Below are 115,343 nucleotides of genomic sequence, written 5' to 3'. Positions count from 1 at the left end.
CCGGCAGCCCCTGACTCAGCTCCCCACCATCCGCGGCGGGACGGCCCGCGGCAGGCTGGGCGCGAGCAGCGCGCGGGCGAACAGGAGCAGGAAGACGGCGAAGGCGCCCACCCAGAGGAGGGCCGCCACCAGGAACGCCACCGGAAGCGCGTGGATCTCGGCGGCCAGCCTGACGGGGACCGCGGCGAACATCGCCGCGTAGGCGAAGCGCATCGGGACTGGAACCACGAGCGGCCGGCCGGTGTGGCGCAGGGCCACGCGCGTCATGAGGCCCAGCATCATCATGCCCAGGCTGCCGACGGTGAACACGTGCAGCCATGCGGCTGGCGAGACCAGGCCCGTCAGTCCGGCGACGGCCCGCAGGACGAATGCCAGCACCAGCCACACGAAGCTCAGGTGCATCACCGACAGCAGCGGCTGGCGGGCCACGAGCCAGCCGCGCCACCGCGCGGTGCGGACCGCATGCACGACCGCGCATCCCAGGGCGGCCAGGCCGACCCAGGCCGGCGGGGCACCGCACAGGTCGAGCGCGGCCAGGAGGGCGATGCTGCCGGCAGCCAGGATTTCGAGCCGCAGGTCCATTCCGGGCAAGGCGCCGCCCGTTGCATTGCCGGTGAAGATGGGCGTCAGCACGCCGCCCATCAGCGCGAACAGGATCACGACCGTGTAGACCCCCGCCTCGAGACCGAGCCGCGACAGTGCGGGGTCGTGCAGCAGCAAGCCGGCGTGATGCACGGCGTTGGCCGCCGCGAACGCCAGCAGGATCGGCACGAGCCAGCGGAAGAACCGGTTCCGCGCGCGCCACACCGCCGGCCCGAGCAGCGCCAGCAGCGCCGGCACCAAGGCCAGGTCGGCCGCCGTGCAGACCGCTTTCGGCAACCAGGGACCGGCCCACATCGCCAGGCGCCCGGCCAGCCAGAGGCCGGCCAGGAGGGCGAGGGGACCGCCGCGGACTTCGGGGGTGCCAGCCCAACTGGGCAGGGCGGTCAGGAGGGTCCCGACGATGAGCGCCGCCGCGAACCCGAAGATCATCTCGTGGCCGTGCCACGAGGCGGGCGTGCCGCTCGTGGCCGGCAGGGTCACCAAGCCGCCGAGCGCCGCGGCGGCGCCCACCAGCACCAGGGGGGCGTACAAGGTGCCGAGCAGGTAGAACGGTCGGAACCCGCTGCCCCAGACGGACGCCCCGGGCCCCATCCAGCGGTTCCGGTTCACGCGGCCTCCGCGCTTGCGGGAACGCGTTGCCGCCCCCAGGCCGCCATCAATTCGGCCTGGCGGGCCCGGGCGGCACTGGCGTGGCGCTGCCGGACCGGCCCGAAGCCGCAGATGCTCTCGGGCAGGCTGGCGATGGCGACCGCGAGTTCGAGGTTCCCGGGCTGCAGTTGCTCCAGCAGGAGGTCCACGATCCGGGCGTACTCGGCGGACGCGGCGCGCTCCGCACGACGTTCCTTGCTGAAGCCGAACACGTCCAGCGGGGTGCCGCGCAGCACCTTCAGCTTCGCGACGACCCTCAGCACGGGCAGGATCCAGGGGCCGAACGAACGCTTGCGGCCTTCCCCCGTGGCGGGGTCGGGGCGGGTCCATATGGGGACGGCCAGATGCAGGCGCAGCCGGAAGGGGCCCGTGAACGCGGCCTGCAGGGCCTGGCGGAAGCCGTCGTCAGCGAACAGGCGCGCCACTTCGTATTCGTCCTTGCGGGCGAGCAGGCGGAAGGCGTTGCGCGCGACGATTTCTGCCAGGCGCGTGCTGCCGGGAAGCACACGCGCTTCGGCCGTGCGCACCCGCTCCACCCAGGCGACATAGCGCTGCGCATAGGCCTCGTCCTGGTAGTCCACGAGGTACTCGCGCCGGCGCGCGATCGCCTCTTCCAGCCCTTGCGACCGGCGACGCCCGGCGGGCAGCCATTCGGCCGCTGCGGCGAGGCGCTCCGTGCCTTGCGGGTCGCTGGCGGCCCGGCGGCCCCATTGGAACGCCAGCTGGTTTTCGGCGACCGCCGCGCCATTCAGCTCGATCGCGCGCATCAGGGCCGCGCGCCCCACCGGCACGCAGCCGCGCTGCCAGGCGAAGCCCAGCATGAAGACGTTGGTGAAGGTGGAATCGCCCAGCAGCAGGGACGCGAGCCGGGACGCGTCGAGGAATTCCACCGCATCTTCGCCCACGCCGGCACGCACCGAGTCCTGCAATGCAGCGACCGGGAACGCCTGCCGCGGGTTGCGAACGAGGTCGCCGGTGACGGCCTGCGCGGTGTTGACGAAGGCACGCGTGCGACCGGGCCGCATCACGGAACGTCCGAGGCTGCCGGCCGCCACGACGAGATCGCAGCCGATCACGGTATCGGCCTGCGCGGCGGCGATCCGGACCGCGTGCAGTTGGGCCGGATCGCGCGCGATGCGCACGTGCGAAGCCACCGCGCCCGCCTTTTGCGACATGCCCGTCATGTCCAGCACCGTGGCGCCCTTGCCCTCCAGGTGCGCCGCCATGCCCAGCAGGGCGCCGATCGTCACGACGCCGGTTCCACCCACGCCCGCCACCAGCAATCCGAAGGGCGCGGCCAGCGCAGGAAGCTCGGGCTCGGGAAGAGCGTCGAAATCGGCATCGGTCGCGACGACGCCCTGCCGGCGCGGCGACGCCCCCTCGACCGTGACGATCGCGGGGCAGCAGCCGGCGAGGCAGGCGGTGTCCACGTTGCAGGCGTCCTGGTCGATGGCACGCCGGGTCCCGAACTCCGTGGCCACGGGGAGCACCGCCAGGCAGTTCGACCTGGCGGCGCAGTCGCCGCAGCCCTCGCAGACCGGTTCATGGATGAACAGGCGACGGGCGGCCTGGGGGGTGCGGCCGCGCCTGCGCAGGCGGCGCTGTTGCGCCGCGCAGGTCTGGTCGAACACGAGCGCCGTGACGCCGGGGATGTCCCGCAGTTCGCGCTGCACCGCCTCGAGGTCCTCGCGCGGGCGCAGGGCGACGCCGGGCGCGAACCCGGGCGAGCGGCCGTACTTGCCGGTGTCGTCCGCCAGCACCACGATGCGGCCCACGCCTTCGGCCGCCAGCTGGCGCGTCAGCTGCGGCACCGTCAGCGGGCCGTCGACGGGCTGGCCGCCGGTCATCGCGACCGCGTGGTTGAACAGCAGCTTGTAGGTGATGTTGGCGCGGGCCGCGACCGCCGCGCGGACCGCCAGCAGACCGGAATGGAACCAGGTGCCGTCGCCCATGTTGGCGAACACGTGCCGCACGCCGGCGTGTTCGGCCATGCCCAGCCAGGTCGCCCCCTCGCCGCCCATCTGGGCGACGGTCAGCGTCCCCCGGTCCATGGCCGTGGCCATCAGGTGGCAGCCCACGCCGCCCAGCGCGCGCGAGCCCGCGGGCAGGCACGTGGAGCGGCTGTGGGGGCAGCCCGGGCAGAAGTAGGGCGGGCGCTGCAGCGCGGGCTGGAAGCCCGCCAGGGCCCGCTCATGCCCGGCCAGCAGCGCCAGGTGCGCGCGCACCTCGGGGCTGTCGTGGAAGTGCGCGATCCGGGCGGCGATCACCCGCGCCACGATCGCCGGCGACAGGTCGCCCGTCGGCGGCAGCAGCCACTGGTGGGGGGGCGCCGGCCATTCGCCGCTCTCGTCGAACTTGCCGACCACGCGCGGGCGCTCCGGGTCGCGCCAGTCGTACAGCATTTCCTTCAGCTGGTATTCGATGACCTGGCGCTTTTCCTCGACGACCAGGATCTCCTCGAGGCCGCGCGCGAAGCGCCTCACGCCGGCCGCTTCCAGCGGCCAGGCCATGCCGACCTTGTAGAGCCGCAGGCCGATGTCGCTGGCCACGCGGGCGTCGATGCCCAGGTCGGCGAGCGCCTGACGCACGTCCAGCCAGGCCTTGCCGCAGGCGATGATCCCGATGCGCGGGCGGGGCGCATCGAACACGAGCCGGTTCAGGCCGTTGGCCCGGGCGTAGGCCGCCGCCGCGTAGATCTTGAATTCCTGCATCCGGCGCTCCTGCGCCAGCTGCGGGTCGGGCCAGCGCAGGTGCACGCCCTCGGGCGGCAGGGCGAAGTCGTCCGGCCAAGCGACGGCGATGCGGTCCGGCCCCGCTTCGGCCACGACCGAACTCTCGGCGGTCTCCGACGTCAGCTTCATGGCCACCCAGCAGCCCGAATAGCGCGACAAGGACCAGCCGTGCAGGCCCAGGTCGAGAATGTCCTGCACGCCGGCCGGCGTCAGCACCGGCATGGCGCAGGCCGAGAAGATGTGTTCGCTCTGGTGCGCCACGGCCGACGAGCGCGCGCCGTGGTCGTCACCGGCCACCACCAGCACGCCGCCGTGCCTGGACGTGCCGGCGAAGTTGGCGTGCTTGAACACGTCGCCGCAGCGGTCCACGCCGGGGCCCTTGCCGTACCACATGCCGAAGATGCCGTCGCGCCGGGCGCCCGGCAGCAGGTGCAGCTGCTGCGTGCCCCAGAGCGCGCTGGCCGCCAGCTCCTCGTTGACGGCGGGGTGGAAGCGGATGTCGTGCGCCGCGAGGAAAGGCTGCGCTTCGTGCAGCGCCGTGTCCAGCCCTCCCACCGGCGAGCCGCGGTAGCCGGAGACGTAGCCCGCGGTGGCCAGGCCCGCTGCGCGGTCGCGTTCGCGCTGCAGCATCGGCAGGCGGGCGAGCGCCTGCATGGCGGTCAGGAACACGGGCCCGCCTTCCAGCTGGTACTTGTCGTCCAACGCGCCCTTCTTCATGGATGCAACCCGCTGGCGTCCGTCTGCCTTCGCGCCGGTGAGCACCGGGTCTTCATCGCGCGATCCCGGGTCAGCCCGTGGCGCCGAAATCCGGGCTGCGCCGCTCCACGAACGCCGTGATGCCTTCGCGCGCGGCGGCCGTACAGGCCACCGTGCCGAAGGCGCGATAGCCGGCCTCCAGCGCCGCGTGCAGCGTGGGCGCCGCCGCGGCTTCCCGCACCGCGCCCTCGATGATCCCGATCACGGTGCCGCTCAGGACGCGGCCGTCGGCGGCGCGGGGCGGGCCGGCCTCGAAGGCGGGCACCGGCACCGGCGCGTCGGGGATCGGTTGCAGGCGCCCGGCGAGCGCGTGCACCTTCGCCACGGCGCGGGCGACCAGGGCGTCGTAGCCGTCGGCCAGCTCGTCGACGATGCCCAGTTCCTGCGCCTGCGCCGCCTTCAGGCGCTCGGCGCGCGTGAGCATGCCGTGGAAGACCGCCGCCGCCCGGGGCCAGCGCCGGTACGGCACAACCATCGCGCCGATGGCGGGCAGGATCCCCAGCGTCACCTCGGGCAACTGCATCCACGCGCCGCGCTCGGCGACCAGCGCGTGGCAGCGGGTCGCCAGCTCGAAGCCGCCGCCCAGCGCCATGCCGTTGAGGGCGGCGACCACCGGCTTGCGCGCGCGGTCCAGGTGCACCAGCAGGCGCGAGCAGTCGCGCGCGTACTGCGCCGCGCCTTCCGCGTTGCCCAGCAGGGACGGGAAGCGGCCGATGTCCCCGCCGGCACAGAAGGCCTTGCCGCCGTAGCCGACGATCGCGAAGCCGGCCACTCCGGGCTCGTCCTCGTGGCGCCGGATGACGCCCAGGATCTCGTCGGTGAGCTCGTCGTGCAGCGCATTCAGCGCTTCCGGCCGGCGCAGGGTGATCACCTTGACGCCGTCCACCTCGTCGACCAGCACGTGGCGTTCGGCAGGGAGATACGCGGCGAGCTCGCGGCGCGGGCCCGGCATGCCCGGCCGCTCGCGCACGAAGCGATCGAGCACGCGCGTGCACTCGGCGGCGCCGAGCGAACGCAGGAGCTCCAGCGGCCCTCGGCGGAAGCCCAGCGCGAGCCGGCAGCCGATGTCGAGATCGGCGGCGTCGCCGATGCCGCGGTCCAGGATGTCCACGCTCTGCGACCACAGCACGCCCAGCAGCCGGTCGCGGATGCGCGCGTGCAGCGCCGGCGGAACCTCGACTTCGCGTCCCGGCGCCACGGTATTCCAGCGCTCCACGGAACGGAACACCGGTGCCGGGCGATAGTGCTCGCCCTCCTCGTCGGCCTGCAGCGTGTTGGTCTCGAGGATGATCGGGTTGCCGTGCGCCAGGTTCAGCACGAAGAAGGGCCCGGCATGGACGAACTCCGCGGCGACGCTGTCGATCTGCGCGGCGCTCGCTTCGTCCAGCAGCAGCGCCGCCTCGTTGCACCAGTTGTCGAACACGCGATCGAGCATGAAGCACGGTGCGTCCGCGGTCACCAGGGGCAGCTTGCCGGTCTGCGCGAACAGGCGCCGCAGCCACGCCACCAGCGCCGGGTCGGCGCCCGGCCAGGCGACCACCTCCACCACCGGATTGCGCCACGCGGGGGCGAAGAAGTGCGTCACCGTCGCGCGCTCCGGATGCGCCAGTTGCCCGAAGATGCGCTGCGCGGGCAGCGAGCTGGTGTTGGAGGTGATTGCGGCGCCCGCATCGACCCGCGCCTCCACCTCGGCGAAGATCCGGCGCTTGAGCGCCAGGTCCTCCGTGGCCGCCTCGATCACCCAGTCGCAGCCGCGCAGCGTCTCGTAATCGGTGCTGCCGGTGAGCCCCGCGAGCGCGGCTTCGGCGGCACTCTCGCTCATCTTCCCGCGCGCCACGGCCTTGTCGGCATAGCCCTTCAGGCGCGCGAGCGCTTCGGCGATGGCCGCCTGGCGCACGTCCAGCAGCACCAGTTGCAGCCCGGGCAGCGCGGACTTCAGGTACCAGGCGATGTCCGGGCCGATCGTGCCCGCGCCGATCACGGCGACGCGCCGCGGTGCCGGGCGCGCGGCGGGTTCGAGCAGGGGATTGGCGAAGCGGGGGCGGGTCGTCATCAGGTTCTCCGCAGTGCGTTCTTGTCGGTCTTGTTGGCCGCGGTCTTCGGCAGCGCGTGCGAGAAGCGCCACTCGGCCGGGATCTTGTAGCGGGCGAGCCGCTCGCGGCAATGCGCCAGCAGGGCGTCGGCATCGGGAGGGGCACCGGGCCGCGGCACCACGTGCGCCACCAGCGCCTCTCCCCGGTAGGCGTCGGGCCGGCCCACCACGGCGGCGTCCGCGACGTCGGGATGCGCGAACAGGACCTCTTCGACCTCGCGCGGGTACACGTTGTAGCCGCCCACGATCACCATGTCCTTCTTGCGGTCCCGGATGGAGAGATACCCGTCGGCGTCGAAGGCGCCGATGTCGCCGGTGTAGAGCCAGCCGCCGCGCAGCGCCTGCGCGGTCTCCTCGGGCCGCTTGCGATAGCCCCGCATCACCTGCGGGCCGCGCACCCGGATCTCGCCGCAGGCGCCCGGAGGCAGCACCTGCAGGCCGGTCTCCACATCGACGATCTCGATCTCGGTCAGCGGCACCGGCACGCCCACCGTGCCCGGCCGCACCGGGCCGGGCACCGGATTGAAGCTCAACACGGGACCGGCCTCGGTCTGCCCGTAGCCCTCGTGCACCGGCGCGCCGACTGCGTCGCGCCAGCGTTCCAGCGTGACCACCGGCAGGGCGGACGAGCCCGAGTAGCAGGTGTGCACGGTGCGCCAGCTCGCGGTGGCGAAGCCGGGGTGGGCCAGCAGGCCGGTGAAGATGGTGGGCGTGCCCAGGAAGACGCCGATGCGCTCGCGCGCGACGGCGGCCAGCACTTCGTCTGGCTGGTAGCGCGGCAGGATGACCAGCGTGCCGGCGCAATGCAGCGACAGGAACAGCCCCATCGCCATCGCATAGGCGTGCGACAGCGGCGTCATGCACAGGACGCGATCGCGCCGCCGGGTGGGCAGCAGGGCCTCGCGCTGCGCGACGTTCACGGCGATCGCGCCGTGCGTGAGCTCGACACCCTTGGGCCGTCCCGTGGTGCCGCCGGTGTATTGCAGCAGCGCCAGCGAATCCGGCGCCGGGGGCGGGGGCAGGTCGGTTTCGCCGGGCCGCCAGGCATCCAGGCGGCGGGCGCCGTCCCCGACGACGATGAGGTGCGCCACACCGGCGCGACGCGCGACGGGCCCGGCCATCTCCGCCAGGGCCGCATCCGCGACCAGCACCGTGGGCTCCGCGCCCTCGAGGATGGCGGCGAGCTCGTAGGCGGTGTACAGCGGATTCAGGGGCACCTGCTGCGCGCCGGCGGCCAGCGTGGCGAGCGCGGCGATGCAGGCGTCGATCGAGTTCCCCATCAGCGTGGCCACGCGTCCGCCCTGCGCGCCCAGGGCCTGCAGTTCGCGCGCGAAACCGGCGACGCCGGCGAGGTAGCCCGCGTAGTCCAGCCGGCGCTCGCCGGCGACCAGGGCTTCGCCGCGCGGTGCCGCCTGAGCGGCGGCCGCGAGCATCTGCACCACCGTCGCTTCGGCGGGCGGCAGCACTTGCGAAACCGGCCTCATCCGGTCGCCTCCGCCGTCGCGCCCTTCAGCCCGAGATAGGAGGCGATCACGCGCGCGTGCCCGGCGAGCTCCCGTGCCGGGCCCTGCAGCACGAGCTCGCCGGTCTCCAGCACGTAGCCGGTGTCCGCGACCTCCAGGGCGGCACGCGCGTTCTGCTCCACCAGCAGGATGGCCACGCCCTCGGTGCGCAGGTCGGCGACGATGTGGAGGATGTCGCGCACGATCCGCGGCGCCAGGCCCAGGCTCGGCTCGTCCAGCATCAGCAGCCGGGGGCGCGCCATCAGCGCGCGCCCGATCGCCAGCATCTGCCGTTCGCCCCCCGACAGGGTGACGGCGAGCTGGTCGCGGCGCTCCCGCAGGCGCGGAAAACGGACGTACACCTCGCGCAATTCATCGGCAGCGGCACGCCCGCCGGCGCGCCGGCGCTGGTACGCGCCCAGCCGCAGGTTGTCGTGCACGCTCAGCTCGCCGAACAGCTCGCGCCGTTCCGGCACCAGCGACAGGCCGGCGCCGACGCGGGCCTCGACCGGCAGCGCTTGCACGTCGGCGCCGGCATAGCGCACGCTGCCGCGGCAGGGCAGCAGACCCATCAGGGCGGCCAGCAGCGTGGACTTGCCGGCGCCGTTGGGCCCGATGACGGTCACGATGGCGCCGGCCGGCACGTCCAGGCTGATGCCGTGCACGGCCTCGACCTTGCCGTGGGACACATGCAGGTCGCGGACCTGCAGCAGCGGTTCGGCCGTCATTCGGCGCCTCCGAGGTACGCCTCGATCACGGCCGGATGGCGCTGGATCTCGGCGGGCAGGCCCTCGGCGATCTTCTCGCCGAAGTCCATCACCACGAGCCGGTCCACCAGCCCCATCACGAACTCCATGTCGTGTTCGACCAGCAGGATGCTCATGCCCTCGGCGCGCAGCCGCCGCAGCAGCTGCGAGAGCACCTGCTTCTCCGCGTAGCGCAGCCCCGCGGCCGGCTCGTCGAGCAGCAGCAGCAGCGGGTCGGCCGCCAGCGCGCGCGCGATCTCCACCGCGCGCTGGCGTCCCAGGGGCAGGCTGCCCGCCGGGGCGTGCAGCACGTCGGCCAGGCCCGCTCGCTCGACCTGGCGCGCCGCTTCCGCCAGCAGGCGGGCTTCTTCGGTGCGGTCGCGGCGCAGCATCGCCGCCCCCGCGCCCCGCGTGCCGCGCAGGTGCGCCCCCAGCGCCACGTTGTCGAGGACGGACATCCGCGAGACCAGGTTCACGTGCTGGAAGCTGCGGGCGAGCCCGCGGCGCGCGATCTCGCGCGAAGGCCGGCCCGCGATGGGCTCGCCCAGCAGGTGGACCTCGCCCTGGCTGGCGGGCAGGGTCCCGCTCACGAGGTTGAACAGCGTGCTCTTGCCGGCGCCGTTGGGCCCGATGAGCCCGAGGATCTCGCCAGCGCGCAGCGAGAACGAAATCTCCTTGACGGCCACCAGCCCGCCGAAGCGCTTGCCCAGGCCGGCCACCTCCAGCAGGGGCGTGCCGGCCGCGGGTTGCTGGCGCTGCGGCAGCCGCTGCGCCCCGCCCCCGGGGGCCGGTCGCGCCGGGCGCGCCGCGCGCCAGGAGGCCGGCCACCAGCGAGCCAGCGCGGGCATCAGGCCCTCGCGGGTGCGGCGCAGCAGCAGCACCATCAGCACGCCGAAGACGATGGCCTCGTAGTTGCCCGCATGCTGGAAGACCTGGGGCAGGACGTCCTTCAGCCACTCCTTGGCGACGGTGACGATGGAGGCGCCCACCAGCGCGCCCCAGACGCTGCCGGCGCCGCCGACGACCGCCATGAAGAGGTAGTCGATGCCCGCGTTGACGCCGAACGCATGCGGACTGACGAAGCGCAGGAAGTGCGCGTGCAGCCAGCCGGCCAGCGCCGCCAGCAGGGCGGCGTGGAGGAACACCAACTGCTTGAGGGCCGCGGTGTCCACGCCGCAGCTCTCGGCCATCGCCGCGCGGAAGCGGAGGGCGCGGATGGCGCGGCCCGGGCGCGAATCGAGCAGGTTGCGCGCCGCCGCGAGCGAAGCCAGCGTGCACGCCCAGATCAGGAGGTAGGACTTGCGCCCCGTGTCGAACGCCCAGCCCGCGACCGACACCGGCGGCACGTTGTCGATGCCGCTGTACTGCCCCAGCTGGGGCAGGTTGCCGAACAGGTTGTAGATCGCGATGCCCCAGGCGATCGTGGCGATCGAGAGGTAGTGCCCCGACAGCCGCAGCGTGATCCAGCCGATCAGCGCCGCCAGGACGGCGACCAGCCCCAGGCTCGCCGCCAGGCCCAGCCACGGCGAGCCGCCGTGCAGCACGGTGAGCGCCGCGGTCGTGTAGGCGGCGATGCCCACAAACGCCTGCTGGCCGAAGGAGACGATGCCGGCCACGCCGGTCATCACGACGAGGCCGAGCGCCACCAGCGTGGCGAGCCCGATGTAGTTCAGGAGGGTGACCTGGAATTCCGGCAGCAGCCAGGGCGGCAGCGCCAGCACCAGCAGGGCGCCCAGCCACCAGCGCGCGGCGTGCGTGACCGACGCCGCCGGCTCCTGCACCTGGTCCAGCATCGCGCTCATTCTTCTTCGTCCTCCACGACCGGGTGGCGCGAGCCGAGGGAGCGCCACAGCAGGACGGGGATCAGGAAGCCGAAGACGATGCTTTCCTTCAGGGGGCTCGCCCAGAAGGAGGCGTAGGCTTCCAGCAGGCCGACCCCCAGGGCGCCCAGCGCGGCCAGCGGATAACTCAGCATCCCGCCCAGGATGGCGCCGACGAAGCCCTTCAGGCCGATCATCAGGCCGGTGTCGTAGTAGACCGTCGCGATCGGCGAGATCAGGATGCCCGAGAGCGCACCGATCGCCGCCGCCAGCCAGAAGGCGAGCCGGCCGGCCGCGGCGGTGGGGATGCCGACCAGGCGGGCCCCGATGCGGTTCATCGCCGTGGCCCGCAGGGCCTTGCCGGTGAGCGAACGCTCGAAGAAGGCCCACAGGGCCGCCATGCACGCGACGGATGCGGCGAGGATCCACAGGCTCTGCGCGCTGACCTGCAGCACGCCGAGGGGGAACTTCAGGTCCGAGATCGGGCTGGTGCGCAGCCCTTCGCTGCCGAAGACGGCCAGCGCCAGGCCCGACAGGGCGTAGTGGGCGGCCATCGACACGATGAACAGCACCAGCACGGACGCGTCGGCCAGCGGCCGGTAGGCCAGCCGGTACAGCATCGGCCCCAGCGGCACCACCAGCAGCAGCGTCAGCGCCATCTGCCACACCGTATCCAGCTTGCGCGGCACGGCCCAGGCGGTGAGCAGGGCGATCGCCACCGGCAGCCCCACGTTCAGGGCGACGATGCGCAGCAGGCGCCGCGGCGCGCGTTCGCGCCAGGCCGCCCAGCCGTCGACGAGGGCGACGAGCGCGCCGCCCCCCAGCAGCACGTACACCGTGCCGGGCAGCTGGCCGAGCTGCAGCATGCCCAGCGTCAAGCCGGCATAGGAGATGAAGTCGCCCTGCGGCACGAAGATGATCCGGGTGACGGCGAACACCAGCAGGAGCGCGAGCGCGAGCAGCGCGTAGATCGCGCCCGTGGTGATGCCGTCCTGGGCCAGCCAGAGGGCGACGTCGGCGTTCATGGCGGAAGGCGGAGGCCCGGCTTCACTTCATCAGGCGCCACTCGCCCTTCACGACCTGCACCAGCACGCGCGCGCGCTCGTCCAGGCCGTTGTGGTTGGCCGGCGTCAGGTTGTAGACGCCGTGCGTACCGACCACGTTCTTCACGTTCTCCAGCGCATCGCGCAGGGCGGCGCGGAACTCCGGCGTGCCGGGCTTCGCCTTCTTCAGCGCCACGGCCGCGGCGGCATCGAGCAGCAGCACGCCGTCGTACGTGTAGCCGGCGAATGCGTTGCGCGTGCCCGGCCCGAAGGCCGCCTCGTAGCGCTTGACGAAATCGAGCGAGACCGCCTTGGTGGGGAAGTCGGCCGGCAGTTCCTCGGCCACGATCAGGGCGCCGGTCGGCGCGATCGCGCCTTCGGCTGCCGTCTTGCCGGTCTGGATGAAGGGCAGGTTCACGGTGCCGTGGTTGTGATAGATCGGGCCCTTGAAGCCGCGTTCGACCAGCGCGATCTGCGGCGTGGCGCCGGGCGAGCCCGAACCGCCGACGATCACGGCCTCGGGCGCCGCCGCGATGATCTTCAGCACCTGGCCGGCCACGCTGGTGTCGGCGCGGGCGTAGCGCTCGTTGGTCACGAGCTTGAAGCCGCTGCCGGGCGCCAGGGTCGATGCCGCGTTGTAGACCAGGTCGCCCCAGGTGTCGGAGAAGCCGATGTAGCCCGCGGTCTTGATGCCCTTCGCCTTCATGTGCTGGGCCACCGCGCTCATCATCAGCTCGGTGGTCTGCGGCACGATGACGGTCCAGTGCAGCCGGTCGGGCGCGAGCGGCGGCAGGGGCGTCAGCGACACCAGCGGCGTCTTCGATTCCGCCGCGACCTGGGCCATCGCCGCCGCCGAGGGCACTCCGTTGGAGCCCATCATGGCGTCGACCTTGTCCTCGGAGACGAATTTGCGGGCGTTCTTCGCCGCGGCGTCCGGCTTGGATTCGTCGTCCAGGATGATATAGCGCACCGGCTCGCCGCCCAGCGTTTTGGGCACCAACTGGAAGGCGTTCTTGTAGGGGATGCCGAGCGAGGCGCCCGGGCCCGTGGTGCCCAGCGAAACCCCGACGGTGATTTCGGCGTTCGCCGCGCCGGCGGCGAGTGCGCAGCTGGCGGCAAGCAGCGCGAAGCGGATCGATCCCATGGTGTCTCCTCTCGGTAGTGGTAGCGCGAAACGGGGCTTCAGGCCACGACGCCATCTCCGTACAGCGACCGGATCTCCCCCTCGGAAAGTCCGGCCTCGGCCAGCACGGGCGTCGTGTGCTGGCCATACCTGGGCGGGAAACCCAGGGTCGTCGACGCGTCCGGCAGGTCCACCGCCATCGGCTGCATGTGCAGCGTGCGGCCGTCGGGCATCCGCGTCAGCGTGAGCTTGTCCCGCAGCGCCGGCAGATCGCGGGCTTGCCGGATGTCGTGGATCCGGGTGGCCGGGATGGTCGCGCCCCGCAGGTCGGCGAGGATCTCGTCGGCGTCGTGCCGCGAGGTGACGGCGGCGATGTCGCGATGGATCGCCGCCCGCTCGGCATGCCGCCCCTCGTTGGTCGCGCGCACCTCGTTGGCGACGCAGGCGAACTTGGGTACCGCGGTGAAGCGGCGCCACTGCACGTCGCTGCCGATCGCCAGGAAGACGTAGCCGTCGCGGGTCGGATAGACGTTGGTCGGGATGAACTTGCGGTGTTCGTTGCCGGCGCGGGTGATCTCGTCGGGGCGGCAGTCGAAGTCGAGCAGCGGCAGCACCGTGATCAGCCAGGAGGCCGCCGCCTGCAGCATCGACACGGCGATCGTCTTGCCCTGGCCGGTTTCGCTGCGCTCCAGCAGGGCCAGCAGCACGTTGGCGTAGAGCTCGTCGCCCGCCTTGAGGTCGATGACCGGGATGCCGGTGAGCATGGGCGGGCCGTCGCGCTCGCCGGTGACCTCCATGTAGCCGGCCATGGCCTGCAGCACGGGGTCGTAGCCGGGGGCTTCCGGGAAGGCGGGGCCCATCGCCGAAATGCCGGCCCAGATCAGGTCCGGCCGGGCCTCGCGCAATTGCGCCGGTGCGATGCCCAGGCTCTCGTAGCGCGAGGGAACCGTGTTGCAGCAGAAGACGTCGACGCCGAGTTCGCGGATCAGCCGGGGCAGCAGCGCCCGGCCGCGCGGGTCCTTCAGGTTGAGCGCGATGGCTTCCTTGCCGACGTTGGGCGCGATGAAGTAGCTGCGCCGGTCGTCATCGGCGACGCGGGCGCCGATGTAGCGGTTCGGATCGCCGCGCAGTCCCTCGCCGCCCACGGCCTCGATGCGGATGACGCGCCAGCCGAGCTGGGCGAAGCGCAGGGTCGCATAGGGCAGCGACAGCGCCTGCTCCAGTGCGAGGACCGTGCGGCGCTTCACGCGGGAACCCTCGGTGCCGGCGGCGTGGGCGGCAGCGCGCCGTGCAGCGCGCGGTACACGCGCTCCGGCGTGAAGGGAAGGCTCGTGATGCGCACGCCGGTGGCGTTCTCGATCGCGGCGGCGATGGCGGCGGCCATGCAGATGGCCGGCGCTTCGCCCACGCCCTTGGCGCCCTTCGGCCCTTCGCCGTCCATCGACTCGATGAAGGCGATGTCCATTTCCGGGATCTCCGGGGCGGTGACGAGCTTGTAGTCGCGGTAGTTCGGGTTGCGGATCTTCCCTTCGTCGACGATGAGGTTCTCGGTCAGGGCGTAGCCCTGGCCCATCACGATGCCGCCCTCGACCTGGCCCTCGATGCCCAGGCGATTGAGCACGCGGCCGACGTCGTGCGCCGCCGTCACCTTGAGCAGGCGCACGTTGCCGGTGTCGGTATCGACCTCCACCTCCACCACTTGCGTGCCCCAGGCGTAGGCCGCGGAGACGTCGCCCTTGAACTCCTTGTCCTGGTGGACGCTGGGCGGCTCGTAGTAGAAGCTCGTCATCACAAGCTCGGCGCGGTCGCTGAAATGCAGGCTGCGCAGGAAGCGCGGGAGGTCGCTGAGCGTCTGCCCGGTGGCCTTGCGCACGATGCGGCCTCCCGTGAGGTCCAGGTCGTCGGCCTGGCATTCGAAGCGCGCGGCCGCCCCGGCCAGGATCTTGGCCTTCGCCTTGCGCGCCGCGCCGAGCGCGGAGTTGCCGGCGATGAAGGTGGTGCGGCTCGCGTGCACGCCCACGTCCCAGGGCGTGATGTCGGTGTCGTTGTTGACGACGGTGACGGCCGAAATCGGCAGGCCGAGCTCCTCGCACACGAGCTGGGCGAGCACGGTCTCCGAGCCCTGGCCGATCTCCGAGGCCCCCGTCATCAGCGTGACGTGGCCGAAGTCGTCGAGCTTGAGGATGGTGCCGCAGCCGTCGGAGGGGTAGATCTTGGCGCCGCCGCCGACGTGCAGCATCGAGGCCATGCCCACCCCGCGCTTGACCGGTCCGCCGGCATCGCGCTGCGCCGCGTACTCGCGGTGCTTGCGCTGGAAGTCGCTGCGCCCGGCGGCGGTGTCCAGGCACTCCTGGAAGCCGCAGCTGCGGAACACCATGCCCTGGCCGCTGACTTCGCCCGCGACCTGCGCGTTCCGGCGCCGGAATTCGAGCGGGTCCATGCCGATGGCCTGCGCCATCCTGTCCATGTGCGCCTCGACGGCGAAGGTGGCCTGCAGGTTGCCGTAGCCGCGGAAGGACCCGGCGTACGGGTTGTTCGTGTACACGGCCACGGTGTGGTAGTCGCAGTGCGGCACGCGGTACAGCGACGAGAAGGTCTGCATCATCACGAAGGGCGTCGTCGCGCCCCAGGACGTGTAGGCGCCGTTGTCGTGCAGCGTGTGCACCTGGCGGAAGGTGAGGCGCCCGTCGCGGGTGCAGCCCGAGCGCAGTGTGAGCCGCACCGGCTGGCGCGTGGGCGAGGCGATGAACTCCTCTTCGCGGCTGTAGACCAGCTTCACCGGCCGGCCGGTGGCGCGCGCGAGGAAGACGCAGATCACCTCGAACGGGTAGATGTCGAGCTTGGAGCCGAAGCCGCCGCCGATGGGCGGCTGGATGATGCGGATGCGCCCCGGGTCCATCCCGAGGATCTCGGCGAACTCGCGCTTGTGCAGGAAAGGCACTTGCGTGTTCGAGTACAGCAGCAGGTTCGCGCGCGCGTCGAACTCCGCGATCACGCCGGACACGCCCATGCAGCAGTGCGTGACGTAGTGCAGGGAGAAGCTGTCCTCGACGACGACGTCCGATTCCGCCTCGCCCTGCGCCACGTCGCCGTGGGTGTAATCGAAGCGCATGGCGATGTTGTCGGCGCGCCCGGCGATGCCGGTCGGGGCGCCGGCCGGCGCGCCTTCCACCGGCGGATGGACCAGAGGCGCGCCGGGATCGAGGGCCGCCTCGGCGTCGGCCAGCACCGGCAGGTCTTCGTACTCGACCTCGATCAGGGCCAGCGCCTGCTGCGCGATCGCCTCGGTTTCGGCCGCGACCGCGGCCACCTCGTCGCGCACGCTGCGCACGCGGTCGCGCTTGAGCGGCAGGTGGTCCTTGGCCACGCCGATCGGGCGCTGCCCGGGCACGTCGGCCGCGGTGATGACGGCATGCACGCCGGGCAGGGCCCGTGCGCGCGACACGTCGATGCGCACGATGCGGGCGTGCACGCGGCCGGCGCGCAGGATCGCCGCGTGGAGCTGGCCGGGCAGGGAGATGTCGTGGATGTAGCGCGTCCGGCCGCTCGCCTTCTCGGGCGCATCCATCTTGGCGATGCGCTGGCCGATCAGGCTGGCGGGCTTCGCGGCGACCGTGTCCGTCATGCGGCTTCCCCCTTCGCCAGCGTGCGGCCGGCGTCGACGATCGCGTCGACGATCTTCTGGTACCCGGTGCAGCGGCAGAGGTTGCCCTCGATCGCGCGCCGGGCCGCCTCGGCATCGGGCTGCGGATTCGTCGCGAGCAGGCTCGCCGCCTGCATCACCATGCCCGGCGTGCAGAAGCCGCACTGCACGGCGCCCTGCGCGACGAAGGCGTCCTGCAGCACACGTGCGCGCGCATCCTGCGCGAGCCCTTCGATGGTGGTCAGCTCTCGGCCTTCGCAGTCCAGGGCGAACAGCAGGCAGGCGTTCACCGCCCGCCCGTCGACCAGGATCGTGCAGGCGCCGCATTCGCCCTCGCCGCAGCCGTACTTGGTGCCGGACAGGCCGATCACCTCGCGCAGCATCTGCAGCGCGCTCATGCCGGCGGCTACGCCGGCGCGCTGCTGCACGCCGTTGAGCGTGAAGCGGATCTCAGTGGTCAGCGACATCGGTGAGCATCCTTCGTGTGATGTTGCGCAGCAGCTCGCGGCGGTACCAGGCGCTCGCGCGCACGTCGTCGATGGGCGTGGCCTCGTTGCAGGCCACCTGGGCGGCCTCGGCCGCCAGCGGGCCGGCCAGGACCTGCCCCTCGAGCAGGGCCTCGGCCCGGCGGGCCCGCAACGGGGTCGGCCCGACGGCGCCCAGCGCGAGGCGCACCCCCTGCAGCGCCCCCCGCGCGTCGCGCCGGGCTGCGAAGGCGATGGCGACGGGCGAGATGTCCAGCGCCGGGCGGGTGCCGGCCTTGTAGAAGCGGGTCACGCGAGGCGTGGGCGCCAGGGGCATCCGCAAGGCGACCAGCAGCTCGCCGGGCTCGCGGCGCGTGCGGCCCGGGCCGGCGAAGAAGGCGTCCAGCGGCACGCGCCGCCGGGCGACGGCGCCGGTCGGACCGAGCCGCGCGAGTTCCGCTTCGGCGTCGAGGGCGAGCAGGGCCGGCAGCGTGTCGCCGGCGGGCGACGCATTGCAGACGTTGCCGCCGAGCGTGGCCGCATTGCGCACCTGCGCGCTGGCGAAATGGTCCGCCACCTCCGCAAGCAGGGGCGCGTGGAGGCGCACGAGGGGATCGCGTTCGAGGTCGGCGATCCGGGTCAAGGTGCCGAGCACGAGCGTGTCCCCGCCCTCGACGACGATGCCTTCGAGCTCCGCGATGCGGCGGATGTTCAAGAGCGTGCGCGCCGCCGGCACGCGGCCCGCCCGGCCCTGCGGCATCAGGTCGGTGCCGCCGGCCAGCACGGTCGCGCCCTCCGGCGCGGCGAGCACCGCGAGGGCCTGCTGCAGCGTCGTCGGCGCCAGGTAGCGCTCCACCGATTCCATCATGCCGTCACCTCCTCCTGCTGCCGCACGTCGAAGCGCACCGGCTCGCGGTAGCGGCCGAACACGGCCACCATGCGCTGCGTCATCTCGCCGACCGTCGCATAGGCCTCGACCGCCTCGACGAGGGCGGGCATCAGGTTGACGCCCGATTTCGCATCGGACTCGATGCGGGCCAGCGCGCGCGCGACGGCCGCGCCGTCCCGCTGCGCCCGCACGGCGGCCAGCGACGCCACCTGCGCCTTCGCGTCCTCCGCCTCGTACGGGTGCATCTCGACCGGCCGGCTCTCCTCCTCGTCGCTCCGGTAGCGGTTGACGCCGACCTTGGGGAAGGCTCCCGACTCGATGGCCCGCTGCATGCGGTAGGCCTGAGCGGACACCCGCGACTGGATCACGCCCTCGCTCACGAGCTTGACGATGCCGCCGGCGGAGTCGGTCTCGGCGACGATGCGCTCCATCTCGGCGCGCATCCGGTTGGTCAGCGTCTCGACGTAGAACGATCCGCCGAGCGGGTCGACCGTGTCGGCGAGGCCCATCTCCTCCACCAGCAGCTGCATCGTGCGCAGCGAGATGCGCTGCGCGTACTCGCTCGGGATGGTGTAGGCCTCGTCGTAGCAGCACAGCGCCATGGTCTGGGCGCCCGAGAGGGCCGCGATGAGCGCGTAGTAGGCGCCGCGCACGATGTTGTTCTCCGGCTGCTCCAGCGTCAGCCCGCCGCCGCCGCCGCCCGCGATCATGCGCAGCCACATCGAACCCGGCTGCGTGGCGCCGTACTCTTCCTTCATGATCTTCGCCCACAGCCCGCGGCCGGCGCGGAACTTCGCGACCTGCTCGAACAGGTTGCCGAAGATGTTGAAGTTGTACGAAAGGCGGCCGGCGAATTCGTCCACCGGCACGCCGCGCCGGATGACCTCGTCGGCATAGGCCCGCGCGATGCAGAACGCCAATGCCATCTCCTGCGTCGGCGTGGCCCCCGATTCGCGGATGTGGTAGCCGCAGACCGAGACCGGGCTGTACTTGGGTGCATGCTCGGCGCAGTACTCGATGGTGTCGCCCACGAGCCGGATCGACGGCGCGACGGGGTAGATCCAGGTCCCGCGCCCGATGAACTCCTTCAGGATGTCGTTCTGCGCCGTGCCGCGCAGCTTCTTCAGGTCGAAGCCGCGCTTGCGGGCCATCGCCAGGTACATGGCGATCAGGATGGCGGCGGCGCCGTTGATGGTGAGCGACACCGTGATGCGGTCGAGGTCGATGCCGTCGAAGGCGATCTCGAAGTCGCGCAGGGTGTCCACCGCCATGCCCACGCGCCCGACCTCGCCCTCGGCCTGCGGGTCGTCCGAGTCGAGCCCGCACTGGGTCGGCAGGTCGAAGGCCACGTTGAGCCCGGTCTGCCCGTTGGCGATGAGGAACTTGAAGCGGGCGTTGGTGTCGGCGGCGTTCGCGAAGCCGGTGTACTGCCGCATCGTGAACGGCTGCTTGCGGTACATCAGGGGATGGATGCCGCGCGTGAACGGGTACTCGCCTGGCTGGCCCAGCATCTCCAGGCCGCCGCTTCGGGCCACGTCCGCCGCCGTGTACAGCGGCTGGATGTCCAGGCCGGATTCGTTGCGCACCGGACGGGGTGCTTCGGGGGCGCTCATTGCAGCCTCGCCTTGATGAAGCCGCAGATGGCGTCCAGCCGGGAGCCGGTGGGGAAGACGCCGGCGAAGCCGAGTGCGCGCAGCGCGCCGTGGTCCCGCGCCGGCAGGTTGCCGCCGATAATCCAGAGCCGGTCCTGCAGGCCTGCCTGCTCCAGCAGCGGCTGCAGGCGCGTGCAGAAGGGCAGGTGCGAGCCGGCCATGCTGGAGAGCGCGATCACGTCGGCGTCGTGCGCCACCGCGGCGGCCACCACCTGCTCGGGGCTCTGGCGCAGGCCCGTGTAGTGCACGTCGAAGCCCGCGTCCATCATCGCCCACACGACGACCTTCGCTCCCTGGTCATGGCCGTCCAGCCCCGGCTTGGCCAGGACGACCTTGATCTGTCCGTCCGCTTTCACGATGACATCTCCTTTGCGATGATCAGCTTGAGGATTTCGCTCGTGCCGCCCCCGATCAGCGTGAAGCGCACGTCGCGCAGGTGGCGCTGCACCGGGTAGTCCATGGCGTAGCCGTAGCTCGCGAGCACCCGGGCCGCCTGGTCGCAGACGCGGGCCGCGACCTCGGTCGCGTGCAGCTTGGCCATCGCGGCCTCCTTGTGGTGCGGGCGGCCCGCGCCATGCAGCCAGGCGGCGTAGCGCACCAGGTGGGTGGCGGATTCCAGCTCGGTCGCCATCTCGGCCAGCTTGAACTGGATCGCCTGGAAGCGGTTGATCGGCTTGCCGAACTGCTTGCGCTCGCCGGCGTAGTGCGTGCTCTCGGCCAGCGCCGCGCGGGCCGCCCCGAGCGCCATGGCGCCGGTGATGATGCGGATCTCGGCGAGCGTCTTGCGCAGGTGCGACTCCCCGTCGCCTTCCTCCCTCGACAGCCGGTGAGAGTCGGGCACGAAGCAGTCGCTGAAGGCCACCTCCGAGGTCGGCAGGCCCCACACGCCCATCTTGTGGATCTCGCGGCCGACCGTGAGGCCGGCGAAGTGCCGCTCGACGAGGAAGATCGTGAGCTTGTCCGCTTCGCCCGCGCGGGCGAAGACGGTGAAGAAGTCGGCGACCGGCGCGGACGTGATCCAGGTCTTCTGCCCGTTCAGGACGTAGCCGCCCGGAACCTTCCTGGCCCGGGTGGCGATGCCTTCCAGGTCGGAGCCGGCGTTGGGCTCCGTCATGCAGATCGCGCCGATCTTCCCGCCCTTGAGCGCCGGCTTGAACAGCCGTTCCACGATATCGGCGTTGCCCAGCATGTGCAGGAACTTGGTCCCCATCAGCGACTGCATCGCGGCCGCGCCCGCCAGCGACATCGAGCCGCGCGCGATCTCCTCCAGCGCGAGCGCGAATTCGGTCAGCCCCAGCCCCGAGCCGCCGACCGCCTCGGGATAGCGCAGGCCGAAGAAGCCCATCTCCGCCAGTTGCCCGAACAGCTGGCGCGGAAAGGCGCGCGCTTCGTCGATGGCGGCCGCCTGCGGTGCGATCGCCTCGTCGCTGAAGCGGGCGAAGGCTTCGCGGATCGCGCGCTGGTCGTCGGTGAGGTCGAAGTTCATGCGGCGTCCAGTTCCGACTCGCTCATGCCGTAGTCGCGCAGGGCGGCCGCGCGGCTGATCACGCCATTGCGCACTTCCTCCGCCAGCACGCGCCGGTCGCGCCGCGTGGGATCGCCCCAGCCGCCGCCTCCACCGGCGACCTGGTGATAGACGGTCCCGCGCGGCACTCCCGTGATCAGGTCCTTGTTGCGCGGCACGACCTCGCGCCCGTCGGGGTAGCGCAGCCGGATGAAGTTGAGCCCGGCGCCGTGCCCGCCGGCGAGGCCGAAGGCGCCCTCGAAGTCGCCGTCGCCGAAGGTGACGAGCTGCGTGTCGTCGGAACCGATCTCGAAGATCGTCTCCACGCCGAGGCCGCCGCGCCACTGGCCGGCACCGGCGGAGTCGGGCAGCAGCTCGTGGCGGACCAGGCGGTGCGGCGTCTGCCGCTCGAACATCTCGTAGTCCTGGTCGAGCACGCCGCCCGAGGCGTCGATCATGCCGATGTGGTCGTAGCCGTCGCAGCCCTGCATGGCGCCGGAGCCGCCCTTCAGGCCCATGAAGCCGATGTCGACGTACTTCTCGCCGGTGCCCGGGTCGATGCCGGTGGTGAGCGAGGCCAGCAGGTTGTTCCAGCCGGCGGTCACGCGGTCCGGCAGCACCGGGCTGAGGGCCCGCTGGATCGCGTCGGCATTGGGCGGGCACAGGTGGTTGCCGAAGGTGGTCGCCTTGGGATAGGCCGCGTTGAGGATCGTCCCCTCGGGGATCACGATCTCGATCGGCTCGACCATTCCCTCGTTGTGCGGGATGTCGGGATTGACCATCTGCAGCAGCGTCAGGATGGTGGCCGACGCGCTGGAGGTGAAGGTGCCGTTGACGAAGCCGTTGGTCTGCGCGTCGGTGCGCGAGTAGTCGAAGCGGATGCGCTTGTCCTGCACCTCGATGTCGACGCGGATCGTGAAGGTGCTGCCCTCGTGGCGGCCGTCGTAGAAGACGCGGCCCTCGCCGCCGTAACGGCCGTTGGGGATCTTGGCGATCTCCGCTTCCATCATGCGGCGCGTGGCGTCGAACAGCGCCTGCTTGTGGGCGCGGTAGCTCGCCGGGCCGTACTTCTTCAGCAGGTCGCGCAGGCGGCGCTCGCCCACGGTGCAGGCGCCCATCTCGGCCTTCATGTCGTGCTGCACGATGTCCAGCCGCACGTTGGCGAAGATCAGGTTCCAGACGTCCTGGCGCAGCTTGCCGCGGTCCACGACCTTGACGGCCGGGATCCGCAGCGCCTCCTGCCAGACCTCCACGGCGTTCGGGTTGTAGCCGCCGGCCACCGCCCCGCCGATGTCGGCCTGATGGCCCTTGACCGCCGTCCAGCCGACCAGCTCGCCCTCGAAGAACACCGGCTTGAACACGGCGACGTCGTTGTTCTGGTTGCCGAGCGTGAAGACGTCGTTGTGGAAGAACACGTCGCCTTCGTGGATGTCGCCGTCGAAGGTCTTGCGGATGTGCTTGCACACCGGCGCCAGGGAGAACGCGAGGATCGGCAGGTTCTCGGTCTGCTCCAGCATGCGCCCCTCGTCGTCGTAGAGGCCCGTCACGTAGTCCTTGGCTTCGCACAGGATGGGAGAGCGCGTGGTCTGCTCCATCGAGATGCTCATCTCGTCGGTGATGGACTTGAAGGTGCGCGCGTACACCGACAGCAGGATGGGATCGATGTTCACGCCGCCACCTCCTCATCCCGCAGGCATGCCGCCACCAGGTCCTCGCGTCCCTTGGCGTAGAGCACGAAGGAACCGAGCGCGTCCACCACGCAGTCGTAGCCGTCGCTGACCACGATGGCCGTGGTCCGCTGCTCGATCAGCGCGGGACCCGCGACCCGATGGCCGCAGCGCAGGCGGTGCCCGTCGTGGACCGGCACCTCGCCGAACGCGTTGCGCTCGGGAAGGTAGATGGCGCGGCGGCCCTTCAGCGCCGACTCCACCGCCGTGCCGGCCCTCTTGTCGCTGCGGTAGGCGGGGCGGTCGGTGGCGCCGATGGCCTGCAGGCGGACGTTGATGATCTCCACCGGCGATCCCTCGGCTTCGAGCGAGTAGCCGTAGAGGCGCAAATGCTCGGCGTGGAAGGCGCGCGCGATCGCCGCGGCATCGTGGCTCCTCATGGCCGCCGCCGCCACCGGCACGGACACCTCGTGGTATTGCTTGATGTAGCGACAGTCCAGCCGCAGCTCGAAGCGGCGCCGCGCGGCGGGAATGCGCTCGTCGGCCAGCGCCTGCGCGCCCTCCGCGGCCATCGCCGCCGCCAGCGTCTCCAGCCGCGGCCAGTCCAGGTTTTCCAGGCGCGCCACGAAAGTGCGCACGTAGTCGTGCCGCAACTCGCACATGAGCATGCCGAAGGCGCACAGCACGGAGGCTTCGCGCGGCACGATCTGCAACGGGATCTCCAGCTCGCTGCAGATCAGGCAGCCGTGGATCGGGCCGGCGCCGCCGCCCGGGATGAGCGGGAACTCGCGCGGATCGAAGCCGCGCTTGATGGTGACCTCGCGCACGCCCTGCGCCATGTTGTTGCAGGCGACGCGGTACATGCCGGCCGCGGCCTGTTCGATGCTCAGCCCCATCGGCATCGCGATGTGTTCCTCGATCGCGCGCCGCGCCGCCGCCACGTCCAGCCGCATCTGCCCGCCGGCGAAGAACTCGGGGTCGAGATAGCCAAGGACCACGTTGGCGTCGGTGGTCGTGGGCAGCCTGCCCCCGCGTCCGTAGCAGGCCGGGCCGGGATCGGCGCCCGCGCTCTGGGGCCCCATGCGCAGCAGGCCGCCTTCGTCGAGCCAGCCGATGGAGCCGCCGCCGGCGCCGATCGTGTGGATGTCCAGCATGGGCAGGGCAATCCGGTGGCGCGCGATGTCGCCGTCGTTCTTGACCATCGGCGCGCCGACGGCGACCGAGGCTTCGAAGCTGGTGCCGCCCATGTCGGTGGTGATGCAGCGGTCCTGCCCGAGCGCGGCGGCGTAGAACAGGCCGGCGCCGGGCCCCCCGGCGGGGCCGGACAACAAGGTGAGGGCGGCCTTCTCGCGCGCGGCCTGCGGGGAAATGACGCCGCCGTTGGACTGCATGATCAGCAGCAGGCCCCCGAAGCCGGCGTCGCCGAGCCGCTGCACCAGTTGCTCCAGGTAGTGTTCCAGCCGGGGCCCGACGTAGGCGTTGAGCGCCGTCGTGCTGACCCGCTCGTAGAACCGGATGGAGGGCAGCACCTCGGTGGAGACCGAGAGATAGGCGTGCGGCAGTTCGCGCCGGACGATGGCGGCCGCGGCCTGCTCGTGGGCCGGATTCGCGTACGCGTTCATGAAGCACACCGCGACGGCCTGCACGCCTTCGGCGCGCCAGCCGGCCAGCGCCTGCTCCACGGCAGCGGTGTCGAGCGGGCCGAGCTCACGGCCATCGCGGTCCAGGCGGCCGGCGATTCCGGCCCGGCGCGAGCGCGGCACCAGCGGCTTCACGTTGGTGTAGCGGTTGTTGTACTGCTCTTCGCGGATGCCGCGGCGCATCTCCAGCGTGTCGCGCATGCCCTCGGTAGTGAGCAGCGCGCACTTCGCGCCCGTCGACGTCAGCGTCGCATTGGTCGTCACCGTGGTGCCGTGCACGATCGTGGCGATGGAGCGCGCGAACTCGGCCAGCGACTGCGGCGGCTGCAGCGAGGCCGCGATCTGCGCCAGGCCCTCGATGACCGCCAGCGAGGGGTCGTCCGGTGTCGACAGCGTCTTGTGGATGCGCGGTGGCTCGCCGTCGCGCGCAACCACGAAGTCGGTGAACGTCCCCCCCACGTCGATGCCGATTTTAGTTCCGGCATAACGCCCGCCAAGGCGGGCATTGGCCTCCTCTGAATCTTCGCTCTGCTCCGGTTTCAGCGTCATGCGGTTCGCTCCTCGTGGCCGGAGGTTTCGGCCGTCAGTTGCTGCACCAGTGCGCGGACTTCTTCCTTGCGCACCTTGCCGAGCGCGGTGCGGGGCAGGGCGCCGACGAAAAACACGTCCTTGGGATGCTTGAAGCGCGCCAGCCGCCCTTCGAACAGGGCCAGGACCCGCTCGCGCCGGAGGCTGGCGCCGGGCGCGGGCACCGCGACGGCGACGACGACTTCGCCCCAGCGCGGATCCGGTCGCCCGACCACGGCGGCCTCGGCGATGTCGGGGCAATCGAGCAGCACCGCCTCGACTTCCGCCGGGCCGATGTTCTCGCCGCCGCTGATGATCATGTCCTTCAGCCGGCCGGCGATCGTGAGGAAGCCTTCCTCGTCCAGGTGGCCGAGGTCGCCGGAATGGAACCAGCCGCCGGCGAGCGCCCGGGCGCTCGCCGCGGGGTCGCCCCAGTAGCCGCTCATGACGTTGGCGCCGCGCACGCAGACTTCGCCCGGCACGCCCACCGGCGTCTCCTCGCCCCCGACGTCTTCGATCCTCAACTGGCAATGGCGGGCGGCCCGGCCGGTGGTGCCGGCCTTGCGCACCGCCTCGTCCGCCTGGAGGCAGGCCGCGATCGGCCCCGTCTCGGTCGCGCCCCAGACCTGCACCAGCGGCACGCCGCGCTCGTGCACCGCGCGGATGATGCGCATCGGCACCGAAGTGGAACCGGTCGCGATCATCCTCAGGCTGGAGAGATCGGCGCGGGCCCAGCGGGGATGCGCCAGCAGCGCGTCGAGTTGCGCCGGGACCAGCACGGTGAGCGTGATGCGTTCGCGCTCGATGGCATCGAAGGTCGCGTCGGGGTCGAACTTCGGGTGCAGCCACACGGTGCAGCCGGCGTGCAGCGCGGGCAGGGTCTGGATGTTGAGTCCGCCCACGTGGAACAGCGGCAGGGTGGTCAGCACGCGGTCGTCGGCCGTCATCGCGTGCATGGCCAGGCTGTTGGCGGCGTTGCAGGCCAGCGCCTGCTGGCTCAGGAGCGCGCCCTTGGGGCGTCCCGTGGAGCCGGACGTGTAGCAAAGCAGCAGCGGGGTCTCCGGCGCATGCCCGTTCGCCGCGGCGCCGCCGGTTTCTCCACCGGTCCCGGTGCCCATGAAGGCGTCCCAGCCGATCCAGCCTTCGGGCACCGCGGCGCCGCGCGCGACGAAGGGCGTGGCGGCGGGAACCGGCCGCTGGGCCGCGCTGGCCTGCACGTAGAGGCCGTCGACGATCAGGAGCGCCGGGGTGCAGTCCTGCAGCATCGCGCGATGCTCCGGCGGGGCCAGGCGCCAGTTGAGCGGCATGAAGATCGCGCCGATGCGCGCGCAGGCGAACAGGGTGGCCAGCATGTCCGGGCTGTTCAACCCGAGCCAGGCGACGCGGGCGCCGCGTCCGACCCCGCGGGCCGCGAGGGCGCGGGCTATGCCGCGGACCCTGTGCGCGAAGGCGGCGTAGGGGACGCATCTGCCTTCGAAATGCAATGCCGCCTTCGCCGGCGTGCGGCTCGCGCACTGCTCGATCCATTGCGACAGGTCCATGGCTGCGCGCCTCAGGCGTCCATGACTTCCAGCACCAGCGCCATGGCGGTGTCGCCCGCGGCGCATCCCGTGAAGAGTCCGAGGCCGCCGCCACGCAGGGCGAGTTCCTCGATCAGCTCGATCACCGAGCGGGTGCCCATCGGGGCCTGCGGGTGGCCCCAGACCAGCGAACAACCGTGGTTGTTCATCCTGCGCCAGTCCACGCCCGTCGCGCGGGCGAACAGGAGGTCGTTGACCGCGAAGGGGTTGTGGGTCTTGAGGGCGGCCATCTGTTCGATGCGCTGCCCGGCCTGGGCCAGGGCGCGCTGCGCCGCCGGCACCATGGCCTCCGGCATGTGCGCCAGTTCGGCCCGCGCCTGCCCGAAGCCGCGCACGCGCACGCGGATCTTCGGATCGGTCGCGAGTTCGCGCGCCCGCTCCCGGGTCGTGACGACGAGCGCCGCGTTGCCGTCGGCGGGATGGGTCTGTCCGCCGTAGGTGACGGTGCCGCCGGCCAGCACGGGCTTCAGGGCGGCGAGGCCCTCGGCGCTGGAGCGCGACACGCCTTCGTCGCCCTCCAGGGTGCCGGTCACCTTCTTGAAGCCTGGCGCCGGCACCGGGAAGGGCAGCGTCATGAAGCGCTTGAGGAAGGCCGCACCGTCGGCCAGCGATTCCGCGTATTGCGCCTCGCGCCGCAGCACCACCTCGTGCTGTTCCGCGGTGGCGATGCCGTGGCGCCTGGCGACGTTTTCGGCGGTGGCCAGCATCGAATGGCCGCCCAGGGGATCGCAGCCGAAGTTGTCCATCACCCAGTCCTCGGCGGCCCCGGTCCCCCCCGGGCCGCGCGGATTCGGGTAGTAGAGGTGGGGACCGTTCGAGGTGCGGTCGCAGGTGAGCACCAGCGCCGTCCGCGCCAGCCCCACCTCGATCTCCTGCACGGCCGCGAGCAGGGTGCGCACGCCGGTGGCGCAGGCCTGCATCAGCGTCGGTCCGCCGACGCGGTCGGCCCCGATCAGGCCGGTGAGCCAGGGCAGGCCGTAGAACGAATGCTTCTGCGGCACCGAGAAACCGAGCACCGCGTAGTCGAAGGCTTGCGGATCGATCTTGCGCCGGGCGAGTTCCTGGCGCGCGACGTGCGCCGCGAACTCCAGGCTGTGGAGGCCGGCGAAGCTGCCCTGCCAACGGGCGAAGGGCGTGCTCCAGTAAGCACCGTAGGGAATTTCGGCGTGGTAGTCCATGGGGGCTCCTAACGAAGTCCGGAAGCGGTGATGAAGGCTTTCTTGGCCTGCCGCAGGTTCTCGTGCATGGCCTCGGCGGCGGCATCGCCGTCGCCGCGGGCGAGCGCCGCGCCGATCTGCTGCAGGCCTTTCAGCACGATGTCGCGGACCCGGGCCTCGCCCAGCGTCAGGACACGGATGTGCTGCATGTGGTCGGCGTACTGGCCGATCGCGCGCACCAGGCGCGAGTTCGGCACCAGCGCCAGCCAGGCGACGCGGAAGCGCGCGGCCGCCTCGCGGAACGCGCTGGAGTCATCGGCCCGGTGGGCGGCGACGGCGTCCGCCAGGGCCGCGTCGATGGGGGCGCGCACGGTCGCCTTGGCGGTCGCTGCGGCAATGCGGCGCAGTGCGGGAGGCTCCAGCAGCGCCCGGATCTCGTAGATCTCGTCGAGGTCGGCCAGGGTGAGCTCGGGCACGACGAAGCTGCGCCCCTGCGCGCTGAGGAGGCCTTCGCTGGCCAGGCGCGTCATGGCTTCCCGCACCGGGGTGCGCGAGACGCCGAGCAGTTCGGCGAGCTGCACTTCCTGCAGCGGCTGGCCGGGCGCGACGGCGCCGCTGCGCAAATGCGTCTGCAGGGATGTGTAGACCTGCTCGCCGAGGGCGACCGGTCGCTTCACGGGTTGGAGGGTCGGTGGCAAGGGCAGTACCTCGAATCAGCAGCGCGGAAGGTGCTGTTGTTTGCGTACTGGACTCTGTATACATGGGGTACCCCGGGTCAACCGGGTGCTCCATGAGTCGCGACCATTGCTTGATTCAGCGCAAACTCCAGGACGGCTCGGCGTCCTGGACCGCGCGACGCCGCGCGCTGCCGCGCTGGCTGCATGTCATCGGGTTGGGGCGCGGGTTCCATTCACTCCGCGCGAGGAAGTCCCACCCACCAAAGCAAAACGCCACCTCCGGGTGGCGTTTTCGTTTCCTGCAGCGGCCTAGGCTTGCGGGTCGTCGGGATCCGCGAGCCGGATCAAGTGCTTCCGGACATCCTCGGGCCACTCCCTCATGTGTTCGCGAAACGCGTCCAGGTCGACGGCGAACAGCGAGCGTGTCGCTTCCTCGAAGCCCGGCCGATTGCCGGCCAGCGCCACCATCACCTTGTAGGTGCGCTCTTGCGCGCGCCGCATCCGGTCGCGCGTCGAGCCGGCCCGCCGCGCCTCCTGCACCAGCTTGCGCAGGGCAACGGATGCCCCACCAGGCTGTGAAGCGAGCCAGTCCCACTGGTCGGGCAACAAGGTGACTTCACGGGCGACCACCCCCAGGCGGGGACGGCCGCGCCCGCGTTCGGCCGGCGGCTCCAGGGTCGGTGCGCGGTACCTCTCGCGGATCTGCGCCTCGCTCCCGCGCAGGTCCAGGTCCATCTGGTTGCCAGTCGAATCGCTGAAGACGAGCAGCGGCTCGAGGGGGTCGCCTTGGAGGGCAGCAGCGACCGCAACATCCTCGAGGGTGCCCGAAGCAAGGCGCCGGGAGCCGACGAAAAGCGTGCAGGCATGACGCGGATCGTATTCCATGGGCGGAATAATACCCGGGTAAAAATCGGAGGTCAATATCACCCGGGTAAAAAAGCTGTCGCCGGAGCGCGGCGCAGCGCCGGCTACCGTCGAGACGGTAGCCCGCAAGCGCAAGGCGCGCTTACTTGCCGAACCACTTGGTCACGTGCTGCCACGCAAGCAGCATCAGGCCCGAGCGTTCCACGTCGGCCTGCGCGACCAGCGGCGCTTCTCCCACCGGCTTGCCGTTGGAGCTCGCGACCACCTTGCCGATCACGGCGCCCTTGGTCACCGGCGCCTCCAGGTCCGGCTTGAGCTGCACCGAGGTCTGCACCGGCTGGCCGCGCGGCACGGTCACGGTCCACGGCGTGCCCAGGCCTGCGCCCACGGTCTCGGCCTTGCCGAAGCTCACCTTGGCCGTCCCGACCACCGCGTTCGGCTGGATCGGGGTGGCCTTTTCGAAGTTGCTGAAGCCCCACCCCAGGAGGGCACGCGTCTGGTCGGCCCGCGCCTGCGCGCTGCTGGTGTTGAGGATGACCGTGATGAGGCGCATCCCGTTGCGCTTGCTCGAGGTGACGAGACAGTAGCCCGCTTCGTCGGTATGGCCCGTCTTGAGGCCGTCGACCGTCGGGTCCGTGTAGAGCAGGGCGTTGCGGTTGCCCTGCTTGATGTTGTTGTACTTGAACTCGCGCTCCGAGTAGATCGGGTAGTACTCGGTGCTGTCGCGGATGATCGCCCGCGCCAGGATGGCGAGGTCGCGCGCGGATGCCTTGTGCGCCGGGTCGGGCAGGCCGGTGGCGTTCACGAAGTTCGTGTGGGTCATGCCCAGGCGCTTCGCTTCGGCGTTCATGAGCTTGGCGAAGCCCTCTTCGGAGCCGGCCATGTGCTCGGCGATCGCCTTGGACGCATCGTTGCCGGACTGGATGATGATGCCGCGCAGGATGTCGATCACCGTGGCCTGGGCATTCAAGGGCAGGTACATGCACGACTCGGTGCCCGAGCCCCGGCACCAGGCGTTCTGGCTGACCGTGACGAGGTCTTCCTTCTTCAGCTTGCCCGAGCGGAGCGCCTGCTCGACCAGGTAGCTGGTCATCATCTTGGTCAGGGACGCGGGCGGCAGCGGCTCGTCGGGGTTGCTGGAAGCGAGCACTTCACCGGAGTCGAAATCCATCAGCAGCCAGGACCTGGCGGCGAGCGCCGGCGCGCCACCGGCAACGGCTGTCTGGCCGGCGGCGGGCGCCGCAGCCGGCGCGGCGGCCGGGTGTTTCTTCGGGGCGGCGGATTTGGCATGGGGGGCCGCCAGAGCCGCCGGGCTGGGGAACAGGGAGGTCGCCGCGATGGCGAAGGCAAAGGCGAGGGGGAGAATGTAAAGACGCTTGGTGTTCATGGCTGTCACGGGGGAAACCGATGCATTGTCGCGGATCGGGCCCTCCCGGGGGGCGCCCGGCGATGTAGGCCATGCCCGACAGCGGGCGACCGACCACGGCGCAGCCCGGGGCAGAGACAATCGGGAATGCAGATTACCTACGTGAGCGAGACCTGGCCGGAAACCACCTACGAGATCGAAAGCGACCGGTTCGGCAGCTACACGATCCGGGCCGACGGCAGGGTGATCAAGCGGGTGACCGCGGTCACGGAATACCTCGACAAGCCGAAATGGGGCAGCAAGAAGCTCGAACTGAACGCGATCGAGGACGCCAAGGCGGCGATCGCGAGATTCAGGTCTCCCACGGGCTGAGTCGGCGCAAGGCCGCGCCAGCCGCCCGAGCCGAGCTCCGGCCGGCGCGGGGAACTCACTCCTTCTCGATGCCGGCGCCGACGATGATCTTGCGCCACTTCTCCGATTCGGCCGCCTGGAACCGGCGCAGGTCTTCGGGCGTGCCGGCGAGCGCGTCGAACCCGCTCTGCGCATAGAACGAGCTCACCGTCTGGCTCCTGTTGGCCCGGGCGAGAATCTCGTTGAGGCGGGAGACGATCGCCGGCGGGGTGCCGGCGGGCACATAGGCGGCGAACCAGAAGCTGATGTCGTAGCCCTTGACACCCGCTTCGCTGATGGTCGGGATCTCCGGCGCGAGCGCGGTTCGCTTCGAGGTGGACACCCCGAGCGCCTTCACCTTGCCGGCCTTGACCTGGGGCAGGCCGGTCGTCATGTCGGTGATCATCATGTCGATCTGCCCGCCGATCAGGTCCGTCACGGCCGGCGGGTTGCTGCGGTAGGGGATGCTCAGGATGTACGTGCCCGTCATCTGCTTGAACATCTCGCCCGCGATGCGGCTGGACGAACTGCCATAGCCGAAGGACAGCTTGCCGGGCCTGGACTTCGCGAGCTTGACGAGATCCTGCACGCTGTGGACGGGCACGTTGTTGTTCACGATCAGGATCTGCCCGCCTTTGGAAAGCAGCGTCACCGGCTCGAATTCCTTCACCGGGTCGTAGGGCAGCTTCTTGAACAGGTGCTCGTTCGCGGCATGGGTCGTGTTGGTGGTGATGAACACGCTGTAGCCGTCCCTGGGGGCCTTGGCGGCGGCCTGCGCCCCGATGAACGCATTGGCGCCCGGCTTGTTGTCGACCACCACTGGCTGCTTCGTTTCGGCGGTGACCGCCTGGCCCAGGGCGCGTGCCAGCTGGTCCGTCGCGCTGCCGGCCGCGAAGGGCACGATGAAGGTGACGGGCTTGTCCGGGTAGTCCGCCAGCGCCGCCAGCGGTGCGGCCGCGAGCAGGGCGGCCAGGAAGGCACGTGGTTTCATGGGCTTGTCTCCAGTTCGATGGTGAGGGTGAGCAGCAGCCCCGACAGGGTCTTGCCGTGGCTGTCGAGATTGAGGGATCCGTTGACGCCGCCGTCCAGGACCTCGTCGAGCACGAAGTTCATGGCGTGCAGCCGCGGCAGGAGGTAGCGCCGCACCTGCGTGGGCCGCCGGTCGGCGAACAGCGCGGCGACGCGTTCCTCCGTCACCTGATCGACCAGCGCCTGCCAGTGCCGCGGGTCGTACGCGACGAGGCTGATCGAGGAGCGGTTGCCCTTGTCGCCGGTGCGCGCGTGGGCGAGGGAATGCAGCAGGACGGCGGTCATTGCGCGAAGCCCCAGGTGGGTTGCAGCCACTCGCGCGGCACGAGGCAGGAGTCGCTCGCGAGGCGCGGCGTCACCTGCGTGCGCACGCCGCCGCCGCCGGCAGGCCCGCAGGTATACAGGGCCAGCACCTCGCGGGTCACGGTTTCGGCTTCGTCCTTCACCGCCGATGCCGCCGCGATGCGAAGCCGCACGTCGTCGCGCGGCAGCAGATCCTGGTGGCGCCACCACCGGCCGCCGTCGTCGGCCAGCACGCTGGCCACGCCGATCAGGTCGGCCCGCAGGGCGAGATGGCCCAGCCCGAGCTGCCCCAGGCGCTGGCACACGATGTCCCCGGCCAGGCGCGCGCGCGCCGCCGCATTGGGGCCCGCGTAGGAGATCTCTCCCTCGGCCAGCCATCCGCCCTCGTAGCAGAGGGTCGCCTTGAAGCTCGCCGGGCGCGGACGGCCGCGCACGCCGGAGACCCGGATGCGGTCCGCGCCATCCTCGGCCAGTTCGGCGTCGCCGATGTCTGCGACCACGTCCGGCGTCAGGTAGGCCGCGGGGTCGTGGATCTCGTAGAGCAGCTGCTCGGTCACCGTGCGCCGGTCCACGCAGCCGCCCGTGCCGGCGGCCTTGGTCACGACGAAGCCGCCGTCGGCGTGCATCTCGACGATCGGGAAGCCGGCGTTCGCGACATCGGGCACGTCCTTGACGCCCGGGTCGGCGAAGTAGCCGCCCGTGACCTGCGCGCCGCACTCCAGCAGGTGGCCGGCCATCGTGCCGCAGGCGAGGCGGTCCCAGTCGTCCTCCGCCCAGCCGAAATGCGCGAGCATCGGCCCGAGCGCGAGCGACGGGTCCGCGACGCGGCCCGTCACCACGACCTGCGCCCGGGCCCGCAGGGCCTCGGCGATCGCGCCGGCGCCGAGGTAGGCGTTGGCGCTGACCAGTGATTTGCCCCGGAGGGGCCCGGGAACGATGCCGTTCATGCGTTCGGCGGGCAGCGCGGCGAGCAGGTCGTCGCCTTCCACGACCGCGACCCTCAGCGCCGGCAGTCCGAGCGAAGCGGCGAGCTGCTGCAGCCTGCGCGCCGCGCCCCGCGGGTTCGCCGCCCCGAAGTTGCCCACGATGGGGATGCCTGCTTCGACGCAGTCCCGCAGCACCGGCGCGACGAAGCGCTCGAGCGAGGGTTCCCAGCCGGCGTCGGGGTCGAGCCTGCGCCTCAGTTGCGCAAGGGCCAGGGTGCGCTCGGCGAGCGTTTCGAACATCAGCACGGCGGGGCCGCCGGCGGCGCGCAGCGTCCGGACCACGGGCACGGCCGCATCCCAGCGGTCGCCCGAGAAGCCGGCCCCGCAGCCGATGCGCAGCACGCCCTTTCCGGTGTCAGGCAGGAGAGTCATGGCCTTACCTTAGGGGCGCTGCGCTCGTTCGTAAAATGGAAAGATCGGATCGTTTCATCCATGGGATCAATCAATCTGTCTTCGCGCGACCTGGAGGCCTTTCTCGCCCTTGCGCAGGCGCAGCACTTCACGCGCGCGGCGGAGCGCTGCCACCTGTCGCAAAGCGCCTTCAGCCAGAAGATCGCCCGCATCGAGCGGACCGCCGGCGTCGCCCTGTTCGAGCGCTCCACGCGGCACGTGACCCTCACCCCCGAGGGCGAGGTGTTCGCCGAGGAGATCCGCCGCATCCAGCAGGACCTGCAGCACGCGCTGGCCCACCTGAACGAACTGGCGACGCGCCGCGTGGGCAAGGTGGCCGTCGCGGCGCTGCCGTCCGTGGCCGCTGTCTGGATGCCGCAGGTGATCGCGCTCTACCGCGCGCGACACCCCAACATCCGCGTCGAACTGTTCGACACGCTCGCCGCCGGCGGGTTGGCGCTGCTGAGGGAAGGGCGCGTCGACCTGGCGATCGCCGCGGGCGGCGACCTGCGCGAGTTCGCCGTGCAGGAACTCAAGTGCGAGCGTTTCCACCTGGTCTGCCCCGGCACGCATCCCCTGGCCGGCAAGCGCAGCGTCGCCCTGGCGGACCTGCGGGACGAAGAGATCGTGCACCTGGCGCGCAGCAGCAGCGTGCGGCAGCATCTCGAGGCCGCGGGCGTCACCGTTCGCACCGGCGCCCTGGAGGTCGAGCACCTCGCCACCGTGGCGGCCCTGGTCTCGCAGGGGCTGGGCGTCAGCGTGGTCCCGGAGCTCACCCTGTTCCACTTCCTGCGCAGCGGGCTCGCCAGCGTCCCGGTGCGGGACAAGCAACTGCGCCGGCCTATCCTGCTGGCCCGCCGCAAGGGCAAGGCCCTGTCGGTGGCGGCGAAGGCGATGCAGGAGACGATCATTGCCGTGGCGCAGCGGTGAGGGCACCGACGCGCCAAGCCCTTCCGAAGAGTCCCCCGCAGTCGAGGCCGCGCCGCAGTCGCGGGCTGGTCAATCCCGGTCCGGTGCGCCGAGCGGAAACAGCCCGCGGAACGGCCGCGCCTCGTCCACGGCGCGCCGGAACGAAGGCCGCTCCAGCAGGCGGGCCCGGTAGGCCCGCACGAGCGGGAATTCCTCCGCGATCCGGTGGACCCAGTCCGCATAGAACAGCGATGGCGCCGCGGCGCAGTCGGCCAGCGTGAAGTCCGCGCCGGCAGCCCAGGACTTGCCTGGGAGTTGAGCTTCAAGCCAGGCGTAGGCCGTGGCCAGCTGCTCGCGCGCCAGCGCCAGCGCCTCGCTGCGCTTCGTCGCGTCACCCGTCAGCGCGCCGCCGACGGCGTGCTGCACGGGCGACATGACGTACAGGTCGAAGAAGCGGTCCCGGAAGCGCACGTCGAGCGCCGCCATGGGGTCGGCGGGCAGCAGGCGGACGGGGCCGGGATGGGCGAGTTGCAGGTACTCGATGATCACGCTGGTTTCGACGATGCCGCGGTCCCCGTCGAGGAGCAGGGGGAACTTGCGCATCGGCCAGCGGCGGAGCCACTCGGCGACGTGCTCGGGGAATTTCGCATCGATGCAGCGGAACTCGAAGCCTTGCCCGTTCTCGTAGAGCGCGATGAGCACCTTCTGCGTGTAGGAGGAAAAGGGATGCCCGTAGAGCGCCAGCGCCATGCTCGATCTCCTGTGGAGGAACTGCTTGCCAGGTGCAAGTGCACCGCACTGTAGCGGCGCCGCCGCCGCTGGCAAGTTTCCTGTCGGGGCCCCGTCTCCCGGGCACGGGGTCCGGATCTCGCAGCTCAGCGCAGGCGGACTGCCGTCGTGAGCGTGCTGGCGTCGACGACCGTGAGGTAGCCGTCGAACCAGCCGCCGGTTTCGATGCACAGGACGTTGCTGCTCCAGCGCGGCCTGCCCACCCTCGTGTGGCCGACGACGACGGCGTGGACGCCTGCCACGGGACCGCCGATGCCGCGCTTGAAGCGGCGGCGGGAGTTCACTGCACCGTCCAGCGTGCTGCGCTCGTCGTTCGGCCGGCCGGAGTCGAGGCGAAGCTGCTCCCGGAATTCCTCCCAGGAGGCCGATGGCACGTCGGCGTGCACGAGACCGAGCAGGCCGGCGGGAGTCTCGAGCTCGATGGCCACGGGCAGGTCCGCGAAGACCGCGGCGCGATCCACCGTGAGCTGCGCCGGCACGCCGATGTTCCAATCGCCGCCGTTGGCGACGTACAACTCCTCGTCCAGTGCCCCCGAGGCCCACTCGAGGGCGGCACGCTCGTGATTTCCCAGCACGCTGTGAAACCAGGGCTTCGCGAGCCACTCGAACGCCTGCGGGGAATCCGGACCCCGGTCCACCAGGTCCCCCAGGCAGAAGAGGCGGTCGGAGCGCTCGTTGAATCCGATGGCGTCCAGCGCCTTGCGGAGCCGGCTGAAGTGGCCATGGATATCACCGACGATGAGGTCGCGGCCGGCGGCGTTGCGGGCGTACCGGTCGATTCGCAGGGGATGGCAGAGGTGGTTCAGCTCGGAAATGTGCGGCATATCGTGCGACCAGCGCGTCCGGGTGACAGGCAGGAGCCAGCCAATGGTCGCCGGGGGTCAGCCTTGGAGGCTATGCGAATTTCCGCTACGCATGCATCCTCCCTGAGGAGGAGCGGGAGGCCTTCCTGGGCGACAGGGTCGCCTTGCCGACAATTGCAGCCGTGCAGCCGCGGCCCCGCAGGGTGCGGAGCTTGGGACGGCCGCCCATGAAAAAGTACGCGCGCCGGAGTTGGACCCCGGCGCGCGCACGCAGCGAATCGTGGCCCGGGCCGTTGCCGGCCCGGCTGCCGCGATCAGGCGGCCACGGCGTGCTGCACGAAGCCGCGCTGGCCGGCCTTGCGATTCGGCGTGAAGCCGTTGCGTGCCAGCGTCTCCTCGGCGCTGTCGTAGAACTCGCCGATGCGGTAGATGCGCCGCGCCTCCTGCCCGTCGGCGACCTCGCGGCCGAACTCGCGCGAGATGCGCGTGAGCTGCTCGATCTGTCGCACCGTGGACATCTTCGACTTGCGGTCCTGCGTCCAGATGTTGTCCTCGATGCCGCAGCGGACGTGCAGGCCCAGCGTGATCGCCTGCATGTTGATCGGCAGGACGTTGAGCATGGACGTCTCCAGCGTGAGCACCGCACCGTCCGGCACGGCGCGCACGAAGTTCGCCAGGTTGTACAGGTTGGGCTGGTCGAAGCCGCCGCCGATCGCCACCCACGTCAGCACCAGCGGCACGTTGCAGACGCCGCGCCGCATCATGCGCTCCACCGTCTCGAGCTGCGTGATGTTGGCGAGCTGGAAATGGGTCTGGATGCGCTTGTTCGTGAGGCGGCGGATGTGCTCCTCCACCCACTCGGGCCCGGCCGGGATGGTCATTTCGCGGTAGGCGCGCATGCCCGCGGGCGTGGCCAGGCTGGTGCCGTGCACGTCCTGCGGCAGCATCTGTTCCACCACGTTCATCTGGTTGGTGTTGATCGCGATGGTGACCTGGTCGGGCACCGGCAGGAGCTCGGCGAGCATGTGGCGCGTGTCGTCCGACAGCCACTTGGCCACGTCGCCATCGCTCTCCGGCGCGAAGCTGATCGAGCCGCCCACCTGCAGGATCATGTCGGGCACCCGGGCGCGGATGCCCGCGAGCAGCTCGTTGAACTTCGACAGCCGCTTGGAGCCCTTGCCGTCCTCCTCGCGCACGTGCACGTGCAGCACGGTGGCGCCGGCGTTGTAGCAGTCGACCGCCTTCTGGACCTGGTCCTTCATGCTGACCGCGATGTCCTCCGGGAAATCGGCGGGCATCCACTCCGGCCCGTACGGCGCGGCGGTGATGACCAGCTTCTCCTGGTTTTCGGGATAGAGGGAACCGTCCTGGAAATTCATGGTGTGTCCTGGTGCAAGGGGAGGTGGGTCAGAAGGGCTTGTCGCCGATGATCCCGGCGCGTTCCATCTTCCGGTGGCAAGGCGGGTAGTCCATCACCGCGTAGTGCTGGGTCGAGCGGTTGTCCCACATGGCCATGCTGTTCGGGCGCCAGCGGAAGCGCACCTGGTATTCGGGCACCTGAGCCTGCGAGACCAGGTACTGCAGCAGCTGGGCGGCGCCCGGCGCGTAGTCCTGGCCATAGCGCACGTTCTGCGCGTTGTGGAAGTTGGTGAAGTGGGTGGTGAAGGGGTTGACGAACAGGACCTTCTCGCCCGTTTCGGGATGCGTGCGCACGACGGGATGCTCGGGATCCGGGTATTGCGCCTTCAGGGCCAGCCGCTTCTCGATCGGCATGGCCGCGCCGAAGGTCGCCTCGATGCTGTGGCGCGCGCGCAGCGGCAGGATCTGCTGCTTGATGGGTTCCGGCAGCTTCTCGTAGGCCAGGACCATGTTGGCCCATGTCGTGTCGCCGCCCACCGGGGGGGCCTCGACGCAGCGCAGCACGCAGCCCATGGGCGGCTTCTCGCGCCAGGTGGCATCCGCATGCCAGGCGTTCTCGTAGCGGTCGTTCGGGACCTCGGGCGACTTGTAGATCCGGACGAGGCCGGGATGGTCGGGGTCGCTGCCGGCGACCGGGTGGTCCTCCAGCGGGCCGAAGTGCCTGGCGAAGGCGACGTGTTCCGCGCGCGTGATGTCCTGGTCGCGGAAGAACAGGACCTTGTGCCGCAGCAGCAGCTGGTGCAGTTCGGTGAGCAGGTCCGGGTCGCGCGACGCGACGCCGAGGTTCACGTTGCCGATCTCCGCGCCGATCGCGCAGGTGAGGGGCTCCACGCGCAGGGATTGCAGTCGGGAGCGGGCATCGATGATCGCCGGGCCTTGGGGGGCGACGGCGGACGGGGTGAAGGCCATGCGTTATCTCCTTGTGGACCTCCAGCGTAGGAAGGCCCCCCCATCGGCATCCCCCCTGTTGCGGGGGGGAGGGCGGCGAGCTTGACCTGGATCAGGATCCGCTGCGGCCTCAGGGTTCGCACGGATACACAAGTCGCAAGTTCACGACCGCCGGCGCAGAAGAACGCGCACAAACGGCAATCGATTCAGCACTTTCGTTCCAGGACATGAACGCACCGCGGGACTAGGATCGATTCCCATCATGCGATTCGTTCTCTATGGATTGGCGTGGGTCTGCATCCTGGTCGCGGCCGTCTTCGCGGGCTTCGCGATCACGGGACCCTGGTACGGGCACCTCGCCAAGGTGATGCTGGTCGTCGGCCTGCTGTTCGGGGTCGCCGGGAACATCGTGGTTCGAAAGACCACTCGCAAGTGCACGCACTGCGGTGAACGGACCGACCGGTTCCTCGCGGTTTGCCAGAACTGCGGCACGAGCCTGTCCGGATGGGCGCAACTGCAACGCCACTGACAATCCAAAGGACACGCATCCCCATCACGCCGCCCGCCTTGCGCGGCTGATCGACGATCGCCGGAAGGCGGGCCGCGGCCGGCTCAGCGCGCGAACGTCGCGGTGAAACTCGCCTTTCCAAGCAGGACGGGCCCCAGCGCCTTGTTCATCGCGAAGCTGTGGAGCGCAGCGGTGCCGGTCGGTGGGATCTGTGCCGCGACTTCCACGTCCTCCGCCGACAGCGCGTACACGGTGAAGACGTAGCGATGCGGGGGATCGCCGGCCGGCGGGCAGGGTCCGCCATAGTTTCCGTTCCCGCCCGTCACCCCGGTATCGAGGAAGTCGGTGGTCCCGCCATGGGCGGGGGCGGGCAGGGTCGCGGGAGAGTTGCCGGCCCCCTGGGCGAGGCCGGTGGCGCTCGCCGGGATGTTGTAGACGGCCCAGTGCCAGAACCCGCTCCCGGTGGGCGCATCGAGATCGAGCACCTGCACGGAGAACGAGCGGGTCCCGTCGGGCGGGAAGACCCATCGGAGTTCGGGCGAGACGTTCTCGCCCGTACAGCCGAACCCGTTCAGGATGAACTTGTTGGCAAAGGTGCCCGAGGCGAGGTCGGGACTCGCCAGGGTGAACGTGGTGTTCTGCGCCGAGGCCCCGCCGCATCCGGAGAGGATGGCGGCGCAGAGCGCGGCAAGGGACGAAACCAGCACGAGGGAAGTTTTCATGAACCGTGTCTCCTGTTCATTGGCGTTCTTCCCCCTCCCGGCTCTGCGGCCGCAAAGCGGGTGGAGTCTGTCGGCGCGCGGCCCGGGCGTCAAGATGCCGAACTCGACTGGATCTTCGTGCGAACGGCCGGGCTTCGCGTCGCCGCCCCGCCGGGCCGCAGGCGCCCCGCTCAGGCGCAGGCCGCTTCCATCGCCGCACCCGCTTCCCGCGCCGCCACCGCCGTCGCGACCGGCCTGCAGGAGGGACAGGCATGGTCGTCGGCGTGCGCATGCGAGCTCGGCCCCAGCGCCGGCAGCGCCGTCATCCAGTGCAGCGTCACGGGCGGCAGCTCGCCGTAGCGGGCCACCGCCAGGTGCCAGGCCGGGGCCAGGCGGAGGTGGCGGGCATAGATCGGCAGGCGCTGGGCGCCCAGCTGGCAATGCAGGGTGCCGCGGGCTCCACTCACTTCCACCGTCCGCAACGGGTGGGCCAGGCCGTCGCCCGTGGTCTTGAGCACCGCCTCCTTCAGCGTCCACACCCGCATGAAGACCCGCATGCGCTCGTTGGCGGCGGCCCCCAGCACCTCGGCGCGTTCGGCGGGAGAAAAGTGGCTGCGCGCCAGCGCCTCCACGTCGGGGGCCAGGCCCGGCGCCGGGCCTTCGACGTCGACACCGACGGCGGGCGCGTCCGGCCCGATGGCGATGGCCAGCACGCCATTGGAATGGGAGACGTTGAAGGCCTGCACGGGCTGGCCGCTGGCCAGCACGGCGGAAGGCTTGCCGCGGTCGTCGCGCCGCAGCCGCAGCTCGTCGGGCCGGGCGCCCGTGACCTTCGCCAGCAGGCCGCGCAGCGCGGCACGCCCGTACACGATCTCGGCGCGCCGGCCGGGCGAGCGGACGCCGGCCACGTCCAGCAGTTCCTCTTCGGCGCTGCTCACGGCGCCCGCCTGCGCGCGCAAGGCGTCGAGGCAGAACAGGTGGACCTGCAGGGGATCGACTCGGGTGTTCATGGGAGGCTCCAGGGCGCGGGGGGCGGGGAGGGGATCGTTGGGGCGTTCAGAACGCGTACTTCAGCTCCGCATACGCGAGCGAGTTGTCGCGTAGCCGGCCGAAGTAGGTATCGCGGCCGCCGCGAAACAGGTCGGCGCCGACGGTGAGCTTCAGCGAATCGCTGAGGGCATAGGTGAGCTTGGGGCGCCAGGCGTTGTCGCCGCGGGTGAGCGAGATCACGCCCAGCAGTTCGACCTCCAGCGTGTCGTTCAACCAGCGGTGCGACACGCGCAGGCTGATCCCGTGCTCGGTGGCGTCCCGCTGGTTGGAGATCAGCGCGCTCTGCAGCGCAATCGCGCGCTGCAGCGGATCGGCGATGGCGTTCGGATCGCTGAAGCCTGCGATGTGGCGCAGGTAGTACTGCAGGTTCACGTAGGTGCCGTTGTCGAAGGTGCGGTCGGCGCCGGCCACGCCGTAGAAGAAGGGTTTCTTGACCAGTGCGTTCGGTCCCTCGTCGTGGCTCGTCCAGGTGTAGGCGGCCTCGGCGCGCAGCCCATAGCGACCGAGCACGCCGGCCACGTCGGCGCCCAGCACGCGGATCGGGTGGTTGCGCAAGGCCAGCTGCAGCCCGCCCGGCCCGGCCCCGGCGAACACCAGGTCCGGGTTCGGGTCCAGCCCGTCGTAGTACGAGACGGACCACTCGACGCCGCGGCCCGTGCGCTCGAACTTCAGCGCCGCGCCGGCGTCGTGCGGCGCCTCCCGCGTCACGGTCACGCCGGGCGTGGTGCCGATCGGGAAGATGTTGGAGCGGAAGCGCGGCAGCCAGGCACCGGTGAGCGCGTAATCGCCCAGGTGCCAGACCGCCCGCGCCCCGACCGTGCCGAAGCGCTGGTCGCTGGCCTCGGGCACCAGCAGCGTGTAGTCGCGCGGCGTGAGATTGTCGGTGGGGTTCAGTTCGTCGGCGCGCCCCCAGGCGATGATCTGCTGCCCCAGGCGCAGGTCCACGGGGCCTTGCCGCAGGTCCAGGTAGGCCTCGCGCATCTGCGATTGGCTCTTGTCCCCATCCCTGCGCACCCAGCCTTCGATGTGGGCCGACGCTGCCTTGCCGAAGCGCGGCGCGACCTTCAGCCAGGCCGAGGCGCTGGGAATGTGCTGCTCGTCGTCGAGATCGCGCGTCGAGCTCCAGTACGCGCCGCGGAGGGAGCCGCTCGCGTTCAGGGCTTCGCGCCAGCCGCCTTGCGTCGCCTTGTCGTCCGCCTCGCCCGCTGCGCGGGCGGACGCGGCGACGAGGCTGGCGGCGGCGATCGCCGCGAGCAGCACCGGGACCCGTTTCACTGGCTCTCCATGTAGCGGGGCGTGAAGAGCTCGTCCTTCACGTTCTGGTTGGCCTTGAAGTTGTCGATGCGGATGGTCGTGCGATGCCCCGTCTGGACGTTGCTGGCCTCCATCTGCATCGCCTGCCACTTGCCGCGCCCGGCGTCCACCAGGCGCAGGTCGCTGAAGACGATGGTCTTCAGCGGCTGTTCGGCGGTATCGAGCAGCTCGGACTTCACCGTCATCAGGTTGTCCTTGCGGATCCAGTCGGTGCGCCGCCCGTAGCCGGTGTCGGACCGCACCGAAGCGCTCCTGGGCAGCGCCTCGACCACGTAGACCGGCTGCCCGTCCAGCGTGTCCTCGCGCAGCAGCTTGTAGTTCCACTCCGAGACCTTGTAGCCGATCACGTCGGCGTAGGAGAAGTCGGTGCCGACGAAGCTGTCCTTCTTGTTGCTCGCCACCAGCCGGCGCACCTTCTTCAGGGCCGGCAGGTAGACCCAGATGTCGTCGTCCTTGGCGGAGTTCTCGATCATCAGGGTCACGGTGTCCTTCACGTCGGCCGGCGCGGTGAAGCGCGTGAGCCGCATGTTGTCGACGCCGTTCGCCTGCAGCTTGGTGGCGCTGGCGGTCCTGCGCACGCGCTCCTGGCCGTCCTTGTTGACCAGCGTGAAGGTGGCGTCCTGCACCGAGTCGGCGACCTTGAACACGGTGGCGTTCTTCTCCATCACCTGCTGCACTTCCACGCTGGCGCGCGAATCGGTGGACAGCACGGCGAGGGCGGTCGCAAGGGCCAGGCCGGTGACGGTGGTGGCGACGGGACGGATGGATTTCATGGCAGGTTCTCCGAAGATGAAGCGAGGACGCAGGGTGAGCACGAGGGCGGGGATCAGCAGCAGCGCGGCGACGGCGCTGACCAGCATGGCGGCCGCGATCAGCAGCGCGAGCCATTGGTGGATGTGGAATCCGATCGACAGCAGCAGCACGCCGTAGCCGGCCGACACCGCGAGCGCGACGAGCAGGACCGCCTTGCCCGCGGTGGCGAGCACGCGGCGCACGGCCGCGGCGGGCTGGCTGCCTGTGGCCAGCTCTTCGCGGATGCGGTAGATCAGGTAGATCGCGTAGTCGGCGCCTATGCCCACCGCCATCGCGGAGATCAGCGAGGTCGAGACGTTGAGCGGGATGCCGGCCCAGCCGATCAGGCCGAAGGTCGCGATCACCGCCATCGCCAGCGGCAGCAGCACCAGCGCCCCGGCGGCGAGCGAGCGGAACAGCAGGCTGGCCACCACGAAGACCACCGCGGCGATCTGCACGATGTTGAGGATCTTGCCCTTCACCATCACCTCGTTGAGCGCGGCGCCTTCGGCCAGGCCGCCGCCGATCGAAACCTTGACGTCGGGGCCGAAGCGGGCGGCGGCAAAGCGCTCGATCCGCCCGGCCAGCGCCTGGAACTCCGCGCTGCTGTCCGACTTCAGGTACACGGTCACGTTGGCGAGCCGGTAGCCGTAGTCGACATAGGTGTCGAAGTCGCCCGGTTCGCCGGACATCGCGTACAGCAGCAGGTACTGCGAGATCAGCTCGCGGCTGGCCGGCACGACGTGGAAAGCCGGGTCGTCGCCGTTCATGGCCTGGTGCATGCGCTTGACGAAGTCGGCGATGGAGACCGTCTTGCCCACGTTCGGCTGGCGTTCGATGAAGTGCTGGAGTTCGTCGATCGCGAGCAGGTTGCGCGGCTCCTTCATCGCGTCCTCGGCAGCCCCCTTCACCAGCACGAAGATCGTGTTGGTGCCGCCCAGGTGCCGGTTCAGCGCCTGGTCGTCCTGCATCAGCGCCAGGCGCGGCGAGAAGTAGCTCTTCATCGAGTTGTCCACCGTCACCTGCGCCATCCCGGCCAGGCACAGCACGGCGAAGAGCACGGCGCCGGCATAGACGTCCCGGCGGTTGGGCCCGGTCACGACATCGGCGATGGCGGAGGTCGTGCGGTCCCACACCCCGTAGCGGCGGCTGTCCTGGCCGTCGCCGTCGCGCGGCGGCGCCAGCACCGCGCGCAGCGCCGGGATGAAGCTCATCTCGAGCAGCACGGTGGCCAGGATGCCGATGCCGGTGAAGATGCCGAAGGTGCGCACGGTGCTGACGTCGAATACCACCAGCGAGAAGAAGCCGAGGGCGGCCACCGTGCCGGCGGCCAGCATGACCGGGCCCACGCGCTGCACGGCGCGCGACACCGCCTGCCGGTTGGCTTCGTGCGGATCGGGCGCGAGCACGCCGGCGCGCAGGGCGTGGTATTCGTCGTAGTAGCGCTTGAGCATCTGCACGGCATGGCCGGTCGCCACGGCGAGGATCAGGATCGGCGTGGTGGCGTTGAACACGTCCAGCGGAATGCCCGCCGCGCCCATCACGCCGACGCCCCAGGCCACGGCCAGGATGCCGGTCAGCAGCGGCAGGACGAGCCCCTGGCGCGAGCGGAAGGCCTCGAACAGCACCAGCGCGAGCACCAGGATCGCCACCGGCAGCAGGATGCCCATGCGCTCCGAGTAGTTCTCGATGGCGGCGAGGAAGGCGGGGGCGCCGCCGACGTGGATGTCGACCGTGGCGTCGCGCTCGCGCTCGACGAGGGGCTGCACGCGCGCCAGGATGCCGCGGTAGCCGGCTTCGTCTTCCTTGAACTCCACGATGATCGCGGTGGCCCGGCCGTCGCGGGCGACCAGGGTGTCCTGGTACACCGGGTTGGCGTCGATCGCGAGCTTCAGCCTGGCGAGCGCCCGGGCATCGTTGTGCCGGTCGTCCATCAGGGGCCGCACGTCCAGTCCGTCGGCACTGGCGGCGATGTTCTTGGCGCGCCGCGCGCTCAGGCTGATCAGGCTCGACTTGATGACGCCGGGCGCCTGCCGCAGGCCTTCGCTGATGCGGTCCACCTTCGCGAGCACGGCGGGCTGGTAGACATCGCCGAACTTCGGCGCAATGCCGATCACGACGATGTACTTCGAGCCGAACACCCTGGAGACTTCCAGCCCGGTCGCGACGTAGGGGTGCGAGGGCGGGAGCATCTTGTTGGGGTCGATCACGATGCGCAGGTGCTGCGCCTGCCAGCCGGCCAGCGCGGTGACGAGCAGCGTCAGCGCGATGACCAGCCAGCGGCGGCGGATGATCCATTCGACATAGGTTTTCATGGGAACCTCACAGGGCGAGGAGGGAGCAGGCAAAGGCCAGGATGGCGATCACGACGCGGGCGCGGTGCCAGGCCGCCCAGCGCGCCAGTGCGGCGGCGAGCTCGCCGGGCGGGACCGCGCAGCGCGCGAATTCGTCGTTGGCGCGCCGGAAATACAGGCCGTAGCAGGCGACCAGGGCCAGGGCGAGCAGGGCCGCCGCGCAGGCCGCCAGCAGGCGGCCGCCACCGACGCCGACGACACCCGCGACGAGCGCGGAGAGCAGCGCGGCGAGCGGCGTGGCGATGGTGAGCGGCGCGTAGAAGCGGTACAGGCGCGGCCCCCAGGTCGGGTGCAGGGCGTAGAACTGCTCGGGCGGGAGCGTGCGCCAGTACGGGACCAGCAGCGCGCCCTCGGCGAGCAGCGCGCCGGCCAGCAGGCCGAGCAGCGCGGCCGCGGCGAGGCCGGCCACGGCGGCGAGGATGCCGGCGTTCGCCATGGCCTCACCCGCCCCGGCGGCGCGTCCACGCAAGCAGCGGCAGGCCGCGCGCGTCGAGCAGGTCGCCGATCATGAACAGCAGGCCGGCGATCCCGCCGAGGACCGCGATCTTCTGGGCCAGGTCGAACGCGCTCTCGTAGTTGCGGTACAGCGTGGTGGCCACCACCAGCAGCAGGAACAGCGAGATCGCCAGGCCGAACTGCGCCCGCTCGATGGCCGGATCGAACTTCGGCCGGTGCACGGCGTCGTGGCCCTGCGCGGCCAGGAAGTCCGGCGGGCCGAACAGCGCCTGCAACTTCCCGCGCCAGCCGTGCCGCCGTCCGGCCTCCGCGAACACCGCCGCCAGCGTGGTGACCTGCGCCTTGACCGGGTTCAGCGTGGTGGTCAGCTGCGCGACGCCGAACACCGGCTTCTCGGTCTGCGGCGTGAAGGTGCCGAACAGCTTGTCCCACAGGATGAAGACGCCGGCGAAGTTCTTGTCGATGTAGCAGGCGTTGCGGCAGTGGTGCACCTCGTGGTGGTGCGGCGTGTTGAACACCAGGCCGAAGATCCGGAACTCGGGCAGGTACGAGGTGTGGATCAGGAACTGGTAGAGGTTGTGCGCCGCGAACACCAGGAAGAACGCGCCGGGCGAGAAGCCGAGGAGCGCGAACGGCAGGTAGACCCAGATGATGGTGAACTCCTGCATCACCGAGCGCCGCAGCGCCACCGTCAGGTTGAACTCCTCCACCTCGTGGTGCACCATGTGCCCCGCCCAGAGGAAGGCGCAGCGGTGGCTGAAGCGGTGGAAGAAGTAGAACACCAGGTCCACCAGCACGATCAGCAGCAGGAACACCCACCACGCATCCTGGATCGTGGCCTGCCGCCCGTGCTCGTACAGCCAGCCGTACAGGGCGATGAACAGCCCCTTCGAGATGAAGCCGGTGGCCTGTTCCAGGATGCCGCAGCTGATGTTGCTGACGGTGGCGTTGAGGCGGAAGTTGCGCGCCTTCTGCCGCAGGTCGTGGAGGAACTCCACGACCACGCAGCCGATCATGACCGGGATGCCCAGCGCAATGATGTCGGGATACATGGTCGCGTCCTCCCTCAGGCGGCCAGGGCCTGGGTCGACGGGGCGGCATGCCGGGCGAGCTGGCTCGCGAGCTGCGCGGCCAGTTCGGGGTCCTGCATGATCGACCAGTGGTCGCCCGCCAGCGTCAACGAGGCCAGCATGCGGCTGTCCACCAGGTTGGCCCAGTCGCCCAGGTAGTTGTCGAAGCGGCTGCCGGAGGCGCGCACCAGCAGGGTGTTCAGCGGCGCGATGGGGCGGGGCTTGAAGCCGCGCGCGTTGAACAGGTTGGCGATCGCCACCTTGCTGTGCCGCTCCAGGTCCGCGTCGACCGGCTGCGCCCCGTTGCCGTGGGCATAGCCCAGGAAGCGGTGGAACTGCTGGCGCGCCGGCTCGTCGTCGCGGCAGACGAAGCCGAAGCGCCGGCCGAAGCGCACCAGCAGGGTCTTGAGCCGGCCGTCCTCGTACAGGTCGTCCAGGGTCATGATGCCGTGCTCCTCGATGAAGGCCTCGAAGTCCTTCGGCACGTTGGGCGCCTCGGCGTCGATGGAGATGAACAGGCCCACCTCGTCGCCGGTGCGGATCAGCTCCTGCGCGATGTGGAACGCGATCGACACGCCGTAGGACCAGCCACCCAGCAGGTACGGCCCCTGCGGCTGCACCTCGCGGAGCTGCTGCACGTAGGCGGCGACCATCTGGTCGAGGTCCTCGAAGTGCGCCTCTCCCTCGCGGAAGCCGTTCGCCTCCAGGCCATAGACGGTGATGTCCAGGCCGTGCTGCTCGTGCAGGTTCTGCTTGAGGTTCTTCACCAGCGGGTAGAACGACGCCAGGTGCCCGCCCAGGCCATGGACCAGGAACAGCGGGCGCAGCGCCGCGGCGCGCTGCCCCTTGCGGCCCTGCTCGGGGAAGCGGATCAGGTTGGAGGGCTGCGCGTCCTGCGATTCGCGGCTCACGTGCGCCAGCAGCTTCGCCACGGTGGGGTGCTCGTAGAGCGCGCCGATGGCCAGGCTGGTGTCGAACTGCTCGTTCACCTGCTGGATCAGCGGCATCGCCAGCAGCGAATGGCCGCCGAGTTCGGAGAACTCGTCGTTCAGGCCGATGCCGTCGACGCCGAGCACGGACTCCCAGGCCCGCGCCATCTTGATTTCCGCCAGCGTGGTCGGCGCCGCGAAATCGACGTGCTGGCTCGCGTCGACCGGCATCAGTTCGAGCACGCGGCGGTCGACCTTCCCGTTCGGGTTCATCGGGATCTCCGCCAGCGGCAGCAGCAGGTTGGGGATCATGTAGCTCGGAAGCTGCTCCTCCAGCCAGGCGCGCAGCTCGCCGCCGGCAACCGCGGCGTCGCGCGGCTTGTAGTAGGCGACGATCTTCTTGCGCGTGTCGACTTCCTTGACCACCACGGCGGTGTCCGCCACCTGCGGGTGGCTGGCGAGCGCCCCCTCGATGGCGCCCAGCTCGATGCGGTAGCCGCGCACCTTGACCTGGTGGTCGGCGCGGCCCAGGAACTCCAGCGTGCCGTCGGGCAGCCAGCGCACCATGTCGCCGGTCTTGTAGAAGGTCTCGCCGGGCCGGAAGCGGTCGGCCAGGAAGGCGGCGGCGTTCGCCTCCGGCCGGTTGAGATAGCCGCGCGTCACGCCGGCACCGCCGATGTAGAGCTCGCCGACGAAGCCCACCGGCACCTGGCTCAGCTGCGCGTCGAGCACGTAGACCTGGGTGTTCAGGATCGGCTTGCCGATGTGCATGCGCTCCAGCGGCCCGTGGAAGGTCGCCAGCGTCGCGGTCACGGTGGTCTCCGTCGGGCCGTAGGTGTTGACCAGCGGGATGGCGCCGTTCTTCGCGCGCCACGCGTTGTAGCGCGCCAGGTCCGCCGCCTCGCCCCCGATGCCCACCAGCCGCACGCCGAGCGCGCTGACGCTCAGGTCGCTGAGGTTGTGCCAGTACGCGGTGGAGAACTTCAGGACCGACACCGATTCGGAGGTGATCACCGCCTTCAGGCGCTCCACGTCGTTCAGTTCGCCCTTGTCCACCAGCACCAGGGTGGCCCCGGTGAACAGGGTGGGGAAGACTTCCTCGATGAAGGAGTCGAAGTTGACGGTGGAGAACTGCAGGACCTTGTCGGCCGGCGTCAGCGCGAAGGCGCGCATCAGCGACTCGTTGTGGTTGATCACGCTGCGGTGCTCCACCATCACGCCCTTGGGCTTGCCGGTGCTGCCGGAGGTGTAGATCACGTAGGCGAGGCAGCTCGCGCGCGCCGGCACGTCCGGTGCGCCGGGCTCGCCGCCGTCGTAGTCGCCGCTGGCCAGCGCGGCCACGTCCAGCAGCTTGCCCGCATGCCGCGCGAGCTGGGCGCCGGCCGCGGCGTCGACCACGATGCGGCGCGCGCCGCAGTCCTCGATCATCACGTCCAGGCTCGCCACCGGGTAGGTGGGATCGAGCGGCACGTACGCGCAGCCGGCCTTGAAGATGCCCAGGATGGCGGCGATCAGGGCCGGCGAACGGTTGACCGACAGCCCGACCAGCTCGCCCGGCCGCGCGCCGCGGGCCAGCAGGCGATGCGCGATGCGGTTGGCCGCGCAGTCCAGTTCGCGGTAGCTGGTGGAGCCGCCGGAGTAGCGCAGCGCCACCGCGTCCGGCGTGGCCGCCGCCTGCAGCGCGAAGCGCTGGTGCAGGCACTGGTCCCGCGGCACGTCGGCTTCGGTGCGGTTCCACGCCCGGAAGCTCTTCAGGTCGTCGCTGTACAGGCCGTGGCGCGGCGTCGGCAGCGCGTTCTTGCGCACCAGGAACTGGACCGTCTTCTCGAACCAGGCGTCGATGAACTTGCGTTCCATGCGCGCGAGGATGTCCGGATCCACGTCGCGCCGGAAGTTCCGGCTGTCGTAGAAGGATTCGATCTTCGGCGTCGGATCCTCGAACAGCCGGATCACGAGCTGCCGGTACGAGCGGCAGTGCTCGTCCCATTTCTCGGCGGGGTAGTCCTTCAGCCTCTGCACGAACTCGGCGCGGCTCACCTCGGTGAGCTCGTAGCCCATGGTGCGCAGCATCGTGGCGATGCGCTTCATGTCGATCGATTCCCGTGACTGGCTGGTCACGTTGTAGTTGCCGTTCGGGGTCTTGCCGACCAGCGAGGCCATCGCGTCGGCCATCAGGTCCACCGGCACCACGTCGTGCAGGTAGTTGCCCTGCGGGTACACGCCCAGCGTCAGCAGCATGCGCAGCATGATGTTGAGGCCGTCGTTCATCTTGGTGACGCCGGTGTCGAGGTGCCCTCCCACCCACACCAGGCGATAGATGTTGCAGGTGATGCCGTCGGCGCGGGCCAGGCGGCACATCGCCTCGCTCGCGTACTTGCTGATGTCGTAGCCGAAGTAGCGGTTGATCTCGCCCGGGTCGATCTCGTCGTCCTCGTCGAACACCGAGGTGTCCTCCTTCAGCGGCGAGAAGGTGCTGGTGCTGGTGTAGTGGAACTCCTTGCGGCGGCCGGTGCGGGCCAGCTCCAGCAGGCTGCGGGTGCCCTCGACGTTGATCTGGCGGATGCCCTCGTAGGGCAGCCAGTTGTTGACGTGCGAGCCGATGTGCACGATGCGGTCGAGGCAGGTCGCGAGCGAGGCCCAGTCCGCATCGGAGATGCCGGCGTGGGGCTTGCTCAGGTCGCCCTCCACGAATTCCAGCCGGTCCAGGTCGATCTCGGCGCGCATGCCGAAGTAGTCCACGGCCTGCTCGAAGCGGCGCTCGAGGCTCTCGCCGTCCTTGCCGCGCAGCAGCAGCGCGAAGCGGTCGTCGCTGCGCTTCATCATCGAGCGCAGGAAGTGCAGGCCGAAGAAGCCGTGCGCGCCGGTCACCATGGTCAGGCCCGTGCGGCCGGTCAGGCTCTCGTCGAGCGCCAGGGGCGGCAGGCGGATGTCGGACGCGACGTCGGGGTACTCGTACTCGGAGGTGCGGTACAGGTAGCCGGCGATCGTCGGATAGCGGAACAGCAGTTCCATGCTGGCCTGGATGCGGTCGGACAGTTGCAGCATGGTCAGCGAGGAGCCGCCCAGGTCGAAGAAGTTGTCGTGGATGCCGATCTTGTCCAGCGGCAGCGCGAGGATCTGGCTCCAGACCGCGGCCAGCTCGCGCTCGGCCGGCGTGCCGGGCGCGACGAAGCGGCCGTGGTCCGCATCTGGCGTGGCGTCACCGGACTGGTCGAGCAGGGCCTCGAACTCGCCCGCCAGCAGCATCTTCTTGGTCAGCCGGCGCTGCACCTTGCCGCTGGTGGTCATCGGCAGGTCCTTCGGGCGGATCAGCACCACGCGGTCGAGCGGCAGCTGGTGGTCGGCGTAGATCGCTTCACGCATCGCCGCGACGAGCTTGCGCGTCTCGTCCGGGTCGCTGGCCGTGGCGCCCGCCACCACGACCAGCCGCTCCTTGCCGCCCTCGTCGGTGGAGAAGGCGGCGGCGCAGCCGGCGCGCAGGCCCTTGAGGTTTGCGAGGCTCCACTCGATGTCCTCGGCATGGTAGTTGCGGCCCTGGATGATCACGATGTCCTTGATGCGGCCGGTGATGTGCAGGCAGCCGTTGCGCACGTAGCCGGTGTCGCCGGTGCGCAGGTAGCGCAGCGGCGAATCCGCCAGCTGCGCCTGGAAGATCTCGCGGTTCACCTGGGGCTGGTTCCAGTAGCCGACGGCGACGCTGGGGCCGCTCACCCACACTTCACCTTCCCGGCCTTCCGGGGCCTCGGTGCCCGTCACCACGTCTACCACCTTCACCGTGTCCCACGCCGCCGCGTGGCCCGAGGGCATGTAGTCGGTCGCGGCATCGGCCGCCAGCAGCACGTCGCGCCGCGTGCCGCTGACGATCAGGGTGGCTTCGGCGAGGCCGTACACCGCCATCAGCGCATGCGGCGGCAGGCCGCAGCCGGCGAAGCGGCGGTAGAAGCGCTCCATGGTCTCGCGGCGCACCGGCTCGGCGCCGTTGAAAGCGGTGGTCCAGCACGAGAGGTCCAGCGCCTGCAGGTCCTCGTCGCTGACCTTGGCGGCGCACAGGTCGTAGGCGAAGTTCGGTCCGCCGCTGATCGTGGCGCGGTACTTGTCGATCGCTCGCAGCCACCGCACCGGCCGCTGCATGAAGTGCAGCGGCGACATGAAGACCAGCGGCACGCCCAGGTACAGCGGGTGCAGCGCCTTGCCGATCAGGCCCATGTCGTGGATCAGCGGCAGCCAGCCGACGACCACGCTGTTGCCGTCGCTGCGGTACAGCTCCTGGATGGTCCGCTGGTTGGCCATCAGGTTGGCGTGGCTGATCATCACGCCCTTGGGCGTGCCCGTGGAGCCCGAGGTGTACTGCAGGAAGGCGATGTGCTCGGGACGGATGTCCTGTTCCACGAAGCGGCCTTCGAGTTCCGCGTCGAGCAGGTCGGTGTTGATGCACGGCAGCTCGGAGAGGCCCTCGGCCGCCATGCGGGTCATCTTGCCGATCACGTGGGTGGTCGACAGCACGGCCGCGACGTCGCAATCGGCCGCGATCACCGCCAGCCGGCGCGCCATCTTGGCGTTCGTGGGCGGGTACACCAGCACCGCCGTGGCGCCGGCATAGAGGCTGCCGAAGAACGCGACCAGGAATTCCAGTCCCTGCGGGTACATCAGCAGCACGCGGCTGCCGTGGGCCTGCGGCACGCGCTGCTGCAGCGTGGCGGCCAGCAGGCGGGCGCGGCGATCGAGCTCGCCGTAGCTGATGGGCCGCTCCTGGTCCTCGCCGTCCTCGAGGAAGATGTACGCATTGCGCTCGGGCGTGAGCGCGGCGCGCTGCTTCAGGATGTGGACCAGCGTGGTGGCGGAGGCGGAGGCGATGGCGGGGGATTGCATGGGGCTTGCTCCTGGGAAGACGAAGAACGGGGAGGCGACACTTGTCCTGTCCATGCCACCTCCGGATGGATACGCGAAAGAACTGAAGGGAAGAAAGTCGGCCCGTCCGCCGCGCGCCTGCGGCGTGGGACCTGCGCGGAATCAAGAAGACAACTGCACGTCGGGTCTCCCGATCGAGCGGGGATTCGCGCGGCCTCTGGCCAGGCGCCTTCCCGCGGGTTCATCTGACTCACGCTGCGCCAGGGGGAGTGGCGACGCGTGCCGGTACAACTCTCGAAACCATCGCCGTCGGACTGCGCATTCCGGAGGGCGATTGCGAGCGACTATAGGGAGCGGTCCGCACCCCTCCATCGTCCAAAAGTGGGTGCTTCCTACTCCATGTCGGCCCCTGCGAAACCTGTGGACCCCACGCGGATGCCAGATGCGGTGCGCACACTCGCTGGATGGGCTGGCGCCTCGCGGCGCCGGCGGCCCGACGAAGTTTTTCGGAGGCGGCGTGATGCACTTCACGAGCGGGAATGCGGGTCCCCGAGGCGCGATGGAAAGGCTGCGCGAACGCCATGGACTCGTGCCAAAAAGTGCCATGTGGCCGATGATTCGCCCCTCGCACGGCTCGGAGCGACCTTGACGGCCATCAACGTCGGCCGCCAGGCGCCGTCCGAGACTGGAAGCGTCACCCCCACCTGGAGGAACCATGGACCAGCAGACAAGGACCGACATCCACGACAGCCGAGACCGGCTCGCCAAGGACATGCGCACGGTCGTCGACGACGCCGAACAACTGCTGCGCGTGGGCGCGCAGGGCACCGGGGAAGTGGTCGCCGAGGCGCGTGGCAAGCTGCAACAGAGCCTGGCCTCGGCCAAGGCCGCCATCGTGCGGCTGGAGCGCGGTGCCGTCGACCGCGCCCAGGCGGCGGGCCGCGCCACCGACAGCTACGTGCGCGAGAACCCGTGGCAGGCGATCGCGGCCGGTGCGGCCGTCGGCGCGCTGCTCGGCGTCCTGCTGGCCCGCAGGAAGTAGCGACGAGCCCACGGGGCGCGAGCTCCCGCGCAATTCACTTGCGCCAGGTCAGACGCGTGGCCCGGCCGTCGTGTACCGTGCTGGCGCATTCACGCATCACGGGAGGGAAACGCATGTCCACGGCAACGGATAAGGGCCACGGGAGCTTCGTCGTCGAATGGCGGGAAGGCTTCAAGACGGGGATAGGGCAGGTCGATGGGGAACACCAGCACCTGTTCGCGCTGGTGAAGCAGCTTGACCGCGAGAACGCGCAGCAGGCGGTCGACGAACTGCTGGAATACGTCGTCACGCACTTCACCAACGAACAGGCCCTGATGGAAAGCAGCGGGTATCCCGACTTCCGCGCTCACCTCGCGCTGCACGAGCAGCTGGCGTCGCAGGTCACGGAATTCCTCCTGAGCGGCAGCGAGTGGACGGACGAACGCGTCCACGAGCTGCGCAAGTTCCTGAACAAATGGCTGGTGGGCCACATCCTCACGCACGACCTGCGTTTCGGCCAGTGGTACTTCGAGCACACGAAGGCGCGCGCCGCGAACCCCTCACCGGTCCCGGTGCGGCCGCAGCGCGTCGGCTGGTTCGATCGTCTCCTAGGACGCCGCTAGCCGAACAGCTTCGTGGCGATCGTCGCCACGTGCTTGCCCTGGTAACGCGCCATGCCCAGCTCCTGCTGGCTGGGCATGCGCTCCCCCTGGCCTCCCGCGATGGTGGAAGCGCCGTAGGGGCTGCCGCCCTTGATCTCGTCGATGCCCATCTGGCTCTGCTCCGAATAGGGCAGGCCCACGACGACCATGCCCTGGTGCAGCAGCGTGGGGATGAAGGTGAGGATGGTGCTTTCCTGGCCGCCGTGCTGCGTCGCGCTGGAGCAGAACACCGAACCGACCTTGCCGACCAGCGCGCCGGACATCCACAGGCCGCCGGTCTGGTCCAGGAAGTTGCGCATCTGCCCGCTCATGTTGCCGAAGCGCGTGGGCGTGCCGAAAATGATCGCGTCGTAGTTGGCGAGCTCCGAGGGCTGCGCGATGGCGGCCGCCTGGTTGGCCTTGCCGCCCGACTTCTTGAAGACGTCGTCGGGCACCGTCTCCGGCACGCGCTTGATCTCCACCTGCGCGCCGCCGACCTGGCGCGCGCCTTCCGCCACCGCGTTCGCCATCGCTTCGATATGGCCGTAGTAGCTGTAGTAGAGCACGAGGACCTTTGCCATGTTGTTCTCCGTGTAGGGGGAGCCGGAATCTAGCAAAGGTGCGCTCTTTCCGGGGGGCGGTCCGACGTGCGTCGCGCGCCCATGAAAAACGCCACCCGGAGGTGGCGTCATCGCGATGCGGGGCCCTCAGCCCAGAATGTCGTCCGCGAGATCCGAGGCCCTCTCGGCGCCGGCGCGCACGTTGCGGATGTGGCGGAGCGTCTCCGGCGGCAGGCTGGCCGTGTTGAGGCCGTCCCACTTGTTGCGCCCCTTGATGGACAGGTTGTAATACACCGAGACGCCTTCGCGGATCTTCTCCGCGCGCTGCTCGGGCGTGAGCGGCAGGTGCTCGATCCGGTCGGCGGCCCATTCGGCGCCGTCCTTCATGTAGCGCGCGGCGGCGTACACGGCCTGCACCGGATCGGCCGGGTTCGTCAGGCCGTAGCCCTTCGCGGTGCGCGGCTCGAACTGCGCGAGACCGGCGCTGGCCACGCCGTTGCGGCCCTGGCCCTTGCGTGGCACCCACGAAGTCTCGGCATTGATCACGCCGTAGACGTCGGCGAAGCCGAGGCCGACTTTGTCCAGGTCCGCCTGCTCCGCGGCCGCCTGCGCCAGCAACAGGCGGGAGGCTTCGTCGAGGGTGCGCGTCTTCTCGCCGTCCCAGCGCACGGGCACCCACTTGATGCGGGCGCGCAGCTCCTTCTCGGAAGTGACGGTGGCGAAGGCCGTGGCCGCCCGGATCGCGGGCGGCACGGCGGGACTCCGGGCCGCGACCGCAGCGACGGCCGCGGCGGCGCTGCCGGTTGCCGCGGCGGTGCTCCTGGCCACGGCGGCCGCGGCGGTGGTGGTCTTCGCGACCACGCCGGTCGCGGCGGCAGCAGCGGCGGCTATGGGCGCAGGCGCGGCAGGCGCATCGGCCACGGGAGCAGTCGCGGACCCGAACGGGCTCACGTGGCTCGACAGCGCGGCGGCGCCGGCCATCAGGGCGATGGCGGCGAGGGACCCGGCGGCAGAGGCAGTGGTTCGTTGCATGTAGGAGGTAGTGCTGTACCGTTTGTAGGAGACCACCGATAGAGGGGTAGGACGCGCCGGGGTTTCGCCGCAGTAAGCTCGGAAGCTCCATGCGCGTCCTACTTGTGGAAGATGACACGATGATCGGCAAGGCCGTCCTCGAGGTCCTGCGCTCCGAGCACTACGCGGTGGACTGGGTCCGCGATGGCTCGGCGGCGGATGCGGCCCTGCTGGCCGAGCAGTACGACCTGGTCCTGCTGGATCTCGGCCTGCCCAAGGCCGACGGCCTGCAGGTCCTGCGCAGCCTGCGGGCCCGCCGTTCGCCGGTGCCGGTGCTGGTGGCCACCGCGCGCGACGCGATCGGGGACCGCGTGGCCGGCCTCGACGCCGGCGCGGACGACTACATCGTCAAGCCCTACGACACCGACGAACTGCTCGCGCGCGTGCGCGCACTGCTCAGGCGCAGCGCGGGGCGGGGCGAGCCGGTGATCAGCCACATGGGCCTGGAGCTCAACCCCGCCACGCGCGAGGCGCGCCTGAACGGGCAGCCGCTGAACCTGTCGCCGCGCGAGTGGGTCCTGCTCGAACCCATGCTGCAGCGCCCCGGCGTGGTGTTCTCGCGCGCGCAGCTCGAACAGAAGCTCTATGGCTGGAAGGACGAGATCAGCAGCAACGCCGTCGAGGTCTACGTGCACGGCCTGCGCAAGAAGCTGGGTCCCGACTTCATCCGCACCGTGCGCGGGCTGGGCTACGTCGTGCCGCGGGAGTGAGCGATGGCAGGCAAGGCTTCGTGGTCCCTGCGCCGCCGCCTGATGTGGCTGGTGCTCGCGGCGATCGGCGTCGTCACGGTGCTGCAGGCGGCCACCGCGTACCGCATGGCGCTGCGCGAGGCGGACCGCATGTTCGACTACCACCTCGAGGAGGTGGCGCGCTCGGTGCACGGCGGCATGCCCTTCGCACCGGGCGGCGACGACTCGGAATACTCGGTGCAGGTATGGGGGCCGGACGGCTCCACCATCTACCGTTCGCTCGGCCGCGAGCTGCCCTCGCAGGCCGTGCTGGGCTTCTCCGATTCGCGCATCAACGGCATCCGCCTGCGCATCTACACGCTGCAGACCCCCGAGCACACGATCCAGATCGCGCAGGACCTCGATGCGCGCGAGACGCGCGCCCGCGCGCTGGCCGCCAATGCGGTCACGCCGGTGCTGCTGCTCGCGCCGCTGCTGATGCTGGCCGTGGGCGCGGTGATCGGCGGCTCGCTGGCGCCGCTCGCGCGCATGCGCCGCCAGGTGGCGACGCGCGCGGCGCGCGACCTCTCCCCGCTGAGCGCGGAGGGCGTGCCGGCGGAAGTGCAGCCCCTCGTGGACGAACTCAACGCGCTGTTCCGGCGCGTGCACGGCACGCTGGAGGCCCAGCAGCATTTCGTGGCCGACGCGGCGCACGAGCTGCGCTCGCCGCTCACCGCGCTGAAGCTGCAGCTGCAGGCCGCGGAGCGCGCGCGCGACGAGCCGGCCCGGCGCGAGGCGACGCAGCAGCTCGGCGCCGGCATCGAGCGCGCCATCGCGCTGGTGGAGCAGCTGCTCGCCCTGGCGCGGCAGGAAGGCGCGGGCGAGGGCGCCGGCGAACCGGTGGACCTGGAGGAGCTGGCGCGGCAGGCCGTCTCGGAGCTGCTGCCCGCGGCGCACGCGAAGCAGCTCGACCTGGGACTCGCGACCGGCGAGCCCGTGGTGGTGCAGGGCAACCGCGAGGCCCTGCATCTCATCCTGCGCAACCTGCTGGACAACGCGATCAAGTACACGCCTGCCAGTGGCCGCGTCGACATCGGCCTGGGCCACGATGCGCAGGGCGCGTGGCTGGCGGTGGACGACAGCGGCCCGGGCGTGCCGGAGGAGGATCGCACGCGGGTGTTCGACCGCTTCTACCGCGTGCCCGGCACCGAGGCCGCGGGCAGCGGCCTGGGGCTGGCCATCGTCCGCGCCGTGGCTCAGCGGCTCGGGGCGCAGGTGCGGCTGGACCGCTCGCCCACGCTGGGGGGCGCCCGCGCCGAGGTGCGCTTCCCGGCGCCGGGCGCGGCAGGACCGGCGTCTTAAGCAATTTCTAAGGCTGCGGCCGCAGATTCGGGGGGTTCCGCTTCACACGAGGATCCCCCATGAAGAACGTCCACCTGAAATCCGCGCCCCTGGTGCTGGCCCTGCTGGGCGCCGGCGTCGTCGGCGGCGCCGCCGTCGAGGCGCTGCACCATGGCGCCGCGCCCGCCACGGCGGGCGTCCTCGCGCCCGTGGCGCCGCCCAGCGTGCCGTCGCCCACGCCCGGCGCCGGCAGCGTCGTGATGCCGGACTTTCCGCTGATCACGCAGCGCTACGGACCCGCCGTGGTCAACATCAGCGTCACGGGCCGCGCGCAGGCGACGCCCGACATGAGCGACCCGATGGAGTTCTTCCGCCAGTTCCAGCGCGGCATCCGCCCGCGCGACGTGCCCGTGCGCGGCCAGGGCTCCGGCTTCATCGTCGGCGCCGAGGGCATCATCCTGACCAACGCGCACGTCGTGAAGGACGCCTCCGAGGTGATGGTGAAGCTCACGGACCGGCGCGAGTTCCGCGCCAAGGTCCTGGGCAGCGATGCCAAGACCGACGTGGCGGTGCTGAAGATCGAAGCGCGCAACCTGCCGGTGGTGAGCATGGGCAGCGCCGAGGCCCTGCGTCCGGGCGAATGGGTGCTGGCCATCGGCGCGCCCTTCGGCTTCGAGAACACGGTGACCGCCGGCGTGGTGAGCGCCAAGGGCCGCTCGCTGCCCGACGACAGCGCCGTGCCCTTCATCCAGACCGACGTCGCGGTGAACCCGGGCAACTCCGGCGGCCCGCTGTTCAACGCGCGCGGCGAGGTGGTGGGCATCAACTCGCAGATCTACAGCCAGTCGGGCGGCTACCAGGGCGTCTCGTTCGCGATCCCGATCGACCTGGCGGTGCGCATCAAGGACCAGATCGTGGCGCACGGGAAGGTCGAACACGCGCGGCTCGGCGTCTCGGTGCAGGAGGTGAACCAGTCGCTCGCCGATTCCTTCGGGCTCGACCGGCCGGAGGGCGCGCTGGTCGCCAGCGTGGAGAAGGGCAGCCCGGCGGAGCGCGCGGGGCTGAAGCCCGGCGACGTGATCCGCTCGGCCAACGGCCGCACCATCGTGTCCTCGGGCGACCTGCCGGCGATCGTGGGCGTGTCCGCGCCGGGCGACCGGCTCGCGCTGGAGGTGTGGCGCGAAGGCCGGAAGGTGCAGCTCAACGCCGAACTCGCGCGCAGCAGCGACAAGGTCGCGACGGCGGCCACGCCCGACCTGGGCGAGGGCGCCCGCCTGGGGCTGGCCCTGCGGCCGCTCGCGCCGGAGGAGAAGGCCCAGACCGGGCTGCGCTCCGGCGTCGTGGTGGAGGAAGTGGCCGGCCCCGCGGAAGCCGCCGGCGTCGAACCGGGCGACGTGGTGGTGGCCGTCAACGGCACGGCCGTGACCACCCCCGAGCAGGTGAAGGCGGCGGTCGGGAAGTCGGGCAAGTCCGTCGCGCTGCTGATCCAGCGCGGCGAGGAGCGGATCTTTGTCCCGATCCGGCTCGGCTGATCAGCGTCCGAGGGCGGCCAGCAGCGGTGCGTACTGCTCGCGGCCGACCGCCTCTCGGATGCGCGCGGCCACCGCGACCAGTTCCTCGTAGCAGGTCGCGGCCTCCACCGCGAGATTGAGCCGCACGCCGCGCAGCCCGAGGCTGGACGTGAGCCGGGTGGCGATGGGATAGGCGGCCAGGTAACGTTCCTGCGGCGTCGGCGCCTTGTCCGCCACCAGCGCGGCGGGCATGGTGGCCTGCGAGGGCGGTGCGGCGCTCGACGCCGGCGCCACCAGTTCCAGTTCGAACAGGCGTTCGAGGTCGGCGCGGGCGATGCCCGTGCCCTCCGCTGCCTGGAGCAGTTCCGCCAGGGTGCGCTTGCCGTCCACCAGGATCAGCGCGGCGCGCTCGCGCGGCGTCAGCTTCACGGACCGGTCCTTCAGGACCTGCTGGCCCGCGGCCGTCTTCACAGGGATCATGCTTCCTCCTGCCGATCAGTGTCGAGGAGGCAAGCAAACCCGGGGAATCCGGGCAAGTCCCCACATGCAATTAGGGGGCGTCCCTAATCCCTCGCTTCAACCCTTCTCTTCACTGCGGCCTGCCGCGAACGTGTGGCGCACGCGACCGCCGCGATCTTTTTTTGCGTCTGGCTTTTTCGCAACAGCGACGTCCTTGGAGGGCTTCGTCTTCTTGGCGGCCACTTCGGTGTGAGCGCTCTTGCCGCCTTTCTTCGCCGCGGCCTTGTCGGCCTTGCCCGCCTTGCGTGACTTCGCCGAGGCCACCTGCTCCGACTTGCCCCGCTTGTCCTTGGCGGCGGCCACGCGGGTGCGCGGCGGCTCCGCCGCGGCCCTAGCCAGCACCGGCTGCTCGTCCTGCCAGCCGTTCTGCGCCACCACCCACTTGCGCAGGCGCTGCGCATCGGCCAGCCGGGCGCCGTTGGAGTCCGCGTCCAGCAGCACCATGACCAGGTTGTGGCCGGCCACCCGCGCCACCATGGTCAGGCAGCGCCCTGCCTCCACGATGTAGCCGGTCTTCTGCATCAGGATGTCCCAGCCCGCGTTGTGGTCGCGCACCAGCCGGTTGGAGTTGCGGTACTGCAGGGTGCGTCCGCCCAGCGAAGCGACGTGCTCCGGCGTGGTCGAGAACTCGCGGAGCACCGGGTTGCGCGACGCCTCGGCCACCAGCTTGGCGAGGTCCTGCGCGGTCGACTGGTTGCGGTTCGAGAGACCGGTCGGATCGACGTAGCTGGTGCTGGCCATGCCGAGCGCGCGGGCCCGCGCGTTCATGGCCTCGACCAGTTTCGGAAGCCCGCCCGGATAGGTTCGTCCCAGCGCATGGGCGGCGCGGTTCTCGCTGGACATCAGGGCCAGGCGCAGCGCCTCCTCGCGCGTGAGCGTCGCGCCCACCCTCAGGCGCGAGCGGCTGTGGCGCTCGTTGTCCACGTCCTCCTCGGTGATGGTCAGCACTTCGTCCATCGGCTGCTTCGCCTCCAGCACCAGCAGCGTCGTCATCAGCTTGGTGAGCGAGGCCATCGGCAGCACCGCGCCGTCGTTCTTCTGCGCCAGCACCTGGCGCGTGTCCTGGTCCATCACCAGGGCGGCGCTGGAATTCAGGTGCAGCGGGTCGGGCGCGAGGTGCAGGCCGGCCGCGCGGCCGTTCGACAGGGTCGGGCCGGACGGCGAGGCGGAGGTCGCGCCCCGGTCGGTCTCGGATTCTTCCGGCGGCACGACCTCGGCCCCAGGCGGCGCGGGCGGGGCCACCTCGTTGTCGGCTTCGGTCGCCGGGGTCTGCGCGGGTGCGGGCGCGGGCACCGGTGCTGGCGTAGGCGCAGTCGCGACCTTGTCCTGCGCGGGCGCGGCCCGCTGCTCGGGCCCGTAGTAGTGCCAGGCCAGGGGCGCCAGCCCGCCGAGGGCGACCAGCGCGGCCACGAGCGTAGCCAGCCGGAGGTCCTTCGTCTTGGAGTTGGTGTCAGTGGGCATCGGTGCGTGTCCTTCCGGGGGCAACTCTACCCACGCGACTCCCTTCGCACCGGAGCAAAGGGACGAAGCTTGTGTAGTCCGCCGACGACGGGCGCCGCGAGGGCAAGTTAACATCGGCGCGGTTCCCATTGTCGCCGTCCGAGCCTATTTCCGAGTCCGCTTCCCCCCTGCGCCTGATCCTGCTGGTGATCGTCAGCCACGCCAGCTTCGCGGGCGCCCGCCTTGCCATCTCGCTGCAGGCGCTGCATCTCGACGGTTCCGCCGTCACCGTCGGCGTGCTGATGAGCCTGATGATGCTGGTCCCGACCTTCACGGCCGCCCACATCGGCCGCTGGGTGGACCGCATCGGCTACCTGCGCCCCACGCTGTGGTCGCTGGCCGCGCTGATGGCCGGCGAACTGGCCGTGGCGGGGCTGCAGTCCCTGGCGGGGCTGGCACTTGGGGCCATCGTCGTGGGCACGTCCTTCATCGTCATCAACGTGGCGGTCAACAATGCGATCGGGCACGTGGCGGGCGCGGCCGGGCGCAACCGCGCCTTCGGCCTCACGGCGGTGGGCTACTCGCTTTCCGCGCTGTGCGGGCCCATGCTGGCCGGTGCATCCATCGACGCGCTCGGCTATGCGATGACCTTCGCGGTGCTCGCCCTGCTGCCCCTGTGCGCGGCGATCCTCCTGCGCCGCGCGCCCGTCGTGCAGCGGTCCGCGCCCCTGGCGACGGCCAGGCCGGCCGCCGTGATGGATCTGCTGCGGCTGCCGCCGCTGCGCGCGGTGCTGCTCGTCAGCGCGCTGGTCGCCGCCGGCTGGGACCTGTTCACCTTCCTCGTGCCGCTGCACGGCGCACGCGCCGGCCTGTCGGCCACGGCGATCGGCATGGTGGCCGGCGGCTTCGGCGTCGGAAGCGCGACGGTGCGGCTGGCGCTGCCCTGGATCAGCCGGCGCCTGAGCGAGTGGCGCCTCATTGGCACGGCGCTGGTGCTGTCGGGACTGGGCTACGTGGCCTTTCCCTTCTGCGTCACGCTCTCCACCATGCTGCCGCTGGCGGTGGTGCTGGGCATGGTGCTGGGCTGCGGCCAGCCGGTGGTGATGAGCCTGCTGCACGTGGCGGCTCCGCCGGGGCGTACCGGCGAAGCGGTGGGCCTGCGGATGGCGATCGTGGGGCTCGGGCAGACCGTGCTGCCGCTGACCGTCGGAGCGTTCAGCACCGCGCTGGGGCTGGCGCCGCTGTTCTGGGGCATCGCCGTGCTGCTGGGCGTGGGCGGCGCCCTGGCCGGGCGCAAGCGCCCCGGGAACTAGTCCGCATTGCGGCCGCCGCGGCGCCGTGCCAGATTGCGCGGTCCACCAGGAGACCGCATGCTCTTTCCCACCACCATCGTCGGCAGCTACCCGCAACCCGAATGGCTGATCGACCGGCAGAAGCTCGCCGGCCGCTTCCCGCCGCGCGTGCGTGCGCGCGAGCTGTGGCGGCTGCCCGAGCCCTTCCTGGCGCAGGCGCAGGACGATGCCACGCTGCTGGCGATCCGCTTCCAGGAGGAGGCCGGCCTCGACATCGTGTCCGACGGCGAGATCCGGCGCGAGAGCTATTCCAACCGCTTCGCCACGGCGCTGGACGGCGTCGACCTCGACAACCCCGGCACCGCACTGGATCGCTCCGGCCATCCCAACCCGGTGCCGCGCATCGTGGGCCGCATCCGGCGCCGCCACCCGGTCGAAGTCGAGGACCTGAAGTTCCTGAAGGCGCACACCACGCGCCGGACCAAGATCACCGTCCCCGGCCCGTTCACGATGCTGCAGCAGGCGCAGAACGACTTCTACGGCAGCGAGGAAGAGGCCGCGATGGACTACGCGGCCGCGGTGAACGAGGAGATCCGCGACCTGTTCGCCGCCGGGGCGGACGTGGTGCAGGTCGACGAGCCCTACATGCAGGCCCGCCCGGAGAAGGCGCGCCAGTACGGCCTGCAGGCGCTCAACCGGGCGTTGGAGGGCGTGCCGGGCACGACCTGCGTGCACATCTGCTTCGGCTACGCCGCGGTGATCCACCAGCGGCCCAGTGGCTACTCCTTCCTGCCGGAACTGGCGGGCTGCCGCTGCCGGCAGGTGTCGATCGAGACGGCGCAGTCGCATCTGGACACCCGGGTGCTGCGCGAACTCGAGGGCAAGCAGGTGCTGGTGGGCTGCCTGGACCTGAACGACATGGCGGTCGAGACGCCCGAGGTCGTGGCGGGCCGGATCCGGCGCGCGCTGGACCACATCGCGCCCGAGGACGTCGTCCTGGCGCCGGACTGCGGCATGAAGTACCTGCCGCGCGAGGTGGCGCAGGGCAAGCTCGTCGCCATGGTCGAGGCAGCGCGCCAGCTGCGGCGCGAGTACGGGCAGGGCTGAGCCAGGCGCCGCGTTCGACGCTGTCGGACATCTCCGACAGCGCTTTCGTGTCCTTTTCACGGCTTGCTTCTGAACCAATGCGGCCGGGCGGATCAGACAGGGCTTGCCGAGGAAAGGGGCCATGGGGAGCCAGCTGTCGTTCGTCCAATCCGTGTCGCGTGCCGCCCAGGCCGCGCTGCTTGCCGCCTGCGTGATCGGGAGCGTGATCCTGCCGGTCGCGGCGCGGGCCGCCGCCACGCCCGCGTCCCCGCAGGGGACGTACTACGAAAAGCTGCGTGGGCAGTTGCGCTGGATGACGGTGCGCGTGGGCAGCCGCGCCGTGCAGACGCCCGACCCCGAATCGCGCGTGCTGCTCGCGCGGGCCGCGGCCGACCGTGCCGGCCTCGCCGAGGTCGGCCTGGACTATCGCGACGTGTACGGCGTGATCAGCGCCGAGACCAGCTGGGTGCCGCGTCCCGGCATGGGCCGCAACGGCGTCACCAGCGAGGGCCTGGCCCAGCTGGAGCCGGCCACGGCGCGCGCCCTGGGTGTGCGCGATGCCAACGACCCGGTGGAGGCCGTGCACGCGGCCGCGAAACTGCTGAAGGAAGCGGCGCAGTGGAGCGCGCGCCGCATCGCCGGCCTGCGCCTGCCCGGGGCCGAGCGCGCCGCGCGCCTGCGCGAGGGCATCTCGATCTACTACAACCTCTCCAGCGCGGCACGCCAGCACTGGGACGGCATCCGCCACCCCGCCCTGCCGGTGGAGACGCAGCGCCACATCCGCAACGTGCGCCAGGGCGCCCTCCAGGCCGAGCGGCTGGCGGGCGACGGCGCGTCCGGTCTGCCGGCCGTCCTGCCGGTGGTCGAGGCGAAGACGGCGCCCGTGGAGCGCGCCGCCGACGCGAAGCCGCGGGTCGTGGGCACGATCGAATGGTCGGGCGGCGGCAGCGATGCCGACGGCCGCCGCGCCGGCCGGCACACGGTCTGGTCCAACGGCACCGTGACGCGCGAGGGCGGCCGCGTGCGCTGGACCAGCAACGCGCCCGTGCCGCAGCGCAACGGCTGACGCCTCGGGGCACAATCACGGCATGTCATCGCTCGTCCGATCCATCCCGGGCAGCGCCCCCCTGGTGCTCGATTCGCCGCACAGCGGCGTGAACTATCCCGAAGACTTCCGTTCCCGGCTGCCGCTGGAGGTGCTGCGCCGCGCCGAGGACACCCACGTCGAGAAGCTGTACGACTTCGCGCCGGCGCTGGGCGTCGCCTGGATCGAGGCGCTGTTCCCGCGCAGCTACCTCGACGCCAACCGCAACACCACCGAACTCGATGTCTCCCTCGTCGACGGCGGCTGGGACGAGCCGGTGGCCTCCGATCCCGCCACGCTCGCCAAGGTCCGCCTCGGCAAGGGCCTGATCTGGCGGCTGACCGACGAAGGCGAGCCGCTGTACGACCGCAAGCTCACCGCCGCCGAGGTGCGCGAGCGCATCGCGCGCTGCTGGGCGCCCTACCACCGCGCCGTCGCGGATGCGATCGCGGCCGCCCACGCGCGCCACGGCTACAGCATCCACCTGAACTGCCATTCGATGCCGGCGGTGTCGTCGGCGTATTCGACCGACTACCCCGGACTGGTCCACGCCGACTTCGTGATCGGCGACCGCGACGGCAGCACCGCGTCGCCGGCGCTGTCGCAGCACATCTGCGAGTTGCTGCGCGGCTTCGGCTACGTGGTGGAATACAACCATCCCTACAAGGGCGTGGAACTGGTGCGCCGCTACGGCGACCCGCGGACGCAGCGGCACAGCATCCAGGTCGAGGTCAACCGCAAGCTGTACATGGACGAAGGGACCCTGGAGCCGCATGCGGGCTTCGCCACGCTGAAGGCGCACCTGCGCCGCCTGGTCGAAGAACTGATCGCGACCGATCCGCGGAAGCTCGCCTGATGGACCGCGTCGATGCAGTGGTGATCGGCGCCGGCGTCGTCGGCCTCGCCGTGGCCCGCGCGCTGGCGCAGGCCGGGCGCGAGACCATCGTGGCGGAGGCGCAGGCCGGGATCGGGCAGGGCGTGAGCTCGCGCAACAGCGAGGTGATCCACGCCGGCCTGTACTACACGCCCGGCTCCCTGAAGGCGCGCCTGTGCGTGCGCGGCAAGGAACTGCTGTACGCCCTGTGCGCCTCGCACGGCGTGGAGCACAGGCGCTGCGGCAAGCTCACCGTCGCCCACAGCGAGGACGAGGTGCGCGCCCTGCGCGGCCTGCAGGACCGCGCCGCCGCCAACGGCGTGCCGGTCGAATGGCTGGAGGGCGCGCAGGCGCGGGCGCTGGAACCGGCGCTGCAATGCGTCGCGGCCCTGCATTCGCCCAGCACCGGCATCGTCGACAGCCACGGCCTCATGCTGGCGCTGCAGGGCGACCTGGAACGCGCCGGCGGCATGGTGGCCCTGGGCAGCGAAGTCGTGTCGGCGCGGCTCGCGCGCGGCGCTGGCGAACCGCACGTGCTGCGCCTGGCGGACGGCTCCGAACTCGCCTGCGACCTGCTGGTGAACGCCGCCGCCCTGCATGCCTGCGCCCTGGCGCGCCGCTTCGAGGGGCTGGAGGCGCGCTTCGTCCCGCGCGAGTGGTTCGCCAAGGGCAACTACTACGCGCTGAGCGGCCGCGCGCCGTTCACGCACCTGATCTACCCGGCGCCCAGCGATGCGCATCTCGGCACGCACCTCACGCTCGACCTGGGCGGGCAGGCCAAGTTCGGTCCCGACATCGAGTGGCTGGACGTGCAGGCGCCGGAGCAGATCGACTACCGGGTGGACCCCGCGCGCGCCGACGGCTTCTATGCCGAGGTGCGGCGCTACTGGCCGGGCCTGCCCGAGGGTTCGCTGGCGCCCAGCTACAGCGGCGTGCGCCCGAAGATCCACGGGCCGCACGAGAAGGCGCCCGACTTCCGCATCGACGGGCCCGCGCTGCACGGCGTGCCGGGGCTGCTGAACCTGTTCGGCATCGAGTCGCCGGGCCTCACGAGCGCGATGGCGATCGCGGAGCTCGCCGTGACCGAGCTCGCCTGAGGCCGCGTCAGCCCGCCCGGCCGGTCCAGCGCCGGAACAACTCGTGCTCGATCCCCACCTGGTCGAGCGCCTTGCCGATGCTCTGGTGAACCAGGTCCAGGATCGTTTCGGGCCGGTGGTAGAAGGCCGGCATCGGCGGCAGGATCACCGCACCGCAGTCGGCGGCCCGCGCCATCAGGTCCAGGTGGCCCTTGTGCAGCGGCGTCTCGCGCACCATCAGCACCAGCTTGCGGCCTTCCTTCAGCTGCACGTCGGCGGCCCGCGTCACCAGGTTGAAGGTGAAGGAGTTCGCGATGGCCGACAGCGTCTTCACCGTGCAGGGCGCCACGATCATCCCGCGGGTGCGGAAGGAGCCGCTGGCCACCGCCGCGCCCACGTCCTTGTTGCTGTACACCACGGTGGCGAGCGAGCGCACCTGGTCCAGCGTGTACTCGGTCTCGATGGCGAGGTTGGCGCCCGCGGCCTCGCTGAGGATCAAGTGGGTGGGCTGCCCGAGGTCCTGCAGCACGCGCAGCAGTTCCACGCCGTAGATGACGCCGGTGGCGCCCGTGATGGCCACCACCAGCGGCAGCGTCATTTGGCGATCCCTTCGGCGGCGGCCGGCTTGCGCAGGATCTCCTCGACGACCTTCTGCTCGGCCCGGATCTCCGCCAGCAGGTTCTGCGGCGGCTGGTAGTCCTGCACCACGCCCAGCGTGGCCAGCCGCGCGGCCACGGCGGGATCCGTCGCCACCTTCTCGATCGCGGGCACCAGCACGCGCGTGACCTCGGGGCTCACGCCGGAAGGGGCGAAGAAGGCGAGCCACACCCCGAGCAGGTTCTGCGCATAGCCCAGGTCCGTCATCGTGGGAATCGAAGGGAACTCGGGCGAGCGGGACGAAGCCACGATGCCGCGCAGGGCGCCGCTCTTCAGGTGCCCGGCGAGCAGCCCCAGGGCGACGGCGGTGCCCTCGATGTGCCCGCCCTGCAGCGCCGCGACCGAAGGCGCGCCGCCCTTGAAGGGCACCATGGTCAGCTGGGTGCCGGTCTGCGCGCCGACGATCTGCACCGTGAAGTCGCCGATGGTGCCGGTGCCGGCCGTGCCCAGGTTGACCTTGCCGGGGTTCTTCTTCGCATGGGCCGCCAGTTCCGACAGGTTGCGGAAGGGCGCGTCGCCCCGCACCGCGATCACCATCGGCGTGCGGGTGGTAAGCCCCAGCGGCGTGAAGTCCACCAGCGGGTCGTAGCTGGCCGCCTGCGGATTCAGGATGCGGTTGGCGGTGAGCGAGGCATTGATGGTGAACAGCAGGGTGTAGCCGTCCTTGGCCGCCTTCGCCACCGTGCCGGCGCCCATCAGCCCGCCGGCGCCCGGGGCGTTGAGCGGCAGCACGGGCACCTTCAGCAGCCTGGCGAGTTCGTCGGCCATCACGCGGCCGGCGATGTCGGTCGCGTCGCCGGCGGCCACGGGGATGACCAGCGTGATCGCCTTGTCGGGGTAGCCGGCGTGCGCGCCGGCCGCGCCCGCGAGCGCCAGCGCGGCGATGGCCACGCGTTGCAGGATGCGCAGCAGCATGCGGCCTCCTCAGCGCCCCAGGAGCCTGGAGCCGAAGAACTGCGGTGACAGGGCGCGGACGATGTCCATGGAACCGGCGGCGGCGAAATCCTCCAGCCGCAGTTGCGGATTGATCGGCCGGATGCGCTCGAAGTTGGCGCGGGCGGCGGCGTCGGCCGGCGGCGGCGCGGTGGCGTCGATCAGCATCTTCGAGCCGAAGCGCTGCCACAGGCCGGTCCCGGGCGCGCCCAGCTCCTGCAGGCTCGCGTCCATCGCGTGGTTGTGCGTGCCGGGAATGACCACGACGTCCTTGTCCGGGTCCACGCGGGTGGCGATGGCCCACAGGACCTCGTTGGGATTGAAGATGTCGACGTCGGCATCGACGGCGATCGCGACCTTCGGATGCTGGTACTCCGAGGCGAGCGCGGCCAGCAGCAGGTTCTTGGCCTCGCCGTAGGCGCGCGGCGTCATCTGCACCACCAGGGCGAAGATGCCCGGCAGGATCATGACGTTGTGCAGGTTCGGCCCGCCGCCCACGTCCTTCAGCCGGCGGAAGATGGTCGCGCTCATCGGCAGCTTGTGGAAGACGCAGCCCTCCATCTCCGAGCCGTTCTGCAGGTTCTTGAAGATCGCGTCGTGGCGCCGGGTCATGCAGGTGTAGTGCACGACCGGGTTCTTGCCGGTGCCGGTGGCGTAGTAGTCCTGGAATTCGGAGAAGGGGCCTTCGTCCTCGCGCACGTGGGGCGGGATGAAGCCTTCCAGCACCAGTTCCGCGTTGGCCGGGACCTCGAGGTCCACGGTCTCGCACTTCACCAGCGGGACCGGCGCATCGAGGTAGCCGCCGGCGATCTCGAATTCGTCCAGCCCGTAGGCGGCCGTGGTCGCCGCGGCCATGTAGTAGAGCGGGTGGTGCCCGATCATGATCGCCACCGGCATGGGCTCGTTGCGCGCCTGGTACTTCTGGTAGTTCTTCCACGTGTGCCGCGGCACCAGCAGGATGCCCGACTTGTCGGGGCCCTTGATCTGCAGGCGGTGGAAGCTCAGGTTGCGCTGGCCGGTGTCGGGGTCCTTAGTGACCACCAGGCCCGAGCCGATGACGGGCCCGCCATCGAGCTGGCCGGCCACGTGCACGGGCAGCTGCGTCAGGTCGAACTCGCCCTTGCGCAGCTTGAGCTCCTTCACGGGCCCGGTCTCCACCATTCGCGGCGCGATCAGCTTGCCCATGCGCTGGGCGATCAGGGGCACCACCTGCTCCTGCGGCGCGCCGAAGGCGAGCGCGGCATGGCGGAAGTTCGCCGGCGCCTGGCCCAGCGAGCGCCAGCCGTGGGGCAGGTTCTCGAACAGCAGCGCCTTCTCGCGCGACTGGTAAAGCAGCGATCCCATCTGCGTCAGCGGGTCGACGGGCTTGTCGATGCGGATCAATTCCTGCGCGGACTCCAGCTCGCGGATCCAGCTGCGCATGTCCTTGTCGGTCGGGTCGGGGCCCCGGGAAGCGGTCATGGGAGTCCTTCGGAATGGCCTCCCCGGCAATGTGGAGCTGCGCGCGCGGGCACGCATCGGGGAAGACACCGGCGGGCTGCGGGCCCGATGATTGATGCCGATCAAGACAGGGTCTTCGCCTGGCCCTACAAGGATTGCGCATGCACCCGCTCCAGCTCACCGAAGACGTCGAGGCCTTCCTGCGCGGCCACCACGTCATGACGCTCGCGACGCAGGGCGAGCAGGGCCCCTGGGCGGCCGCCCTGTTCTACGCCCGCGACGGCGACGACCTCGTGTTCCTCTCCACGCCGGCGAGCCGCCATGCACGCGACCTCGCGCGCGACGCGCGCTGCGCGGCGACCATCCAGGGCCAGGAGCAGGACTGGCGCAGCATCCGCGGGATCCAGCTCGAAGGCGTCGCCGCGCCGCTGGAGGGCGCGCAACGCGAACAGGCGCGGCGGGCCTATGCGGAGCGCTTCGCCTTCGTGCGGCCGGACGTGGCGCCCGCCGCCATCCTGGAGGCGCTGGCGCGCGTGCAGTGGTACCGGCTGCGGGTGGCGCGCCTGTTCTTCATCGACAACGGCCGCGGCTTCGGACGGCGGCAGCAGTTCGGGGATTAGGAGCCCAGGCTCCTACGCGTTGACACGGTCGCGCGCGAAGGCCTTGGCGATCTGGTCGACGAGCGCCGGTCCCCGGTAGATCAGGCCGGTGTAGATCTGCACCACGTCCGCGCCGGCGCGCAGCTTCGCCAGCGCGTCGTCCGCGCTCAGCACGCCGCCCACGCCGACGATGGGATAGCCGCCGCCCAGCGCGGCGCGCAGCTGCGCGATGACGCGGTTGCTGGCCTCCAGCAACGGCGCGCCGCTGAGGCCGCCGGTCTCCTGCGCATGCGCGAGGCCCTGCACCTTGTCGCGGCCTATGGTGGTGTTGGTGGCGATCACGCCGTCCATGCCGTGCCGCCGCAGCGTGGCCGCGATCACGTCGACCTGCGCCTCGTCGAGGTCCGGTGCGATCTTCACGAACAGCGGCACGCGCCGCCCGTGCTCGCCGGCAAGCTGCTCGCGTCGCGCCGCCAATGCGCCGAGCAGGGCGTCCAGTGCCTCGTCGCTCTGGAGCGCGCGCAGGTTCTTGGTGTTGGGGCTGGAGATGTTGACGGTGACGTAGTCCGCGTGCGGGTACACGCCGGCCAGCCCGCTGAGGTAGTCGCTGGTGGCCTCCTCGATCGGCGTCGCCGCGTTCTTGCCGATGTTGAGCCCCAGCAGCCGGCCCTGCGCGCGGAAGCGCGAACGCTGCACGTTGGCGACGAAGGCCTCGAGGCCGTCGTTGTTGAAGCCCAGGCGGTTGATCAGCGCGTCGGCCTCGCGCAGCCGGAACAGCCGCGGCTTGGGGTTGCCGGGCTGCGGCCGCGGCGTGACGGTGCCGACCTCGACGAAGCCGAAGCCCATGGCGCCCAGCGCGTCGATGCAGCGCGCGTTCTTGTCCAGGCCGGCGGCCAGGCCGATCCGGTTGGGAAACCGCAGGCCCGCCAGTTCGATGGGATCGGGCACGAACCTGTTGGCCCAGGCCCAGCGCAGCGGCGAGCCCTGCAGGCGCGCCAGCGTTTCCAGCGTCAGCTCGTGGGCCGCTTCGGGATCCATCCCGAACAGGAAAGGGCGGGTCAGGGCGTAGGGAAGCAGGGACATCCGATAATTCCGGTTTCGATCAAGCAAACGGGGGATTGTCGCGTGACGCAGGACGAACTGAAGACGCTGGTGGGGCGCGCGGCCCTCAAGTACGTGCCGCTGGGGCAGGTCGTGGGGGTCGGCACCGGCTCCACGGTCAACAAGTTCATCGAGGCCCTGGCCACCATCAAGGACCAGATCCCGGGCGCCGTCTCCAGCTCGGAGGCCTCCACCGAGCGGCTGCGGGCGATCGGCATCCGTGTGTTCGACGCCAACGAGGTCGAGGACCTGGCCGTCTACGTCGACGGCGCCGACGAGATCGACGGCCAGGGCTGCATGGTCAAGGGCGGCGGCGCCGCGCTCACGCGCGAGAAGATCGTCGCGGCGCAGTCGCGGCGCTTCGTCTGCATCGCCGACGAATCCAAGCGCGTCCAGGTGCTCGGCAAGTTTCCGCTGCCGGTGGAAGTGATCCCCATGGCCACCCAGCGCATCGTGCGCCAGTTCGCGGCCCTGGGCGGCACGGCCCGCGTGCGCCTGCAGGACGGCAAGCCGCTGGTGACCGACAACGGCCAGCACATCCTGGATGTGACCGGCCTCGCGATCCGCGATCCGCTGGCCTTCGAGACCGAGGTCAACCAGTGGCCCGGCGTCCTGACCGTGGGCGTGTTCGCGCAGCAAAAAGCCGCCGTGTGCCTGCTGGGCACGAGCGGCGGCGTCCAGGCGCTGAACTTCTAGAACCGGATTCCGGCCGGGTTCGCGGGCGAAGGGGCGCTCGGGGCGGGCTGCGGGCTCGGTTCGCGCGGCTGCACCGGCCGGCTGGGCGCGGCCTGCGCCGTGGGCGGGCCGCCCTGCGGCGCCTGCACGGCCACCAAGGGCGCGGGCGGCGGGTTGCGGTAGCCCGGAGGCAGCATGGAAGTCCTGGGATAACCGGCGGCGTCCATGTACTGCGACCACTCGGAGTCCGCGAATCCGATCAGGTGCTGTCCGCCCAGCGTGGCGAAGGGCAGGCTGGTCGCGCCGCTCAGGCTGCGCAGCGCGCGGGCGTCGGCGTCGGTGGTGACGGTCTTTTCCGTGTACGGGATGCCGCGGACCGCGAGGAAGCCGCGGGCCTGGTCGCAGGGCGCGCACTCCTTGCCCGTGTAGAGAGTGACCGGATAGCGGTTCGCGGCATTGCGCACTTCGGACGGGAGGCTGGCCGAACCGGCGGCGGCCACGTTGCCGGACTGGGGCACCGATTGCGCCGCGTTGCCTTCGGGACGGTCGGAAAAGGTCACGCGGCCGTCCGGGCCGACGATCCGGTACACCTGCGCCTGGGCCGCCGCGGCGGCCAGGCTCACCATGCCCACGAATGCGGCGAGGGCCGCCTGTCGGACAGAAAACATCGGAATCCTTGCTTCTCCTGCTGTTGGGCAGATTGTCTCAGGCCATTCCCTGGTGGCGCAACAAGGCGTCGAGGGTGGGTTCGCGGCCGCGGAAGGCCTTGAACGACTCCATCGCCGGCCGGCTGCCGCCGGCTTCCAGGATCGCCTGGCGATACTTCCGGCCCGTCTTCACGCTGGGCATGCCGTCTTCGCCCGCCGTTTCCTCGAAGGCGGCATAGGCGTCGGCGCTGAGCACTTCGGCCCACTTGTAGCTGTAATAGCCGGCCGCGTATCCGCCTGCAAAAATATGGCTGAAAGTGTGGGCCATGCGGTTGAAGAGGGGCGGATGCAACACCGCCACCTCGTCGCGGACCCGCTGCAGCAGCGGCATGAAATCGCTGGCGGGATCGTGGTCCGTGTGCAACAGCATGTCGAACAGGGCGAACTCGATCTGGCGCAGGGTGGCCAGGCCGCTCTGGAAATTCTTGGCCGCCAGCATCTTGTCGAACAGCTCGCGCGGCAGCGGCTCGCCGGTGTCCACGTGGGCGGTCATGTGCTTCAGCACGCCCCATTCCCAGCAGAAGTTCTCCATGAACTGGCTGGGGAGTTCCACCGCGTCCCACTCGACGCCGCTGATGCCCGAGACGTCGCGCTCGTTCACCTGCGTCAGCATGTGGTGCAGGCCGTGTCCCGACTCGTGGAACAGCGTGATCACGTCGTCGTGCGTCAGCAGGGCGGGGCGGCCTTCGACGCCTTCGGCGAAGTTGCACACCAGGTGCGCCACCGGGGTCTGCAGCTGGCCGCCGTCGGGGCGCAGCCAGCGCGCCCGCACGTCGTCCATCCAGGCGCCGCCGCGCTTGCCGGTGCGCGCCGCGGGATCGAGGTAGAACTGGCCGAGCAGCTCGCCGCCGCGCTCGATGCGGTAGAACTCCACGCCGGGATGCCAGGCCGGGGCGAAGTCGCGGCGGATCTCCACCTCGAACAGCGTCTCGACGATCTTGAACAGGCCGGCGAGCACCTTGGGCGCGGTGAAGTACTGCTTCACCTCCTGTTCGCTGAAGGCGTAGCGGGCCTCCTTCAGCTTCTCGCCGATGTAGGCCCAGTCCCAGGCCTGCGGGTCGGCGATGCCCAGGTTGGCGGTCCCGAAGCCGCGCATGTCCTCCACGTCCTTCTCGGCGTAGGGCTTGGCGCGCCGGGCGAGGTCGCGCAGGAAGCGGATCACCTGGGCGGGCGATTCGGCCATCTTGGGAACCAGCGAGACCTCGGAGAAGTTCGGGTAGCCGAGGAGCTGCGCCTCCTCGCGCCGCAGGGCGAGGATCTCGCGGATCAGGGGCGTGTTGTCGAACGCCGGGTCGCCCTGGTCGCTGGCGCGGGTGACGTAGGCGCGGTAGAGGCGCTCGCGCAGCTGGCGGTTGTGCCCGAACTGCATCACGGGCAGGTAGCTGGGCATCTTCAGGGTGAGCTTGAAGCCTTCCTTGCCGTCCGCCTCGGCGGCGGCGCGGGCGGCCTGCACCACGTCCTGCGGCACGCCGTCCAGCTCGCCCTCGTTCGCGTAGTACGAGAAGGCGTCGGTCGCGTCCAGCGCGTGCTCGCTGAACTTCTGCGACAGCTCCGCGGCCCGCTCCTGGATCCGGGCGAAGCGCTCCTTGGCGGCGCCGGCCAGTTCGGCGCCCGAGAGCACGAAATTGCGGATCGCGTTCTTCAGCGCCTGCTGCTGGTCCTTCGACAGCTTCGAGGGATCGATCGCCTTGTACTTGGCGTAAAGCTTTTCATCGGAACCCAGCCGGGTCCAGAACTCGGTGACGCGGGGCAGGGCCTCGTTGTACGCCGCGCGCAGCTCCGGCGTGTCGGCCACCGCGTTGAGGTGGCCGACCACGCCCCAGGCGCGGCTCAGCCGCTCGGTGGCGACGTCGAGCACGCGCGACATGCCGTTCCAGTCGGGCGGGAACTCCGGCTCCGTCACCCGGGCGAGCGCCTGGTCCGCCTGCGCCAGCAGTTCGTCCATGGCCGGCGCCACGTGCTCCGGCCGCACCTGATCGAAAAGGGGAAGGTCCTTGAAGTCGAGGAGGGGGTTGTGCATGCCGCACATTGTGCGATACGGGCCAGCGCGTCAGGGGGCGCGGGGGGATTGGGAATCCTGATGAGGGCGATTGGCGCGGCGGGGGAAAACCAGACAACCGAACGCAGAGGGCGCAAAGGTGCGCAGAGGACGCAGAAAACATCCTTTAAAGGACTTCTTCTGCGCTCTTTGCGAACCTTTGCGCCCTCTGCGTTCGGCTGTTCGGTTTGCTTCTGCCTATTGCGCCGAACGCTCGGCTGCTTCGATCGTGTTCACCAGCAGCATGGCGCGCGTCATGGGACCCACGCCACCCGGCACCGGCGTGATCCAGCCGGCCACTTCCTTCACGCCGGCGAAGTCCACGTCGCCGCAGAGCTTGCCTTCGTCGTTGCGGTTCATGCCGACGTCGATGACCACCGCGCCGGGCTTGATCATGTCGGCGGTCAGCACGTTGCGCTTGCCGACCGCGGCCACCACGACGTCGGCCTGCCGCGTGATCGCGCCGAGGTCCTTCGTGCGGCTGTGGCACACCGTCACCGTCGCATCGCGCCCGAGCAGCATCATGGCCATGGGCTTGCCGACGATGTTGCTGCGGCCAATCACCACGGCGTGCTTGCCCTTGAGGTCGTAGCCGATGGACTCGAGCATCTTGAGGCAGCCGTAGGGCGTGCAGGGCCAGAAGCCGGGCTGCCCCACCATCAGCGCGCCGGCGCTCGCCACGTGGAAGCCGTCGACGTCCTTGGCGGGCGAGATCGTCTCGATCACCTTGTGGGTGTCCATGTGCTTCGGCAGCGGCAACTGCACCAGGATGCCGTGCACGGACGGGTCCTCGTTCAGGGCGCGGATGCGGGCCAGCAAATCGGCCTCGCTCAGGGTGGCGGGGAGGCGCTCCAGGCTCGCCTTCAGCCCGGTCTGCTCGCTGTCCGCCGCCTTGTGCTTCACGTAGACCTGGCTGGCGGGATCCTCGCCGACCAGGATGATGGCCAGGTGGGGCTGGACGCCCCTGGCCTTGAGGGCGGCCGTGCGGCCGGCGACTTCGGCGCGGATCTGGGCGGCGAGGGCGTTCCCGTCGATGAGTTTGGCGGTCATGGATTCAATTCAAAACAAAAAGCCGAACGCAGAGGGCGCAGAGGACCCGCAGAGGACGCAGAAAAATCCTTCAAGAGGATGTTCTTCTGCGTCCTCTGCGTAACCTTTGCGCCCTCTGCGTTCGGCTGTCAGGTTTTCAGGCTTTCGGCGGTGTCTGGCCGAGCGCGATCTTCAGCAGGTCGGCCACGGTGTTCGCGTTCAGCTTTTCCATGATGTTGGCGCGGTGCGCCTCCACGGTCTTGATGCTGATGCCCAGGTCGTCGGCGATCTGCTTGTTCAGGCGGCCGGCCACGATGCGCTCCAGCACCTGGGCCTCGCGCGAGGTCAGCTTGGACAGCAGGGCGTCGCGGCTGGCGGCGCTCTGGTATTCGGCGAAGGTGTCCTTGGCGCGTTCGAGCATGCGCTCCACCAGGCTCACCAGCTCGTCTTCCTTGAAGGGCTTCTGGATGAAATCCATCGCGCCCTTCTTCATCGTGTTCACCGCCATCGGCACGTCGCCGTGGCCGGTGATGAAGACCACCGGCAGGGGCGACTTGCGCTCCACCAGCCTGTCCTGCAGCTCCAGGCCCGTCATGCCGCCCATGCGGATGTCCACGATCAGGCAGGCCACTTCGCGCGGGTCGTAGCGGGCCAGGAAGGACTCGGCGGAGTCGAAGCAGCGCACCCGGTAGTCCTTGCCTTCCAGCAGCCACTGGAGCGAATCACGCACCGCCTCGTCGTCGTCGACGACATACACGGTGCCCTTCTTCGGAATCAAACTCATGCAGCAGTTACCCCCGCGTCCTTGCCTACTATCGGACTTGTAGCACCCGAGACCGGTATCCAGAAGGAGAACCGGCACCCGGCAACATCCGTGCCATTGTAGATGTTCTCCGCCTGCATCCTGCCGTGGTGCGACTCCACGATGGAACGGCACAGGTTCAGCCCGATGCCCATGCCTTCGGCCTTGGTGGAGAAGAAGGCTTCGTAGAGGCGGTCCATCACCTCGGGGGCGAGACCCTGGCCGGAGTCGACCACGGAGAACTCGACCACCTGCTGCACCTCGATCTGCTTCGGCACCACCCGCAGTTCCACGCTGCGGCCCCCCACCGGACGGCCTGCCTGCTCGATCGCCTCGGCGGCGTTGCGCAGGAGGTTCACCAGCACCTGCTCGATCAGGATCGGGTCGACCATCAGTTCCGGCAGGCGCGCGGCGACGTAGTGCGACATGCGCACGTTGCGCCGCCGCAGCTCGATCTCGGCGAGTTCCAGCGCCTCGCTCACCATCACGCTGACGTCGGACAGCGTGCGGTTCGGTTCGCTGCGCTTCACGAAGGTGCGGATGCGCTGGATGATCTGGCCGGCGCGTTGGGCCTGGCGCGAAGTCTTGTCGAGCGCCGCGAGCAGGTCCTCGTCGCCGATCTGCTTGCTGCGGATGCGCGACACCATGCCGTTGCAGTAGTTGGCGATGGCGGTCAGCGGCTGGTTCAGTTCGTGCGCCACGCTGGAGGCCATCTCGCCCATGGTGATCAGGCGGCTGGCGGACTGCGCGCGCTCGGCCTGCGCCGCGGCCTGTTCCTCGGCGTTGCGGCGCGCCGTGATGTCGGTCGCGATCACCATCTGGGCCAGCCGGCCGTCCACCCAGGTCAGGTAGCGTGAGCGGACTTCCAGCCACTTGCCCAGTTCGGGGACGAGGATCTCGGCGTTCTCCGAGCTGGCGCTCGTGAGGGTGTTGGTGGGCAGGCCGACGAAGGAATCCACCTCGTCGAGGTGCTCGTCGCCGTGCGGCGGCGACTGCGACATGCCCGCCTGCGCCACCATGCCCAGGTGGCCCGCGGCGCGGCCGCCGTACCACAGCCGATAGAGCTTGTTGGCGAACAGCAGTTCCTCGCTGCCCAGCGGCGCCACGGACACCGAGGCGTCCAGCGCCTCCAGCACGGTCGTGAAGCGCTCGTGCGAGGCCTGCAACTGCTCGCGGATGCGGGTCGGCTCGGTGATGTCCGTCATCGACGTCATCCAGCCCGTCTGGTTGCCCTTGGCGTCGACGAGGGGCGACACGTACAGGCGCGCGTCGAACAGGGTGCCGTTCTTGCGCTTCACGCGCACCTGGAAGCCGCCCTGGATGGTGCGGCCCTTCAGTTCGTCCTCCAGCCGCGCCATCAGCAGCTCGCGGTCCTCGTCGGGCCAGTAGGGGAAGGGCGGCGTGCGCCCCACCAGTTCGGCCTCGCTCCAGCCGGTCATCTGGCAGAAGGCGGCGTTGACGTAGGTGATGCGGCCGTGCGGATCGAGCGCCCGCATGCCGGTCAGCATGGAGTTCTCCATGGCCCGGCGGAAGTTGGTCTCGGCCATCAGGGCCTGCTGCGCCTGCATGCGGCGCCGGGTGTGGCGCCAGTTGGCGATCAGCATCCACGCCGTCATGGCGGACAGCGCGCCGACCAGCCAGAACAGCCCGCTGCCGATCACGCCCAGGCCGGTGCGATAGGCCTGCGCGCGCACCACGAGGCCGTTGCCGACGGGCGAGACCGGCACCTCGTATTCATTGGGCTGCGCCGCCCAGGGCAGCAGGTGGGTGGCGGGATTGCGCGGCGGCACCGAGGTGCCGGCCAGCACGCGGGCCTTGCCATCGAGCAGGGCCACCGCGTACTTGGCCGAGATCTCCGCCGGCACCCCGTAGCGCAGCAGGCCGTCGATCGAGTACTCGCCGAGGATCACGCCGCCGAACTTGCCCTGGTCCGCGAGCGGCACGTGCAGCTGCAGCAGGCCCGAGCTGTCGGGCCCCGCCACGGGCTGCGAGTACACCGGCTGCTGCAGGTCGCGCGCCAGGCTGTACATGGTTTCGGTTTCGCCGGGCCGCAGCAAGTCGCCCTTGGTGCGCACATGCGCGGTGCTGAGGCTGGGAGCGGCGTAGCTGGCCGTGACGCGCCGACGCTCGTCGATCCAGGTGAGCATCAGCAGTTCGGGGTACTGCGCGATCATCGACTCGGCGCGGCCGATGAATTCCTCCGCGTCCACCTCCTTGTTGGAGATGTCGCGGGCGATGCGCATCAGCTGTTCCTGCCGCTCCAGCAGGCGCAGGCGCATGCGCTGCTGCGCGTATTCCACGTCGCGCTTGACGGCCTCCTGCTCGCGGTCCATCTCTTCCAGGCGCAGATAGCCGAAAGCGGAGACGATGGCGGCCAGGAACAGCAGCACCGCGGCCAGCGGCGCCAGCATCGCGAAGCGGTCCTGCCGGGTCGGGGTCTGGCGCCGCCACCAGTGGCGCCACCAGTTCGGGGGGGAGCCGTCGGAGGGCAACTCCGATACGGGGTTGTCATGCATGAGGAAGGCAGTTTAAGGGGGGTGCCGTCGTGGGACCAACGCGCGCCGGAAAGGTGCCGTCGATCTGCTGCCGCAATTCGCATTATGAAAACGACAAGCACCATTTGAAATATTCCTACGGTTATGAGAGACTTCGCCCCCGTGCGGCTAGGCCGTACTAAATTCACTTGACTGCTACCAGGAGACAACACATGTCCGCTCAGCCCGACCGCGTGTTCGGTGCCGCCGCCAATGACGCTGATGCCCAGGAGACACGCGAGTGGCTGGACGCCCTGTCCGCCGTGATCGCCTCGGAGGGCAAGGACCGCGGCCATTTCCTGATCGAACAACTGCTGGAGCAAGCCCGCCAGGAAGGCATCGACATGCCTTTCTCCGCGACCACCGGCTACGTCAATACCATCGAACCCGAGAACGAGGAGCGCTGCCCCGGCAACCTCGAGATCGAGGAGCGCCTGCGCGCCTACATGCGCTGGAACGCGATGGCCATGGTGGTCAAGGCCAACCGCATCCATCCGGACGACGGCGGCGACCTCGGCGGCCACATCAGCTCCTTCGCCTCGCTGGCCACCATGCTGGGTGCCGGCTTCAACCACTTCTGGCATGCCGAGACGCCCGAGCACGGCGGCGACTGCCTCTACATCCAGGGCCACAGCGCGCCCGGCATCTATGCCCGCGCCTTCATGGAAGGGCGTATCACCGAGGACCAGCTGCTGAACTTCCGCCAGGAGGTGGACGGCAAGGGCCTCTCGAGCTATCCGCACCCGAAGCTGATGCCGGAGTTCTGGCAGTTCCCGACGGTGTCGATGGGCCTCGGCCCGCTGATGGCCATCTACCAGGCGCGCTTCCTGAAGTACCTGCACGCCCGCGGCATCGCCAACACCGAGAACCGCAAGGTCTGGGCCTTTCTCGGCGACGGCGAGATGGACGAGGTGGAGTCCCTGGGCGCCATCGGCGTGGCCGCGCGCGAGGGGCTGGACAACTTGATCTTCGTCGTCAACTGCAACCTGCAGCGCCTCGACGGCCCGGTGCGCGGCAACGGCAAGATCATCCAGGAACTCGAAGGCGAGTTCCGCGGCGCCGGCTGGAACGTGATCAAGCTGATCTGGGGCAGCTACTGGGATCCGCTGCTGGCGCGCGACCGCGACGGCGCGCTGCGCAAGATCATGATGGAAGTGCTGGACGGCGACTACCAGGCGATGAAGGCCAACGACGGCGCCTTCGTGCGCAAGAACTTCTTCGGCCGCGACCCGAAGGCGCTGGAGATGGTCGCGAAGATGAGCGACGAGGACATCTGGCGCCTCAACCGCGGCGGCCACGACCCGCAGAAGGTCTACGCGGCCTTCCACCGCGCCTACACGCACAAGGGCCAGCCCACCGTGCTGCTGGTGAAGACGGTCAAGGGCTTCGGCATGGGCAAGGCGGGCGAGGGCCGCAACATCGCCCACCAGGCCAAGAAGCTGGCGGACGACGACATCCGCACTTTCCGCGACCGCTTCAACATCCCGATCCCGGACGACAAGCTGAAGGACATCCCCTTCTACAAGCCGGAAGAGAACACGCCGGAGATGCAGTACCTGCACGAACGCCGCAAGGCGCTGGGCGGCTACCTGCCGCACCGCCGCGCGAAGGCCGACGAGCAGCTGAAGGTGCCGGGCCTGGACGCGTTCAAGGCGGTGACGGACCCGACCGCGGAAGGCCGCGAGATCTCCACCACGCAGGCCTATGTGCGCGTCCTGACCGCGCTGCTGCGCGACAAGGAACTCGGATCGCGCGTGGTGCCCATCCTCGTCGACGAGGCGCGTACCTTCGGCATGGAAGGCCTGTTCCGCCAGATCGGCATCTACAACCCCCACGGGCAGAAGTACACCCCGCAGGACCGCGACCAGGTCTCCTACTACAAGGAAGACGCGAGCGGGCAGATCCTGCAGGAGGGCATCAACGAGGCGGGCGGCATGGCCAGCTGGGTGGCGGCGGCGACGAGCTACAGCACCAGCAACCGCATCATGATCCCGTTCTACATCTACTACTCGATGTTCGGGCTGCAGCGGGTGGGCGACCTGTGCTGGGCCGCCGGCGACATGCAGGCGCGCGGCTTCCTGCTGGGGGGCACCTCGGGCCGCACGACGCTCAATGGCGAGGGCCTGCAGCACGAGGACGGCCACAGCCACATCATCGCGCAGACCATCCCGAACTGCGTGAGCTACGACCCGACCTTCGCGCACGAGGTCGCCGTGATCATGCAGCACGGCCTCAAGCGCATGGTGGAGCAGCAGGACAACGTCTTCTACTACATCACGCTGCTGAACGAGAACTACGCGATGCCCGGCCTGCAGCCCGGCACCGAGGAGCAGATCGTCAAGGGCATGTATCTGCTGAAGGAAGGCGGCAAGGGCAGGAACCGCGTGCAGCTGCTCGGTTCCGGCACCATCCTGCGCGAGTCGCTGTTCGCGCAGGACCTGCTGGAGAAGGACTGGGGCGTGCAGGCCGACGTGTGGAGCTGCCCGAGCTTCAACGAGCTGGCGCGCGACGGCCTCGATGCCGAGCGCTGGAACATGCTGCACCCCGACGCGAAGCAGCAGCGCGTGCCCTTCGTCGCGCAGCAGCTGGAAAAGCATGCCGGGCCGGTGGTGGCGTCCACCGACTACATCAAGCAGTACGTCGACCAGATCCGCGCCTTCGTGCCGAAGGGCCGCACCTACAAGGTGCTGGGCACCGACGGCTTCGGCCGCAGCGACTTCCGCAGCAAGCTGCGCGAGCACTTCGAGGTGAATCGCCATTACATCGTCGTGGCGGCCTTGAAGGCGCTGGCGGAAGAGGGTAGCGTGCCGGCTTCGAAGGTCGCGGAGGCCATCGGGAAGTACGGCATCAAGGCCGACAAGGTGAACCCGCTCTACGCCTGAACAACGCCCCTGAGACAACGAGAAGGCCCCGCGCGGGCCACGGAGAAAAAGAAACATGGCACTGGTCGAAGTGAAGGTCCCCGACATCGGGGACTTCAAGGATGTCGCCGTCATCGAAATCCTGGTCAAGCCGGGCGACACCCTCAAGCAGGAGCAGTCGCTCGTCACCGTCGAATCGGACAAGGCTTCGATGGAGATCCCGTCGAGCGCGGCGGGGATCCTGAAAGAGCTCAGGGTCAAGATGGGCGACAAGATCTCGGAAGGCAGCGTGATCGCGGTGGTGGAAGCCGCCGCGGGCGCCACTTCCGCTCCCCCTCCGGGGGAGGGCAAGGCGGGGGCGCCGGCGACGGCCGCTGCGGCTCCCCAACCCGCGGCGCCCCCGCCCCAGGCCTCCTCCGGAGGGGGAGGGAGCGGTCCCATCCAGGTCAAGGTCCCCGACATCGGCGACTTCAAGGACGTCGCCGTGATCGAGGTGCTGGTGAAGCCCGGCGACACGATCAAGCAGGAGCAGTCGCTGATCACGGTCGAGTCGGACAAGGCCTCGATGGAGATCCCCTCCTCGGCCGCCGGCGTGCTGAAGGAGCTCAAGGTCAAGATCGGCGACAAGGTCAACATCGGTGACCTGATCGCGGTGGTGGAAGGGTCGGGTGCTGGCGCACCAGCCCCTGCGGGCGCAACGGGCTCCCCCCCACCCCAACCCTCCCCCTCGGGGGGAGGGCTTCAGGCAGCCGCTGCCCCGGCGGCCGCGCAGGCCCCTTCGCCGCACCAGCACGTGCCACCGACGGCGTCGCTGCCTCCGCACGAGCCGGGCACGCCCACGGGCAGCCTGCCGCATGCCTCGCCGTCCGTGCGCAAGTTCGCGCGCGAGCTGGGCGTGCCGCTGGAGGAAGTGAAGGGCACCGGGCCCAAGGGCCGCATCACGCAGGAGGACGTCCAGTCCTTCACCAAGAGCGTGATGGCGGGCGAGACGCGCACCAAGGCCGCGGCCGCGAAAGCACCCGCGGGCGGCGGAGGCGAGGCCCTCGGCCTGCTGCCCTGGCCCAAGGTGGACTTCGCGAAGTTCGGCGCCGTCGAGCGCAAGCCGCTGTCGCGCATCAAGAAGATCAGCGGCGCGAACCTGCACCGCAACTGGGTGATGATCCCGCACGTCTGCAACCACGACGACGCGGACATCACCGAACTGGAAGCCTTCCGCGTCTCGACCAACAAGGAAAACGAGAAGTCCGGCGTCAAGGTGACCATGCTCGCCTTCCTCATCAAGGCCTGCGTGGCCGCGCTGAAGAAATTCCCCGAGTTCAACAGCTCGATCGACGGCGAGGAACTGGTCTACAAGAGCTACTGGCACATCGGCTTCGCGGCCGACACGCCCAACGGCCTGGTGGTGCCCGTGATCAAGGACGCCGACAAGAAGGGCGTGCTCGCCATCAGCCAGGAAATGGCCGAGCTGGCGAAGAAGGCGCGCGACGGCAAGCTCAGTCCTGGCGACATGTCGGGGGCGACTTTCACGATCTCCTCGCTCGGCGGTATCGGCGGGCGTTACTTCACGCCCATCATCAACGCGCCGGAAGTCGCTATCCTTGGTGTGTGCCGCAGCCAGACCGAACCGGTCTGGGACGGCAAGCAGTTCCAGCCGAGGCTGATGCTGCCGCTGTCGCTGTCGTGGGACCACCGGGTCATCGACGGGGCAGCCGCCGCGAGGTTCAACGCCTACCTGGGACAGATCCTGGCGGACTTCCGCCGCGTCCTTCTCTAAGCAAGAACTACAAGATCGATGACAACAGTTGTGGTGGTGAAGAAAGCCGGGCAAATCGCGATCGCAGCGGACACCCTGGTGACCTTCGGCGACACACGCCTTGCGCACCGGTTCGAGGACAACACCAAGATCTTCAAGGTCGACACGGACGACGGCCCGAGCTTCATCGGCATGGCCGGCACCGTGGCGCACTTCCCGGTGCTGCGCAAGGCGATGGGTTCGATGCCGCGGGAGATCCTCCGGCTCGGAAGCAAGGACGAGGTCTTCGACACCTTCACCAAGCTGCACCCGTACCTGAAGGACAACTTCTTCCTGCAGACCAAGGAAGAAGACAGCGACCCGTACGAGTCCAGCCAGTTCAGCGTGGTCATCGCCAACGCCAGCGGCATCTACGGCCTCTACAGCTACCGCGAGGTGTTCGAGTTCAAGGAGTTCTGGGGCATCGGCTCGGGGCGCAGTTTCGCGCTCGGCGCCATGCACGCGGCCTACTCCCGGGCCAAGACCGCGCGCGAAGTCGCGGAAGCGGGGATCGCCGCCGGTTGCGAGTTCGATCGCAACTCCGAGCTGCCCTGCGACATCTTCACTGTCAAAGCGAAAGAGCCTAAATAAAATGAGCCTGACGGAAGTGAAAGTCCCTGACATCGGGGACTTCAAGGACGTTGCCGTCATCGAGCTGCTGGTCAAACCCGGCGACACGGTGAAGGTCGAACAATCGCTGGTGACGGTGGAGAGCGACAAGGCCTCCATGGAAATCCCGTCGTCGCATGCCGGCGTGGTGAAAGACCTCAAGATCAAGGTCGGCGACAAGGTGTCCGAAGGGTCGGTGCTCCTGACGCTGGAAACCACCGGCGCCGCGGCGCCGGCGCCGGCCCCGAAAGCGGCTCCGGCCGCTGCCGCACCGGCGCCCGCGGCTTCGGCCCCTGCGCCGGCCCCCGCGCCCGCCGGGTCCTACGGCGGCGGCGTCGACCTCGAGTGCGAGATGCTGGTCCTCGGCGCCGGTCCGGGCGGCTATTCCGCCGCCTTCCGCTCCGCCGACCTCGGCATGAAGACCGTGCTCGTGGAGCGCTACGCCACGCTCGGCGGCGTGTGCCTCAACGTGGGCTGCATCCCGTCCAAGGCGCTGCTGCACGTCGCCGCCGTGATGGACGAAGTGAGCCACTTCGATTCGCTCGGCGTCTCCTTCGGCAAGCCGACCATCGACCGCGGGAAGCTCAAGGCCCACAAGGACAAGGTCACCGGCAAGCTCACCGGCGGCCTGGCGGCGATGGCCAAGATGCGCAAGGTGACGGTCGTGCGCGGCATCGGCACCTTCCTCGATCCCTACCACCTGCAGGTCGAGGAGACCTCGGGCAGCGGCAAGGACGCCACCGGCAAGAAGCAGGTGATCCGCTTCCGCAACGCGATCATCGCCGCCGGCTCGCAGGCCGTGTCGCTGCCCTTCATGCCGAAGGACCCGCGCGTGGTGGACTCCACCGGCGCGCTGGATCTCGCCACCGACCCGAAGCGCATGCTGATCCTGGGCGGCGGCATCATCGGCCTGGAGATGGGCACGGTGTACTCCACGCTGGGCGCGCGCCTGGACGTGGTCGAAATGCTCGACGGCCTGATGCAGGGTGCGGACCGCGACCTGGTGCGCGTGTGGCAGAAGATGAATGCGCCGCGCTTCGACAACATCATGCTGAAGACCAAGACCGTGGGCGCGGAAGCCACCAAGGACGGCATCCTGGTCCGCTTCGAGGGCGAGCAGGCACCCAAGGAACCGCAGCTGTACGACCTGGTGCTGCAGGCGGTGGGTCGTTCGCCCAACGGGAAGAACATCGGCGCCCAGAAGGCGGGCGTGAACGTCACGGACCGCGGCTTCATCCCGGTGGACATCTCGATGCGCACCAACGTGCCGCACATCTTCGCCATCGGCGACATCGTCGGCCAGCCGATGCTGGCCCACAAGGCGGTGCACGAGGCGCACGTGGCGGCCGAGGCGGCGGCGGGCGAGAAGTCGACCTTCGACGCGCGCGTGATCCCCAGCGTGGCCTACACCGATCCCGAGGTGGCCTGGGTGGGCCTCACCGAGGACCAGGCCAAGGCGCAGGGCATCGCGATCAAGAAGGGCCACTTCCCCTGGACGGCCTCCGGCCGCGCCATCGCCAATACCCGCGACGAGGGCTTCACCAAGCTGCTGTTCGATGCCGAATCGCACCGCATCCTGGGCGGCGGCATCGTGGGCACGCACGCGGGCGACCTGATCAGCGAGGTCGCGCTGGCCATCGAGATGGGCGCCGACGAGGTCGACATCGGCAAGACCATCCACCCGCACCCGACCCTGGGCGAGAGCATCGGCATGGCCGCGGAGATCGCGCACGGCACCTGCACGGACGTGCCGCCGCCGCGCAAGTGACCCTTGCGCCCTCCCCTCCGGGGGAGGGCCGGGGCGGGGACGCTAGGGCCGCACCGCCGGCGTCTCCACCAGCATCCCGCTCGCCCGGTTCGCGAGGTACAGCTCCAGCTCCGTGAACTCCAGGCTCCCCGCCGCGAACGGCTCCGCCCGCACGCCTGCCATGCACCCGCGCACGCGGCGCCACAGCGAGCCGAGTCCCTGCCACTCCAGCCGGTAGACCGGATAGCCCGTCGCGTGCCCCTGCGGGATCGGCGAGCCGGCCAGCCGGCCGCCTGCCCGCTCCTCGTGGCACTCCGCGCACGAGAGATCCAGCTGCCCCATGCGCTGGCGGAACAGGGCTTCCCCGCGCGCCGCATGGGGCGCCAGCCGCGGATCGGGACGCGGAGCGATCGGCATTCCGCGCGACTGCAGCCCCACCAGCGTCTCCAGCGCCAGCAATTCCTCGTGCTCGGCCGGCCAGGCCGGCTGCCCCTGCTGCCGTTGCCGGCACAGGTCGATGCGCGTGGCCAGGTCCACCGGCCGCTTCAGCGCCTCGTCCCAGGCCGGGTAGCGCGCCGCCACGCCGCGCAGCGAGGACGGCTCGCCATGGCACGACGCACAGGAGCGGGACGAAGGGGAGGGTGCGCGTCGCCACGCCTGCTCGCCCTCCTGCACCCACAGCATCGCCGGGTTCAGGCCGTCGTCCCGCTGCATCGCCTGCGTGGACGCGCCCATGTCCTCGAAGCCGGAGCGGCGCGGATCCGGCCCGGCCGCCAGGCAGGCCACCGCGGCGGACAGGGCGGCCGCCGCCGCGAAGCGCGCACGGCGCATCACGCGACCTGCAACTCGCGCCGCTCCGTCTGCGCGAAACCGTTGTCGCCCTGCCATTCGAATTCCAGCGTGCCGCCGTCGCCGGTGCGGACGAAGAAGGAGAGGTAGGGGTTGGCGGAGATGGCGGGGAACAGTTCCGCGCTGAAGACCACCTCGCCCTGGTAGCGGCAGGTGAAGCGCCGGATGATGTCGCGCGGCAGCACGCGGCCGTCCGCGCCCGGCCGGTAGCCGGTCTCCATCGGGTGCGCGATCGTCACCCGCACCTCGACCACCTCGCCCTTGCGCGCGCCGGAGGGGACCTGGATCAGCGTGCGGGCCATGGCTAGCTGCCTTCTCCTTCGATGCAGGCGGCCAGCACCACGACCACGTCGACCGTGTCGGACCAGACGCTGCCGTCGTTCAGCCGCGCGAGCGCCGTGAGCTTCTGGCTGGTGGCCAGGCGGATGCGGGTCGCAACTTCGGCCCGGCCGGCGCGTGGGCCGAGCAGGAAGCGCCCCACGTCCTTCTGCGGGTTCTTCTCGTTGAAGATGGCGATCTCCGTGACGTGCTCGGCCGGGGTCATGGGGCTCTCGACGCTCACCCTGACCGGCACCACGTTGCCGTTGTCCACCAGCGGCGCGATTTCCAGCCGGACCCGTCCCGGGCGCACGGGCTGCCCGCCGGCGAACTGCGCCACCGCCGCCGCCATCGCCGCGGCGTCCTGCGCCGAAGCCGGCCGCACCAGCACCTGCGCGACCAGGCCGGCGCCGGCCTGCAGCAGCTGCCGCCGCCTGGAACCCGAAGCCGTGCGCGCGCCCATCCGCCAAGCCTAACGCAGCGTGGCCAGCCACGCGACCACGTCTTCCACCTGCTGGGCGCTGAGGATGGGCCTGCCTGCCCACTGCGCGCCGACGCGCGAGGGATGGCCGGGGCTGTGGAATCCGGGCATGAAGCTCGACGGATTCACCCGGCGCGGATCCGCCACCCGCAGCCGCAACTGCGCCACGCTGTAGCGCGCGCCGACGCCCGCCAGGCCGGGCGCCAGGTCGCCCTGGAAGCGCTCCTCCGGGATGGGCGCGGGATGGCACAGCAGGCACAGCCCCGCCTGGCGGCTGGCGACGATGGCGCGTCCGCGCTGCGGGTCGCCCCGTGCGCCCGCCAGCGGCTGCGCGATGCCGTCGCCCTCGACGGTGTAGCCCACGAACTCCTGCGCGCGCGCGCCCGCGGCCGCCAGGGCCGCGAGCAGCAGGGCGCCGACTGCGCGCACCCGCAAGGCCGCTCCCTCAGGCGCGCCGGAGGCTGTGATGCCGCAGCGGAAGCTCGCGGATGCGCTTGCCGGTGGCCGCGAAGATCGCGTTGAGCACCGCCGGCGCCGCCACCGCGATCGTCGGCTCGCCGACGCCGCCCCAGAAGCCGCCGGTGGGCATCACGATGGTCTCCACCTTCGGCATGTGCCGCATGTGCACCACCGGGTAGGTGTCGAAGTTGGCCTGCTCCATGTGGCCGTCCTTCAGCGTGCACTCGCCGAACAGCGCCGCCGACAGGCCGTAGGCGAACGAGCCCTCCACCTGCGCCTCGATCTGCTGCGGGTTCACCGCGTGGCCCGGATCGGTGGCCGCGACGATGCGGTGGATCTTCAGCTCGCCGTCGTTGCCCACCGAGACCTCGGCGCAGGCGGCGACGTAGCTGCCGAAGCCCATGGTCTGGGCCAGCCCGCGGAACACCTTCTGCCCGTTCACGTCCGGGGCCGGCCGGCCCCAGCCGGCGCGCTCGGCCACCGCGTTGAGCACTCCCAGGTGCCTGGGATGGTTCGCCATCAGCTTGCGCCGCAGCGCGAGCGGGTCCTGCCCGGCGGCCTGCGCGATCTCGTCGATGAAGGACTCGAGGTAGATTGTGTTCTGGTTCAGGTTCACGCCGCGCCAGAAGCCCGGCGGCACCGGCGGGTTGCGCATCGCGTGGTCGATCAGCAGGTTCGGGAAGCTGTAGCCGATCGAGGCTTCCGGCCCGGGCGGGTTGAGGCCCTGGAACACCACGGGGTCCTTCCCGTTCTGGATGTTCTGCGGGAACACGGCCGCCACGATCGACTGGCCCGAGATGCGCATGTGCAGCGCCGTGACGTTGCCCTGCGCATCGAGGCCCGCGCGCAGGCGGCACTGCGTGACCGGGTGGAAGCGGCCATGCAGCATGTCCTCCTCGCGGGTCCACAGCAGCTTGACCGGCGTGCCGGGCATCTCCTTCGCGATCTCCACCACCTGCCGCACCCAGTCGTGCACCGCGCCGCGGCGGCCGAAGCCGCCGCCGAGCAGCAGCTTGTGGACGTCGCACTGCGAAGGCGGCAGGCCGGCGGCTTCGGACGCGGCTGCGAGCGCGGCCTCGCCGTTCTGCGTCGGACTCCACACCTCGCAGCGCTCCGGCGTCCAGCGCGCCGTGGCGTTCATCGGCTCCATGGTGGCGTGGTTCTGGTGCGGGTAGCCGTACACCGCCTCGATCACGCGCGCCGCGGAGCCCAGCGCCGCCTTCGCATCGCCGTTCTGGTTGCCCACCACGGCATCGTTCGCGTCCAGGCCGGCCTTCAGCATGGCCGCCACCGTCGCGCTCGACTCCTTCGCGTTCGGGCCCGGATCCCATTCCACGGGCAGGGCGTCGAGCGCGCTCTTGGCGTGCCACCAGGTGTCCGCCACCACCGCCACCGCGCTGTCGCCCACGCGCAGGACCTTCTTCACCCCGGGCCGGCCCTGGACGGCGGCGGCGTTGAAGCTCTTCACCTTGCCGCCGAACACGGGGCAGTCCTTGATGGCGGCATTGAGCATGCCGGGCAGCTTGAGGTCGATGCCGTAGACCTGCTTGCCGTTCACCTTGTCGACCGTGTCCAGGCGCGCCAGCCGCTTGCCGGCGATCTTCCAGTCCTTCGGGTCCTTCAGCTGGACCTCGGCCGGCGGCTCCAGCTTCGATGCGGCAGCGGCGAGGTGGCCGTAGGTGAGGGTGCGGCCGCTCGGTCCGTGCGTCACGACGCTGTTGGCCGCGCGCAGTTCGGAGACGGGCACCTTCCACTCGTTGGCCGCGGCCTGCACCAGCATCATGCGGGCGGTGGCGCCGCCCTTGCGCACGTAGTCGTGCGATTCGCGGATGCCGCGACTGCCGCCGGTGGAGAAGTTGCCCCACACGCGCTTGCGCGCAAGGTTCTGGCCGGGCGTGGGGTACTCGGTGGTCACCTTGGCCCAGTTGGCCTCGAGCTCCTCGGCGACCAGCTGCGCCAGGCCGGTGAGCGTGCCCTGTCCCATTTCGGAGCGGGCGATGCGGACCACGACGGTGTCGTCGGGGCGCACGACCACCCAGGCGTTCACCTCCGGGACGGCGGCCTGCTGCGCCGACGCGCTGCCGGCAAACGGGACGTGGAAGCCGACCACCAGGCCGGCCGAGGCGCTCGCCTTCAGGAAGCCGCGGCGATCGAGGCTCAGGGCGTCCGTGCTCATGTCGTGCTCCCGTCGGCGTGCTGGATCGCGAGCTGCGCGCTCTTGAGGTCGCCGCGCGCCACCGCGTGGATCGCCGCGCGGATGCGGTTGTAGGTCCCGCAGCGGCAGATGTTGCTCATGGCGGTGTCGATGTCGGCGTCGGTCGGGCGCGGATTGCTCTTGAGCAGGGCTGCCGCCGCCATGATCTGGCCGGACTGGCAGTAGCCGCATTGCGGCACGTCGAGCGCCACCCAGGCCTTCTGCACCGGATGCGAGCCGTCGGGCGAGAGCCCCTCGATGGTGGTGATCTTCTCGTTGGGGCCGATCGTGGAGAGCGGCCGCGAGCAGCTGCGCGTGGGGATGCCGTCGATGTGGACGGTGCAGGCGCCGCAGGCCGCGATGCCGCACCCGTACTTGGTGCCCGTGAGGCCGAGCTGTTCGCGCAGCACCCACAGCAGGGGCGTATCGCCCTCCGCCTCGAAGTCGCGCACGACCCCATTCACGTTCAGTTTCGCCACGCCGATCTCCCGTGGGATGGACAGGCGGGGGATCGTACGAGCGCGCGGGGGGCCGCGCCTCCGCGTATTCCCGATACGAGGGCTGCTTAGGGCCTGGTCTGCGCGGGCGCTTCGCCCGGGGGTGCGGCGAGCACGCGGCGGGCGCCGTCGAAGCGCCTGGTCCAGTAGCTCATGCCCATGTCGTCCACGCGCACCTGCGCGCCGGGGCGCGGCGAGTGGATGAACTTGTTGTCGCCGACGTAGATGCCGACGTGGCTGAAGGTGCGCCGCAGCGTGTTGAAGAACACCAGGTCGCCCGGCTGCAGGTCCTTCTTGTCGATCTTCTGCGTGGCGGCGGCCTGCTCTTCCGCGCGGCGGGGCAGCATCAGGCCGACCGTCTGCTCGTACATCGCCTTGACGAAGCCGCTGCAGTCGAAGCCGGTCTCTACCGAACTGCCGCCGCGGCGATAGCGCACGCCGAGGAAACCCATGGCGTTGCCCACCAGCTCGGAGGCGCGCTGCGCCATCTGGTCGGCGCCGGTCGCCACGCGTTCGCCGACGTTGACGCGCACCTCCTCGAGACGTTCCACGAAGCGCTTTTCCGCCATGAAGCGACCCACGTCGTCTTCCGCGGACGTGGGCGGCATGGCGTGCGCGCCACCCGCCGCGAGCACGAGCACAAGGCCGAGCACACGCAGCAGGGGAGCGGAGATCAGCGTCCGGCCGAGCCGGGCGTCAAGCGAACAGTGCATTCAAGGTTCTTGATTCGTATCGGTGTGCTTCCGCGCCACGGACCGCGGCGGGTGGGGAACAATCGGTTCCACCATGAACGGGAACAACCGATCCAGGAGGCGCCGCCGGCTCTGGGGCCGGCTCGCTGTGCCAGCCCTTATTGTCGCAGGGTTGACAGTACCGCCCGTCGGGGCCCAGACGCCGCGCGGCGAGACGGTGGCGGGCGGCCTGGAGCACCCCTGGGCGCTGGCCTTCCTGCCGGAGGGGCGTTTCCTCGTGACGGAGCGGCCCGGGCGCATGCGCATCGTGAACGCGCAGGGGCGGCTGTCGCCCCCGCTCGGCGGCGTGCCGCAGGTGGTGGCGCGCAGCCAGGGCGGCCTGCTGGACGTGGTGCTCGACTCCGGCTTCGCCTCCAACCGCACCCTCTACTTCTGCTTCTCCGAGCCGGGGCCGGGCGGCGCGAACAGCACGGCGATGGCCCGCGCGCGGCTCGCCGCCGACGACAGCCGGCTGGAGGACGTGCGCGTGATCTTCAGCGCCCGGCCCAAGGTCGCCAGCAACATGCATTTCGGCTGCCGCATCGTGGAGGCGCGCGACGGCACGCTGTTCCTCACGCTGGGCGAGCGCTTCTCGCGCAAGGAGGACGCGCAGACCCTGGACAACCACCACGGCAAGGTGGTGCGCGTGAACAAGGACGGCAGCGTGCCGCCCGACAACCCCTTCGTCGGCCGCGCGGGGGCGCTGCCGGAGATCTGGAGCTACGGCCACCGCAATTCGCAGGGGGCGACGCTGGGGCCGGACGGCCGGGTGTGGCAGCACGAGCACGGGCCGCAGGGCGGCGACGAGATCAACGTCCCGCAGGCGGGCCGCAACCACGGCTGGCCGGTGATCACCTATGGCGAGAACTACGGCGGCGGGCCGATCGGCGAGGGCATCACGCAGAAGGCCGGCATGGAACAGCCGCTGCATTACTGGGTGCCCTCGATCGCGCCCTCGGGCATGGTGTTCCTTTCCAGCGACCGCTACGGGCCAGCCTGGCGCGGCAACCTGTTCGTGGGCTCGCTGAAGTTCGGCTACCTGGACCGCATCGAACTCGCGGACGGCAAGGTCGTGCGGGAGCAGAAGCTGCTGCAGGGGGTGGGGCGGGTGCGCGATGTGCGGCAGGGGCCGGACGGCTTGCTGTACCTCGTGACCGACGAGAGCGACGGGAAACTGGTGCGCGTGCTGCCTTAGGCCTTCACCAGACCCTTGCGCACCGCATACCGCGTCAGGCTCGCGATGTCGTTCAGCCGCAGCCGCTCCATGATCCGCGCCCGGTGCACGTCCACCGTCTTCGGGCTCAGGCCCAGCTCGTACGCGATCTCCTTGGCCGACTTGCCCTGGGCGATGAGCGTGAGGATCTCCACCTGGCGCTGCGTCAGCTCGTCGTCCACCGTGGGCTCCGAGGGCTGCAGCAGGCGCTGCGCGACCGCGGCGCTGAAGTAGCTGCCCGTCGCCATCACGCTGCGCAGGGCCTGTTCCAGCTCGAAGGGCGGTGCGTCCTTCATCAGGTAGCCGCAGGCGCCGTTGGCCACCGCGCGCTTGACGAAGTCCACCGTGTCGTACATCGACAGCACGATCACCCGCACGTCCGGATGGCGGGCGTGGATCTCGCCGATCGCCGTGATGCCGTCCATGCCGGGCATGGAGATGTCGGTCATCACCACGTCCGGCTTGATCGAATCCAGCAGCGCCAGCAACTCCTGGCCGTTGCGCGCCTCCGCGATGACCTGCACCCCGTCGACCGTCGCCAGCAGGGCCTTGATGCCGGAGCGCACCAGGTCGTGGTCGTCGGCCAGGACGACCTGGATCGGCATCGGTTTGTTGAAGTTCTGCATCATGGTCGCTCCCCTGATTTCAAAGCACGGCCCGGATCGCGACCCCGCCTCCCTGGCGCGTGCGGATGTGCAGCCGCCCCCCCGCCAGTTCGGTGCGCTCGATCATTCCATACAAGCCGATGTTTCTTTCGCTCTGCTGCCCGTTCAGCACGGCCGTCTTGTCGAAGCCCCTGCCGTCGTCGAGCACCAGCACGCCGATGCGGCCGCGCGGCAGGAAACGCAGGCGCACCCGCACCAGCGTGGCCTCCGCATGCCGCACGATGTTCGTCAGCGCCTCCTGGACGAGGCGCACCGCCACCGCGGCGTTCTCTTCCAGCCGCTTCGGCTCCTCGCCGCGCGTCTGCACTTCCCATGCGAGCCCCGCGGGCTCGCAGATGCGCTGCATCGCCGACTGCACCGCCGGCAGCAGCCCCAGCAGGTCCAGCTGCGCCGGCCGCAGCGAGAACGACAGCGTCTTGAGCTGCTGCAGCGCCCCGCTGGCCAGTTCGGCCGCCGTTTCGCTGTAGCGCCGCGCCACGCCGGGCTCGTGCGCCCGCTGCGCCGCGTGCAGATGGATCACCACCGCCGTCAGCGTCTGCCCGAGCTGGTCGTGCAGCTCGCGCGAGATGTGCGAACGTTCCCGCTCCTGCGCCAGCACGAAGCGCGCCGACAGCTCCTTCAGGCGCGCATAGGCGCCTTGCAGCTCCGCGTCGAGCTTCTCCTTTTCCCGCGCGCGCCGCCGCTCCTCCAGCACCCGGCCGATGATCTGCGGCAGCGTGCCGAGCTTGTCCTTGGTCAGGTAGTCCTTGGCGCCGCAGCGCAGGACGTGCACCGCCGCCTCCTCGCCGATCGCGCGGGTCAGCACGATCAGCGGGACGCTGCAGCGGCGCGTCACCAGGATCTGCAGGGCCGCATAGGGCGAGAAACGGGGCAGGTTGAAGTCGCACAGGATCACGTCCCAGTCGCCTTCCAGCGCCGCGACGAAGCTCGTCGCGTTGTCGACACGGTGCAACTCGTAGCGCCGGGCGGGGTCGGCCCGCTCCAGTGCGATTCCCATCAGCTCGACGTCGTCGGGGTTGTCCTCGACGCACAGCAGCCGGATTGGTGATAGGTCTTGAACTGCGCGGCTGGGCATGGCGATGCGCACGCGAGTGTACAGTCGGGCTCAACAGTCCCGACTTAAGCCAGTTTCCTAAGTGCGGGCCAGCGCGGGCCAGCCTGGCTGCAGTTTCGCCACCAGGAAATCGACCACCCGCTCGAAGGGATCGAAGCCGAAGGCCTCGGCCACCGAGGGCCGCAGGTTGGAGTTGGCGTTGATGTCGTAGAACACGCGGCGTCCATCCGGCGTCTCCAGGTATTCGATGCCGCCCACGTCCAGCTTCGCGGCCTGCACGATCCGCCGGGCCGTCTGCACCGCCTCGCGCGGCACTTCGGGATAGGGGAAGAACTCCACCGGCGCCGCGGCCACCGGTTCGTGCGCCGGGAGCTCGCAGGCGCCTTCGCCGTCGCCGGGGTTGCACACGGGCGAGGGACACAGGTTGAAGCGGCCGTGCGTCTTCACTCGCATCGCATACAGAAGTTCGCCTCCCAGGAACTCCAGCCGCACGATGCCCTGTTCGGGGTCGTGGGGCAGGTACTCCTGCAGCAGGAACAAGTTGTCCGGCAGCCACACGGAGGGGTCGCGGCGGAAGATCTCCTCGACTTGCGCGAGCGACTCCACCACCTGGATGCGCGCGCCGCTGCCGCCCTGGTCGGGCTTGAGCACCGCCGGCCATGTGAACTGGCCTTCATAGGCCTTCAGCGCGCCCGGCTCGTTGAAGGTGACCGAGCGCGGGGTGTCGATCTCCAGCATGCGCAGCAGGGTCGCCTGCACGCTCTTGCTCAGTTCCAGCGCGAACACGTCGGCGCCGTTGAGCACCCGCGCCCCCTGGCGCTCCAGGGTCCGCATGTAGGCCAGGGCCAGCGGGACGGCCCGGGTGTTGCCCCGCACGTAGGCGCTGGGGCTGGCCTGGTTGAAGTACAGGCGGGCCCGCGGGGGCTCGGTGTTGCCGAAGGCGGCATGCGTGACGTCGAAGGGCGCGAAATTCACGCCGCGCCGCTCCAGGGCGGCGAACAGCGGCTTCTGCCACTCGGGGTGCTCGTGCAGGACGATCAGGTCGGGGCTGTCGGACTTCATGGCGCGATGCTAAGGCCTCGTAGGGGGAATAATCCGGGCCAAAGGAAAAGACATGCTGCTGGACGCCGAAGACTCCCAACTCGTGCTGGTCGATTACCAGCAACGCCTGATGCCCGCGATCCACGAGGGCGAGCTCGTGCTGGCCAACGCGGCGCGGCTCGCGCGCGTCGCGCAGCTGCTGCAGGTGCCCGTGTGGGCCACCGAGGAGAACCCCGAGGGCCTGGGCGGGACGGTGGAGGCGCTGCAGCCGCTCGTCGCGGGCCGGGTGCTGTCCAAGATGGCCTTCGACGGCAGCTCGGTGCTGCTGCCGCGGCTGAAGCCCGCCGGCAAGCCGGCGCAGGGCGGCAATGCGCGCAGCCTGCCGAAGCACCTGCAGAAGGCCGCGCCGCCGGTGCCGGCCCGTGAGAGCATCGTGCTGGCCGGCTGCGAGGCCCACGTCTGCCTGATGCAGACGGCGCTGGGCCTGCTGGAGGAGGAACTCGACGTGTGGGTGGTGACCGACGCCTGCAGCTCGCGCAGCGAGCGCAACCGCGACGCCGCCTTCGACCGGCTGGCAGCCGCGGGCGCGGAGCTGGTCACCACCGAGATGGTGGCCTTCGAGTGGCTGCGGGATGCGGGGCACCCGCGCTTCCGGGACGTGTTGACGATCGTCAAGTAGCCCCGCCGGCTGCGTCAGCCACGGGCAAGGACGATGGGGACAATCGGCCGCGACTTATCTAGGAGACGAGCATGGGTTACGCGGAGTTCCACCGCCGGTCCCTCGAGGACCGCGACGCGTTCTGGGCCGAGCAGGCGAAGCTGATCGACTGGGAGACGCCGCCGCAGCAGATCTGCGACAACAGCAACCCGCCCTTCACGCGCTGGTTCGTCGGCGGCCGGACCAACCTGTGCCACAACGCGGTGGACCGCCACCTCGGCGCGCGCGGCGAGCAGCCGGCGCTGATCTACGTCTCCAGCGAGACCAACGAGGAACGGGTCTACAGCTACCGGGAACTGCACTCGGAGGTGCAGCGCTTCGCCGCGGTACTGAAGTCCCAGGGCGTGGGCAAGGGCGACCGCGTGCTGATCTACATGCCCATGATCGCGGAAGCGGCCTTCGCCATGCTGGCCTGCGCCCGCATCGGCGCCGTCCACGCGGTGGTGTTCGGCGGCTTCGCCTCGGTGTCGCTGGCCTCGCGCATCGACGACGCCACGCCCAAGGTCGTGGTCAGCGCCGACGCCGGCTCGCGCGGCGGCAAGGTGGTCCCCTACAAGCCGCTGCTGGACGAAGCGCTGCGCCTTTCGAACCACAAGCCCGGCTCGGTGCTCCTGGTGGACCGCAAGCTCGCGCCCATGGAGATGACGGCCGGCCGCGACCACGACTACGCCACGCTGGCCGATCGCCACCAGCGCACGACGGTGGAATGCGAGTGGCTGGAGTCCACCGACATCAGCTACACCCTCTACACCAGCGGCACCACCGGCAAGCCCAAGGGCGTGCAGCGCGACGTCGGCGGCTACGCCGTGGCGCTCACCGCCAGCATGAAGCACATCTTCCTGGGCAACGCCGGCGAGACCTACTTCTCCACCTCCGACATCGGCTGGGTGGTGGGCCACAGCTACATCATCTACGGCCCGCTGCTGGCCGGCATGGCCACCATCATGTACGAGGGCCTGCCGACGCGCCCCGACGCGGGCGTGTGGTGGAGCCTGGTCGAGAAGTACAAGGTGACCTCCATGTTCAGCGCGCCCACCGCCGTGCGCGTGCTGAAGAAGCAGGATCCGGCCTTCCTGAAGAAGTACGACCTCTCCAGCCTGCGCGCGCTGTTCCTGGCCGGCGAGCCGCTGGACGAGCCGACGGCCAAGTGGATCGCCGAGAGCCTGGGCCGCCCCATCATCGACAACTACTGGCAGACCGAGAGCGGCTGGCCGATCCTCACCGTCGCCAACGGCGTGGAGAAGAAGGCCAGCAAGTTCGGCAGCCCCGGCGTGCCGATGTACGGCTACGACGTGAAGCTGGTGCACGAGAGCACCGGCGAGGAGCTGAAGGGCCCGGACCAGAAGGGCGTGGTCGTGATCGAAGGGCCCACCCCTCCCGGCTTCATGCAGACCGTGTGGCGCGACGACGCGCGCTACGTCAACACCTACTGGTCCAGCATCCCGGGCCGGCAGGTGTACAGCACCTTCGACTGGGGCATCCGCGACCAGGACGGCTACTACTACATCCTGGGCCGCACCGACGACGTGATCAACGTCGCCGGCCACCGCCTGGGCACGCGCGAGATCGAGGAGAGCATCTCCTCGCATCCCAACATCGCCGAAGTCGCAGTGGTGGGCGTGGCCGACCAACTGAAGGGCCAGGTCGCCGTCGCCTTCGCCGTCGTCAAGGACACCTCGGGGCTGACCGACGAAGCGGCGAAGCTGAAGCTCGAAGGCGAGGTGATGAAGGTCGTCGACGAGCAGCTGGGCGCGGTCGCGCGGCCGGCGCGCGTGCGCTTCGTCACCGTGCTGCCCAAGACGCGCAGCGGCAAGCTGCTGCGCCGCGCGATCCAGGCCGTGTGCGAAGGCCGCGACCCGGGCGACCTCACGACGATCGAGGATCCGACGGCGCTGCAGCAGATCAAGGACCTGGTCGCCACGCGCTGAGGGCCGGCCATCGGTCGCCCGCCGCCGCCCGGCGCGCGACCGTCACGCTTTGTCGCGCGCGGACCACGAAACCGGCCCCGGGCGCGGAATCGCATCCTCCAAAAGGATTAGATTCCGTGCCCATCATGTTAGGTATTGTTACACCCGCCATCGCGCTCATGGCGCGGCTCCGCTTTCGCACCAAGTTTCTTCTCGTCGGCGGCATCACCACGCTCCTGGTGGTCTGGCTCGGCATCGCGCAGGTCCGGCAGCTGCACGAGCGCGTCCGCATGATCGAGTCCGAACGCAGCGCGGTGGCGCTGATGGCGACTTTGGTCGAGTGGAACAAGGTCCTGATCGAGAACCGCCGCATCGTGATCACGACCGCGCCGGACGACGCATCGGTGCGCCAGCGGCTGCAGCAGCAGGCGCAGGTCATCGAGAAGGTGCTCGCGGACATCGAGCGGCAGGTCGCCGCCGCCCGGCCCCTGTACGACATGGCCGCCGAGACGCGGGGCCTGCGCCAGGGCTGGGAGGAGCTGCAGAAGAAGGTCGAGGCGCTGCCGGTGGACCGCGAGTTCGCGGCCAGGGGCTTCGCCGCCCATGCGCCCGAGTACGCCCGCCTGTACGCCTTCATGCGCGACCTGGGCAACCGCTCGCGGATGGCGCTGGACCCGGACCTCGACCTGTTCTACCTGGGCTTCCCGCTGGCGAACAACACGCCCAGCACCGCCGGCATCATCGTGCGCATCGCGGCGTATGCGACGCTCAACGTCCCGCGCGGCGAGATCTCGCCGAAGGACAAGGTGTTCTACGAAGTCACGCAGGCGCGGCTGGAAGACACCTTCAGCGGCGTGCAGACCATGCTGAAGCAGTCCATGGCCGTCAACCCGGTGGTGCAGGCGCGCCTGGAACGCGATTTCGAGCACCTGAAGTCGGCGTCGAAGGACTTGCTGGGCTTCGTCCGGACCAACTTCATCGAAGCCGCCGGCATCCAGGTGACGCAGGCGCAGATCCAGCAGGCTTCGTCCGCCGCCGTCGACGCCGCCTGGGCCCTGGTCGAAGGCAACCGCACGATGCTGGACCAGCTGCTCGCCGAGCGCGCCGCGGCCGCGGCCGGGACGCGCAATGCGCTCCTGGTGCTGCTGGTCGCCGGCCTGCTGTTCATCGGGTACCTGTCGCTGGGCGTGTACCTCTCCATGGAGCGCGCCATCGGCAAGGCCGCGGGTGCGGCCCGGGCGCTGGCGCGCGGCGAGCTGGGACGCATGCCCGAAGCGGCGTCGAGCGACGAGCTCGGGCAACTGCTGACGGAACTGCGCCAGGCCGACCGCGCGCTGGTGGCGATGGTCTCCCAGGTGCGCGCCGCGGCGAACGCGATGCGCGAAGGCACGGAGGAGATCGCCACCGGCAACGCCGACCTGTCGCAGCGCACCGAGGAGCAGGCGAGCACGCTGGAGGAAACCGCCGCCTCGGTGGAGGAGCTGACCGGCACGGTGAAGCGCAATGCGGACAGCGCGCGCGACGCCAACCGGCTGGCGCAGGCGGCCTCGCAGGTCGCGGGCAGGGGCGGCGAGGTCGTCGGCGAGGTGGTGGACACCATGGCTTCGATCAACACCGCCTCGCGCCGCGTCGTGGACATCATCGGCGTGATCGACGGCATCGCCTTCCAGACCAACATCCTCGCCCTCAATGCGGCGGTGGAGGCGGCGCGCGCCGGCGAACAGGGCCGCGGCTTCGCGGTCGTCGCCGCCGAAGTGCGCACGCTGGCCCAGCGCTCCGCCGCCGCGGCGCGCGAGATCAAGGAGCTGATCCAGGACTCCGTCGGCAAGGTCGACGCGGGCAGCGAACTGGTGAGCCGCGCAGGCGGCACGATGAAGGAAGTCGTGGCGGGCATCCAGCAGGTGACCGCGCTGATGGGCCAGATCGCGGCGGCCGGCGGCGAGCAGACCGCCGGCATCGAGCAGGTGAACCAGGCCATCGCCCAGATGGACCAGGTCACGCAGCAGAACGCCGCGCTGGTGGAGCAGGCTTCGGCGGCGGCGCAGTCCATGCGCGAGCAGGCCAACCGGCTGGCCGAAGCCGTGGCGCAGTTCAAGCTGGGCGACGAGGCGTCCGCGGAGCGGGTGATCGCGCAGGCCCGCGCGACCAGTCGTGTGTCGGCCCGGCGCACCGCGGGGCCGGCCCTGGCCGCGCCGGCGGAGACCGTCAGCTGAGTGTCAAGTGCCGCTGCCACAGTGCGGGCAGCGGCCTTCCCGGGGGGCGGGCCCGCCCTGACGGACGGGAGATCTCTTACAACGTCCTCGCGCAGAGGGACATCGAATCGATGGCACAATGCGCGGCGCAATCTGACCCAAGGGCCCTTCCCCCACAGTCGCATCCGCCAACCGGTCCAGCCGTGTCGCGGAAGGTTCACCAACCAGCTCCATGCTCCCTGAAGGGGGGCGGAAAGTAGCGAGATTCGATGAGCGACCAGAGCTCCGTCTACACGGCCTACAACGGCAATTCCTATCTGTTCGGCGGCAACGCTCCGTACGTCGAGGAGATGTACGAGAACTACCTCGCCAACCCCGGCAGCGTTCCCGACATCTGGCGCGAGTACTTCGACGCGCTGCAGAACGTTCCCGCGGTCGACGGCTCCAATGCCAGGGACGTGCCCCACCTGCCGGTGGTCAACGCCTTCGCCGACCGCGCCAAGCAGGGCGGCACCCGCGTGGTGGTTGCCGCCGGCGCCGACCTCGAACTCGCCCGCAAGCGCACCGCCGCGCAGCAGCTGATCGCGGCCTACCGCAACGTCGGCGCCCGCTGGGCCGACCTCGATCCGCTCAAGCGCGCCGAGCGCGAAAACATTCCCGAGCTGGAGCCGTCCTTCTACGGCTTCACCGATGCCGACCAGGAAGCGGTGTTCAACACCAGCAACACCTTCTTCGGCAAGGACAACATGTCGCTGCGCGACATGCTCAACGCCCTGCGCGAAACCTACTGCGGCACCATCGGCGCCGAGTACATGTACATCAGCGACCAGGGCCACAAGCGCTGGTGGCAGCAGAAGCTGGAGGCGATCCGCAGCAAGCCCCAGTTCAGCCCCGAGAAGAAGAGGCACATCCTCGACCGCCTGACCGCCGCCGAGGGCCTCGAGCGCTTCCTGCACACCAAGTACGTCGGCCAGAAGCGCTTCTCGCTGGAAGGCGGCGAGAGCTTCATCGCCTCGATGGACGAACTGATCCAGCGCGCCGGCGAGAAGGGCGTGCAGGAGATCGTGATCGGCATGGCCCACCGCGGCCGCCTGAACGTGCTGGTCAACACCCTGGGCAAGATGCCCAAGGACCTGTTCGCCGAGTTCGACCACACCGCGCCGGAGGAACTGCCTGCGGGTGACGTCAAGTACCACCAGGGCTTCAGCTCCGACGTCAGCACGCCTGGCGGCCCGGTCCACCTGTCGCTCGCCTTCAACCCCTCGCACCTGGAGATCGTGAACCCGGTGGTCGAGGGTTCGGTCCGGGCGCGGATGGACCGTCGCGGCGACCAGGCGGGCAAGCAGGTGCTGCCAGTGCTGGTGCACGGCGACGCCGCCTTCGCCGGCCAGGGCGTGGTGATGGAAACCCTGGCGCTGGCCGAGACCCGTGGCTACTACACGGGCGGCACGGTGCACATCGTCATCAACAACCAGATCGGCTTCACCACCTCCGACCCGCGCGACACCCGCTCCACGCTGTACTGCACGGACGTGGTCAAGATGATCGAGGCGCCGGTGCTGCACGTGAACGGCGACGATCCGGAAGCCGTGGTGCTCGCGACGCAGCTCGCGCTCGAGTACCGCATGGAGTTCAACAAGGACGTGGTGGTGGACATCGTCTGCTTCCGCAAGCTGGGCCACAACGAGCAGGACACCCCCTCGCTGACCCAGCCCCTGATGTACAAGAAGGTCGCGGCCCACCCCGGCACGCGCAAGCTGTACGCCGACAAGCTCGGGGCCCAGGGCCTGGGCGAGTCGCTGGGCGACGACATGTTCAAGGCCTACCGCGCCGCCATGGACGCCGGCAAGCACACGGTCGACCCGGTCATCTCCAACTTCAAGAGCAAGTACGCCGTCGACTGGCAGCCCTTCCTGGGCAAGAAGTGGACGGATTCCGCCGACACCGCCATCCCGCTGGCCGAGTGGAAGCGCCTGTCCGAGCGCCTCACCACGGTGCCGCAGGGCTTCACCGTCCATCCGCTGGTGAAGAAGGTGCTGGAAGACCGTGCCGCCATGGGCCGCGGCGACATCAACGTCGACTGGGGCATGGGCGAGCACATGGCCTACGCCTCGCTCGTGGCCTCCGGTTACCCGGTGCGCCTGTCCGGCGAGGACGTGGGCCGCGGCACCTTCGTGCACCGCCACGCCGTGCTGCACGACCAGAACCGCGAGAAGTGGAGCGAAGGCACGTACATCCCGCTGGAGCACGTGGCGGAGAACCAGGCCGCCTTCACCTGCATCGACTCCATCCTGTCGGAAGAGGCGGTGCTGGGCTTCGAGTACGGCTATGCCTCCAACGACCCGCACAGCCTGGTGATCTGGGAAGGCCAGTTCGGCGACTTCGCCAACGGGGCCCAGGTGGTGATCGACCAGTTCATCGCCTCCGGCGAGGTGAAGTGGGGCCGCGTCAACGGCATCACGCTGATGCTGCCGCACGGCTACGAAGGCCAGGGCCCCGAGCACAGTTCGGCCCGGCTGGAGCGCTTCATGCAGCTGTCGGCCGACACCAACATGCAGGTGGTGCAGCCCACCACGGCCAGCCAGATATTCCACCTGCTGCGCCGCCAGATGGTGCGCTCGCTGCGCAAGCCGCTGGTGATCATGACGCCCAAGTCGCTGCTGCGGAACAAGGACGCCACCTCGCCGCTGTCCGAGTTCACCAAGGGCAGCTTCCAGACGGTGATCCCGGACCAGAAGGACCTGAAGGCCGACAAGGTCAAGCGCCTGGTCATGTGCTCGGGCAAGGTCTACTACGACCTGGCCAAGAAGCGGGAGGAGAAGGGCGCGGACGACGTCGCCATCATCCGCGTCGAGCAGCTCTATCCCTTCCCGCACAAGGCGTTCACGGCGGAGCTGAAGAAGTACCCGAACGTGACGGACCTCGTGTGGTGCCAGGACGAGCCGCAGAACCAGGGCGCCTGGTTCTTCATCCAGCACAACATCCACGAGAACATGAGCGAAGGCCAGAAGCTGGGTTACGCCGGCCGCGCGGCTTCCGCCTCGCCCGCCGTGGGTTACGCGCACCTGCACGTGGAGCAGCAGAAGGCGCTGGTGGATGCGGCTTTCTCGAAGCTGAAGGGCTTCATCCTCACGAAATAAGCGCCGATATTTCCGACGCCTGCGGCGCGGAAATATCTCCGCGCGGTCGACACGGACGCTGAGGCGCCGGTCACCGCGCGGGGGGCTCAACAGAATCTAGGAAGAATCAGATGGCTATCGTTGATGTGAAGGTTCCGCAACTGTCCGAATCGGTTGCCGAGGCGACCCTGCTGGCGTGGAAGAAGAAGCCCGGCGAGGCCGTGGCGCAGGACGAGATCCTGATCGAGATCGAGACCGACAAGGTGGTGCTCGAGGTGCCCGCGCCCAGCGCCGGCGTGATGGGCGAGATCGTGGTGGCCGACGGCGGCACCGTGACCTCCGACCAGGTGATCGCGAAGATCGACACCGAAGCCAAGGCCGGCGCCGCCGCGCCCGCCGCCGCCAAGGCCGCTCCCGCCACGGCGACCGCTGCCGCGCCGGCCCCCGCGCTGGCTGCCGCCGGCGGTTCCAAGGGCGACGTGGCCATGCCCGCCGCCGCCAAGATGATGGCCGACAACAACCTGGGCGCCGGTTCCGTCGGCGGCACCGGCCGCGACGGCCGCGTGACCAAGGGGGACGTGATCGGCGCGCTGGCCTCGGGCGTGATCGCCAAGGCCGCGGCCGCCCCGGTGCCCGTCGCCACGGGCGCGCCGCGTCCCGCGCTGACGCAGGTCGCCGCCCCGGTGGGCGCGCCCGACCTGGGCGACCGCCCCGAGCAGCGCGTGCCGATGTCGCGCCTGCGCGCCCGCGTCGCCGAGCGCCTGCTGCAGTCGCAGTCCACCAACGCCATCCTGACCACCTTCAACGAGGTGAACATGGCGCCGGTGATGGAGATGCGCAAGCGCTTCCAGGACAAGTTCGAGAAGGAGCACGGCGTCAAGATCGGCTTCATGTCCTTCTTCGTGAAGGCCGCCGTGCATGCGCTGAAGAAGTACCCGGTGCTGAACGCCTCCGTGGACGGCAACGACATCGTCTACCACGGCTACTTCGACATCGGCATCGCGGTGGGCTCGCCGCGCGGCCTGGTGGTGCCGATCCTGCGCAACGCCGACCAGATGTCCTTCGCCGACATCGAGAAGAAGATCGCCGAATTCGGCCAGAAGGCGCGCGACGGCAAGCTGGGCCTGGAAGAACTCACCGGCGGCACGTTCTCGATCTCCAACGGCGGCGTGTTCGGCTCCATGCTGTCCACCCCCATCATCAACCCGCCGCAGTCGGCCATCCTGGGCGTGCACGCGACCAAGGACCGCGCGGTGGTGGAGAACGGCCAGGTCGTGGTCCGCCCGATGAACTACCTCGCCATGTCCTACGACCACCGGATCATCGACGGCCGCGAGGCGGTGCTGGGCCTGGTGGCGATGAAGGAAGCGCTGGAAGATCCGGCGCGCCTGCTGTTCGACATCTAGGACGAAGAAGACGAGGCCCCTGACGGGGCCTTGTCCTTGAGGCGGGTCCCCGCCCCGACAAGACAAAAGAAACCTCTCTCCCATGGCCAACAAACAATTCGACGTCATCGTCATCGGCGGCGGCCCCGGCGGCTACATCGCCGCCATCCGTGCGGCGCAACTGGGCTTCAATACCGCTTGCATCGACGAGTGGAAGAACAAGGCGGGCGGTCCCGCCCCGGGCGGCACCTGCACCAACGTGGGCTGCATCCCGTCCAAGGCGCTGCTGCAGTCCTCGGAGCACTTCGAGCACGCCGGCAAGCACTTCGCCGACCACGGCATCGGCATGTCCGGCCTCAGCATCGACGTCGCGAAGATGCTGGGCCGCAAGGACACCGTCGTGAAGCAGAACAACGACGGCATCCTCTACCTGTTCAAGAAGAACAAGGTGTCCTTCTTCCACGGCCGGGGCTCCTTCGCGGGCGCGGGCGAGCAGGGCTACGAGATCAAGGTGAGCGGCGCCTCCGAGGAGACGCTGGTCGGCAAGCATGTCATCGTGGCGACCGGCTCCACGCCGCGCGCGCTGCCCGGCACGCCGTTCGACGAGGAACTGGTGCTGTCCAACGACGGCGCGCTGCGCATCCCCACCGTGCCGAAGAAGCTGGTGCTGGTCGGCTCCGGCGTGATCGGCCTGGAGATGGGCTCCGTGTGGCGGCGCCTGGGCTCCGAGGTCACCGTGCTGGAAGCGCTGCCCACCTTCCTGGGCGCGGTGGACCAGCAGATCGCCAAGGAGGCCAAGAAGGCCTTCGACAAGCAGGGCCTGAAGATCGAGCTGGGCGTGAAGGTCGGCGAGATCAAGCCGGAAGGCAACGGCCTGTCGGTGGCCTGGACGGACGCCAAGGGCGGCCAGCAGACGACCCTGTGCGACAAGATGATCGTGTCGATCGGCCGCCAGCCGAACACGGTGGGCCTCAGCGCCGAAACCGTGGGCCTGAAGCTGAACGACCGCGGCGCGATCGAGGTCGACGGCGAGTGCCGCACCAACCTGCCCAACGTGTGGGCGGTGGGCGACGTCGTGCGCGGCCCGATGCTGGCGCACAAGGCGGAGGAAGAGGGCGTGGCGGTGGCCGAGCGCATCGCGGGCCAGCACGGCCACGTCAACTTCAACACCATCCCCTGGGTGATCTACACCAGCCCCGAGATCGCCTGGGTGGGCCGCACCGAGGAGCAGCTCAAGGACGACGGCGTGCAGTACAAGGCCGGCACCTTCCCCTTCATGGCCAATGGCCGGGCGCGCGCGCTGGGCGACACGACCGGCATGGTGAAGTTCCTGGCCGACGCCAAGACCGACGAGATCCTGGGCGTGCACATCGTGGGCCCGATGGCCAGCGAGCTGATCTCCGAAGCCGTGGTGGCGATGGAATTCAAGGCCTCCAGCGAGGACATCGCCCGCATCTGCCACGCGCACCCGTCGCTGTCCGAAGCGACCAAGGAAGCGGCGCTGGCCGTCGACAAGCGGACGCTGAACTTCTAAACCAGACAGCCGAACGCAGAGGGCGCAGAGATTACGCAGAGGACGCAGAAAATTCTTTCAATGATTTTTTCTGCGTCCTCTGCGGATCCTTTGCGACCTCTGCGTTCGGTATTCGGTTTTTCATGAGCGTCAGAGCAGTCTACGAATCCGAACTGAAGGCCCGCGGCTACCAGCCGGATCCGGCGCAGCTGCGCGGGATCGCGGCGCTGGAGCGCTGCGCCACCGAGTGGTCCGCGTACAAGGTGCAGCGCTCCAACGCCTTCAAGAAGCTGATCAACCGGCCGGCGATCCCGCGCGGCGTGTACATGCACGGGGGCGTCGGGCGCGGCAAGAGCTTCCTGATGGACTGCTTCTTCCAGGCCGTGCCGGTGGTGCGCAAGACGCGCCTGCACTTCCACGAGTTCATGCGTGAGGTGCACCGCGAGCTCGCCGAGCTGCAAGGCACCGTGAACCCGCTCGACGCGCTGGGCGCCCGCATCGCAAAGCGCTACCGCCTGATCTGCTTCGACGAGTTCCACGTCGCGGACATCACGGACGCGATGATCCTGCACCGGCTGCTGGTGGCCCTGTTCGACAACGGCGTCGGCTTCGTCACCACCTCCAACTTCCGCCCCGACGACCTCTATCCCAACGGGCTGCACCGCGACCGCATCCTGCCCGCGATCGAACTGCTGAACGCGAAGCTGGAAGTGCTCAGCGTCGACAACGGCACCGACTACCGGCGCCGGACCATGGAGCAGGTCAAGCTGTACCACACGCCCCTGGGCCCCGAGGCCGACGCGCAGATGAACGACGCGTTCACGCGGCTGGCCGAGGCGCACGACGAAGACCAGGTGCTGCACATCGAGCACCGCGAGATCCGCTCGCGGCGCAAGGCGGCCGGCGTGGTCTGGTTCGACTTCAAGACGCTCTGCGGCGGCCCGCGCTCGCAGAACGACTACCTGGAGATCGCCACCCAGTTCCATACGGTGCTGCTGAGCGACATCCCCCGCATGTCGGCGCGGCTGGCGTCCGAGGCCAGAAGATTTACCTGGCTGGTGGACGTTCTTTACGATCGGCGTGTCAAACTGATCGTGTCGGCGGCCGCCCCGCCCGAGGAGCTGTACACCGAAGGGCCCCTGGCGCACGAGTTCCCGCGCACGGTCTCGCGCCTGGTGGAGATGCAGTCGGCCGAATTCCTCGCCCTCGAACACCGCACCGTCGACACCCGCCTCACATGAAGTCCCTGCTGGCCCTCTCGCTCGCCCTGCTGGCCGCGCTTCCTGCCGCCGCGGTGGACGACGCAGCCGAGCGCGAGCGCATCAAGGCCGAGCGCGCCGCGGCCGAGGCACGCTACGCCTCGGAGCAGAAGGCCTGCTACCGGAAGTTCGCGGTGAACGACTGCGTGAAGCAGGCCCAGCGCGAACGCAATGCCGTGCTGGGGGAACTGCGCCGGCAGGAGCGCGTGCTGAACGACGAGGAGCGCAGGCGCCGTGCCGCCGGGCGCCAGCGCGAGCTGGACGAGCGCACCTCGCCCGAGAAGCGCGCCGCGGACGAAGAGCGGCGCAAGCAGGCCGTGCAGGAGCAGAACGACCGCGAGGCGCGCGCCGCCGAGAAGGCGCAGAAGAAGGCCGAGGACGACGCGAAGAAGGCGGCGAAGCCGCCGCGCGAACCCAAGGCGGCCTCCGGGCCGCACGGCCCGCAGGGCGCTGCGCGCGCGCCGCACAGCGCCAAGAGCCACGGGCTTTCGGCGGAAGAAGCTGCGAAGAACCGCGCCGCCTACGAGGAGCGCCAGCGCGAGGCCGAGGCCCACAACGCGGAACTGCGCGAGCGCGTGGCCAAGCGCAAGAAGCCCGCGGCTTCCGACCTGCCGATCCCGCAATAGGTTGAAGGGAGCCTTACGCGGGGGCTGACCCCGCCAAGGGCGAGGACCCCCGGCGCTCAGGTCCCCAGCGGCTCCAGCTTCACGACCACCAGCGACAGGTTGTCCCCGCCACCGTGCGCGCGCTGGCGCGCCTTCTCGATCAGGAATTCGGTCGCCTCGCGCGGCGACAGCGAGGACAGCACCGAACCCAGTTCGTCCGGGCTGAAGTAGTGCCACACGCCGTCGCTGCAGGCCAGCAGCGTGTCGCCGGGACGCAGCTGCTGGATGTGGTGCAGGTCGGCGGGCGGGTCCTCCTCCGCGCCCAGGCAGCCCATGAGGATGTTGGACTGCGGATGCACGTTGGCCTCTTCCTCGGTCAGCTCGCCGCGGTCCACCAGCGTCTGCACGTAGGAGTGGTCCATCGTGCGCTTCACCAGCGTGTTGCTGTGGAAGTGGTAGATGCGCGAGTCGCCCGCATGCGCCCACCAGCACTCGCCGTCGGGGTCGATGATGAAGGCCGCGATCGTGCTGTGCGGTTCCTGCTCGGCGGAGATGGCCGTCAGCTTGATCACGAGGTGCGACTCGTGGACCATCTGCTTGAGCACCGAGGGCGTGTCGTCGTGGTCCGGCGAGTAGCGCTCGAAGAGCTGCCTGCAGGTGAGCATCACCTGGTCCGAGGCCTTGCGGCCGCCGCTGCGCCCGCCCATCCCGTCGGCCACCACGCCGAGCACGCACCCGTTGATCCGGTGGTGCGGGATCAACGCGATCTGGTCCTGCTGATATTCCCGGTCGCCCTTGTGGATGCCGGTGGATGCCGTGAGGCGATAGCCTTTGGTGCTCATGGGAATGTCGACTGCCCGGGAGAGGCGATGGCTCGATTATTGCCTGCGGAAGACGTATTATCGAGCGATCCCCGCAGCGGCGCCCCCGCGACCGAACTTGGACTCCAACCTGCATTCCCCCGAAAGGCGCCTGATCGAGCTGCGCATGGAGCACGCCGACCTCGATGCCCTGATCGACGGCGCCGCCATCCAGCAGCCGGTGGACGAACTCATGATTCGCCGGCTCAAGAAGCGCCGCCTCGCGTTGCGCGACCAGATCGCCCGGCTCGAGCTGGTGCTCGATCCCAAAGAACCCGCGTGATGACGGAATCGGCAGGCGCGTGGCCTGGAAGCCACGGCGCGTCCGCCGACGTCGAGCCGCCCCCCTGGGCGGACGCGCCGCGCGAGGGCCTCGAGGAGCGCACCCGCGGCGTCTTCGTGCCCGGCGGCGTGCTGGCGCAGGCGGCCGAGGCCTTCCGCCCGCGCTCCGGCCAGACCGAGATGGCGGCGGCGGTGGCCCGCACCATCGAACAGGGCGGGGCGCTGGTGGTGGAAGCCGGCACCGGCGTCGGCAAGACTTTCTCCTACCTCGTGCCTGCCCTGCTCAGTGGCGAGCGCGTGCTGATGTCCACCGCCACCAAGACCCTGCAGGACCAGCTGTTCGGGCGCGACCTCCCGCGGCTGGCCGAGGCGCTGGGGGTCCCGGTGCGCATGGCCTTGCTCAAGGGCCGCGGCAGCTACCTCTGCACGCACCGCCTGGAGCTGGCGCGGCGGGACGCCGCCCTGCCGGATCGCACCGCGCTGCGCACGCTGGCGAAGATCGAGCAATGGGCCCAGGGCACGAAAACCGGCGACCTGGCGGAGATGCCGGGGCTGGACGAGCGCTCACCGGTGTTGCCGCTGGTCACGTCCACGCGGGAGAACTGCCTGGGCTCGCAGTGCCCCAGGTTCCGCAACTGCCACGTCAACGCGGCCCGGCGCGAGGCGCTGGCCGCCGACGTGGTGGTGATCAACCACCACCTGTTCTTCGCCGACCTGGCCGTGCGCGAGTCCGGCATGGCGGAACTGCTGCCCACCGTGCGCGTGGTGATCTTCGACGAGGCGCACCAGCTCAACGAAACCGGCGTGCAGTTCCTCGGGCGCCAGCTCGGGACGGGGCAGGTGCTGGACTTCGCCCGCGACGTGCTGGCCGCGGGCCTGCAACTCGCGCGCGGGCTGGTCGACTGGCAGCTGGCCGCCGGCACGGTGGAACGGGCCGCGCGCGAGCTGCGGCTGGCCGCCGGCGGCAGCACCTTCTCGACCCGCCTGCGCTGGAACGGCGAGGCGCCCGAAGGCGTGGAGCCGCAGGCCTGGCGCGATGCGCTCGCGGCCCTTGCGGCGGCGCTGGATTTCGCCGCCGAAGGCCTGGCCACGGTCGTCGAGGCGGCGCCCGACTTCGCGCGCCTGCACGAGCGCGCCGCGACCCTGGCCGAGCGGGTGCGCGCCTTCGCGCGCGAGCCCCAGCCAGGCTCCGTGCGCTGGGCCGATGCCGGCACGCAGCTGCGGCTGGTGGAGTCGCCCCTGGACATCGCCGAGGCGGTGCAGCGCAAGCTGCTGAAGACGGGCGAGGAGCGCACCGAGGCGGACCGCAACCGGGCCTGGATCTTCACCTCGGCGACGCTGGGCGACGATGCGCGCCTGTCGTGGTTCACCGAGCCCTGCGGGCTGGGCGAGGCGGAGGTGCTGCGCGTGGCCAGTCCCTTCGACTATCCGTCGCAGGCCGCGGTCTACGTGCCGCGCCAGCTGCCGCGCCCCAACGATGCGGGCCACAGTGCCGCCGTCGCCGCGCTGGCGCAGCGCGCCGCGCGTCGCATCGGGGGGCGCACCATGGTGCTCACGACGACGCTGCGGGCGCTGCGCTCGATCGGCGAGCAGCTGCAGATGCGCTTCGAGGACTCGGGCGAGCTGGAGGTGCTGGTGCAGGGCCAGTGGACCAAGCGGCGCCTGATCGAGCGCTTCCGCGAGGGCGCCGGCCCCGGCCGTCCCGGCTGCGTGCTGGTCGCCTCCGCCTCCTTCTGGGAAGGCGTGGACGTGCCGGGGGACGCGCTGCAGCTGGTGATCATCGACAAGCTGCCCTTCCCGCCGCCGGGCGATCCGCTGGTGGAGGCGCGTTCGCAGCGGCTGGAGGCCCAGGGGCGCAGCTCCTTCAACGACTACTCCGTGCCGGAGGCGGCGGTGGCGCTGAAGCAGGGCGCGGGCCGCCTGATCCGGCGCGAGACCGACCAGGGCGTGCTGGTGGTGTGCGACCCGCGGCTGGTGCAGATGGGGTACGGCCGGCGGCTGCTGGCGGCCTTGCCGCCGATGCGGCGGCTGAACGACGAGGCGGCATTCGAAGACGCGCTGGCGGCGCTCGCCCAAAACGACGAGGGGCGCTGACGCGCCCCTCGCTGTTCAATTCACCAGATCCGCCACCAGGGCTTCTGCCCCGGCATCCCGCCATTCTGCAGGTAGGCGCTCTTCGGGTAGTTCTGCTCCAGCACCCGCCGCATGTCGTCACGCATCTGCGTCATGCCCAGTGCGTCGTAGGAACGCATCAGGATCGCCAGCGCCTCTTCCAGCGCCGGCACGTCGCGGTAGTCCGCCACGGCGTTCTGCGCCCGGTTGATGGCGGCCACGTAGGCCCCGCGGCTATAGTAGAAGCGCGCCACGTGCACCTCGTACTGCGCCAGCGAGTTGACGATGTACGTCATGCGGGCCTTCGCATCGGGCGCGTACTTCGAGTCCGGGAAGCGGCTGGACAGCTCGCGGAAGGCCTCGAAGGATTCCTTCGCCGCCTTCTGGTCGCGCTCGGACAGGTCCTGCTTCGAGATGAAGGAGAACATGCCGAGGTTGTCGTTGAAATTCACGATGCCCTTGAGGTACAGGGCGTAGTCGAGCGCGGGGCTGGCGGGGTGCAGCTTGATGAAGCGGTCCAGCGTGGCGAGCGCCTGGGCCTGCTCGCCGGCCTTGTAGTGCGCGTAGGCGCGGTCCAGCTGGGCCTGCTGCGCGAGCGGCGTGCCGGCGGCGCGGCCTTCGAGCTTTTCCAGCAGGGGGATCGCCTTGTCGTAGGCGCCGCCATTGAGTTCGTCCTTGGCCTCGGCGTAGAGCTTGTTCGGGCTCCACGTCGCGGTCTTGTCGTCATCCTTCAGGCTCGAGCAGCCCGCGGCCAGCGCGGCGAGCAGGACAGCGACCACCGATAATTTGGCTCGAACGACCACGCGCAACTCTCTTTACCAAGGGAACGGATCATTATAGCCAGCGACCCATTGCAACCCCCTTCCGAGGACCTGCTGGAAGAAACCGGCGCCGAGGGGGAAACCCGCAGCTTCGCGATCCCCGCGGCCCTGCACGGCGAGCGCCTGGACCGCGCCCTCGCCGCGCTGGTCCCGGGCTTCTCGCGCAGCTACCTGCAGCAGCTGATCGACGAGGGTGCGGTGCGGCTGGCGGGCAGCGCCAGCCTCAAGGCCTCGCAGAAGGTGCGCGCCGGCGACGCCGGCGAGATCGACCTGCGGCCCACGCCGCAGAGCCAGGCCTTCCTGCCCGAGCCGCTGCCGCTGGACGTGGTGCACGAGGACGAGCACCTGCTGGTGATCGCCAAGCCGGCCGGCCTGGTGGTGCATCCCGCGCCCGGCAACTGGAGCGGCACGCTGCTGAACGCCCTGCTGGCCCGCGACGCCGGCGCACGCCTGCTGCCGCGGGCCGGCATCGTGCACCGCCTCGACAAGGACACCAGCGGGCTGATGGTCGTGGCGCGCACGCGCCCCGCCATGGAGCGGCTGGTGGCGATGATCGCGGCGCGCGAGGTCTCGCGCCAATACGTGGCGCTGGCCCACCGGCCCTGGGAGGGCGCGGTGCAGCGCCGCGTGGAGGCGGCGATCGGGCGCGACCCGCGCAACCGGCTGCGCATGGCGGTGGTCGATCCGCAGCGCCACCCGGGCAAGCCCGCCGCCACGGTGTTCCGGCGCATGCAGCAGGCCGAGGCCGGCTGTGCCGTGCTGTGCACGCTGGAGACGGGCCGCACGCACCAGATCCGGGTGCACATGGCCCATATCGGGCATCCCCTGGTGGCGGACGCGCTGTACGGCGGCGCCCCCGCGGGGGGCCTGCAACGCCAGGCGCTGCATGCCTTCCGGCTGGCGTTCGTGCATCCCGTCACGGGCGAGCCCCTGGCCTTGCACGCGCCCCTGCCGCCCGACCTGCGCGCCGCGTGGGCGGCCTGGGGGCTGGGATACAATGAATCCGACTGGCTTGCGAGCCCGTCACCCGCGGCGGCAGCCTGATGGCCTGTCCCGCCCGGCCGGCGCGCGGCGCGGCTCCATCGAGGGCGACGCCGCGGCGACCCGGAACCAGCCCTAGGCCCAGACCCATCAGCGCGCCTTTTGGCGCCTCTTCCAGCACGACGACACGATGAATACGGCGGATGCCAAGCGCGTCCTCGAAACCGCGCTGATCTGCACCCAGCAGCCGCTGCAGGTGCGCGAGCTGCGCGTGCTGTTCAACGACGAGCTCGGCGCCGACACCCTCAAGGAGCTGCTGGGCCAGCTGCAGGACGAATGGGCGCTGCGCGGCGTGGAGCTGGTCTGCGTCGCGACCGGATGGCGCTTCCAGAGCCGGCCCGACATGCGCGAGTACCTCGACCGCCTGCATCCCGAGAAGCCGCCGAAGTACACCCGCGCCACGCTGGAGACGCTGGCCATCATCGCCTACCGCCAGCCGGTGACGCGCGGCGACATGGAAGACATCCGCGGCGTGACCATCAGCTCGCAGCTCCTCAAGCAGTTGGAAGACCGCGGCTGGATCGAGGTGATCGGCCACCGCGAGGCGGCCGGCCGGCCGGCGCTGTACGCCACCACGCGCCAGTTCCTCGACGACCTCGGCCTCGCCTCGCTGGACCAGCTGCCCGAACTGCAGGGCCCGGCGCAGGGCGAGCAGGCCGGCTTCGCCGCGCTGGTCGAGGCCGCCGAGCCGCAGCCCGAACTCGCCATGGACACCCCCGAACTGCCGCTGGAACTGCCGGGCCTCGAGCCGTCCGGCCCGGCGCAGGCGCAAGTTACCGACGCCTCCGCGGACTCCGAGTCCGCGGCCCGCACCGAGGCCGCCGCCGGTGCGAACGATGCCGGCATCGACGACCGCGATGCCGCGCAAGCCATCGAGACCTGAAGCATGAACGAAGCCAACGAAAGCATGGCGCGCGTGCCGTCCGACGAGGACGCCCCGCATGGCACCCCGAGCGCATCCGAGGCCGAAGCCGCGCCGCCGACGCCGCCCGCCGAGGAGAACGACGCCCCGGGCGACGACAACGGCGAGGAGGGGCGCGACCCCTCCGGGGACGGCCGCAGCCGCGAGGACGCGGAGCAGGGGGCCGAACCGGTGGTTCCCGGCACCGAGCCGGGCGGCCGCTTCGAGGACGTGATCAGCGGCCGCTTCGACGCCGAGGAGGCATCGGAGGAGACCGCGGCGCCCAAGCGCGTGCTGTCGCCGCAGCCCGAGACGCCCAAGCTCCACAAGGTGCTGGCCCAGGCGGGGCTCGGCTCGCGGCTGGAGATGGAGCAGCTGATCATGGAGGGGCGGATCTCGGTCAACAACGAGCCCGCGCACATCGGCCAGCGCATCCAGTTCGGCGACCAGATCAAGGTCAACGGCAAGCCGATCCGCGTGCGCATCGCGCCGCCGCCGGCGCGCGTGATCGCCTACCACAAGCCCGTGGGCGAGGTCGTCACGCACGACGACCCGCAGAACCGGCCCACCGTGTTCCGCAAGCTGCCCAGGCTGCAGCAGGGCAAGTGGCAGTCGGTCGGCCGGCTGGACCTCAACACCGAGGGCCTGCTGCTGTTCACCAGCTCCGGCGAGCTCGCCAACAAGCTCATGCACCCCCGCTTCGGGCTGGAGCGCGAGTACGCGGTGCGCGTGCTGGGCGCGCTGCAGCCTGAGGA

The 115,343-nt window shown here is 70.2% G+C and carries 93 protein-coding genes and 1 pseudogene (1 of these 94 running past the window's edge); 33 read left to right on the top strand and 61 right to left on the bottom strand.

Translation table 11 applies throughout. The features are described 5' to 3' along the window. Positions 1–15: 15 nt before the first annotated feature. From JJ685_RS01510 to JJ685_RS01405, 22 genes and pseudogenes are all read right to left on the bottom strand, one after another. Positions 16–1,212 (bottom strand): NnrS family protein, encoded by a 1,197-nt coding sequence (locus tag JJ685_RS01510; protein ID WP_201672407.1) that lies wholly within the window; start codon positions 1,210–1,212, stop codon positions 16–18. Beyond that, entirely contained in the window at positions 1,209–4,700 is a 3,492-nt protein-coding gene (locus JJ685_RS01505; protein ID WP_201672406.1) for an indolepyruvate ferredoxin oxidoreductase family protein, read from the bottom strand. Before JJ685_RS01505 ends, JJ685_RS01510 begins: the two co-directional genes overlap by 4 nt. A 70-nt stretch (positions 4,701–4,770) precedes the next feature. Then, entirely contained in the window at positions 4,771–6,792 is a 2,022-nt protein-coding gene (locus tag JJ685_RS01500; RefSeq protein ID WP_201672405.1) for a 3-hydroxyacyl-CoA dehydrogenase/enoyl-CoA hydratase family protein, read from the bottom strand. Continuing rightward, positions 6,792–8,315, bottom strand: a complete 1,524-nt coding sequence (locus JJ685_RS01495; protein WP_201672404.1) for an AMP-binding protein — start codon at positions 8,313–8,315, stop codon at positions 6,792–6,794. The genes JJ685_RS01500 and JJ685_RS01495 overlap by 1 nt, the downstream gene beginning before the upstream one ends. Then, a pseudogene (locus tag JJ685_RS01490) lies at positions 8,312–8,986 on the bottom strand (ABC transporter ATP-binding protein); the annotation flags it as partial. The pseudogene JJ685_RS01490 and the gene JJ685_RS01495, both read right to left, overlap by 4 nt. 71 nt (positions 8,987–9,057) lie before the next feature. Beyond that, complete coding sequence (locus JJ685_RS01485) at positions 9,058–10,872, bottom strand: branched-chain amino acid ABC transporter ATP-binding protein/permease (RefSeq protein WP_201673655.1); 1,815 nt, start codon at positions 10,870–10,872, stop codon at positions 9,058–9,060. A 5-nt stretch (positions 10,873–10,877) separates the two neighbouring features. Next, entirely contained in the window at positions 10,878–11,924 is a 1,047-nt protein-coding gene (locus tag JJ685_RS01480; RefSeq protein ID WP_201672402.1) for a branched-chain amino acid ABC transporter permease, read from the bottom strand. A gap of 22 nt (positions 11,925–11,946) precedes the next feature. Beyond that, a complete protein-coding gene (locus tag JJ685_RS01475; protein WP_201672401.1) occupies positions 11,947–13,086 on the bottom strand; it encodes an ABC transporter substrate-binding protein in 1,140 nt (379 codons plus the stop codon). 38 nt (positions 13,087–13,124) lie between these two features. Then, entirely contained in the window at positions 13,125–14,312 is a 1,188-nt protein-coding gene (locus tag JJ685_RS01470) for a CaiB/BaiF CoA transferase family protein (protein ID WP_201672400.1), read from the bottom strand. Further along, positions 14,309–16,690 (bottom strand): xanthine dehydrogenase family protein molybdopterin-binding subunit, encoded by a 2,382-nt coding sequence (locus JJ685_RS01465; protein ID WP_201672399.1) that lies wholly within the window; start codon positions 16,688–16,690, stop codon positions 14,309–14,311. The genes JJ685_RS01470 and JJ685_RS01465 overlap by 4 nt, the downstream gene beginning before the upstream one ends. Beyond that, the gene (locus JJ685_RS01460; RefSeq protein ID WP_201672398.1) at positions 16,687–17,175 is read right to left on the bottom strand and encodes a (2Fe-2S)-binding protein; all 489 of its coding nucleotides are present in this window, start codon (positions 17,173–17,175) and stop codon (positions 16,687–16,689) included. The genes JJ685_RS01465 and JJ685_RS01460 overlap by 4 nt, the downstream gene beginning before the upstream one ends. Beyond that, entirely contained in the window at positions 17,159–18,040 is an 882-nt protein-coding gene (locus JJ685_RS01455) for an FAD binding domain-containing protein (RefSeq protein ID WP_201672397.1), read from the bottom strand. Before JJ685_RS01455 ends, JJ685_RS01460 begins: the two co-directional genes overlap by 17 nt. After that, positions 18,037–19,674 carry an acyl-CoA mutase large subunit family protein gene (locus JJ685_RS01450; RefSeq protein WP_201672396.1) on the bottom strand — a complete coding sequence of 546 codons (1,638 nt, stop codon included), beginning with the start codon at positions 19,672–19,674 and terminating at the stop codon, positions 18,037–18,039. Before JJ685_RS01450 ends, JJ685_RS01455 begins: the two co-directional genes overlap by 4 nt. Next, a complete protein-coding gene (locus JJ685_RS01445) occupies positions 19,671–20,069 on the bottom strand; it encodes a cobalamin B12-binding domain-containing protein (protein ID WP_201672395.1) in 399 nt (132 codons plus the stop codon). Before JJ685_RS01445 ends, JJ685_RS01450 begins: the two co-directional genes overlap by 4 nt. Continuing rightward, positions 20,066–21,199, bottom strand: coding sequence for a benzylmalonyl-CoA dehydrogenase (iaaF, locus tag JJ685_RS01440; RefSeq protein WP_201672394.1), 1,134 nt, complete (start codon positions 21,197–21,199; stop codon positions 20,066–20,068). Before iaaF ends, JJ685_RS01445 begins: the two co-directional genes overlap by 4 nt. Next, positions 21,196–22,887: a hydantoinase B/oxoprolinase family protein gene (locus JJ685_RS01435; protein ID WP_201672393.1), complete on the bottom strand. Its 1,692-nt coding sequence runs from the start codon at positions 22,885–22,887 to the stop codon at positions 21,196–21,198. Before JJ685_RS01435 ends, iaaF begins: the two co-directional genes overlap by 4 nt. After that, the gene (locus JJ685_RS01430) at positions 22,884–25,073 is read right to left on the bottom strand and encodes a hydantoinase/oxoprolinase family protein (protein WP_201672392.1); all 2,190 of its coding nucleotides are present in this window, start codon (positions 25,071–25,073) and stop codon (positions 22,884–22,886) included. Before JJ685_RS01430 ends, JJ685_RS01435 begins: the two co-directional genes overlap by 4 nt. Then, a complete protein-coding gene (locus tag JJ685_RS01425; RefSeq protein WP_201672391.1) occupies positions 25,070–26,632 on the bottom strand; it encodes a class I adenylate-forming enzyme family protein in 1,563 nt (520 codons plus the stop codon). Before JJ685_RS01425 ends, JJ685_RS01430 begins: the two co-directional genes overlap by 4 nt. Positions 26,633–26,643: 11 nt before the next feature. After that, positions 26,644–27,849 (bottom strand): thiolase family protein, encoded by a 1,206-nt coding sequence (locus JJ685_RS01420; RefSeq protein WP_201672390.1) that lies wholly within the window; start codon positions 27,847–27,849, stop codon positions 26,644–26,646. 8 nt (positions 27,850–27,857) lie between these two features. After that, the gene (locus tag JJ685_RS01415) at positions 27,858–28,505 is read right to left on the bottom strand and encodes a GntR family transcriptional regulator (protein WP_201672389.1); all 648 of its coding nucleotides are present in this window, start codon (positions 28,503–28,505) and stop codon (positions 27,858–27,860) included. A gap of 309 nt (positions 28,506–28,814) precedes the next feature. Continuing rightward, on the bottom strand, positions 28,815–29,390 hold the full coding sequence (locus JJ685_RS01410; RefSeq protein WP_201672388.1) for a DUF2239 family protein: 576 nt from the start codon (positions 29,388–29,390) through the stop codon (positions 28,815–28,817). A 121-nt stretch (positions 29,391–29,511) separates the two neighbouring features. Then, a complete protein-coding gene (locus JJ685_RS01405) occupies positions 29,512–30,756 on the bottom strand; it encodes a D-alanyl-D-alanine carboxypeptidase family protein (RefSeq protein WP_201672387.1) in 1,245 nt (414 codons plus the stop codon). Between the two features lie 126 nt (positions 30,757–30,882). Here JJ685_RS01405 and JJ685_RS01400 point away from each other — a divergent pair, with 126 nt between their 5' ends. Then, entirely contained in the window at positions 30,883–31,107 is a 225-nt protein-coding gene (locus JJ685_RS01400; protein ID WP_201672386.1) for a hypothetical protein, read from the top strand. Between the two features lie 55 nt (positions 31,108–31,162). Here the strand turns inward: JJ685_RS01400 and JJ685_RS01395 are convergent, their stop codons facing one another. The 3 genes from JJ685_RS01395 to JJ685_RS01385 are packed head-to-tail and all read right to left on the bottom strand — an operon-like array spanning position 31,163 to position 33,815. Then, on the bottom strand, positions 31,163–32,116 hold the full coding sequence (locus tag JJ685_RS01395) for a Bug family tripartite tricarboxylate transporter substrate binding protein (RefSeq protein WP_201672385.1): 954 nt from the start codon (positions 32,114–32,116) through the stop codon (positions 31,163–31,165). Next, positions 32,113–32,439: an AtuA-related protein gene (locus JJ685_RS01390; RefSeq protein ID WP_201672384.1), complete on the bottom strand. Its 327-nt coding sequence runs from the start codon at positions 32,437–32,439 to the stop codon at positions 32,113–32,115. Before JJ685_RS01390 ends, JJ685_RS01395 begins: the two co-directional genes overlap by 4 nt. Then, positions 32,436–33,815 (bottom strand): acyclic terpene utilization AtuA family protein, encoded by a 1,380-nt coding sequence (locus JJ685_RS01385; RefSeq protein ID WP_201672383.1) that lies wholly within the window; start codon positions 33,813–33,815, stop codon positions 32,436–32,438. The genes JJ685_RS01390 and JJ685_RS01385 overlap by 4 nt, the downstream gene beginning before the upstream one ends. Before the next feature lie 60 nt (positions 33,816–33,875). Here JJ685_RS01385 and JJ685_RS01380 point away from each other — a divergent pair, with 60 nt between their 5' ends. After that, entirely contained in the window at positions 33,876–34,763 is an 888-nt protein-coding gene (locus JJ685_RS01380) for a LysR family transcriptional regulator (RefSeq protein WP_201672382.1), read from the top strand. Between the two features lie 69 nt (positions 34,764–34,832). On the opposite strand, the gene JJ685_RS01375 is transcribed toward JJ685_RS01380, so the two are convergent. From JJ685_RS01375 to JJ685_RS01360, 4 genes are all read right to left on the bottom strand, one after another. Further along, complete coding sequence (locus tag JJ685_RS01375) at positions 34,833–35,492, bottom strand: glutathione S-transferase family protein (RefSeq protein ID WP_201672381.1); 660 nt, start codon at positions 35,490–35,492, stop codon at positions 34,833–34,835. A gap of 125 nt (positions 35,493–35,617) precedes the next feature. Beyond that, complete coding sequence (locus JJ685_RS01370) at positions 35,618–36,355, bottom strand: metallophosphoesterase (protein WP_201672380.1); 738 nt, start codon at positions 36,353–36,355, stop codon at positions 35,618–35,620. A 293-nt stretch (positions 36,356–36,648) separates the two neighbouring features. Beyond that, complete coding sequence (locus tag JJ685_RS01365) at positions 36,649–37,713, bottom strand: BKACE family enzyme (RefSeq protein WP_201672379.1); 1,065 nt, start codon at positions 37,711–37,713, stop codon at positions 36,649–36,651. A 28-nt stretch (positions 37,714–37,741) separates the two neighbouring features. After that, entirely contained in the window at positions 37,742–38,590 is an 849-nt protein-coding gene (locus JJ685_RS01360; RefSeq protein ID WP_201673654.1) for a TauD/TfdA dioxygenase family protein, read from the bottom strand. Between the two features lie 313 nt (positions 38,591–38,903). On the opposite strand from JJ685_RS01360, the gene JJ685_RS01355 reads away from it, so the two are divergent. Then, a complete protein-coding gene (locus JJ685_RS01355; RefSeq protein ID WP_201672378.1) occupies positions 38,904–39,170 on the top strand; it encodes a hypothetical protein in 267 nt (88 codons plus the stop codon). Between the two features lie 83 nt (positions 39,171–39,253). Here the strand turns inward: JJ685_RS01355 and JJ685_RS01350 are convergent, their stop codons facing one another. The 7 genes from JJ685_RS01350 to JJ685_RS01320 form a co-directional block, all read right to left on the bottom strand. Beyond that, the gene (locus JJ685_RS01350) at positions 39,254–39,871 is read right to left on the bottom strand and encodes a YbhB/YbcL family Raf kinase inhibitor-like protein (protein WP_201672377.1); all 618 of its coding nucleotides are present in this window, start codon (positions 39,869–39,871) and stop codon (positions 39,254–39,256) included. A 170-nt stretch (positions 39,872–40,041) separates the two neighbouring features. After that, entirely contained in the window at positions 40,042–40,860 is an 819-nt protein-coding gene (locus JJ685_RS01345; protein ID WP_201672376.1) for a 4'-phosphopantetheinyl transferase family protein, read from the bottom strand. Positions 40,861–40,906: 46 nt separating this feature from the next. Then, positions 40,907–42,175 (bottom strand): DUF1302 domain-containing protein, encoded by a 1,269-nt coding sequence (locus JJ685_RS01340; protein ID WP_201672375.1) that lies wholly within the window; start codon positions 42,173–42,175, stop codon positions 40,907–40,909. Then, a complete protein-coding gene (locus tag JJ685_RS01335) occupies positions 42,172–45,321 on the bottom strand; it encodes an outer membrane lipoprotein-sorting protein (RefSeq protein ID WP_201672374.1) in 3,150 nt (1,049 codons plus the stop codon). The genes JJ685_RS01340 and JJ685_RS01335 overlap by 4 nt, the downstream gene beginning before the upstream one ends. 7 nt (positions 45,322–45,328) lie before the next feature. After that, positions 45,329–45,796, bottom strand: coding sequence for a DUF1772 domain-containing protein (locus tag JJ685_RS01330; protein ID WP_201672373.1), 468 nt, complete (start codon positions 45,794–45,796; stop codon positions 45,329–45,331). Between the two features lie 4 nt (positions 45,797–45,800). Next, a complete protein-coding gene (locus JJ685_RS01325; RefSeq protein WP_201672372.1) occupies positions 45,801–46,868 on the bottom strand; it encodes a sterol desaturase family protein in 1,068 nt (355 codons plus the stop codon). A 14-nt stretch (positions 46,869–46,882) separates the two neighbouring features. Continuing rightward, positions 46,883–52,684 carry a non-ribosomal peptide synthetase gene (locus tag JJ685_RS01320; protein ID WP_201672371.1) on the bottom strand — a complete coding sequence of 1,934 codons (5,802 nt, stop codon included), beginning with the start codon at positions 52,682–52,684 and terminating at the stop codon, positions 46,883–46,885. Between the two features lie 694 nt (positions 52,685–53,378). Between JJ685_RS01320 and JJ685_RS01315 the strand changes: the two genes are divergently transcribed. Next, on the top strand, positions 53,379–53,705 hold the full coding sequence (locus tag JJ685_RS01315) for a DUF883 family protein (RefSeq protein WP_201672370.1): 327 nt from the start codon (positions 53,379–53,381) through the stop codon (positions 53,703–53,705). Between the two features lie 113 nt (positions 53,706–53,818). Further along, a complete protein-coding gene (locus JJ685_RS01310; RefSeq protein WP_201672369.1) occupies positions 53,819–54,307 on the top strand; it encodes a bacteriohemerythrin in 489 nt (162 codons plus the stop codon). On the opposite strand, the gene wrbA is transcribed toward JJ685_RS01310, so the two are convergent. Next, positions 54,304–54,906, bottom strand: a complete 603-nt coding sequence (gene wrbA / locus JJ685_RS01305) for an NAD(P)H:quinone oxidoreductase (RefSeq protein ID WP_201672368.1) — start codon at positions 54,904–54,906, stop codon at positions 54,304–54,306. The two genes, JJ685_RS01310 and wrbA, sit on opposite strands and share 4 nt — an antisense overlap. A gap of 126 nt (positions 54,907–55,032) precedes the next feature. After that, positions 55,033–55,917 carry a hypothetical protein gene (locus JJ685_RS01300; protein WP_201672367.1) on the bottom strand — a complete coding sequence of 295 codons (885 nt, stop codon included), beginning with the start codon at positions 55,915–55,917 and terminating at the stop codon, positions 55,033–55,035. A gap of 89 nt (positions 55,918–56,006) precedes the next feature. Between JJ685_RS01300 and JJ685_RS01295 the strand changes: the two genes are divergently transcribed. Genes JJ685_RS01295 through JJ685_RS01285 form a run of 3 tightly spaced genes read left to right on the top strand, consistent with a single transcriptional unit; the run spans position 56,007 to position 59,497 of the window. Continuing rightward, positions 56,007–56,666 carry a response regulator gene (locus JJ685_RS01295; RefSeq protein ID WP_201672366.1) on the top strand — a complete coding sequence of 220 codons (660 nt, stop codon included), beginning with the start codon at positions 56,007–56,009 and terminating at the stop codon, positions 56,664–56,666. A gap of 3 nt (positions 56,667–56,669) precedes the next feature. Beyond that, complete coding sequence (locus tag JJ685_RS01290) at positions 56,670–57,986, top strand: sensor histidine kinase (RefSeq protein WP_201672365.1); 1,317 nt, start codon at positions 56,670–56,672, stop codon at positions 57,984–57,986. A gap of 59 nt (positions 57,987–58,045) precedes the next feature. After that, on the top strand, positions 58,046–59,497 hold the full coding sequence (locus tag JJ685_RS01285) for a DegQ family serine endoprotease (protein ID WP_201672364.1): 1,452 nt from the start codon (positions 58,046–58,048) through the stop codon (positions 59,495–59,497). On the opposite strand, the gene JJ685_RS01280 is transcribed toward JJ685_RS01285, so the two are convergent. Together JJ685_RS01280 and JJ685_RS01275 are read right to left on the bottom strand one after the other, a co-directional pair. After that, a complete protein-coding gene (locus JJ685_RS01280) occupies positions 59,498–59,956 on the bottom strand; it encodes a hypothetical protein (protein WP_201672363.1) in 459 nt (152 codons plus the stop codon). A 96-nt stretch (positions 59,957–60,052) separates the two neighbouring features. Then, the gene (locus JJ685_RS01275; protein ID WP_201672362.1) at positions 60,053–61,456 is read right to left on the bottom strand and encodes a serine hydrolase; all 1,404 of its coding nucleotides are present in this window, start codon (positions 61,454–61,456) and stop codon (positions 60,053–60,055) included. A gap of 128 nt (positions 61,457–61,584) precedes the next feature. On the opposite strand from JJ685_RS01275, the gene JJ685_RS01270 reads away from it, so the two are divergent. The 5 genes from JJ685_RS01270 to JJ685_RS01250 all read left to right on the top strand — a co-directional run bounded on the left by JJ685_RS01270 (position 61,585) and on the right by JJ685_RS01250 (position 66,868). Beyond that, entirely contained in the window at positions 61,585–62,748 is a 1,164-nt protein-coding gene (locus tag JJ685_RS01270; protein ID WP_201672361.1) for an MFS transporter, read from the top strand. A gap of 57 nt (positions 62,749–62,805) precedes the next feature. Further along, entirely contained in the window at positions 62,806–63,834 is a 1,029-nt protein-coding gene (locus JJ685_RS01265; protein WP_201672360.1) for a uroporphyrinogen decarboxylase family protein, read from the top strand. Positions 63,835–63,955: 121 nt separating this feature from the next. Continuing rightward, positions 63,956–64,879: a transglycosylase SLT domain-containing protein gene (locus tag JJ685_RS01260; RefSeq protein WP_201672359.1), complete on the top strand. Its 924-nt coding sequence runs from the start codon at positions 63,956–63,958 to the stop codon at positions 64,877–64,879. 22 nt (positions 64,880–64,901) lie between these two features. Continuing rightward, complete coding sequence (locus tag JJ685_RS01255; protein WP_201672358.1) at positions 64,902–65,753, top strand: N-formylglutamate amidohydrolase; 852 nt, start codon at positions 64,902–64,904, stop codon at positions 65,751–65,753. Further along, positions 65,753–66,868, top strand: a complete 1,116-nt coding sequence (locus tag JJ685_RS01250; protein WP_201672357.1) for an NAD(P)/FAD-dependent oxidoreductase — start codon at positions 65,753–65,755, stop codon at positions 66,866–66,868. Before JJ685_RS01255 ends, JJ685_RS01250 begins: the two co-directional genes overlap by 1 nt. Positions 66,869–66,875: 7 nt before the next feature. Here JJ685_RS01250 and JJ685_RS01245 read toward each other — a convergent pair whose 3' ends face one another. From JJ685_RS01245 to JJ685_RS01235, 3 genes are read right to left on the bottom strand one after another with little or no spacing between them, the layout of a single operon-like run. Beyond that, positions 66,876–67,445, bottom strand: a complete 570-nt coding sequence (locus JJ685_RS01245) for a UbiX family flavin prenyltransferase (RefSeq protein WP_201672356.1) — start codon at positions 67,443–67,445, stop codon at positions 66,876–66,878. Beyond that, complete coding sequence (locus JJ685_RS01240; RefSeq protein ID WP_201672355.1) at positions 67,442–68,419, bottom strand: tripartite tricarboxylate transporter substrate binding protein; 978 nt, start codon at positions 68,417–68,419, stop codon at positions 67,442–67,444. Before JJ685_RS01240 ends, JJ685_RS01245 begins: the two co-directional genes overlap by 4 nt. 9 nt (positions 68,420–68,428) lie before the next feature. Then, on the bottom strand, positions 68,429–69,898 hold the full coding sequence (locus JJ685_RS01235; RefSeq protein WP_201672354.1) for a UbiD family decarboxylase: 1,470 nt from the start codon (positions 69,896–69,898) through the stop codon (positions 68,429–68,431). 140 nt (positions 69,899–70,038) lie between these two features. Here JJ685_RS01235 and JJ685_RS01230 point away from each other — a divergent pair, with 140 nt between their 5' ends. Further along, positions 70,039–70,497 (top strand): pyridoxamine 5'-phosphate oxidase family protein, encoded by a 459-nt coding sequence (locus JJ685_RS01230; RefSeq protein ID WP_201672353.1) that lies wholly within the window; start codon positions 70,039–70,041, stop codon positions 70,495–70,497. A 12-nt stretch (positions 70,498–70,509) separates the two neighbouring features. Here the strand turns inward: JJ685_RS01230 and JJ685_RS01225 are convergent, their stop codons facing one another. Next, positions 70,510–71,559, bottom strand: coding sequence for a quinone-dependent dihydroorotate dehydrogenase (locus tag JJ685_RS01225; protein ID WP_201672352.1), 1,050 nt, complete (start codon positions 71,557–71,559; stop codon positions 70,510–70,512). A 42-nt stretch (positions 71,560–71,601) separates the two neighbouring features. Between JJ685_RS01225 and rpiA the strand changes: the two genes are divergently transcribed. Beyond that, a complete protein-coding gene (gene rpiA, locus JJ685_RS01220; protein ID WP_201672351.1) occupies positions 71,602–72,273 on the top strand; it encodes a ribose-5-phosphate isomerase RpiA in 672 nt (223 codons plus the stop codon). Here rpiA and JJ685_RS01215 read toward each other — a convergent pair. From JJ685_RS01215 to JJ685_RS01195, 5 genes are all read right to left on the bottom strand, one after another. After that, complete coding sequence (locus tag JJ685_RS01215; protein ID WP_201672350.1) at positions 72,270–72,920, bottom strand: glutaredoxin family protein; 651 nt, start codon at positions 72,918–72,920, stop codon at positions 72,270–72,272. The two genes, rpiA and JJ685_RS01215, sit on opposite strands and share 4 nt — an antisense overlap. 37 nt (positions 72,921–72,957) lie before the next feature. Then, complete coding sequence (locus JJ685_RS01210) at positions 72,958–74,979, bottom strand: M3 family metallopeptidase (protein ID WP_201672349.1); 2,022 nt, start codon at positions 74,977–74,979, stop codon at positions 72,958–72,960. Between the two features lie 216 nt (positions 74,980–75,195). Next, positions 75,196–76,047 (bottom strand): bifunctional methylenetetrahydrofolate dehydrogenase/methenyltetrahydrofolate cyclohydrolase FolD, encoded by an 852-nt coding sequence (gene folD, locus JJ685_RS01205; protein WP_201672348.1) that lies wholly within the window; start codon positions 76,045–76,047, stop codon positions 75,196–75,198. Positions 76,048–76,183: 136 nt separating this feature from the next. Continuing rightward, complete coding sequence (locus JJ685_RS01200; RefSeq protein ID WP_169422411.1) at positions 76,184–76,810, bottom strand: response regulator transcription factor; 627 nt, start codon at positions 76,808–76,810, stop codon at positions 76,184–76,186. Then, positions 76,807–79,344, bottom strand: a complete 2,538-nt coding sequence (locus tag JJ685_RS01195; RefSeq protein WP_201672347.1) for a PAS domain S-box protein — start codon at positions 79,342–79,344, stop codon at positions 76,807–76,809. The genes JJ685_RS01200 and JJ685_RS01195 overlap by 4 nt, the downstream gene beginning before the upstream one ends. Before the next feature lie 191 nt (positions 79,345–79,535). On the opposite strand from JJ685_RS01195, the gene aceE reads away from it, so the two are divergent. From aceE to lpdA (JJ685_RS01175), 4 genes are read left to right on the top strand one after another with little or no spacing between them, the layout of a single operon-like run. After that, positions 79,536–82,244: a pyruvate dehydrogenase (acetyl-transferring), homodimeric type gene (aceE, locus tag JJ685_RS01190; protein ID WP_201672346.1), complete on the top strand. Its 2,709-nt coding sequence runs from the start codon at positions 79,536–79,538 to the stop codon at positions 82,242–82,244. Positions 82,245–82,299: 55 nt separating this feature from the next. Further along, the gene (gene aceF, locus JJ685_RS01185; RefSeq protein ID WP_201672345.1) at positions 82,300–83,997 is read left to right on the top strand and encodes a dihydrolipoyllysine-residue acetyltransferase; all 1,698 of its coding nucleotides are present in this window, start codon (positions 82,300–82,302) and stop codon (positions 83,995–83,997) included. A gap of 18 nt (positions 83,998–84,015) precedes the next feature. Beyond that, positions 84,016–84,606: an Ntn hydrolase family protein gene (locus tag JJ685_RS01180; RefSeq protein WP_201672344.1), complete on the top strand. Its 591-nt coding sequence runs from the start codon at positions 84,016–84,018 to the stop codon at positions 84,604–84,606. A 1-nt stretch (position 84,607) separates the two neighbouring features. Further along, complete coding sequence (gene lpdA / locus JJ685_RS01175; protein ID WP_201672343.1) at positions 84,608–86,392, top strand: dihydrolipoyl dehydrogenase; 1,785 nt, start codon at positions 84,608–84,610, stop codon at positions 86,390–86,392. Between the two features lie 42 nt (positions 86,393–86,434). Here lpdA (JJ685_RS01175) and soxA read toward each other — a convergent pair whose 3' ends face one another. The 7 genes from soxA to JJ685_RS01140 form a co-directional block, all read right to left on the bottom strand. Next, positions 86,435–87,202, bottom strand: coding sequence for a sulfur oxidation c-type cytochrome SoxA (soxA, locus tag JJ685_RS01170; protein ID WP_201672342.1), 768 nt, complete (start codon positions 87,200–87,202; stop codon positions 86,435–86,437). Beyond that, positions 87,202–87,522 (bottom strand): thiosulfate oxidation carrier complex protein SoxZ, encoded by a 321-nt coding sequence (gene soxZ, locus JJ685_RS01165; RefSeq protein WP_201672341.1) that lies wholly within the window; start codon positions 87,520–87,522, stop codon positions 87,202–87,204. Before soxZ ends, soxA begins: the two co-directional genes overlap by 1 nt. A gap of 2 nt (positions 87,523–87,524) precedes the next feature. Further along, on the bottom strand, positions 87,525–88,001 hold the full coding sequence (locus JJ685_RS01160; RefSeq protein WP_201672340.1) for a SoxY-related AACIE arm protein: 477 nt from the start codon (positions 87,999–88,001) through the stop codon (positions 87,525–87,527). 9 nt (positions 88,002–88,010) lie between these two features. Next, positions 88,011–88,448 carry a sulfur oxidation c-type cytochrome SoxX gene (gene soxX / locus JJ685_RS01155; protein ID WP_201673653.1) on the bottom strand — a complete coding sequence of 146 codons (438 nt, stop codon included), beginning with the start codon at positions 88,446–88,448 and terminating at the stop codon, positions 88,011–88,013. A gap of 16 nt (positions 88,449–88,464) precedes the next feature. Continuing rightward, complete coding sequence (locus JJ685_RS01150; RefSeq protein WP_201672339.1) at positions 88,465–90,654, bottom strand: xanthine dehydrogenase family protein molybdopterin-binding subunit; 2,190 nt, start codon at positions 90,652–90,654, stop codon at positions 88,465–88,467. Further along, entirely contained in the window at positions 90,651–91,151 is a 501-nt protein-coding gene (locus JJ685_RS01145) for a (2Fe-2S)-binding protein (RefSeq protein ID WP_201672338.1), read from the bottom strand. Before JJ685_RS01145 ends, JJ685_RS01150 begins: the two co-directional genes overlap by 4 nt. An 86-nt stretch (positions 91,152–91,237) precedes the next feature. Beyond that, complete coding sequence (locus JJ685_RS01140) at positions 91,238–91,882, bottom strand: C40 family peptidase (RefSeq protein ID WP_201672337.1); 645 nt, start codon at positions 91,880–91,882, stop codon at positions 91,238–91,240. A 73-nt stretch (positions 91,883–91,955) separates the two neighbouring features. On the opposite strand from JJ685_RS01140, the gene JJ685_RS01135 reads away from it, so the two are divergent. Continuing rightward, the gene (locus JJ685_RS01135) at positions 91,956–93,095 is read left to right on the top strand and encodes a PQQ-dependent sugar dehydrogenase (RefSeq protein ID WP_201672336.1); all 1,140 of its coding nucleotides are present in this window, start codon (positions 91,956–91,958) and stop codon (positions 93,093–93,095) included. On the opposite strand, the gene JJ685_RS01130 is transcribed toward JJ685_RS01135, so the two are convergent. Genes JJ685_RS01130 through JJ685_RS01120 form a run of 3 tightly spaced genes read right to left on the bottom strand, consistent with a single transcriptional unit; the run spans position 93,092 to position 95,894 of the window. Then, complete coding sequence (locus tag JJ685_RS01130) at positions 93,092–93,742, bottom strand: response regulator (protein WP_201672335.1); 651 nt, start codon at positions 93,740–93,742, stop codon at positions 93,092–93,094. The two genes, JJ685_RS01135 and JJ685_RS01130, sit on opposite strands and share 4 nt — an antisense overlap. A 16-nt stretch (positions 93,743–93,758) precedes the next feature. Continuing rightward, complete coding sequence (locus tag JJ685_RS01125) at positions 93,759–94,853, bottom strand: ATP-binding response regulator (RefSeq protein ID WP_201672334.1); 1,095 nt, start codon at positions 94,851–94,853, stop codon at positions 93,759–93,761. Between the two features lie 57 nt (positions 94,854–94,910). Beyond that, the gene (locus tag JJ685_RS01120) at positions 94,911–95,894 is read right to left on the bottom strand and encodes an ATP-grasp domain-containing protein (RefSeq protein ID WP_201672333.1); all 984 of its coding nucleotides are present in this window, start codon (positions 95,892–95,894) and stop codon (positions 94,911–94,913) included. Positions 95,895–95,946: 52 nt separating this feature from the next. On the opposite strand from JJ685_RS01120, the gene JJ685_RS01115 reads away from it, so the two are divergent. The 8 genes from JJ685_RS01115 (at position 95,947) to JJ685_RS01080 (ending at position 108,592) form a co-directional block, all read left to right on the top strand. Continuing rightward, entirely contained in the window at positions 95,947–96,552 is a 606-nt protein-coding gene (locus tag JJ685_RS01115) for an isochorismatase family protein (protein ID WP_201672332.1), read from the top strand. A gap of 71 nt (positions 96,553–96,623) precedes the next feature. Next, positions 96,624–98,519: a propionate--CoA ligase gene (locus tag JJ685_RS01110; RefSeq protein WP_201672331.1), complete on the top strand. Its 1,896-nt coding sequence runs from the start codon at positions 96,624–96,626 to the stop codon at positions 98,517–98,519. A 125-nt stretch (positions 98,520–98,644) separates the two neighbouring features. Then, on the top strand, positions 98,645–100,711 hold the full coding sequence (locus JJ685_RS30195; protein WP_330901717.1) for a methyl-accepting chemotaxis protein: 2,067 nt from the start codon (positions 98,645–98,647) through the stop codon (positions 100,709–100,711). A 248-nt stretch (positions 100,712–100,959) separates the two neighbouring features. Then, positions 100,960–103,830 (top strand): 2-oxoglutarate dehydrogenase E1 component, encoded by a 2,871-nt coding sequence (locus JJ685_RS01100; protein ID WP_201672330.1) that lies wholly within the window; start codon positions 100,960–100,962, stop codon positions 103,828–103,830. Positions 103,831–103,940: 110 nt separating this feature from the next. Then, entirely contained in the window at positions 103,941–105,215 is a 1,275-nt protein-coding gene (odhB, locus tag JJ685_RS01095; RefSeq protein ID WP_201672329.1) for a 2-oxoglutarate dehydrogenase complex dihydrolipoyllysine-residue succinyltransferase, read from the top strand. An 82-nt stretch (positions 105,216–105,297) separates the two neighbouring features. Beyond that, the gene (gene lpdA / locus JJ685_RS01090; RefSeq protein ID WP_201672328.1) at positions 105,298–106,728 is read left to right on the top strand and encodes a dihydrolipoyl dehydrogenase; all 1,431 of its coding nucleotides are present in this window, start codon (positions 105,298–105,300) and stop codon (positions 106,726–106,728) included. Positions 106,729–106,850: 122 nt separating this feature from the next. Continuing rightward, positions 106,851–107,948, top strand: a complete 1,098-nt coding sequence (gene zapE / locus JJ685_RS01085) for a cell division protein ZapE (RefSeq protein ID WP_201672327.1) — start codon at positions 106,851–106,853, stop codon at positions 107,946–107,948. Continuing rightward, a complete protein-coding gene (locus JJ685_RS01080) occupies positions 107,945–108,592 on the top strand; it encodes a hypothetical protein (RefSeq protein ID WP_201672326.1) in 648 nt (215 codons plus the stop codon). Before zapE ends, JJ685_RS01080 begins: the two co-directional genes overlap by 4 nt. Before the next feature lie 56 nt (positions 108,593–108,648). Here JJ685_RS01080 and JJ685_RS01075 read toward each other — a convergent pair whose 3' ends face one another. Beyond that, entirely contained in the window at positions 108,649–109,413 is a 765-nt protein-coding gene (locus JJ685_RS01075) for a PP2C family protein-serine/threonine phosphatase (protein WP_201672325.1), read from the bottom strand. 97 nt (positions 109,414–109,510) lie between these two features. On the opposite strand from JJ685_RS01075, the gene JJ685_RS01070 reads away from it, so the two are divergent. Next, positions 109,511–109,714, top strand: coding sequence for a YdcH family protein (locus JJ685_RS01070; RefSeq protein ID WP_201672324.1), 204 nt, complete (start codon positions 109,511–109,513; stop codon positions 109,712–109,714). Beyond that, positions 109,714–111,807: an ATP-dependent DNA helicase gene (locus JJ685_RS01065; RefSeq protein ID WP_201672323.1), complete on the top strand. Its 2,094-nt coding sequence runs from the start codon at positions 109,714–109,716 to the stop codon at positions 111,805–111,807. Before JJ685_RS01070 ends, JJ685_RS01065 begins: the two co-directional genes overlap by 1 nt. Positions 111,808–111,827: 20 nt before the next feature. On the opposite strand, the gene JJ685_RS01060 is transcribed toward JJ685_RS01065, so the two are convergent. Next, complete coding sequence (locus tag JJ685_RS01060) at positions 111,828–112,604, bottom strand: outer membrane protein assembly factor BamD (RefSeq protein ID WP_408015444.1); 777 nt, start codon at positions 112,602–112,604, stop codon at positions 111,828–111,830. 72 nt (positions 112,605–112,676) lie between these two features. On the opposite strand from JJ685_RS01060, the gene JJ685_RS01055 reads away from it, so the two are divergent. The 3 genes from JJ685_RS01055 to JJ685_RS01050 form a co-directional block, all read left to right on the top strand. After that, the gene (locus tag JJ685_RS01055) at positions 112,677–113,690 is read left to right on the top strand and encodes an RluA family pseudouridine synthase (RefSeq protein WP_201672321.1); all 1,014 of its coding nucleotides are present in this window, start codon (positions 112,677–112,679) and stop codon (positions 113,688–113,690) included. A 127-nt stretch (positions 113,691–113,817) separates the two neighbouring features. Then, positions 113,818–114,570, top strand: a complete 753-nt coding sequence (gene scpB / locus JJ685_RS29555; protein ID WP_236598646.1) for an SMC-Scp complex subunit ScpB — start codon at positions 113,818–113,820, stop codon at positions 114,568–114,570. A 3-nt stretch (positions 114,571–114,573) separates the two neighbouring features. Then, on the top strand, positions 114,574–115,343 hold the 5' portion of the coding sequence (locus tag JJ685_RS01050) for a pseudouridine synthase (RefSeq protein ID WP_236598645.1). It continues 703 nt past the right edge of the window; 770 of the gene's 1,473 nt are visible here — the first part of the coding sequence; the start codon lies at positions 114,574–114,576; the stop codon falls past the right edge of the window.

The sequence above is a fragment of the Ramlibacter monticola genome, from assembly GCF_016722785.1.
Classification (GTDB): Bacteria; Pseudomonadota; Gammaproteobacteria; order Burkholderiales; family Burkholderiaceae_C; genus Ramlibacter; species Ramlibacter monticola.
Note: the sequence above shows the minus strand (reverse complement) of the source record. Positions and strands in the feature narration are given on the sequence as shown.

Bases quoted from the DNA above. Each gene is read 5' to 3' on its own strand.
- JJ685_RS01200 (WP_169422411.1), bottom strand. From the start codon at position 76,810: ATGAGTTTGATTCCGAAGAAGGGCACCGTGTATGTCGTCGACGACGAC.
- iaaF (WP_201672394.1), bottom strand. From the start codon at position 21,199: ATGAACTTCGACCTCACCGACGACCAGCGCGCGATCCGCGAAGCCTTC.
- JJ685_RS01065 (WP_201672323.1), top strand. From the start codon at position 109,714: ATGACGGAATCGGCAGGCGCGTGGCCTGGAAGCCACGGCGCGTCCGCC.
- scpB (WP_236598646.1), top strand. From the start codon at position 113,818: ATGAATACGGCGGATGCCAAGCGCGTCCTCGAAACCGCGCTGATCTGC.
- JJ685_RS01480 (WP_201672402.1), bottom strand. From the start codon at position 11,924: ATGAACGCCGACGTCGCCCTCTGGCTGGCCCAGGACGGCATCACCACG.
- JJ685_RS01235 (WP_201672354.1), bottom strand. From the start codon at position 69,898: ATGACCGCTTCCCGGGGCCCCGACCCGACCGACAAGGACATGCGCAGC.
- lpdA (WP_201672328.1), top strand. From the start codon at position 105,298: ATGGCCAACAAACAATTCGACGTCATCGTCATCGGCGGCGGCCCCGGC.
- JJ685_RS01495 (WP_201672404.1), bottom strand. From the start codon at position 8,315: ATGAGGCCGGTTTCGCAAGTGCTGCCGCCCGCCGAAGCGACGGTGGTG.
- JJ685_RS01075 (WP_201672325.1), bottom strand. From the start codon at position 109,413: ATGAGCACCAAAGGCTATCGCCTCACGGCATCCACCGGCATCCACAAG.
- soxZ (WP_201672341.1), bottom strand. From the start codon at position 87,522: ATGGCCCGCACGCTGATCCAGGTCCCCTCCGGCGCGCGCAAGGGCGAG.
- JJ685_RS01365 (WP_201672379.1), bottom strand. From the start codon at position 37,713: ATGAATTTCCAGGACGGTTCCCTCTATCCCGAAAACCAGGAGAAGCTG.
- JJ685_RS01450 (WP_201672396.1), bottom strand. From the start codon at position 19,674: ATGAGCGCCCCCGAAGCACCCCGTCCGGTGCGCAACGAATCCGGCCTG.
- JJ685_RS01300 (WP_201672367.1), bottom strand. From the start codon at position 55,917: ATGCAACGAACCACTGCCTCTGCCGCCGGGTCCCTCGCCGCCATCGCC.
- JJ685_RS01475 (WP_201672401.1), bottom strand. From the start codon at position 13,086: ATGGGATCGATCCGCTTCGCGCTGCTTGCCGCCAGCTGCGCACTCGCC.
- JJ685_RS01330 (WP_201672373.1), bottom strand. From the start codon at position 45,796: ATGGCGAACGCCGGCATCCTCGCCGCCGTGGCCGGCCTCGCCGCGGCC.
- JJ685_RS01380 (WP_201672382.1), top strand. From the start codon at position 33,876: ATGGGATCAATCAATCTGTCTTCGCGCGACCTGGAGGCCTTTCTCGCC.
- zapE (WP_201672327.1), top strand. From the start codon at position 106,851: ATGAGCGTCAGAGCAGTCTACGAATCCGAACTGAAGGCCCGCGGCTAC.
- JJ685_RS01255 (WP_201672358.1), top strand. From the start codon at position 64,902: ATGTCATCGCTCGTCCGATCCATCCCGGGCAGCGCCCCCCTGGTGCTC.
- JJ685_RS01315 (WP_201672370.1), top strand. From the start codon at position 53,379: ATGGACCAGCAGACAAGGACCGACATCCACGACAGCCGAGACCGGCTC.
- JJ685_RS01275 (WP_201672362.1), bottom strand. From the start codon at position 61,456: ATGCCCACTGACACCAACTCCAAGACGAAGGACCTCCGGCTGGCTACG.
- JJ685_RS01310 (WP_201672369.1), top strand. From the start codon at position 53,819: ATGTCCACGGCAACGGATAAGGGCCACGGGAGCTTCGTCGTCGAATGG.
- JJ685_RS01230 (WP_201672353.1), top strand. From the start codon at position 70,039: ATGCACCCGCTCCAGCTCACCGAAGACGTCGAGGCCTTCCTGCGCGGC.
- JJ685_RS01345 (WP_201672376.1), bottom strand. From the start codon at position 40,860: ATGAACACCCGAGTCGATCCCCTGCAGGTCCACCTGTTCTGCCTCGAC.
- JJ685_RS01405 (WP_201672387.1), bottom strand. From the start codon at position 30,756: ATGAACACCAAGCGTCTTTACATTCTCCCCCTCGCCTTTGCCTTCGCC.
- JJ685_RS01150 (WP_201672339.1), bottom strand. From the start codon at position 90,654: ATGAGCACGGACGCCCTGAGCCTCGATCGCCGCGGCTTCCTGAAGGCG.
- JJ685_RS01110 (WP_201672331.1), top strand. From the start codon at position 96,624: ATGGGTTACGCGGAGTTCCACCGCCGGTCCCTCGAGGACCGCGACGCG.
- JJ685_RS01465 (WP_201672399.1), bottom strand. From the start codon at position 16,690: ATGACGGACACGGTCGCCGCGAAGCCCGCCAGCCTGATCGGCCAGCGC.
- JJ685_RS01195 (WP_201672347.1), bottom strand. From the start codon at position 79,344: ATGCATGACAACCCCGTATCGGAGTTGCCCTCCGACGGCTCCCCCCCG.
- JJ685_RS30195 (WP_330901717.1), top strand. From the start codon at position 98,645: ATGTTAGGTATTGTTACACCCGCCATCGCGCTCATGGCGCGGCTCCGC.
- JJ685_RS01245 (WP_201672356.1), bottom strand. From the start codon at position 67,445: ATGACGCTGCCGCTGGTGGTGGCCATCACGGGCGCCACCGGCGTCATC.
- JJ685_RS01215 (WP_201672350.1), bottom strand. From the start codon at position 72,920: ATGTTTTCTGTCCGACAGGCGGCCCTCGCCGCATTCGTGGGCATGGTG.
- soxA (WP_201672342.1), bottom strand. From the start codon at position 87,202: ATGCGCCGTGCGCGCTTCGCGGCGGCGGCCGCCCTGTCCGCCGCGGTG.
- JJ685_RS01395 (WP_201672385.1), bottom strand. From the start codon at position 32,116: ATGAAACCACGTGCCTTCCTGGCCGCCCTGCTCGCGGCCGCACCGCTG.
- JJ685_RS01335 (WP_201672374.1), bottom strand. From the start codon at position 45,321: ATGAAAACCTATGTCGAATGGATCATCCGCCGCCGCTGGCTGGTCATC.
- JJ685_RS01350 (WP_201672377.1), bottom strand. From the start codon at position 39,871: ATGAAAACTTCCCTCGTGCTGGTTTCGTCCCTTGCCGCGCTCTGCGCC.
- JJ685_RS01420 (WP_201672390.1), bottom strand. From the start codon at position 27,849: ATGGACTACCACGCCGAAATTCCCTACGGTGCTTACTGGAGCACGCCC.
- JJ685_RS01355 (WP_201672378.1), top strand. From the start codon at position 38,904: ATGCGATTCGTTCTCTATGGATTGGCGTGGGTCTGCATCCTGGTCGCG.
- JJ685_RS01115 (WP_201672332.1), top strand. From the start codon at position 95,947: ATGCTGCTGGACGCCGAAGACTCCCAACTCGTGCTGGTCGATTACCAG.
- JJ685_RS01280 (WP_201672363.1), bottom strand. From the start codon at position 59,956: ATGATCCCTGTGAAGACGGCCGCGGGCCAGCAGGTCCTGAAGGACCGG.
- JJ685_RS01320 (WP_201672371.1), bottom strand. From the start codon at position 52,684: ATGCAATCCCCCGCCATCGCCTCCGCCTCCGCCACCACGCTGGTCCAC.
- JJ685_RS01140 (WP_201672337.1), bottom strand. From the start codon at position 91,882: ATGCACTGTTCGCTTGACGCCCGGCTCGGCCGGACGCTGATCTCCGCT.
- JJ685_RS01295 (WP_201672366.1), top strand. From the start codon at position 56,007: ATGCGCGTCCTACTTGTGGAAGATGACACGATGATCGGCAAGGCCGTC.
- JJ685_RS01120 (WP_201672333.1), bottom strand. From the start codon at position 95,894: ATGAAGTCCGACAGCCCCGACCTGATCGTCCTGCACGAGCACCCCGAG.
- JJ685_RS01100 (WP_201672330.1), top strand. From the start codon at position 100,960: ATGAGCGACCAGAGCTCCGTCTACACGGCCTACAACGGCAATTCCTAT.
- JJ685_RS01500 (WP_201672405.1), bottom strand. From the start codon at position 6,792: ATGACGACCCGCCCCCGCTTCGCCAATCCCCTGCTCGAACCCGCCGCG.
- JJ685_RS01240 (WP_201672355.1), bottom strand. From the start codon at position 68,419: ATGCTGCTGCGCATCCTGCAACGCGTGGCCATCGCCGCGCTGGCGCTC.
- JJ685_RS01370 (WP_201672380.1), bottom strand. From the start codon at position 36,355: ATGCCGCACATTTCCGAGCTGAACCACCTCTGCCATCCCCTGCGAATC.
- odhB (WP_201672329.1), top strand. From the start codon at position 103,941: ATGGCTATCGTTGATGTGAAGGTTCCGCAACTGTCCGAATCGGTTGCC.
- JJ685_RS01210 (WP_201672349.1), bottom strand. From the start codon at position 74,979: ATGCACAACCCCCTCCTCGACTTCAAGGACCTTCCCCTTTTCGATCAG.
- JJ685_RS01080 (WP_201672326.1), top strand. From the start codon at position 107,945: ATGAAGTCCCTGCTGGCCCTCTCGCTCGCCCTGCTGGCCGCGCTTCCT.
- JJ685_RS01430 (WP_201672392.1), bottom strand. From the start codon at position 25,073: ATGACGCTGAAACCGGAGCAGAGCGAAGATTCAGAGGAGGCCAATGCC.
- folD (WP_201672348.1), bottom strand. From the start codon at position 76,047: ATGACCGCCAAACTCATCGACGGGAACGCCCTCGCCGCCCAGATCCGC.
- JJ685_RS01265 (WP_201672360.1), top strand. From the start codon at position 62,806: ATGCTCTTTCCCACCACCATCGTCGGCAGCTACCCGCAACCCGAATGG.
- JJ685_RS01225 (WP_201672352.1), bottom strand. From the start codon at position 71,559: ATGTCCCTGCTTCCCTACGCCCTGACCCGCCCTTTCCTGTTCGGGATG.
- JJ685_RS01135 (WP_201672336.1), top strand. From the start codon at position 91,956: ATGAACGGGAACAACCGATCCAGGAGGCGCCGCCGGCTCTGGGGCCGG.
- JJ685_RS01160 (WP_201672340.1), bottom strand. From the start codon at position 88,001: ATGGGCGCGCGCACGGCTTCGGGTTCCAGGCGGCGGCAGCTGCTGCAG.
- JJ685_RS01505 (WP_201672406.1), bottom strand. From the start codon at position 4,700: ATGAAGAAGGGCGCGTTGGACGACAAGTACCAGCTGGAAGGCGGGCCC.
- JJ685_RS01410 (WP_201672388.1), bottom strand. From the start codon at position 29,390: ATGGAATACGATCCGCGTCATGCCTGCACGCTTTTCGTCGGCTCCCGG.
- JJ685_RS01460 (WP_201672398.1), bottom strand. From the start codon at position 17,175: ATGTCGCTGACCACTGAGATCCGCTTCACGCTCAACGGCGTGCAGCAG.
- lpdA (WP_201672343.1), top strand. From the start codon at position 84,608: ATGAGCCTGACGGAAGTGAAAGTCCCTGACATCGGGGACTTCAAGGAC.
- JJ685_RS01285 (WP_201672364.1), top strand. From the start codon at position 58,046: ATGAAGAACGTCCACCTGAAATCCGCGCCCCTGGTGCTGGCCCTGCTG.
- JJ685_RS01180 (WP_201672344.1), top strand. From the start codon at position 84,016: ATGACAACAGTTGTGGTGGTGAAGAAAGCCGGGCAAATCGCGATCGCA.
- JJ685_RS01400 (WP_201672386.1), top strand. From the start codon at position 30,883: ATGCAGATTACCTACGTGAGCGAGACCTGGCCGGAAACCACCTACGAG.
- JJ685_RS01325 (WP_201672372.1), bottom strand. From the start codon at position 46,868: ATGTATCCCGACATCATTGCGCTGGGCATCCCGGTCATGATCGGCTGC.
- wrbA (WP_201672368.1), bottom strand. From the start codon at position 54,906: ATGGCAAAGGTCCTCGTGCTCTACTACAGCTACTACGGCCATATCGAA.
- JJ685_RS01425 (WP_201672391.1), bottom strand. From the start codon at position 26,632: ATGGACCTGTCGCAATGGATCGAGCAGTGCGCGAGCCGCACGCCGGCG.
- JJ685_RS01375 (WP_201672381.1), bottom strand. From the start codon at position 35,492: ATGGCGCTGGCGCTCTACGGGCATCCCTTTTCCTCCTACACGCAGAAG.
- aceF (WP_201672345.1), top strand. From the start codon at position 82,300: ATGGCACTGGTCGAAGTGAAGGTCCCCGACATCGGGGACTTCAAGGAT.
- JJ685_RS01125 (WP_201672334.1), bottom strand. From the start codon at position 94,853: ATGCCCAGCCGCGCAGTTCAAGACCTATCACCAATCCGGCTGCTGTGC.
- JJ685_RS01385 (WP_201672383.1), bottom strand. From the start codon at position 33,815: ATGACTCTCCTGCCTGACACCGGAAAGGGCGTGCTGCGCATCGGCTGC.
- JJ685_RS01390 (WP_201672384.1), bottom strand. From the start codon at position 32,439: ATGACCGCCGTCCTGCTGCATTCCCTCGCCCACGCGCGCACCGGCGAC.
- JJ685_RS01455 (WP_201672397.1), bottom strand. From the start codon at position 18,040: ATGATGGAATCGGTGGAGCGCTACCTGGCGCCGACGACGCTGCAGCAG.
- JJ685_RS01260 (WP_201672359.1), top strand. From the start codon at position 63,956: ATGGGGAGCCAGCTGTCGTTCGTCCAATCCGTGTCGCGTGCCGCCCAG.
- aceE (WP_201672346.1), top strand. From the start codon at position 79,536: ATGTCCGCTCAGCCCGACCGCGTGTTCGGTGCCGCCGCCAATGACGCT.
- JJ685_RS01130 (WP_201672335.1), bottom strand. From the start codon at position 93,742: ATGATGCAGAACTTCAACAAACCGATGCCGATCCAGGTCGTCCTGGCC.
- JJ685_RS01250 (WP_201672357.1), top strand. From the start codon at position 65,753: ATGGACCGCGTCGATGCAGTGGTGATCGGCGCCGGCGTCGTCGGCCTC.
- JJ685_RS01485 (WP_201673655.1), bottom strand. From the start codon at position 10,872: ATGCTGGACCAGGTGCAGGAGCCGGCGGCGTCGGTCACGCACGCCGCG.
- JJ685_RS01290 (WP_201672365.1), top strand. From the start codon at position 56,670: ATGGCAGGCAAGGCTTCGTGGTCCCTGCGCCGCCGCCTGATGTGGCTG.